The organism is Sphingopyxis macrogoltabida, from assembly GCF_001314325.1.
GTDB lineage: Bacteria > Pseudomonadota > Alphaproteobacteria > Sphingomonadales > Sphingomonadaceae > Sphingopyxis > Sphingopyxis macrogoltabida.
Window position 1 is genome coordinate 118,345 of the sequence record NZ_CP009429.1, and the last position, 110,827, is coordinate 229,171.

Here is a 110,827-nt window from a genome sequence, read left to right on the forward strand (position 1 = left end):
GTCGGCGGGCCGGTCGTCTATTGGGTGTGGCAGGACGACCGCGAACCGGGTCAAACACGGCTGATGGTCGATCAGGCCGGGCTCGGGCTGGGCGACCGCGACAGCTATTTGTCCGACGAGCCGGCCTATGCGGCGATGCGAACGGCCTATGTCGCGCACCTGGCGAGGTTGCTGACGCTGGCCGGCGAAGCCGATGCCGATGCCCGCGCGCAGGCGGTGATGGCGCTGGAGACCGAAATCGCCAAGGTTCACTGGCCGCGCGTCGATGCCGCCGACATGGTCAAGACCTATCATAAGTTCCCGATTGCCGGGCTCGCCGAATTCTCGACGCCGACCCTCGATCTGGCGACGATCCTGAAGCGGCACGGCCCGCATCTCACGCATGTGCAGGTCCGCGAGCCGAGCGCGATCAAGGGGATTGCGGCGATCGTCGACAAGGCGCCGCTCGATGTTCTGAAGGACCAGTTGATCCTGCGCAGCCTCGGCGGTCTGGCGGAGGTATTGCCCGCCGCGATCGACGACGAAGTCTTTGCCTTCTACGGCACGACCTTGGCGGGGACGCCCCGGCAGGCGCCACGCTGGCGGCGCGCGGTCGCCTTCGTCTCGGATGCGCTGCGCGACGATCTCGGCGGCGCCTATGTCGCGCGCCATTTTCCGCCCGGCTACAAGGCGGAAATGACCAGCATGGTCGACAATCTGAAAGGCGTGATGCACGACCGCATCAACAAGCTCGCCTGGATGCAGCCGCAGACGAAGCGGCGCGCGCAGGAAAAGCTCAAGAATCTGACGGTGCGCGTCGGCTACCCCGACCAGTGGCGCGATTATGCCGCGCTGGACATCGGGGCCGGCGACGCCTTCGGCAACCGCGTGCGGGCGAACCGGTTCGACTTCCGTTACATGATGCAGCGGGCCAGCGAACCGACGCGGTGGTGGGAATGGAGCTATCTCAGCGCGCAGAAGGTCGATGCCAACGCCAATTACAACCTGTTGCAGCTCACCTTCCCGGCCGCCTTCCTGCAGCCGCCGACCTTCGATCCCGGCGCTGATGCGGCGATCAACTATGGCGCGGTCGGTGCGGTGGCGGCGCACGAGATCACGCATAATTTCGACAACAGCGGCGCGAAGTATAACGAGAAGGGGGTGCAGGCCGAATGGTGGACGCCCGAAGACGTCAAGGCGTTCGAAGCGGCCGGCGACGCGCTCGTCGCGCAATATGACGCCTATGAGGTGCTGCCCGGCCTGCATGCGAACGGCCGCATTTCACTGGGCGAGAATATCAGCGATCTGGCGGGCCTGACCTTTGCCTATGAGGCGTACAAGCGTTCGCTGGGCGGCAAGCCTGCGCCGGTCATCAATGGCCTCACCGGCGACCAGCGCTTCTTTCTCGGCTGGGCGCAATTCTTCCGCATCAAGGCGCGCGACGAATATTTGCGCCAGACGATGCTGACCTGGCAGCATTCGCCTGACAGGCTGCGCGTGTTGACCGTGCGCAACATCGATGCCTGGTACGAGGCGTTCGACGTCAAGCCCGGCGACAAACTCTATCTGCCGCCCGAAAATCGGGTGAGGATCTGGTAAGCAACTGAAATCGCACGCCCGGCTGCGGCAGCCCGCGTGTATAACAATTCTCGTATAAAAAGCCTTGGCATTATTATTATTCATATAGGCGCCGCCGTTTCAATTTTGCCCCGATAACGCCGCGCACGAATCCAACATCCAGCGGCGATTCTGAAAATGGGGGCTGCAAGATGAGGAAAGTTTCACGGACCGGGCGGGTGCTGTTGCTGGCGGGGACGATGTCGGCGCTGGCGATATCGGAAGCGGCGTTCGCGCAGGACGCCGCGGCACCGCAAGGCGGCCTCGACGAAATCGTCGTCACCGCACGCAAGCGCGAGGAAAATCTCCAGTCGGCGCCGCTGTCGGTGTCGGCGATCGGCGGCGAAGCGCTCGCCAAGGCGGGGATCGACGAATTTTCGGAGATCGCGGGCCGCGTTCCGGGCTTCACCTTCAACCCCGACAACGTCTCCGAACCCAATATCTTCCTGCGCGGGATCGGCACCGATATCGAAAGCGCGGCGTCGAACCCGGCGATCGGCTTTTTCCTCAACGACGTCTATCTGTCGCGCGCGCAAGGGACCGCGATCGAACTGTTCGACCTCGAACGCGTCGAGATCGTGCGCGGGCCGCAGGGCACGCTCTATGGCAAGAATGTCGTCGGCGGCGCGATCAACTTCATCACCCGCAAGCCGACCGACGAATTCCGCGCCGGTGCCGAGGCGGGGATGGGCAATTACGGCAGCTTCGAGGTCAAGGCGAATGCCGCGGGCGGGCTGGCCGAAGGTCTGTCGGGCAGCATCGCCGCGAGTGCGCGGCACCATGACGGCTATGCCCGCAACACCTTCACCGGCAACGATGTCGAGGATCTCGATGCCTATGGCGTGATGGCCCAGCTTCGCTACCAGCCCGACGACCGGCTCGACATCCTGCTGACCGGCGACCTGACGCGGCGGCGCGGCGGCGGCAAATGGGTCGATATCCAGATCCCGTCGGAGCATAATATCCCCTTCGTGAACCCCGACCGGCGCCGCGGTCCGAACAATATCGACGGCAAGCAGGACGCCGACCTCGGCGGTGTCCACCTCAGCGTCAATTACGACACTGGCTCGGGCACGCTGACCTCGGTGACGGCGTATCGCGAGGGCAAGTTCGCGTCGGTCAACAACGATGCGGGCAGCTTCATCGACTTCACCAGGATGATCTATGGTCCCGACGGACGGATCGATTTCGGCGCGATCGACCATTCGCTGTTCAACGACGATTATTACATCAACGACAAGGACGAGACCGCAAAGAGCTTTTCGCAGGATCTGCGCTTCCGTTCGGACTTCGACGGCCCGTTCAACCTGCTCGCCGGTCTCTATTACCAGCATGAAAGCGTCGATCGCACCGAGATCGCCGATTATATCTTCGTCGAATTCTATGCGCAGGGCAAAGAAATCGCCGAGACGCGGCTGAAGAGCGACACCTGGGCCGCCTTCGTCGAAGGCACGTTCGACATCACCGACACGCTCGGGGTGACCGCGGGCATCCGCTACACCAAGGACAAGAAGCGCTTCGCTGTCTATCGCGAAACGATCGGCGACTTCCTCGGTGCCGAGTTCGAGGACGAGAATGGCGATTTCACCCGCGCCTTTTCGGCTTCGAGCAAGCAGAGCTGGGATGCGTGGACGCCGAGTGTCAATTTGCACTGGCAGCCGGCGGAGGACGTGTATCTCTACGGCCTCGTGTCGAAGGGTTACAAGTCGGGCGGCTGGAACGGCGAGAATGCGACCAACCCCGGCGAGGCACGCCTTGCCTATAACCCCGAATATGCCTGGAACTACGAGGTCGGGGCCAAGACGACGTGGCTCGACAACCGGCTGCGTTTCAACCTCACCGGCTTCTGGACCGAATATAAGGATCTGCAGACGCAGCAGTTCGTGATCTTCGATCCCAATCTGCCCGCCGACAATGTGATCTCGAACGCGGGCAAGGCACGGGTGAAGGGGATCGAGCTCGAAACCGCGGTTGCCCCGGTCGACGGCGTGACGCTGTTCGCCAACTATACCTATATGGACGCGAAGATCACCGGCGACCTGATCAGCACCGAACTGCAATATGACCCGAGCTGCTTCTGCTCGGTGCCGGTGCCGACGAACCTCAAGGGCAATGTCCTGCGCCGCTCGCCGAAGAATTCGTTCAGCATCGGCGGCGACGTCACGGTGCCGGTGAGCAGCCGGATCAACGCCTTCGTCCGCGCCGACTATAACTGGACCGACGATTTCTTCTTCGACAATGAAAACAGCGCGCGCACGCGCCAGCGGTCGGTTGGCGTGCTCAACGGGTCGATCGGCATCGCGACCGACGACGACAAATGGGAATTGCGCCTGTGGGCCAAGAACCTGACCAACGAGCTGTATGAATCGGGGAAGAGCGACGTGATCGGCTCGGTGCTCGTTTCCTACAATCCGCCGCGCACTTATGGCGCGACGCTGCGCTGGAAATATTGACTTCGTTGGGGGCGTGATCGGCGATGCGTGTCGGGCTGATCGGTTTCGGTTTTATCGGGGCCGACCTGTACCGCCGCATCGCCGCCGACGGCAGTGCGTTCGAACTGGCCTTCGTCCATAACCGGACGGCGGCGCGGCTCGCAGATGTCCCGCCCGGTCTGATCCTCGACGATCTGGCGGAGGCGCGGCGTTTTGCGCCCGACCTGATCGTCGAGGCGGCCGATCCCGGCGTCACCCGCCGCTACGGCGAGGCCTTTCTGGGTTTCGCCGACTATATGCCGCTCTCGCTCACCGCGCTTGCCGATGAGGCTTTGCGCGCACGGCTCGACGCTACTGCGGCGGACTCGGGCCGGTCGTTGCTCATCGCGCACGGCGCGCTGGTCGGGATGGACAGCCTCGCCGAATGGCAGGCAATGTGGGAGGAGGTGGCGATCACCTTCCGCAAGCCGCCCGCCAGCCTCGGCCTGCCGGGCGCGCCCGGTGAGACCCTGCTCTTCGACGGCAGCGTGCGCGAGATCGCGGCGCGCTATCCGCACAATGTCAACGCGATGGTCGCCTGCGCGCTGGCGACGGTCGGGCTCGACCGCTGCCGGGCGCGGCTGGTCGCCGATCCGGCGCTCGACCATCTGGTGCTTGAGGTCGAGGCGCGGGGCCGCGACGGTGCGCGGCTGTCGATCCGCCGCAGCCAGCCCGCCACCGGCGTGTCGGGCAGCGAAATGGCGGCGTCGGCGTGGCGCTCGATCTGCCGCGCCGCGCCGCTGCCGGGCGGAGCGGTTTTCGTCTGATCGCGCCCGCCGGCCGAACGAAACGACCGGGCGATGGGGGAAATGATGACAATAGCGACGCCGGTGCAGCCTATCATCGACGGCTTGGCCTTTCGCGCCTTTCATGCGCGGCTGCTCGCGCTGGTCGCGGCGGTCATCCTGCTCGACGGCTTCGATATCCAGCTCGCCGCCTTCGCGGCGCCCGCCATTCTTGCGGACTGGCGGATCGGTTCGGGGGCGCTGGCGCCGGTCATGGCGGCCTCGCTGGCGGGCATGGCGTTCGGCACAAGCATCGGCGGCTGGCTCGGCGACCGCTTCGGGCGGCGGCCGGCGCTGATCGGCGCCGTGCTCTGGTTCGGCGCCATGGCGATGCTGACCGCGCTGTGCACCAATGTGACGAGCTTCGCGATCCTGCGCTTCATCACCGGGCTCGGGCTCGGCGCCGCAGTGCCCAATGCGACCGCGCTCGTCGCGGAATGGATGCCGCTGCGGGCACGCAACTATGCCGTCACCGTGATCTCGGTCGGGGTGCCGTGCGGCGGGATCGTCGGCGCCGCGATCGCGTCCTGGCTGATCCCGGCCTATGGCTGGCCCGCCGCCTTCGTGGTCGGTGGTGCGCTACCGCTGCTGCTCAGCCTCGCGATGCTGCGCGGCCTACCCGAATCGCCGGTGCTGCTGGCGCGGCGCGGCGGCGCCGATGCGCAAATCGCGGCGATGATCGCGGCTGCCGGGGGGATGGCCGAAGGACCCTTCGCGCCGCCCCCCGCCATCGCCGCCGGCGGCCATCCTTTCGATCCCGCGCTGCGGCGAACGACGATCGGCATGGGGCTTGCCTTCTTTGCGGCGCTGATGTCGGTCTATGCGCTGCTGAGCTGGGTGCCCGTGCTGCTGTCGGGCGCCGGCTTCGCGATGGGCAGCGCGATCCGCGGCGCGATGATCCTCAACCTGTCGGGGGTCACGGCGTCCTTCGCGCTCACCTGGGTGATGCTGCGCATCGGTTCGCGCCGGACGATCATCGCGACGGTGGCGGCGGGCATCGCGGCGCTGGGGTTGTGGAGCACGCTGCTGCACTGGCCCGAGGTCGCGCCGGGCATCGTGTTGGCCGGTCTTGCGCTGACCGGCGCGACGGTGCTGTCGCTGCAGGTCTTGCTGCTGACGCTGTCGAGCCATGCCTTCCCGGTCGAATGCCGCTCGGCCGGGATCGGTTATTCGATCAGCTTCGGCCGGATTGGCGCGATCATCAGCGCCTTCGGTGCCGGGGTGCTGCTCGACCAGCCCAGCGGCACCTGGCTGTTTTTTGCGATGATCGCGGCGGCGCTCGTCCTCCTCGCCGCCGGGGCGCTGATCGTTGACCGCCACTTCCCAGGTCGGCCGCGGGTTTAAAATCTGTTCCACTTAAGTGGAAACGGCACCGGCCAGCTCCCCCACCCGGCCTCCCCAACGATAGTAACCTGGGGAGGCCGGGTGGGGGAGCGGGCCGGTGCCGCACCGCCGAAGAGGCTTTAATCGCGCGGCGGCCAGGGCTTCGCGGGCGCCTTGAACGACGGCTTGCCGATCAGCGGCGACGTCAGCGCATAGAAGCCGTGGTTGGTGAAGGCCCACAGGATATTGCGGTCATATTCGGCGAAGATGCCGTAGGTCAGATTGCCCTGCGACTGGCCGCCGGTCTCGGCCTCGGTCGGGAAGCGCGGGACGAAATAGCCGGCGATCGACGGCTTGGTCGGGTCCTTGACGTCGAAAATCTGGACCCCGCCGTTATAGAAGGCATAGGCGACCACCCCGTCGCGGAACCGGCCGGGCTGGGTGAGATAGCCCGAGCGCTTCGGCCCGAAGCTGCCGCGGCGCTGACAGAAATCGGTGAAGCCGGCATCGGCGGGCGGTACCGGGCGTGGGAATTTCGCCGCGATGCTGAGCTTTGCCGGATCGCGCGCGTCGACGACGAGGATATCCTTGTACGGCTCGTAACATTCGTCGTTCATCGGATAGCCGTTGGTGAAGATATAGCCCGTCCGCTCATATTGGCTGAGGTCGACATTATCGAATTCGGTGCCGGCGAATTTCGGCACCTGATTGACATGTCCGACGATCCTGATGTTCGCCGGATCGCTGACGTCGAGCGAATAGAGGCCGAGCCCCGCCATCGCGCCGAAGGCGATCTTGCCGCCTTCGCCGGGCGCCCTGGTCATGAAGGGCGGCATCCGCGACCCGAACCACGAGGTGCGGTTGCCCGCGCGCGGGTTCATCAGATAGGCGGCTTCATGGTCCGGGTCGCCGAGGATCTGGCCGAGCGCCGCGAACTGGCTGACGAATTTCGGGTCCGCCGGGTCGCTCATGTCCCAGACCTGATAGCCGGGGGTGTAGATATAGTCGGCGAATTCGGTGAGCATGAAGCGGTCGTCGGGCGCGGTCGACAGGAACATATATTTGTCCCCCGTCCACGCCGGAATGTCGAGCGCCCCCGATCCCTGCTGCTCGCCGGGTTTGGCGTCGGGGTGGCGATAGTCGGTGGTGCGTTCGGCGACGAGCTGCCACTGGTCGGGCAGCGGGCCGTCCATCACATAGACGCGAAAGCCCTTGAGGCCCTTCCAGTGCTTGAGGGTCGCGACGCCTTCGGGTTCGAGATATTTCTCGTCCATGATGCCATAGCGCGGCACCTCGAACGCCTGCACCATCACATATTTGCCGAGGCCCTTGTGCCACGAGATGTTCGCGGCGCCGAAGCCGTCGCCCTTCGCATAGGGATTGACGATATCGGGCTTGCCATAGGCGCCGACGCGCTGGCCGCGGCGATAGACGAGCTTCGCCTTACGCGGATCGGTGATGTCGAACACCCCCATGCCCGACCGGTAATAGACATACATGTAACGCTTGCCGCCGAAGTCGGCGATCGACTGCCAGGTGTGCCCGGTCGACGGAATGAAGTTGTAGAAGGCGATCTGCTCGACATTCTTCGCGTAGCTGTTCTGGTCCCAATGATCGAGCTGGCCGGGAAAGTTCGGCGCCTTGCGGACGAGCGGGGTCGCTTTGGGATGGATGAAACGTCCGGTTGCCGCGTCCATGCCATAATCCTTGCCCGGCACCGGCAGTGCGGGCTTGCGGTCGTAGGTGAGATTCCACCAGGCGCGGATGTCGGGGTCGGGAATGTCACTCTCGCCTGCGGTCAGCGGCGGTGTCGGCAGTGTGCCGGCGGCCGGCTCGTCGGCGTGCGAGGATGCGGCCAAGCCCGCCAGCGCAATGGCGAGCGCGCTGCCGAAGCGCAGGAAAAGATCGTATCGCATTCAAGCCTCCCGGGATGAAACCGCGATGCTTGTCGACCGCCTCGCCATGGCGATCCAATATTGGATATCCGGCGCGGTATAATCTTTCGGGAATAGCCTCTGCGCAGCGATCGTCGCGATCTTATATAGCCAAACTGGAATATGGACTGCCAGATTATCTATTATATCGATATAAAGAGAAGACTAGGTTCCGGCCGTTCAATCGTTCAGGCCGGCACGGGACCTTCCCATCAGAGGACAGGGCGCGTCCGGCCGCTGGGGAGGTAAGACATGCGAATGACCCGATATTGGCGCCGCGCCCTGCTTGCGACCGCTGCCGCCTGCGCGCTGCCCGGATCGGCGGGGGCGCAAACGGCGCCGGCCGACACCGAAGGCTATGGCGACGAGATCGTCGTAACCGCGCGCAAGCGCGAGGAGAGCCTGCAGGACGTGCCGATTTCGGTGCAGGCGTTCGGCAGCGCGGCGCTCGAACGCGCGGGGATCAAGGATTTCTCCGAAATCGCCTATCGCGTCCCCGGCCTGAAGCTCAGCGCCGAGCGCGCGGTCGATACCGAGCTGTTCATCCGCGGCATCGGCTCCGACATCCAAGGCGCGGGCGCCGATGGCGCGGTCGGCATCTTCCTCGACGGCGCCTATCTGTCGCGCGGCACGGGGTCGCTGCTCGACCTCTATGACCTCGAACGCGTCGAGGTGCTGAAAGGCCCGCAGGCGCTGCGCTTCGGCAAGAGCGTCGTCGGCGGCCTCATCAACTATGTCACGAAAAAGCCCGGCGAGGAATTCGAGGGCCGCTTCGAGGCGACCTACGGCAATTACAACAAGCTCGACGTCGCCGCCTCGGTGCGCGGGCCGGTATCCGACACGCTCGGCCTCGGGCTGACGGTCAGCTCGCGCAAGCACGACGGCTATGCGACCAACACGCGCGGCGGCGACGAGGAAGACCAGAATGTCCAGTCGGTGCGCGGCCAGCTTCGCTGGCAGCCCGACGCGACGCTCGATATCAACCTGTCGGCGGACTACACGCGGCACCGCGACGGCGCGCGCTGGGTCGATATCATCGTCCCCGGCAACAGCAACGAGGTGACCTACCTTGGCTTTTATGCGCCGCCGATCGACGGTTTGCCCGGTTTCGTCCTGCCCGACCGCAACGCCCCGTTCCGGAGCGCCGAGCGCCGCCGCGGCGCGCATAATTTCACCGGTTACCAGAACTCCGACATGTACGGGCTGAGCGGTTCGATCGATTGGCAGGCGACCGACGCGCTCAGCATCACCGCGCAGACGGCGTGGCGCGATTCGTCGCTGGCGGCGCGCGAGGACGGGTCGGGAATGTTCTTCGATTTCGCGATCGACCCGGCGACGAACACGCCCGACATCACGCCGGCGATGCTCGCCGGGATCGACACCTATCTCGCGAGCGTCCCCGACAGCTATTTCGACAGCGGTAAGGCAGAGGACGTCAGGCAATTCTCGCAGGAACTGCGTCTGCGCTGGGACGATGGCGGTCCGCTCCGCGTCGAGGGCGGCGTCTATTATCTGCGCGAGAAGATCCGCCGCGCCGAGGATGTGAACTTCCTGTTCCCCGATTATCAGGCGATCGAGGAGTTTGCCTTTGCCATGGCTTTCGGGGGCACCCCCGCGACGCCGTTTCCCGGCTCCAACCACACGGTGACGACGTCGAAGAACGACAATATCGGCGTCTTCGGCGAACTCAGCTACAGCCTCACCGACCGGCTGACGGTCGAAGCCGGGCTGCGTTACGCCTATGACCGCAAGGTCTATTCGAACAACCGCTCGGGCGTATCGTTCGAGGGCGCGCCGGTGAATTTCACGGTCGGCGAAACGCGAAGCTGGGACGCCTGGCTGCCGAGCGCCACGCTGCGCTTCGAGCCGAGCGACGATGCGACGCTCTATGTCCGCTATGCGAAGGGGTACAAGCCCGGCGGCTGGACCGGCGAGGATGCCAACACTCCCGCCGAGGCGCTGGTGTCGTTCGAGCCCGAAACCGCGGACAGCTTCGAGGCCGGCGCCAAGCTGGCGTTTGCGAACCGGCGTATCTTCCTGAACGCCGCCGCCTATTACACCACCTACGACAATCTTCAGACCAACCAGTTCCTCTCGCCGGGGCCGGGGCTGCCGCCCGACAATTTCGTGTTCAACGCGGCGAACGGCACGCGCGCCTATGGCCTCGAACTCGATATGCAGGCGCGGCTCACCGATACATTCAGCATCTCGGGCAATTATGCCTATTCGCGCTGCAACTTCACCGGCGAGTTGATCATCGACGATGACGGCACCGACCTCGACGGCAACACCTGCCGCCGCACCCCGAAGCACGCCTTCGGCATCGCCGCCAATCTCGACCAGCCGATCAGCGACAATCTGGTCTTCGTCGCGGGCAGCGATTTCCAGTACACCGGCGCCAATTTCTTCGACAATCCGAACACGCCGATCCTGAAATTCGACAGCGAAATCCTGCTCAATGCCCGCATCGGCATCCGCGACGCCGACGACAAATGGGAATTGACCGCGTGGGCGAAGAACCTGACGAACGAGCTCAATTACACGAGCAAGCTCGAACTGTTCGGGACCATTTATGGCACCTATATTCCGCCGCGCACCTATGGCGTGACGGCGCGGTTCCGGTTCTGAGAAGGGAGTCGGCGATGAAAGGCATCGGTACATATCGGGCGGCAGGCGCGGCGCTGCTCGCGGCGCTGCTCTGGCCCGCGATGACCGCGGCCGCCGACTGGGGCAGCGACGTCGCCTCGCGCCCGATCGACATACAGGATCCATGGCTGAAGGCGTGGCAGGAGGCGACGCCCGAAAACCCGCCGAAGGATCCGGTGCCCGGGGTGGATTACGGGATGAACCCCGACGGCAGCTTCCGCCATCCGTCGTCGACCCGCCTCACCACCGACGTGCCGGGCTTCCCCGGCCAGCTCGATCATTGGGACCAGAATAGTTACGCCAAGAATGTCGAGGTCGTCGCCTTTTACCCGGCGGTGACCTCGCCCTGGCACGCATGGGCGAATGTGGTCGATTTCGACGGCCGGCGCTATCTCTACACTCACGACCGCGACTATCTGCGCATTCTCGACGTCACCGACCCGCGCGCGGCGAAGATCGTCTGGTCGAAAGGCGGGGTGTGGAGCGCCGAAGGGTCGAGCGAGGATTGGGACGCGGCGGCGGTCACCGACTATTTCGGCGGCGTCACCATCGCATGGAACGAGAAGCTGCAGCGCAATGTCCTGATCGCCTCCTACGAGATCGGGCGTTTCGGCCTGATGGAGGACAAAAGGCGCCAGCCCGACAAGGTCGCGGCGCAGCGCCGCTATAATTCGCTCAAGGGCTTCAAGGTCTTTGTGATGAACGGGCCGACACCCGACAAATGGGACCTGATTGCGACGCGCACCACCGACTATAAGCATCCCGACGCCCCGGTCGGCGAGCAGCAGGGATCGGGCGCGCTCGACGCGGTGACCTGGTGGGGCGGCAAATATATGCTGCTCTCGGCGGCGCCCGACGACAGCTACAGCCTGACCGAATATCCCGATTATCTCTATTCGCCCGGCTATCAGGTCTGGGACATGGCCGATCCGGCGAACCCGAAGTTCGTTTCGCAGATCAGCGTGCCGGGGCAGGTGCTCGGCGACAAGGATAGCGAAGCGGCTTATCTGGCCAATCCGCGCGCCGGCAACCGGACGAGCTGGATGGGATCGCGCAACCCGATCGTGCTGACGAAGCCGGTCGAACAGGGCGGCAAGATCGGCTTCGGCGGCATGGGCGGGCTCGGCTTCTATACCTTCGACCTCAGCGACCCGGCCGCGCCGAAGACGCTCGGCCATTTGAGCGTCCCGCCGAGCTATGCCGGGACCGAGTTCGACAATGTCGACGTCAGCCAGTACGACCGCACCGGCTTCGTCTTCTCGAACGGCTATCCGATGAACGAGAGCTGTTACGAGCCGTACAAGGATATTTTCTCGATCGACGTGCGCGACCCCGCGCATCCGAAGGTTGCGGCAAAATTCCCGCGGCCGAAGCCGCCGGCGGGAGCGGGCTTCACCGATTTCTGCCAACGGCGCGGCAGCTTCGGGCCGAAACGCTCGGGCGGGCTCGGCCAGCCCGAGCGCGGACGGCAGGGGCTTGCCATCTACGCCTTCTATAATGCGGGCGTCCAGATCTTCGACGTCAAGGACCCGGCGAAGCCGGCGATCGCGGGCTATTTCGTCCCGCGCTTCCCGACGACAAAGGAGCTGCCGGACTACACGTTCGGCAATTCGACCTTTGCGGTTTACACCGAATATGACCGCAACATCATCTGGGCCTTTTCGGTGAACGGCGTCTACGCGCTGTCGAGCCCGCTGCTCGGCAAGCCGAACCTTGGCGCCCCGAAGACGATCTGGCCCGAACGCCGCTGAACCCCTGACTGGAGAATGATTATGCGCGCATGTCATATCGCGCTGGCGGGAGCATTGCTCCTCGCCGGATGCTCGAACGCACCCGCCGAAAAGACCGCGGAGAAACCCGCCGAACCCGCCGGCGACAACATCCTCCACATCAGTTGGGGCGGGATTGCCGAGGCCGATGCGGGCGAGGCGAAACGGCATTGGTCGACCTGGGCGATCAACCTCGTCGACGGCGGGCCGGCCTATGGCTGGCTGTCGGACAAGGGCGTGACCCTGCCGCACGCGCTGAACTTCGAACTCGCGGGCAATGGCAAGATCGCGGCGGTCGCGCTCGACAACCGCTTCGAGCCGGTGGTGCGCGAGGATGGATCGATGTCGCAGACCGCCGAAGGATCGCCGGTGCGGCGTTTCGCATTGCTCGGCTCGGCCAAGGGGCCCGAGGGGCCGTATGCGACGCTCGTCGAGGGCGAGGCGAAAGCCGACGCGCAGACGGTGGTGAAATTGCCGAAGGAAGCCTCGGCGCGTTGGCTGCGGCTGCGCATCGACAGCAATTGGGCGGGGAAGGGGCAGACGCGCCTGTCGGACCTCGCGGTTCTCGGCACGCTCGAACAGCGCGGCGGCGGGGCGATCGCGGATGGGGACGCGAGCGGCATCTATGCCCACGAATATGGCCCGATCGCGTTACGGCAGCAGGGCACCGAGGTCTTCGGCTGCTACAACGACGGGCTCGGCACGCTGAGCGGGACGGTGTTCGGCCGCATCATGCGCCTCGCCTGGTTCTCGAAGGAAGAAGGCAGCATCGGTTCGGCGACGCTGGTCGCGGCGAACGGCAAGCTCTATGGCTTCTGGTATCGCCCCGAAGACAAGATGGGCAGCCCGTGGAATGCGGTGAGGGAGAGCGGCCTCGACGGCGCCGACCTCGGCAAGTGCCGCGCGGCGCTCTATCCGCCTGCCTGACGCCGAGGATATTATGACCAGCCCGAATTTTTCCGTAGCCGTGCCGAGTGTCGAAATTGCGGGGAGCGCCGGGCGCTTCCCGGTCCGGCGCATCTTTTGCGTCGGCCGTAACTATGCCGAGCATGCGCGCGAGATGGGCGGTTCGCCCGAGCGTGAGCCGCCCTTTTTCTTCGCCAAGCCCGCCGATGCGGTTGTTGGCGGGACGGCGGAGATCGCGATGCCGCCGCGGACCGCCAACCTGCATCACGAGATCGAGCTTGTCGTTGCGCTCGGCCGCGGCGGCCGCGACATTGCCGAGGACGCGGCGATCGCGGCGGTGTTCGGCTATGCGGTCGGCAACGACCTGACGCGCCGCGACCTGCAGGCGGAGGCAAAGGGCGCCGGGCGGCCGTGGGACATGGCGAAAGGTTTCGACCATAGCGCGGTCATTTCGCCGATCCGTCCCGCTGCCGAGGTCGGCCATCCGGCGAACGCGCGCATCTGGCTCTCGGTCAACGGCGAATTGCGGCAGGAAGGCGACATCGCCGACATGATCTGGCCCGTCGCCGACATTATCGGCGAACTGTCGACCTATGTCGAACTGAAGGCCGGCGACCTCATCTACACCGGCACCCCCGCCGGCGTCGGCCGGATCGTCGCGGGCGACCTCGTCGAAGGCGGCATCGACGGCATCGGGACGATCGCCAACCGCTTCGCCTGATCCCGCCTTATAACGGATAGAGTATATCGGGACGGCCTTTCGGTATTATTTGTTTATGACGGAGGCGCCTAGGCCGGTGGCCGGAAGACGGCTCTCGCATGAAGGATCGCGCATGAAATCGACCAATGTTGCCCGCAACGTCGTGGGGGCGCTCCGCGACATGGGCGTGCGCCACGTCTTCGGCGTGCCGAGCGGCGGCTGGGTCGACTATATGGAGGCGATCCGCACCACCGACGGCATCGACTTCGTGCTGGCGAGCCATGAAGGCGGCGCGGGTTTCATGGCCGATATCTGCGGGCGGCTGACCGGCGTTCCCGGCGTCTGTTTCGGCACCTTCGGCCCCGGCGCGACGAACCTTGCGACCGGCGTCGGCGGCGCGACGCTCGACCGTTCGCCGATGATCGCGCTGACCGATGAAATGCCCGCGGCGTTGCGCGGCCGCACGGTGCAGATGGCGATCGACCATCAGGCGCTGTTCGCGCCGCTGACCAAGGCGACGATGCGGATCGAGGCCGATACCGCGGTCGCGACGCTCGCCGACGCCGCGCGCATCGCACTCTCGGGCCGCCCCGGCGCGGTGCATGTCGGCCTGCCGCAGGGGATGAGCGCGGTTGCGGTCGAGGCTACGGCCATCGGCGCCATCGCCGCCGACCCGGTTCCGGCGCCCGCCGCGACTGATATCGACGCGCTGACCGCAGCCTTTGCCGCCGCCGCGAAGCCCGCGCTCGCCATCGGCCTCGGCGCCGTCCACGCTCGCGTGCAGGATCGCATCGTGGCGCTCGCCGAGCGCTTCGGTCTTCCGGTGCTGCTGACCCCGATGGCGAAGGGCATGGTCGCCGAGGATCATCCGAGCTATGCCGGCGTCCTCTTCCACGCCCTCTCCGACCTGGTCGGCAAGACGCATGCCGAGGCCGATCTGGTCGTCGCGGTCGGTTACGATCCGATCGAGTTCAATTACGAAAGCTGGATGAAGGACGGGCTCGCGCTCGCCAGCATCGACATCGCGCCCGCCGACATCGATCGCGAGAAGCATCCGGTTGTCGCCGAGGTCGTCGGGGCCATTGCCCCCGCGCTCGACGCGCTGCTCGCGCTTCCTGCGGCGGCGAAGGGCTGGGACCTCGCCGCGCTCGCGACACGCAAGGCAGCGATGTTCGCCAAGCTCGCGGGGCGCGAGGGGCCTTTCGGCCCGTGCGCCGCGCTCGACGTGCTGCGCGATGTCCTACCCGATGACGGCATCATGACCTGCGACGTCGGCGCACACACGCATCTGATCGGCCAGCATTGGCGGACGCCGAAACCCGGCACGCAGATCATGACCAACGGCTGGTCGGCGATGGGCTTCGGGTTGCCAGCGGCGATCGCCGCGAAGCTCTGCCGCCCCGATACGCCGGTGTGCTGTGTGCTCGGCGACGGCGGTTTCCTGATGACCGCGGGCGAGCTTGCGACCGTGGTGCGCGAAAAGCTGCCGCTGGTCATCGTTATCTTCACCGACAACGACCTCGCGCTGATCCGCATCAAGCAGGAAAAGAAGCAGAACCCGATCTATGGCACGCCCGTCCGCGCCGAAGGAACGATCGGCGGGCCTTCGCTGTTCGGCGTCCCGGTGACGGTCGCGCGCGATCCGGCCGAATTCCGCGCCGCGCTCGAAGCCGGTTTTGCCGCAGATGGCCCGGTGATCGTCGAGGCGCTGCTCGACAGCCGCGAATATGACGAGCTGGTGCTGCGCAAGGACAAGCCATGATGCACAGGGCGTTCGACAGCGGCCGGTCGCTGTTGATCGGCGGCCGCTGGGAAGCGGCGGCGCAGACGATGGAGGTCATAAACCCGTGGTCGGGCGAGGCGCTCGGCGCGGTCGCCTGCGCCGATGCCGGCCATGTCGAGCGCGCGGTGGCGAGCGCGGTGCGCGGCGCCGAAGCGATGCGCGCGCTGGCGACGGGCGAACGCTCGCGCATCCTTCACGCCGCCGCGGCGGCGCTCGAGGGCGACGCCGAACGCTTCGCCGCCGCGATCACAGCCGAGACGGGCAAGCCGATCCGCAGCGCGCGGCGCGAGGTAGCGCGCGCGGTCAACACGCTGCGCCTGTCGGCCGAGGAAGCGGTGCGCCTCGCGGGCGAGACGATCGCCTTCGACAGCTTTCCCGGCGGCGAGGCGCGGTCCGGGCATTATGTCTATGAACCCGTCGGCGTCATTGCCGCGATCACCCCGTTCAACGATCCGCTCAACCTCGTTTGCCACAAGCTCGGCCCGGCCTTTGCGGCGGGCAATGCGGTGGTGCTGAAGCCCGCCGAGCAGGCGCCGCTCGTCGCGATCATGCTCGCGCGGCTGCTGCTCGCAGCGGGCCTGCCCGCCGAGGCGCTTTGCCTGCTCACCGGGCGCGGCGGCGATTTCGGCGACGCGCTGACCGCGCATCCCGACGTGGCGATGGTCAGCTTCACCGGCGGCGCGAAGGTCGGCGAGGCGATCTGCCGCGCGGCGGGGATCAAGCGGCTCGCGATGGAACTTGGCGGCAACGGCCCGGTGATCGTGATGGACGACGCCGATATCGAAAAGGCGGCGGCCGCCTGCGTATCGGGCGCGTTCGGCGCGGCGGGGCAGAATTGCATCGGGGTCCAGCGCATTTACGTTCATGACGCCGTCCATGACGCCTTTGCCGATGCGCTGGTCGCGGCGACCGCCGCGCTGCGCGTCGGCGATCCGACGGACGACGAAACCGACATCGGCCCGATGATCGGCGGCGCCGAAGCCGAACGCATCCTAGCCTGGACCGAGGAAGCCGTCGCGCGCGGCGCGACGCTGCTGGCGGGCGGCGAGCGCGCCGGAACGCTGATGCGCCCGACCCTGCTCGCCGACGTCGCCGACGATGCGCGCGTCGCCTGCCACGAAGCGTTCGGGCCGGTGGTCAGCCTGTTCCGCTTTACCGATCTCGACGCCGCGATCGACGCCGCGAATCGCGCCGATTATGCGATCCACGCCGCGATCTTCACCGAATCGCTCCGCACCGCGCGGCGGGTTGCCGGCCGGCTGCGCGCCGCGGGGGTGATGATCAACGATTCGACCGACTACCGCCTCGACGCGATGCCGTTCGGCGGCGCGGGGCGGGGGAATATGGGGCGCGAGGGCGTGCGTTTCGCCGCGCGCGAAATGTCGCAGACGAAGGTAATATGCTTCCATGACGCCTGATACAGCAACGCTCGACCGCGCCGCGTGCGAGGCGATGGATCGCGCCGACCCGCTCGCGCCGCTGCGCGACCGCTTCCACCTGCCCGAAGGGATGATCTATCTCGACGGCAATTCGCTCGGCGCGATGCCGAAGGGGGCGGCGGCGCGCGCGCACGAGGTGGTGACGCGCGAATGGGGCACCGACCTGATCAAGAGCTGGAACAGCGCCGGCTGGTTCGACCTGCCGGTGCGGCTCGGCGACAAGCTCGCGCCGCTGGTCGGCGCGGCGCCGGGCGAAGTCGTGATCTGCGATTCGACGAGCCAGAATTTGTTCAAGGTGCTGTCGGCTGCGGTCGCGCTGCGCCCCGACCGCAGCGTACTGATCCTCGAAGGCAGCAATTTCCCGACCAACAATTATATCGCCGAGGGCGTCGCCGCGGCGACCGGCGGCCGCGTATCGGTGCGGCTCTGCGAAAAGGACGAGATCGCGGGGGCGATCGACGCGGACACGATCGCGGTCGCGATCACCCATGTCCATTACAAGTCGGGCCATGTCCACGACATGGCGGCGATCACCGCCCGCGCGCACGAAGCCGGCGCGCTCGCGATCTGGGACCTCTGCCACAGCGCCGGAGCGATGCCGGTCGACCTGGGTGGCGCGGGCGCCGATTTCGCGGTCGGCTGCACCTATAAATATCTGAACGGCGGCCCCGGCTCGCCCGCCTTCCTGTTCGCGGCCAAGCGCCATCAGGGACAGGCGCTGCAACCGGTCACCGGCTGGTGGGGGCATGCCGCCCCCTTCGCGTTCGAGCCGGGATACCGGCCGCAGCACGACATCCGCCAGTTCCTCATCGGCACCCAGCCGATCGTGTCGATGGCGCTCGTCGAGACCGGGCTCGATATTCACCTCGCGGCCGACATGGGCGCGATCCGCGCCAAATCGATGGCGCTCACCGACCTCTTCATCCGCCTCGTCGAGGCGCGCTGCGCGGGGCACGGCTTCACGCTCGCCTCGCCGCGCGACGCGGCGGCGCGCGGCAGCCAGGTGTCCTTCGCGCATGCCGAGGGCTATCCGGTCATGCGCGCGCTGATCGCCGCCGGCGTGATCGGCGATTTCCGCGCCCCCGACACGGTGCGCTTCGGCTTCACGCCGCTTTATACCGGCTATGCCGATGTGTGGGACGCGGTCGACCGGCTCGTGAGCATCATGGACGGCGGCATCTGGAAATTGCCCGAGCATCAGGTCCGCGACGCGGTTACATAAGCGAGCGGCGAGGGGGACGATAATGGACGAACAGGCGTATCTCGATCGCGAGGCGGGGCTCGAACGCGGGCTGACCAAGGCGCAGATCATCATGATCGGCCTCGGCGGCGCGATCGGCACCGGCCTGTTCATGGGGTCGGGCATCGCCATCGGCTATGCCGGGCCGGGCGTCCTCCTCAGTTATCTGATCGCCGCGCTGGTCGCGGTGATCATGGTGTTCAGCCTCTCCGAAATGGCGGTCGTCCACCCGACCGCGGGCTCGTTCGGCACCTATGCCGAAATCTACCTCGGCCCGATGATGGGCTTTATCGTGCGTTACACCTACTGGATCCAGCAGGTGCTGCTGATCGGCAGCGAGGCGGTCGCGGTCGGCATCTATATGCGCTGGTGGCTGCCCGATACGCCGGTGTGGATGTGGGCGCTCGGCAGCGCCGCGACGGTCGTCTGGGTCAACACCCGCGCGGTGCACAATTTCGGTTCGGTCGAATATTGGCTGACGGTGATCAAGGTGTCGGCGATCGTCGCGTTCATCGTCGTCGGCCTCAGCCGCATCTTCGGTATCGTCGGCGATCCCGTCGGGCTGCACAATGTGACCGGGCTGCCGGGCGGTTTCCTGCCCAACGGCTTCTCCGGCGTGTGGCTCGCGGTGCTGATGGCGCTCTTCTCGTTCATGGGGCTCGAATTCGTCGTCGGCACCGCGAGCGAGGCGAAGGATCCGAAGACCGCGATTCCCGCCGCGCTGCGCACGATGGCGGGGCGCCTGTTCCTCTTCTACATCCTCGCGCTGTTCATCATCGTCGCCTTCCTGCCGTGGACGCAGTCGGGCGCGAAGGTCGTCACCGAAAGCCCGTTCGTGAAGATGTTCGCGAGCGCGGGCATTCCCTATGCGGCAGGGGTGATGAATTTCGTCGTCGCCTCGGCGGCGCTGTCGGCGATGAACACCAGCATCTATCTGGGCTCGCGCATGCTCTTCTCGCTCGCGCGCGGTGGCTATGCGCCGCGGACGCTCGGCGAACTCAATGCGCAGCATGTGCCGATGCGCGCGACGATCGTTACCGGCGTCGGCATCCTCGCCGCCGCGTCGGTGTCGATCCTGACCCCGCTCGCCTATAACTACCTCTTCGGCATCGTGCTGTTCGGCGGCCTCCTCGTGTGGAGCGCGATCCTCGTCAGCCACCTCCGCTTCCGCGCCCGGCACAAGGCAGCCGACCTGCCCGTCCGCATGCCCTTCTTCCCCTATGCGCAGCTATTGGGGCTGGCATTGCTCGCCGCGATCACGATCACCATGGCGATCGACGCCGACTGGCAGGTCGCGGTGTTCGCCGGCGTGCCGTGGCTGGTCCTGATTACGACCGCCTATTTCGTCTGGCGGCGCGTGGCGCGGGGTTCGGCGGCTCAGGCCTGATCCTGCCCCAGCTCGGCGCGGATTTCGGCCGCGACCTCGCCGACCACGTCCATGAAATAGGCGGCGGCTGCCGACAGCTCGACATTGGCGTGCATCGTCGCGCCGATCCGCGAGCCCGCCCCCTCCAGCGTCACCGGCAAGGCGACCAGCCCGGCCTGGCTCAGCCCGACCTGATGCGGCATCGCGGCGAGCATGTCGGTGTTCATCAACAGCGCATGGTTGGTCAGGATCGACACCGATTCGATGACGTCGAGCGGCGGCTCCAGATCCTCGTGGCGAAAGGCCTGATCGATCTGGCGGCGGAGCGAGGTCTGGTTCGGCGGCATCACCCACGCCTGTTCGACCAGATCGGCGAGCGTCAGCGACGCGCGTTCGGTGAGCGGATGCCCCGCGCGGACCATGATCGACACGGTGTCGAGATAGAGCACCTCCTGCCGCAGCCCCTCGCGTTCGCGATATTCGGGCAGCCGTCCCAGCACGACGTCGATGTCGCCGGTGCGCAGCCCGGGCATCAGCCGGTCGATCGTCCCCTCGGCGACCGTCACCGCGATCCCCGGCCGCCGCTCGCGCAGCCGCGCCAGCGCGCGCGGCAGCAGCGAGGTCGAGGCGGCGAGCAGCGTCCCGACATGGACGCGTCCCGACAGCCCTTCCTCGAGCGACTGGAGTTCCTCGCTTGCGTGGCGAAGCTGCGCAAGGATCAGCTTGGCATGCTTGATCATCACCTTGCCGAAATCGGTCGGCGTGACGCCGCGCGACGAGCGTTCGAAGAGCTGGACGCCGAGTGCGTCCTCGAGCTCCTTGATGCTTTTCGTCGCCGCCGGCTGCGCGATGTTGAGCGCCTGCGATCCCTTCAGCACCGTGCCTTCGTCGGCGATCGCCGTGAGCAGGCGAAGCTGGCGCAGCTTCAGCCGACTCAGCAGGAAATTCTCATGAAACTTCGGCATGATAGACTCTCCACCCCGTTCCCGACGGTTATAGCCATTTTGTAATAGCTGGGGCAAGTCTCTGGATTATTGTTGATAGCTGCGCCTCGTTACTCACCCTCATGGCCCGCGCGCATCTGCGACCCGCGGGATGACCGACGGGACAGGGGTGCGGCGACGATCATGACTGGAAATGGTGCGAAACAGGCGGCTGTGATCGATATGCACAGCCACTTCTTCCCGGCGATGGACGCCGCCTATCGCGCGCGGGCCGAGGCCGAGGGGCTGCCTTGGCTGCGCGACGGCGGCGACGGCACGGGCTTCATCATGCAGGGCGCGAAGGAGTTCCGCCCGGTCGACGACATCCTCTGGGACCCGGCGCGGCGCGTCGAGGCGCTCGACGAGCAGGGCATCGACCTCCAGATCGTCTGCGCGACGCCGATCATGTTCGGCTACAGCCGCCCGGCGCAGCAGGCGCTCGAATGCGCCGAGCGCTTCAACGATGCCGCGCTCGAATTCTGCGCCCATGCGCCCGAGCGGATGAAGGCGCTTGCGCAAGTGCCGCTGCAGGATATCGACCTGTCGTGCCGCGAGGTCAGCCGGGCGATGGCCAGCGGCCACCTCGGCGTCCAGATCGGCAATCACATGGGGCTGCGCAATCTCGACGACGAAGGCATATTGACCTTCCTCACCCATTGCGCCGAGGTCGGCGCCGCGGTGCTCGTCCATCCATGGGACATGATGGCGCGCGAACGCATGCCCAAATATATGCTCCCCTGGCTCGTCGCGATGCCCGCCGAGACGCAACTCTCGATCCTCTCGCTGATCCTGTCGGGTGCGTTCGACCGTCTGCCGAAGAACCTCCGCATCTGCTTCGGCCATGGCGGCGGCAGCTTTGCCTTCCTGCTCGGCCGCGTCGAAAATGCCTGGAAATACCGCGACATCGTCCGCGTCGACTGCCCCAATCCGCCGTCGACCTATGTCGACCGCTTCTTCGTCGATTCGGCGGTGTTCGACCCGCGCGCGCTGACCCTGCTGGTCGAGGTGATGGGCGAGGACCGCATCCTGCTCGGCTCCGACCACCCCTTTCCGCTCGGCGAGCAGGATATCGGGGCGCTGGTGCGCGACCATGACGGGCTGTCGGCGGCGCAGAAGGCGAAGATCCTCAGCGGCAATTCGCGGACCTTCCTGAATCTGTAGCTATCGCGAGTGTCGGCTTTTGGAGTGGGAAGCGGGCGTTCCATACCCAACCCTCGTCATTCCCGCGAAAGCGGGAACCCAGAGCGTGCGTCGATCTGCCCCACACTGGGTTCCCGCTTTCGCGGGAATGACGAAGTAAGGGACGTCCGCTTCCGGCTGAGACCCGCTGCTTCCCGAAAACCTAAAAAAGCCGCCGGAGCGTTCGCTCCGGCGGCTTTTCATATCGAGGACAACAAGCGTCACGCCGCCGGCGGCACACCCTTGAAGCTTTCGGTCCCGGCCCAGCCGCGTTCGGACACATCGACCATCACATTCTCCGGCCCCGCCATCTTGTATTCGGCGTTGTCCTTGGCGGGATTCTTGCCCAGCCCCTGCGCCAGGTTGACGTCGTGGCGCGGTGCATAGCCCGAATTTTCGAAGCGCTCGACGACCGCGTTGATGTCGTCGCACTGAAAGCCGATGTGGTGCAGCCCGGTATAACCCTCGGGGAACTCCATCCCCGCGGCGGGGCGGTTCTTGAAGCAGAGCAGCGCGATATTGATGTGGCCGTCGGTGACATAATAGCCGCGCGCGTTGCGGCTATCGATCTTGCCGGCGACGGTCCAGCCGAGGACGTCGGTGAAGAAGCCGACCGAATTGTCGGGGTCGGCGGACGCGATCGCCACATGGCGGAGGCGGGTGGTCATTGGTGAGGCCTTTCTATGTTCCGATGCGAATGGGACTGACGAGGTCGTTCAACGCCGCGACGATGCTTTGCGCGGTGATCCGGCCGGTGCCGGGGTTCTCGACGGTGGGAATATTCTCGATCGACAGTTCGAAGCGCGCGCTGTCCGAATCGACAATGATGCGGTGCGTATTGCGTTCGAGCGCGGGGTCGGCCCAGATCTCGAGCTGCGTCCGCGCGGGGCCGATCCCCGCCATGCCGAGCGCCGCGGCGACGTTGACGTTGGCGGGAAAGGCGATCGCGCCTTCGAGCGCGCTGCCTTCGAAGATCTTCAGCGGTTCGGTCAGGCCGGTGAGGTCGATGTTGTTGCGCACGACATGCTCGGCCTTGACCAGCGACTTCACCGGCTTGCGCGTCACCATCGTCACCGAATGGATCGTGCCGACCGCAGCGGCGCGCACCGCGTCGAGCCCGAGCAAGGCGCCGGTGGCGAGGACGATACGGCCGCCGTGCGCGCGCGCGATGTCGGTCGCCTCGGGCCATTGCATCAGCGCCGCGCCGCTCACCGTCACCAGCGTCTTGCCCGCGCTGAGCGTTGCGGTGGCGATGTCGCGGAACGCCGCGGTCGGCGCGCTGTCGACGATGACGTCGGACAGCGCGACGAGTTCGGCGGTATCGACGATCGGCACCGGCCTTTCGAGCGCGGCCATCGCGGCCGCCGCGCGGCCCCGGTCGCCGGCGGAAACCGCCGCCAGCGTCAGCGGCAGTTCGCTCGCTTCGATATGGCGCGCGACGACGCGGCCGATGGTGCCGAATCCGGCAATGCCCACTTTTGTCATGTCCGCCGCGCTACGGCGTCTTTCCTATATGGGAAAATAGTCTTTGGCGGCCCTTCTATCTGCAAATCGATATAGCTTGGGCTTTCGGATCGGATATATATTTTTGATTATATACAGGCGCTGTTTCTATCTTTGACGGCATATGCGACACGCCGCACAAGTCGGGCTGACCTTTTGGGGGAAGTCGATGCCCGATGTGCTGAACGGAGAGATGCTGACGCTCGCGGCGATGATGCTGGTGACGGGCGCCGTCGGCGGCGTGATCGCCGGCATGCTCGGTGTCGGCGGCGGCATCGTCATCGTGCCGGTGCTCGACCTCGTCCTCGCCTCGTTCGGCATCGACGGCGATGTCCGCATGCACGTCACCGTCGCGACCTCGCTGGCGACGATCATTCCCACCGCCATCTCTTCCTCGCGCGCGCATGAAGCGAAGGGTGCGGTCGATCACGATCAGCTCAAACACTGGGCCATTGCGATCTTCCTTGGCGCGATCGCCGGCGTCGTGCTGGCCAGCCGCGTGTCGGGCGATGTGCTGTCGGCGGTGTTCGGCATCGTCGCGCTGCTCGTCGCGATCAAGATGCTGCTGCCGCTCGAAGGCAAACATATCGCCGACGCGGTCCCGGGCGGCGTGGCGGGGCAGGCCATTCCGTTCGCGATCGGCGGCATTTCCAGCATGATGGGGATCGGCGGCGGCACGCTCAGCGTCCCCGTGATGACCCTGTTCAACGTCCCCATCCACCGCGCCGTCGGCACCGCGGCGCTGTTCGGCCTGCTGATCAGCGCCCCGGCGACGGTGGCTTTCATCATCGCCGGCTGGCATGTCGAAGACCTGCCGCCCGGCAGCCTCGGCTATGTCAATCTGATCGGCCTCGCGATCATCGCGCCGGTGTCCTACCTCACCGCGCCGTGGGGCGCGCGCATCGCGCATGCCCTGTCGAAACGGCAGCTCAGCCTGCTGTTCGGCCTGTTCCTCACCATCGTCGCGGTGCGCATGCTGCTCCGGGCCTTCGGGTGAGCCGCGATGCCGCCTCCTATAAGAAAATCGGCCCGCCCTATGCGCAACGCATATTGGATCGCCGCGCCGCGCTCGCGCAGATCGGGGGCGCCATGGCGCTCGGCTGCGCGGCCCCGGCGCTCGCCCGTCCCACTGCAAAGAAAGAGAGACGCATGACCTGGTTTGCCCTTGCCACCCGCGCCACCCCCGAAGGTCCGCGCGCGACGATCCGGGTCGGCGATGCCTTCCACGACCTGCACGATGCCGCCGCGAAACTGGGTTTCGCCGCCGTCGCGGGCGACGTCACCGCGATCGTCCGCGACTGGGATGCACGCCGCGACGGCCTGTTCGCGCTCGCCCGGGCGCTCGGTGCGGGATCGGGAACGGTCGCCGCGCCGCAGCTCGCGGCGCCGTTCGAGCCGCGCCGCATCTTCGCCGCTGCATCGAACTTCATCGAACATGCCGAAGAGATGCAGACCAAGCTCGCGGCGAAGGCCGAGAGCGAGCCCTATATCTTCCTCAAGACCGTCGAGAGCGTCGTCGGCCCCGGCGCGACCGTGGTCGTCCCGCCGCAGGTGTCGCGCCCCGACTGGGAGGTCGAACTCGGCGTCGTGCTTGGCCGCGCGGGCAAGAATGTCGCGGTCGATGCCGCGCACGAAATGATCGCGGGCTATACCATCGTCAACGACGTCTCGGCGCGCGACCGCACCCGGCGCACCGACTTTCCCTTCTCGCACGACTGGTTCCGCGGCAAGAGCTTCGATAGCTTCACGCCATTGGGGCCGGTGTTCGTGCCGCGCGACTGCCTCGGCGATCCGCACGACGTCCGGCTGGGGCTCAAGGTCAATGGCGAGGCGATGCAGGACGGCAACACGTCGGAGATGATCTTCAACATCTACGAACAGATCGCCTATCTTTCGACGATCCTCGAACTCAAGGCGGGCGACCTCATCGCCTCGGGCACCCCCGCCGGGGTCGGCATGGGGCGCGGCGTCTTCCTCAAGGACGGCGACGTGATGAGCGCGTGGGTCGACGGGATCGGCGAACTGGTGAACCCCGTTTCCGCCCCGCACCTGCCGCGGAGCTGAGCGATGGCCGCCTTTTCCCGCCGCTCGCTCATCGCGCCGTTGCTGATCGTCGCGGCGATTGCGGGCCTGACGTTGTGGAGCGCCTTTGGCGGCAGCGCGCCGAAGACCGCGCAGGCCGACGATGCGCGCGCCACCCCGCTCAAAAATGTCCGCTTCAATATGGCCTGGCTGCCGCAGGGCAGCATGGCGGGCATCTTCGTCGCGATCGACAAGGGCTATTTCGCCGACGCCGGGCTCGCCGTCGAACCGGTGCGCGGCTTCGGCGGCATGCGCACCGCGAACGAGCTCGATCAGGGCATGTTCGAATTCGCCTACATCGACCCGCTGTCGGTCGCGCTCAACCGCTCGAAGGGCGGCGGCGTCCGCATGGTCGGCGGCATCAACATGCAGCTTCCCGCTGGCGCCTGCTTCGTCAGGGAGCGGCACAAGATTGCGAAGCCCGCCGACCTTGCCGGCCTGCGCTTCGGCGCCGGGCAAAGCTCGATGATCCAGGCTTTGCTCCCGGCGTGGCTCAAGGCCAATGGCGTCGATCCGGCGCAAGTCGAGCAGATCCAGCTCGACCCAGCGATCGTCGTCTCCTCGCTCGTCGAGGGGCGGATCGATGCCGCCGAATGCTGGCTCGGCAATTCGATGGCGCTGTTCGACAAGGCGGCGAAGGCAAAGGGCGTGACGATCGGGCGCATCGGCTATGCCGACTTCGGGCTCGACATCTATGGCAGCGGTTTCGCGACGCAGGATGCGCTGATCGAGAAGGACCCCGATCTGGTGCGCGCCTTCCTCAAGGCCGCCTATCGCGGTTACGCCGACGCGGCGCGCGATCCCAAGGGCGCGCTCGCGATCATCCGCAAATCCTATCCGCTGCTCGACGAGGCGGTGACCGAACGCCAGATCCGCGAAACCGCGGCGCTGATGGCCGCCGAGGGCGGCTCGCACCGCCTGAAACCCGAAAAGGTCGAACGCACCGTCACCTATCTGCAGGCGAGCGGCCAGCTTCAGGGTTTCGACCAGGCGCCGCAGCTTTTCACCAACAGCTTCATCCCGATGGGGAACCAGCCATGACCGATCCCGCCTCCTACCGCCCGCGCCCGACGCGGCTCGGCCACCTCGTGCTCAAGGTGCGCGACATCGACCGCAGCCTTGCCTTTTACACCGAGGTCGTCGGGCTCAGCGTGTCCGACTGGATCGACCATCATATGGTCTTCCTGCGCGCCGGCGAGGATCACCACGACCTTGCGCTGCTCCAGCTTCCGCCAGGGCACAGCGCCATCCCCGAAGGCCATTATCCGGCGGTCGAGCATTTCTCCTATCGCCTCGAAACGCTGGCCGAGATGGAGCAGGTTGCCGCGATGCTCGTCGCGCGCGGCATCACGATCGACCGCGGCATCGGCAAGCATGGCCCGGGGGCGAACAGCTTCCTCGTCTTTCGCGATCCCGACGGCAACAATGTCGAATTTTACACCGACATGACGCAGATCACCGCCGAACAGCCCTATGAAGCATCGGTGTGGGACGGCAAGGACCTCGAAACCTTCGACCGCTGGCACCTCGATCGTTTCCTCGTGCCGCCGCCGGCGCGCATCCTCGCCTTGCTCGACAAGGATGGCGACGCATGAGCCGGTTGTTCAGCCGCGACGCCGCGATCAGCATCGCCTTCTTCGCCGCGCTTGGGCTCGCATGGGAATATGGCGTCCGCTGGTCGGGGGTGCAGTCCTACCTGCTGCCGCCGCCGAGCGCGATCCTCGGCGAATTGTGGCAATCGCGCGGGCCGATCCTGTCGCAAAGCCTCGTCACGCTGACCGAGGTCTTCTGGGGCTTCGTCATCGCGGTCGCGCTCGGCGTCCCCGTCGCGACGCTGATCTATTTCTCGCGCACCGCGAAGCGTACCGTCTATCCGCTGTTCGTCGCGTTGCAGAGCATCCCCAAGATCGGGCTCGCGCCGCTGATCGTCGTCTGGTTCGGTTACGGGCTGACGTCGAAGCTGATCATGGCCTTCCTCTTCGCTTTCTTCCCGATCATCATCGCGACATTGGGCGGGCTGGCGAGCACCCCGGCGCATCTCGAAGAGCATTTCCGGGCGCTGCGCGCGACGCCGATGCAGGGCTTCTGGCGGCTGCGCGTCCCCGCCGCGCTGCCGAGCTTTCTCGACGGCTGCAAGGTCGCGATGCCGCTCGCGGTGATCGGCGCGGTGGTCGGCGAATTCGTCGGTTCGAACGACGGGCTCGGCAATCTCATCCTCACCGCCTCGGGGTCTGGGCACACGACATTGACCTTTGCGGCGCTGATTGCGGTGACCGTCCTGTCGCTCCTCCTCTTTTACGGCGTCGCCTATTGGGAACGCTTCATCTGGTGGCGGGCAGCATGAGCGCGGTGATCTCCATGGCCGGCGCCGGCAAGGCGTTCGACGGCCGCAAGGTGCTGGCCAATGTCAGCGCCGAGATCGGCGCCGCCGAATTCGTCTCGGTGCTCGGCCCCTCGGGTTGCGGCAAGAGCACGCTGCTCCGCCTGATCGCCGGGCTCGAGCCCTTCGATGACGGCGGCATCCTGTTCAACGGCGCGGTGGTGCAGGCACCGTCGCCCGATATGGGCTTCGTGTTCCAGACGTCGAACCTGCTGCCCTGGCTCAATGTCCGCGACAACCTGCTGCTCGGGGTCGATCTCGACCCGGCGGCGAAGCGCCCCGACGTCGCGGCGCTGGCCGAGCTCGTCGAGACATTGGGGCTGACGGGGTTCGAGGACAGCCATCCGCACCAGCTTTCGGGCGGCATGCGCCACCGCGTCGCGATCGGGCAGGCGCTCGCCCGCGGGCCGCAGGTGCTGCTGATGGACGAGCCGTTCGGCGCGCTCGACGCACTGACCCGCGACCGGCTCAACATGGAATTGCTGCGCATCTGGCAGCGCGATCGCAAGACGGTGCTGCTCGTCACCCACAGCATTTCGGAGGCGGTGCTGCTGTCCGACCGCGTGCTCGTGATGTCGGAGCGGCCGGGGACGATTATCGAGGATGTCCGCATCGACCTGCCGCGCCCGCGCGATCCGAGCACGACGCGCGAGGATCCGGCGTTCGGCGACTATGTCGTGCGGCTCAGCAAATTGATGGGGGTATCGTGATGGACAGCGGGATGCTGGCAACTGCCGGCGCCGAAATCTACTGGCAGGCGCACGGGGCCGGTCCGGCGGTCGTGCTCGCGCACGGCATCGGCGGCAATCATGCGATCTGGTACCGCCAGCTCGATGCGCTGTCGCGCGCGAACCGCGTCATCACCTTCGACCATCGCGGCTTCGGCCTCTCGCGCGATCATGACGGGCGCGGCCGCGACGCCTTCGTCGACGACCTGGCGGCGCTGCTCGACCATCTCGGCGACGCGAAGGTCGCGCTCGTCGGCCAGTCGATGGGCGCGGGCACCTGCATCGGCTTCGCGCACCGGTCGCCCGAACGCGTCGCGGCGCTCGCCATCTGCGACAGCCTGCACGGCATCGTCGAGAGCGGCGAGGTGAAGGCGATGATGGACGCGGCGCGGGCGCACACCGCCACGCTGCCGCAGGTCGAGCGCGTGCTCGGCGCCGGCGCTGGGCCCGAGCTCGCGGCGCTCTACCGTCAGATCGCCAGCTTCAACGCCGCCGACCGCCACAGCCTGACCGGCCGCTTCGAGCCGCGCCCGGCCGCCGACCTTGGCGGCAAGGGCTTCCCGATCCTTTTCCTGTCGGGCGTCGACGATATCCTCTTCCCGATCGAGGCGGTGCGGCTCGCGCAGGCCGAAGTCGCGGGCTCTTTCCTCGTCGAGGTCAACGACGCGGGCCATTCGGCCTTCCTCGAGGCGCCGGTGCAGTTCAACGACACGATCCTGTCGCTGCTCCAGATGGCGGGGCATGTCGGCAAGGCGGGCGCGGCGCACAGCAACGCTGCGGGCTATGTCCCGGTCGGGGGTGCGGCGTGACCGGCTATCCTTTCGCTGACCGGCCCGTTCTCAATTATGTCGACGGCGCCTTCGTCGAGGGCGAGAGCTGGTTCGACAATGTGAACCCCGTCGACGGCAGCGTCGCCGGACGCGTGTCGCAGGCGAGCCGCGACCTCGTCGACCGTGCCGTCGCCGCCGGGCGCGCCGCGCTCAAGGGACCGTGGGGCAAGATGTCGCAGGCCGAGCGCTGCAAGCTGCTTGTCCGCATCGCCGAGGGGATCGAGGCGCGCTTCGATGAATTCGCCGCCGCCGAGATCGCCGACACCGGCAAGTCGCTGCATCAGGCGCGCACGATCGACATTCCGCGCGGCGCCGCCAATTTCCGCGCCTTCGCCGCACTCGCCGAGGCGCGCGCGATGCCGAGCTTCCGCACCGACCTGCCCGACGGGCGCAGCGCGATCAACTATGCGATCGCGCGGCCCTTGGGCGTCGTCGCGATCGTCTCGCCATGGAACCTGCCGCTGCTGCTGATGACATGGAAGGTCGCGCCCGCGCTCGCCTGCGGCAATGTCGTCGTCGTCAAGCCAAGCGAGGAAACGCCGTCGACTGCGACCCTGCTCGGCGAGGTGATGGACGCGGCGGGGGTGCCGCCGGGGGTGTTCAACCTCGTCCACGGTTTCGGCGCCGAATCCACCGGCGAATGGCTGACCGCCAACCCCGATATCGACGCGATCACCTTCACCGGTGAATCGGCGACCGGCGGCGCAATCATGCGCGTCGCGGCGGCGGGGGTGAAACCCGTGTCGTTCGAACTCGGCGGCAAGAATGCCGCGCTCGTCTTCGCCGACTGCGATTTCGACGAGGCGGTCGCGGGGACGGTGCGCTCGGTCTTCTCGAACTGCGGGCAGGTCTGCCTTTGCACCGAGCGCATCTATGTCGAGCGGCCGATTTTCGACCGCTTCGTCGCCGCGCTCGCCGAGCGGGCAAGGACGCTGACCGTCGGCGATCCCTGGTCGGGCGCCGACATGGGGCCGCTGATCTCGCATGGCCATCGCGAGAAGGTGCTCTCCTATTATGCGCTGGCGCGGGAGGAGGGCGCGACGGTCGTCGCGGGCGGGGGCGTTCCCGAACTGGGCGGCGCGCTCGCGGGCGGGGCGTTCGTCGAACCGACGATCCTCACCGGGCTCGGGCCCGATGCGCGCTGCGTGCGCGAGGAGATTTTCGGCCCCGTCTGCCATATTGCACCCTTCGACAGCGAGGATGAAGCGATCGAACTCGCCAACGACACCGACTATGGCCTCGCCGCCGCGATCTGGACGCGCGACGTCGGCCGTGCGCACCGCGTCGCGGCAGAGATGGAAACCGGCATCGTCTGGGTCAATGAATGGTTCCTGCGCGACCTGCGCACGCCGTTCGGGGGCATGAAGCTGTCGGGTATCGGGCGCGAAGGCGGCGAACATTCGCTGGGCTTCTATTCCGAACCGACCAATATCTGCGTGAAACTGTAAGAGGACGATATGGCCGACATTGCTGCCATCGCCGCAAGGCTCGACATCGCCGCCAGCGAGGCAAGGGCGATCCCGCAGATCACCGGGGAAGCCGGAGACCTGCCGCTCGCCGACGCCTATGCGATCCAGCGCGCCGCGATCGACCATCGCCTCGCGCGCGGGGCGACGCTGGTCGGGGTGAAGATGGGCTTCACCAGCGAAGCGAAGATGGTCCAGATGGGGCTCAAGGACCAGATCTGGGGCCGGCTGACCTCCGACATGGTTGTCGTCAACGGCGCCGCGATCGACCGCGCGCGCTTCATCCACCCGCGCGTCGAGCCCGAGGTCGCGGTACGGCTGAAGGCGCCGCTGGCGGGCGAAGTGACGCGCGATCAGGCGCTCGCGGCCATCGATGCGGTCGCCGCGGCGCTCGAGATCATCGACAGCCGCTACGAGAATTTCCGCTTCGCGCTCGGCGATGTCGTCGCTGACAATGCCTCCTCATCTGCCTTCGTCACCGGGCCGTGGCTTGCCGCCGACACCGATATCGCCGATGTCGCGATGGTGATGCGCGTCGACGACGCCGTCGCCGAGACGGGAACCAGCGCGGCGATCCTCGGCGATCCGGTCCGCTCGCTCGTCGCGGCGGCGCGGCTCGCGGGCGCGGCGGGGCTGACGCTCCAGCCGGGCTGGACGGTGATGCTCGGCGGCGCGACCGCGGCGGCGGCGATCGGCGAGGCGCGCAGCGTATCGCTCGACGCCGGCCATCTCGGCCGCGTCGGCTTCACCATCGAAGGAGGCGCGGCATGAGCGAGAGTGAGGGCAGGGTGATCCCCGGCAAGGCGCGCCCGCGCGGCCGCTTTCCGCATTATCGCCGCGCCGGCGATTTCGTCTTCGTCTCGGGCACCAGCTCGCGCCGCGCCGACAACAGTTTCGCAGGCGCCTCGGCCGACGAATATGGCACCCTCACGCTCGACATCGCGGCGCAGACGCGCGCGGTGATCGAGAATATCGGGGCGATCCTTGCCGACGCGGGCGGCTCGCTCGCCGACGTCGTCGACGTGACGAGCTTCCTCGTCAACATGAACGACTTCGGCGGCTATAACGCCGTCTACGCCGAATATTTCGACGAAGCGGGCCCCGCGCGGACGACCGTCGCGGTCCACCAGCTTCCGCACCCGCATCTGCTGATCGAGATCAAGGCGACCGCCTTCATCCCGCGCGCATCGAAAGGATAGCGCCATGCTGAGCTATGGATTGCCCTTCAACTTCCGCGAATGGATCGAGGCGCACCGCGATGTGCTGAAGCCGCCGGTCGGCAATACGCAAATCTGGGAGGATGCCGATTTCATCGTCACCGTCGTCGGCGGTCCGAACCAGCGCACCGACTATCATGTCGACCCGCTCGAGGAGTTTTTCTACCAGATCGAGGGCGACATGAACCTGCGGCTGTGGACCGACGAGGGGCCCAAGGACATGCCGATCCGCGAGGGCGACATCTTCCTCTTGCCGCCGCGCGTCCCGCATTCGCCGCAGCGCCCGGTCGCGGGCAGCGTCGGGCTGGTGATCGAACGCAAGCGCCCCGACGGGCTGATCGATGCCTTCCAATGGTATTGCGACGATTGCGGCCATATCGTCCACCGGGTCGAGGTTCAGCTCCAGAGCATCGTCCGCGACCTGCCGCCCTTGTTCGAGGCCTTTTACGCGAGCGAGGCGCTGCGCACCTGCGGCAACTGCGGCACCGTCCATCCGGGCAAGGCGCGATGACCGCCACCCACGAAGCCGTCGCCCGCCGCCTCCGCGATGCCTATGCGGGCGCGGCGGTCGCGCCGCTGCGCGATGCGCTCGAACCGACCGATGCCGCGGGCGCCTATGCGGTGCAGACGATCAACACGCGTTTCTGGGAAGCACAGGGCCGCCGCATCGTCGGCCGCAAGGCGGGACTGACGGCAAAGGCGGTGCAGGCGCAGCTCGGCGTCGACCAGCCCGACTTCGGGGTGCTGTTCGACGACATGCGCGTCGCCGATGGCGGAACGCTCGACCCGGCGCGGGCGATCCAGCCGAAGGCGGAGGCCGAGATCGCCTTCATTCTCGGCATCGGCCTGCCCGATGCCGATACCACACCCGAACAGGTCGCGGCCGCGGTGGCGAGCGTCCATGCGGCGATCGAGATCGTCGACAGCCGCATCGCCGACTGGAAAATCACCTTTGCCGACACCGTCGCCGACAATGGCTCGTCGGCCTTCTTCGTGCTGGCAGACGACGGCCTGCCGCTCGCCGGGCTCGACCTCGAAGGTGCGGCGATGGAGATGTCGGTGAACGGCGCGGTCGCGTCGACCGGCGTCGGCGCCGCGGCGCTTGGCAACCCGCTCAACGCCGCCGCCTGGCTTGCCCAGACGCTGTCGACGCGCGGCGAGCCGCTGCAGGCGGGCGATATCCTCCTCGCCGGCGCGCTCGGGCCGATGGTCGCGCTGACGCCGGGCGACCAGGTCGAGGCGCGCATCGCCGGCATCGGCACCTGCAGCTTTACGTACAAGGCATAGCGAAATGGCGAAAACCAAAGTCGCGATCATCGGCTCGGGCAATATCGGCACCGACCTGATGATCAAGATCATGCGCCTGTCGGATATCCTCGAAATGGGCGCTTTCGTCGGGATCGATCCCGAAAGCGACGGGCTCAAACGCGCCGAACGGCTGGGCGTGCCGATCACGGCGGATGGCCTCGACGGCCTGATCGCGCTGCCGGGCTTTGCCGATATCGCGATCGTTTTCGATGCGACCTCCGCAGGTGCCCATAAGCACCACAGCGACGTGCTGATCGCGCACGGCAAGCGCGTCGTCGACCTGACCCCGGCGGCGATCGGTCCTTACACGATCCCGCCGGTGAACGGCGACGCGAACCTCGATGCCGCCAACGTCAATATGGTGACCTGCGGCGGGCAGGCGACGATCCCGATCGTCGCCGCGGTGAACCGCGTTTCGAAAGTCCATTATGGCGAGATCGTCGCGTCGATCGCGTCGAAAAGCGCTGGCCCCGGCACCCGCGCCAACATCGACGAGTTCACCGAGACGACAAGCCGGGCGATCGCCGAAGTCGGCGGCGCGACGCGCGGCAAGGCGATCATCGTCCTCAATCCCGCCGAACCACCGCTGATCATGCGCGACACCGTCTATTGCCTCTGCGACGACGCCGACCGCGACGCGATTGCGCAAAGCGTCGAGGATATGGTCGCCGAGGTGCAGGCCTATGTCCCCGGCTACCGGCTCAAACAGGCGGTGCAGTTCGAAAGCATCGGCAGCAACGCACCGCTGCGCATCCCCGAAATGGACGGCAGCTTCACGGGCCTGAAGGTCAGCGTCTTCCTCGAGGTCGAGGGCGCGGCGCATTACCTCCCGGCCTATGCGGGCAATCTCGACATCATGACCTCGGCGGCGCTCAAGACGGCCGAGAAGATCGCGCTCCGCATGAACGAAGGAGTGGCCGCATGAGCTTCGATCCGACGACCACCAAACTCTATATCCAGGACGTCACGCTGCGCGACGGCATGCATGCGATCCGCCACCAATATGGCCTCGGCCATGTGCAGGCGATCGCGAAGGCGCTCGACCGCGCGAAGGTCGACGCGATCGAGGTCGCGCACGGCGACGGGCTGCAAGGGTCGAGCTTCAACTACGGCTTTGGCGCCCACACCGACTGGGACTGGATCGGCGCGGTTGCCGAGGTGCTCGAACATAGCGTGCTCACCACGCTCTTGCTCCCCGGGATCGGTACCATCCACGACCTCAAACATGCTTATGAGATGGGCGTGCGTTCGGTCCGCATCGCGACGCATTGCACCGAGGCCGATGTCGCGAAACAGCATATCGAGTTCGCGCGCGGCATCGGCATGGACGTCTCGGGCTTCCTGATGATGAGCCATATGTCGGAGCCCGAACCGCTCGCGGCGCAGGCGAAGCTGATGGAAAGCTATGGCGCGCATTGCGTCTATGTCACCGACAGCGGCGGCGCGCTGACGATGGACCAATATGCGGCGCGGCTGCAGGCGTACGACCGGGTGCTGAAGCCCGAGACCCAGCGCGGCGTCCACGCGCACCACAACCTCAGTCTCGGGGTCGCGAACAGCATCGTCGCCGTACAGAATGGCGCGGTGCGCGTCGATGCGAGCCTCGCCGGGATGGGCGCGGGCGCGGGGAATGCGCCGCTCGAAGTGTTTATCGCTGCGGCCGACGTGCATGGCTGGAACCATGGCTGCGACCTTTACGCGCTGATGGATGCGGCCGAGGACCTCGTCCGCCCGCTGCAGGACCGCCCGGTGCGCGTCGACCGCGAGACGCTGACGCTGGGATACGCGGGGGTCTACTCCAGCTTCCTTCGCCATGCCGAAAAAGCCGCCGCCGAGCACGGCCTCGATACCCGCGCCATCCTCGTCGAACTCGGACGCCGCAAAATGGTCGGCGGACAGGAAGACATGATCGTCGACGTCGCGCTCGACATGCTGAAACAATAGCCGCCGATCGGCCGCCGGTTCAGGGCGCGATGGCCAGCCCGTCGCCGTTCTTGCCCGCGCCGATCCGCCGCAGCACGGCGCCGCTCGCGACATCGATTTCGGCGATCTTGTCGTGCCCCGTCTCGGCGGCATAGAGCCGCGTCGAATCGCTGCTGAACAGCAAGGTCACCTGCCCCGCGGCGGCGTCGCCCGACACCTTGATCGTGCGCAGCAGTACGCGCGTTTCGGCGTCGAACAGGCTGATCGTGCCGCTCGCGATATTGCTCGTCGCAATGAGCTTGCCGTCGGGGCTCGCCAATACGCGGATCGCCACCGGGTCGACCGGCTGTTCGGCGATCTTTTCGCTCTTTGCCGTATCCCACACCGACACCCGCGGCGCGTCGAGGTCGCCGACCCACAGTTCGCGCCCGCCTTTCGCCAGCGCCAGCCCCTCGGGCTTGCCGCCGATCGTCAGGTCGCGCAGCTTCTTTCCATCCTGCAAGTCGAGCACGCTCACCGTCCCCGATCCGATATTGGCGACATAGGCGGTGCGGTTGTCGGGCGCGACGGCAACCATGTGCGACCCTTTCTGCCCGGTCGAAATCGAGGCGACCGTGCCGTCGGGCGCCACGACCGCGATCGATTCGCTGCCTTCGGTCGTCGCGACGAGCCGCCCGTCGGACAGCCACAGCAGCCCGTGCGGCCGCTGGTTCGGGCTGAGGTCGATCGTCTTCAGCTTCGTCCGCGCCGCGACATCGAAAATGTCGATCGTCGTGCCGCCATAGGCGACCACCGCCGCCTGCTTGCCGTCGGGCGAGATTGCGATCTCGTGCGGCATCTTGCCTGTCGGCAGCCGCGCGATTTCCTCGCCCGACGCCAGCGCGATGACGCTCAGCGTGTCTTCGCTCTTGTTGCCGACCAGCAAGGTCTCGGCCGCCGCGGGCGTCATCGGCAACAGCAACGGGCAAAGCAGCAGGGCAAGGGCACGGCGCATGGCAGGACTCCGGTTGGACCGACGCAGCCTACCGTGCCGCGCCGTTCAGGCAAGCGCCGATGCATGACGTTTTGTTAACTGGGCTCGGCCCACCGGCCGCCATAGCCCTCGCCGCGGCGGCATGTTGCGCCGTCGTCAAAAAGGGGAGGGAAGCATGGGGCTGCCAGCCATCGATATCAACGCCTTGCCGCTGCTCGACACCGCGGTCGGCCTGTTCGGCTCGCTTGTCGCGCAGACAAAGCCGGGCTCGTCGACGTTCGAGGTGACCGTCACCGTCGTCCTGATCATCTACGACTGAAAAGAGGGGCGCGGGCGGTCCCGGTTCCGCCCGCGCAACCTTTGGGCCGCGACTGCATGACCCCTTCCCGCCACGATCATTTTCCCGTCGCCGATCTGCCGCGCCGCCAGCGCATGCGCGCTGCCGCCACCGCGCTCGCCGCGCGCTGGCAGGCGGAGGACGAGGCGCCGGGCGGGCTCCTCGCCGCGATGCGCGCAGCCGGGGACCTGCCGCCCGATGCGGCGCTCGCCGCGCTGGATCCCTGGCTCGACGACACCGGCTGGCTCGGGGCGCGGCTCGACGCCGCGCTTGCCCTCCTCGCCGCCGACCCCTTCGCCCGCCCGCCGCTCCGTCCCGTCGGCGGCGGCGCGCTTGCCGGCATATTGCTCGCCGAAGCCGGGAATATCCGCGTCACCCTGCTCGTTCGCCCGTTCGAGGCACAGGGCGCGAGGGAGACCGGCGATGCAGCGCTGGCGCTGTTCGCACCGGGCCGCGCGCGCCTCCGCATCCTCCACGCCGGGGGCGCTGCCATCGAGATGCACGACGTCGCGGTGAGCGCGGCAGAGGAGGCGGGCGGCTTCACCGCCGGCGCCGCCAGCCGGTGCATCACCGCGCCGCCGCGCCCGCTGGTCGATGGCGAGATGCTGACGCTCGATACCGCTCGGCAGGCGATATCGCTGACGGGCGGCGACGGCGACGTGCTGATGCTCGAAATCGCGGTCCAGCCGCCGTCGCCGCTTCCGGTACGCGCCTATCATGTCGCGAGCGGCCGTCTCGCGCATGTCTCGGCGTCGCGCCGCGACAGCAGCTTTCGCGGTATGGCGCTCGCGCTGCTCCGCACGCTCGGACGCCGCGATGCCGCGCCGCTGTTCGCCGCCGAAACGCACGGTGAGGATTTTGCCGCCCGCTGGACCGCGATGCGCGAACTGGTCGCGCTCGACGCTGCTGTCGCGCGGCCGCTGCTCGCGGCAATGGCGACAGCGGACCCGCATCCCGAGGTCCGCCGTGCCGCCACGGCGACCCTCGCGCTCTACTCTCCCGTCCCGCTTGCGGGAGGGCCCGGGGGAGGGGCTGTCGAATGCCGGGGTAGCATCGCGGAGGGTAGCCCATGCCCCGCCTGATCGACCCGCCCGCCGGCCCGGTCTATGACCTCGAAGAAGTCGCCGCGCGCCTCGACGAAAGCGGCGTCGATCTCGCCGACGAGGCCAGCCTCGCGCGCTGCTCTGCGCTGCTCGCGGGACTGCAGCGCAACCGCAGCTTCCTCGCCGACCGGGTGATCGCCGAACTCAAGGCGAGCTACCGCGACCAGCTCGAAACCAACCGCTATTCGGCGCAGGTTTTTCTCCTCCACCGCAGCCCGCGCGGCTATTTCCTCCGCGCCAACCTCTGGCCGGCCGAGCGCGACGCGGCCTACAGCGCCAGCGGCCCGGCTGCCTTCGCCTACGGGCTGCCGCACGACCATAATTTCCACTTCCTCACCACCGGCTATTGGGGCCCGGGCTATGTCAGCGACTATTATGACTATGACCCCGAATCCGTCGACGGCCGCCTCGGCGAGCCGCTGAACCTGCAATTCGTCGAGCGCAGCAGCCTCAGCGAAGGCAGGATGATGCTCTACCGCGCCCACCGCGACATCCACAGCCAGCTCCCGCCTGAGCGCCTGTCGATCAGCCTCAACATCATGGACGAGGGCGAACATATCCCCTGGCGCGACCAGTATATCGTCGACCTTGAAGCGGGCACGATCGCCCGCCGCCCGACCCTCACCCCCGCCGAAATGCTCCTCCGCTGCGCGGTGCACCTGACCGAAAATGGCAAGGACATCGCCGAGCAATTCGGGCGAGCGCATCCCGTGCCGCGGGTGCGTGCGAATGCGATCGCCGCGCTGGCGGCGGTGGCGGAGGGCCAAGGCAGGACGGCGGTGCTCGAGCGGGGGATGGGGGATGGGGACGCGCGGGTAAGGGACGATTGCGCGCGGTGGCTGCGTTCGTGCGAAAGAATCCAGTAGCAGCGCCCAGCACTTCGCTTTAGCGATAGCCCGATGTCGGATCAGCAACGTCCCCAAAGCGCATTGGAACAATTAATCGCGGACGTCGCGGAGTCCGGTGGATCCGAAATGTCGAACTATCAACTGTTCGTCGAACGTCTGACCGGCGCGCTGGGCGTACCCCAACCGGCTTTCGCACGCGAAGATACGCGTCAAAACGACTATGTATTCGAACGCAATGTAACCTTTCACCACCCCAATGGCACGACGTCGTCGGGCCGGATCGATTGTTACAAGCGCGGCCATTTCATTCTCGAAGCCAAACAGTCGGCCAAGCGCCAGTCGCAGCGCGACAGGGACATGCAGGAACAGCTGACGCTGGCAGGGATCGAAACGACGCAGAAAATGGGCCATGCCAAGCGCGGCACACGCGGCTGGGACAAGATCATGATCGCCGCCAAGAAGCAGGCGGAAGATTACGCCCGCGCGCTGCCCGTCGATCATGGCTATCCGCCGTTTTTGCTGATCGTCGATGTCGGCAACGTGATCGAAATATTCGCCGATTTTTCCGGGCAGGGGAAAAACTACGCCCATTTCCCCGATCGCCAGAATTATCGCCTGTCGATGGACGATCTGCTCGACCCCGATATCCAGCAGCGCCTGATTCAGATCTGGACCAATCCGCAGGCGCTCGATCCGACAAAAATCTCCGCCGAGGTGACGCAGGATATTGCCGAGCGGCTCGCAAAAATCGCCAAGCGTCTCGAAGGGCGCCACGCCGCTTCGGAAATTGCCGAATTTCTGATGCGTTGCCTCTTCACCATGTTTGCCGAGGACGTCGACCTGCTACCCAAAAAGCCGGGGGAGGAAGAAAAGCCGTTCGAGGCGATGCTGCGCCGCATGACGCCCGACATCTTTCCACACGCGCTCGAAAGCCTGTGGAAAAATATGGACGTCGGCGGCTTCGATGGCGGCCTCGAACGCAAGCTCAAGAAGTTCAACGGCTCACTGTTCAAAAAGACCAAGGCGCTCAAGCTCGACGAAGACGATATTCGCGAGCTCTGGCTCGCATCGCGCCGCAACTGGAAGGACGTCGAACCCGCCATTTTCGGCACCCTGCTCGAACGCGCTCTCGATCCCAAAGAGCGGTCCAAACTCGGTGCTCACTACACCCCGCGCCCCTATGTCGAACGGCTGGTGATCCCGACGATCATCGAACCGCTGCGCGCCGATTGGGAAGAAGTGCTCGCGCGCGTCGAGGATCTGCAATCGCAGGGCGAGCGCAAGCAGGCGCTGCAGGTCGTGCGCGATTTCCACCACCGTCTTTGCACGACGCGCGTCCTCGATCCCGCGTGCGGCACCGGCAATTTCCTCTATGTCTCGCTCGAACTGATGAAGCGCCTCGAAGGCGAAATTCTCGAAACGCTCGACGATCTCGGCGAAGACGAGGCGAAGCTGCTGCTCGACGGCGAAACCGTCAGTCCCAAGCAATTCTTCGGCCTCGAAATCAACGAACGCGCCGTGCCGATCGCCGATCTCGTGCTGTGGATCGGCTTCCTCAAATGGCAGCTCCGCACCGTCGCGGCAAAGGATGTGCCCGAACCGATCCTCAACGCCTATGGCACGATTCGCCATCAGGACGCGTTGATCGCCTATGACGAAAAACGCCTCGCGCGCGACGAGCAAGGCAAACCGGTTACCATCTGGGATGGCGTGACGAAAAAGCTTCATCCGATCACCGGCGAGGAAGTGCCCGACGAAAATGCGCGTCGCGAAACCTATCTCTATGTGAACCCGCGCCGCGCGGTCTGGCCCGACGCTGAATTCATCGTCGGCAATCCGCCCTTCATCGGGGGCAAGGATATGCGTGCCGAGCTTGGCGACGGTTATGCCGAGGCGTGCTGGGCGGTGCGCCGCGACGTGCCCGGCGGCGCCGATTTCGTCATGCACTTCTGGGACGAAGCGGCGCGCCACCTGACGGCGAAGCCGGCGAAGGGCAAAGCCAATCCGCTACGGCGCTTCGGCTTCATCACGACCAACAGCATCACCCAGACATTCAGTCGCCGGGTCGTCGAAAAATATATGGGGGCGAAGGAACCGCTCAGCCTGATATACGCCGTGCCCGATCATCCGTGGATGAAGGCGAGCGACAAGGCGGCGGTGCGGATCGCGATGACCGTCGCGGTCCGCGGCGAGCGGGAAGGGGTGCTGGCGGCCGTAGCAAGTGAGGCGGGCCTGAATACCGACACGCCTAAGGTGGAACTGAAACGAGGCTCTGGGAAAGTTACAGCAAAATTGTCGCTGGGTGCCGACGTATCCAAAGCGGTTCCATTAATGGCGAACGATATGCTCTCGAGTCCGGGCGTAAAGCTGCACGGATCAGGATTCATCGTTACCCCTCGCGAAGCTGCTGTCATCGGCTTGGGACGACAAGCCGAGCTCGACAAATATATTCTCAACTACCGCCATGGTCGAGATTTGGCCCAGCGCGCGCGGGGCGTAATGGTGATCGACCTTTTTGGTCTGAAATCGGAGCAGGTAAGAGATCGATATCCAGAAGTTTATCAGCGCATCGTGGATAGGGTGAAGCCAGAGCGTGATCAAAATGCGCGCGATACCTATCGCAACAACTGGTGGATATTTGGCGAACCGCGATCGGAGCTCCGCAAGGTTTTGAATGGGCAGGATCGTTATATCGCCACGATAGAGACCGCGAAGCATCGCTTTTTTCAGTTTCTTCGTAGCGATGTGCGCCCGGATAACATGCTCATCGCAATGGGGTTGGACAATGCCGCGCAGTTAGCCGTTCTTTCGGCTCGATCGAATGTGGTCTGGGCCATCAACACGGGAGGGTGGATGGGCGTCGGTAACGACTCTCGCTATTCGAAAACCCGGACCTTTGACCCCTATCCTTTCCCTGCTGAATCGCCTCCGGACCTCAAAGCTCTCGGCGAACGTCTCGACGCCTTCCGAAAGGAACGGCTGTCGAAACACGATCATCTGACGATGACCGGCCTTTACAATGTTCTCGAACGGGTGCGCGAACTCGACAATGGCGCGCCGGTCGATCCGCTCACCCCGGCCGAACGCGATATCTACGACGCGGGTCGGATCGCGATCTTGAAGGAATTGCACGACGATATCGATCGCGCGGTTTTTGCGGCCTATGGCTGGGACGATCTCGCCGCGCGTCTGGTCGGCAAGCCCGGCGCGACCACACCCAGCCCGCACAAGTCGGAGGACCAGGAAGCGGCCGAAGACGAACTGTTGATGCGCCTCGTCGCACTCAATCAGGAACGCGCGGCCGACGAAAAGCGGGGTATAGTCCACTGGCTCCGTCCCGATTTCCAGATTCCGCGCCTCGGCCACAAGGTGCACGGCCATCAGCAGCACGAGGCCGATCTGGGGGAGCCCGTCGCGGCGGCGACCGAGGTCAAATGGCCGGCCGATGGCCTCGATCAGATTCGCTCGGTGCGCGACATGCTCGCCGCTGCCAACGGCCCCGTCCGCCCCGACGCGCTCTCGGCTGCCTTCAGCGGCCGCAGCACACCCAAACGGCGCGAACGCATTCAGGCGGTGCTCGAAACGCTCGTTGCCACCGGATCGGCTCGCGCAGGTGACGCAGGATATTATCTCCCGCGCTGACCGTCCGCGCCCTCGCGAAACCCTCTTTCCTACATTGTCCCGCCATGCCAGCCTTGCGCCCCTCGCTCTTGACTCGTCCGATCCGCTGCCTCGCTGCTCGCCCGAAACATCGCACCCGCATGCGACCTTTGCGATGTTCCGTCCGCGTGCGCCGTGGGCGACCTTCGCGACCTTTGGCTCACGGCTAAAGCGACAAAGCAGACAGTTTCGCGCTTCTCATGCGTATCCTTTGTCTCCCTAAAGCCGCAAAGGCCGCAAAACCAACCCGTCGATGCGGGGTTTTTGTGGCTTTAAGAGCTTGCTGACAGCGCGGCTTTCCCCTGCTAACGCGCCGCGCATGACAACGCCCCTTTCGCATATCCGCAATTTCTCGATCATCGCGCACATCGACCATGGCAAGTCGACGCTTGCCGACCGGCTGATCCAGTTCACCGGCGGGCTGACCGCGCGCGAGATGTCGGCGCAAGTTCTTGATAATATGGACATCGAGAAGGAGCGCGGGATCACGATCAAGGCGCAGACGGTGCGTCTGAAGTACGCCGCGAAGGACGGGGAGACGTACGAGCTCAACCTGATGGATACGCCGGGGCACGTCGACTTCGCCTATGAAGTGTCGCGGTCGCTTGCGGCGTGCGAGGGCGCCTTGCTTGTCGTCGATGCCGCGCAGGGGGTCGAGGCGCAGACGCTCGCAAACGTCTATCAGTCGATCGAGCATGATCACGAGATCGTGCCGGTGATCAACAAGATCGACCTGCCGGCCGCCGATGTTGACAAGGTGAAGGCCGAGATCGAGGATATCATCGGGCTTCCGGCCGACGACGCGGTGCTCGCCTCGGCCAAGTCGGGGATCGGCATCGAGGAATGCCTCGAGGCGATTGTGACCAAGATCCCGCCGCCGAAAGGCGACGCCGCAGCGCCGCTTCTCGCGATGCTCGTCGACAGCTGGTACGATCCTTATCTGGGCGTCGTCATCCTTGTCCGCGTTGTCGACGGCGTGCTGAAAAAGGGTCAGCAGATCAAGTTTATGCAGGCGGGCACCACACATCTGATCGACCGCGTCGGCTGCTTTACCCCGAAGCGCGAGGAACTGACCGAGATCGGTCCGGGCGAGATCGGCTTCATCACCGCGCAGATCAAGGACGTCGCGCAGGCGCGCGTCGGCGACACGGTGACCGACGCGAAAAAACCCGCTGCGGCGCCGCTGCCGGGGTTCAAGGAAGTCCAGCCGGTCGTCTTCTGCGGCCTGTTCCCGACCGACGCGAACGATTTCGAGAAGCTCCGCGAGAGCATCCAGAAGCTCCGCCTCAACGACGCGAGCTTCTCGTTCGAGATGGAAAGCTCGGCCGCGCTCGGTTTCGGCTTCCGCTGCGGCTTCCTCGGCCTGCTCCACCTCGAGATCATTCAGGAGCGGCTGACCCGCGAATATGACCTCGACCTCATCACCACCGCCCCGTCGGTGGTGTACAAGCTGAAACTGAGCCACACCAAGAATGAGGCGGCGAAGGAGATCGAGCTCCACAACCCCGCCGACATGCCCGACCCGAACCGCATCGACGAGATCGAGGAGCCGTGGATCGAGGCGGTGATCTATGTGCCCGACGACTATCTCGGCCCGATCCTGAAGCTGTGTCAGGACCGCCGCGGGGTGCAGAAGAACCTCACTTATGTGGGCGGCCGCGCGCAGATCACCTATGAACTGCCGCTCAACGAGGTGGTGTTCGATTTCTACGACCGGCTGAAGAGCATCAGCCGCGGTTACGCGTCGTTCGACTATCACCAGATCGGCCACCGCGCCGGCGATCTCGTCAAGATGAGCATCCTCGTCAACAACGAGCCGGTCGATGCGCTGAGCATGATCGTCCACCGCGGCTCGGCGGAAAGCCGTGGCCGCGGTATGTGCGAGCGGCTGAAGGACCTGATCCCGCGCCACATGTTCAAGATCCCCATCCAGGCCGCGATCGGCGGCAAGGTGATCGCCCGCGAAACCATCGCCGCGCTGCGCAAGGACGTGACCGCCAAATGCTATGGCGGCGACGCGACCCGCAAGAAGAAGCTCCTCGAAAAGCAGAAAGAGGGCAAAAAGCGCATGCGCGAATATGGCAACGTCAACATTCCGCAGGAGGCGTTTATCGCCGCGCTGCGGATGGGGGATGACGCCTGATTCAGCCGTTACGGCGTAGCGCGCGGGTTAGTCCCTCCCACCGCCATTTGGCGGCAGGAGGGTGATGGCGTGGACCCGGGCTGCAGAAGATCGCCCGGTTCCACAGAAGCCTGCATAGGATGTACGCTGCGTCGGCGCGGTGACCGTGGTCACAACACGACTAAGTGGTCTAACACCACGAAAAAGGGCGCCGCGGACAAGCCGGCGGCGCCCCACTTCCAATCCCTGGTGCGAGGGGTGGAAATTTATTTCTTGGCTTCGGCCGGCGGGGTGGCGCCGACTTCGGACGGGGCGATCTCGCCATTGTCGTCCATCGCATTGGCCTTTTCTTCGCCTGCCGCTTCGACCGCATCAGCCTTGGCTTCGGTAGCTTCCTTGGCCGGACCTTCGGGCATGGCGTCGGCCTGATCGTCGATGGCGTCAGCCTGTGCTTCGGCCTGATCCTCGACCTTGTCGGCGGCGGGGCTCTGACAAGCGCCGAGCGCAAGGGCCGACGTGGCGGCGAGAGCGATAACGAACTTACGCATATTGAGTGACTCCCAAAGTTGACTCTGGGGCTTAACGCGGGATGAACATCAGGGTTGCGAAGTTTCTGTCGTCGATGACAAATAGAATTGATTTTGCTTGCAAAAATTCATGACGGTGAGGCCTGTGTGCGTTAGCCGGGCAAAAAAGAGGGCGCCGAAGCGCCCTCTTCTTTCAGGTTGCGCAGAGCCTGTGTCAGAAGCGCTGCTGGCGCTCGTACAGGTCGCGGTAATGCTGGATGCGCGTGACGCGCAGCCCCGGCATACCGCTGCGATCGATCGACCGCTGCCAGCTCGCAAACTCTTCGAGCGTCAGGCTGTAGCGTTCGCACGCTTCGTCGACGGTCAGCAGGCCGCCGTTAACGGCCGCGACGACCTCCGCCTTGCGGCGTACGACCCAGCGCGTCGTGGTCGCGGGGGGCAGCGAGTCGAGCGTCAGCGGCTCCCCGAGGGGGCCGATGACCTGAGCGGGCCGGATTTTCTGGTTTTCAATCATGTTCATTCCATCGTTTCAACGTCGGGGGGATCGGGTTGACCGACGCCGACCGGTCTAATTCAGAGGGATTCAACATCGGCTGAAATCCTCTGGTAAACAGGCTGTTCATAGTTTCGGGCAGGGCGTTCACATCGCGGGACAGGTCGAAGAAACGGGCGGGCCGCGACGCGTTCCCTTGCCCGCCGCCGGCCGCGCCGCCGAGATAATGACGAAGCGCGCCCACCCGTGCGGCGTGCGATTCGCGATTCGACCGCGTCTGCAGCAGCCGGACGGTCGGCAGCATCGCCTGACGCGCGCTCGATACGGCCAGGATGATGTCGAAACCGGGGTTCGACAGGCTGGCCGCACCGGCGATGCGCGGAAGATCGGATGGGGCAAGGTTCATATCGACTCGTCTAGCGAAGACGGCCTAAGGTCCAGTAAATGCCCATTTCAGGCCTTGTTAGCGAAGCTTAACCCCCGTCAATATTTTGACGCGTGCGGTAGAAAAGCTGGTATTTTTGCACGCCCATCCCTAGATGGCGCGCATCATGGCCACCGCATTTTCCCCTGCCGGGCTCGCCCGGGGCGACTTCCAACTCGATGATCCGCTGAAGGACCGGCGGATCGTCGTCGCGATGTCGGGCGGAGTCGATTCGAGCGTGGTCGCGGCGCTGGCTGCGCGGTCGGGTGCCGAGGTGATCGGTGTGACGCTGCAGCTTTACGATCATGGCGCGAAGGCGAAGCGGGTCGGGGCGTGCTGCGCCGGGCAGGATATCCGCGATGCACGCGCGGTCGCCGACCGGCTGGGCTTTGCGCATCATGTCTATGATCATGAAAGCCGCTTTCGCGATACGGTGATCGACCAGTTTGCCGACGAATATCTGAGCGGCAGGACGCCCATCCCGTGCGTGCGCTGCAACATGGGGGTGAAGTTCACCGACCTGTTCCGGCTGGCGAAGGACCTCGGCGCCGACTGTCTGGCGACCGGCCATTATGTGCGGCGGGTGATGGGACCCGCGGGCGCCGAGTTGCACCGCGCCGTCGATCCGGCGCGCGACCAGAGTTATTTCCTGTTCGCGACGACGCAGGACCAGCTCGACTTTCTACGCTTTCCGCTCGGCGGGCTCGAGAAGAGCGTCGTGCGCGAAATCGCGCGCGACCTCGGACTCGGTGTTGCGGGCAAACCCGACAGTCAGGATATCTGCTTCGTCCCCGACGGCGATTATGCGACGCTGGTCAGGAAGCTGCGCCCCGAGGCGGACGACCAGGGCGATATCGTCCATGTCGACGGCACGGTGCTGGGCGCACACAAGGGGCTCATCCATTACACCGTCGGCCAGCGGCGCGGGATCGAGATCGGCGGGCAGGCCGAGCCGCTTTATGTCGTCCGCCTCGATGCCGAAGCAAAGCAGGTGGTCGTTGGGCCGCGTCGCGCGCTCGCGGTGTCAGGGGCCCGGCTGGGCGAAGGGAACTGGCTGGCCGATGTCGAAGGCCGCGAGGTGCTGGCGAAGGTCCGGAGCATGGCGCGGCCGGTCGCGGCGCGGGTGACCGGCGACCGGCTGATCTTCGCAGCGCCGGAATATGGCGTCGCCCCGGGGCAGGCGGCGGTGATCTATGACGCCGCCGACGAGAGCCGCGTGCTCGGCGGCTGCTGGATCGAAGCGACCTTCGCGCCGGAATAGATTGAACTTCTCCCCGCAATGCCGCAGCTTCGGCGGCAAGGGAGAAAAACCATGATCAACTGGGTTTTGCGTGGCGCGGTCCTGCTGTGGGCGGTCTTTTTCGTCATCGTCGGCATGCGGGGATTGTTCGATCCTCTAAGCTATACGGAAACCTTCGGCATCCTCGTCGAGGGTACGGCGACCAACACGATCCGTGCCGACCTGTCGGCCTTTTTCCTTGTCGCCGCGGGCGCCGCGGCGCTCGGCGCGCTGGTTCCGGGCTGGCTGCGCGCTTTGCTGGTCCCGGCCGCGCTCTACGGCACGGCGCTCGCGGGCCGCTTGTTCGGCGCGGCGAGCGGCGATCCGGTCAATTCGGGCATCATCCAGGCAATGATCATCGAGGCGCTGTCCGTGGCGCTGATGGTCGGGAGCTGGTGGGTGTTGTCGCGCCCCGCGATCGGCCGGAACACCGATGGGGCGAGCGACCCCGAAGGGACTTCGGTGCATTAAGGCGGAGAAATCGTCGATCCTGTCCTTTCCATCGGGACTGGGCTATCATCTCTGCGGGTCGCTCCTTGTTTCCAGTGATGGAAGGAGAAACCATGATGTCTGACGACGACAAGCGAGGCGGTCCGGATCGACGATCGGACGAACGGCGGATCGCCGACGATCCCGGTTACAAGGGCCCCGAACGTCGCAAGGGCGACCGGCGGTCGGGTAAGGATCGCCGTGCGCCCTGAAATCGGGCAGGCCGATCCTGCCGTTCGAGGAGGATTGCCATGACCGAACCGCGCGTGCCGCGCTTGACCGTCGATATCGTGTCGGACGTCATGTGCCCCTGGTGTATCATCGGCTGGCTGAAGTTCGAGCGGGTGATGGCGCATTTTGCGGGACGGCTGGACTTTCGCGTCCAGTGGCATCCGTTCGAACTCAACCCCGACATGCCGCCCGAGGGCGAGGACGCTGCTGCGCACGTCATGCGCAAATATGGCATCGCCGACCAGAGCCGCGCGAACAGCGGGCGGATGGCGGGGATTGCCGCCGAACTGGGCTTCACCTTTAACCGCGGGCCCGATTTCCGGATGCGCAACAGTTTCGATGCGCATCGCCTGCTGACCTGGGCAGGGGCGCTCGAAGACCCCGAGCAGGAAGCGGCGACCGGCGTGCAAACGGCGCTGAAACTGGCGCTGTTCCGCGCCCATTTCACCGACAATCGCGATGTCGGCGACCCGGAGGTGCTGGCCGACGTCGCGGCCTCGGCCGGGCTCGACCGGACGCGGGCGGCGGCGATTCTCGCAGGCGGCGAATTCGGCGAGATGGTGCGCACCGAGGAAGCCTATTGGGCCGACCAGAATATCACCGGCGTCCCCGCCTTCATCCTCGCCGGACGGATGCTGATCCCCGGCGCGCAGGACCCCGAAGCCTTTATTCGCGTTATCGAAAATAAGGTGCTGGCGAGCGCCGGTTGAGGAACTGCGGCGGCCGGACGGGCGTTTTCAGGCCATCCCCCTTGCCCGCGCGGGCTTTCCGGTCCGGCGGGCCCAGCTATGGAGCCGGTCATGGCCGATACCCCGCGCAAGCCCGAAGCGGACGCCCCCGAGGCGCTCAACCGCGAGCAGCAGGATGAAGAGGCGCAGGCACAAACCGTCGCCGAGGCCGCCCGGCGCGAACGCCGGCTGGAAGACAGCGACAAGGTCAAAAGCCGCGACGAGAGCGACGACGCGCAAGATCTGGTCGACCATATGCGCCAGATGGAGCGGTCGGGCCGGATCGACATGGATGCCTATCGCGGCGAGCGCAGCGACGACGATGAGGATGGCGAACTCGGCGAAGAGGGTATCGAGGACGACGGACCGCGCGGCGCGCCCTGAATTCCATGAGGGCAGTCCGGTCGGTCGACTACGGTGCCGCTCCGGATAGGATAGCGGCGATTGCACGCCATAGCGGCGGAGGCCGGTCGGGATTTCGCTGAGCCCCTTGTGGCAGGGCGGGCCATATGGCTCATCTCGTCGCCCGGCATCACCCTGGTTCACGCCGCCGGCGCGTTTCGTATCGCCGCCGCACCCAAGCCGGCTTTGCCCTGTGGCTGTTGCTGGCCACGGCGGGCATTAGCGGCGCACTCGGCACGCCCTCAGTCATCGAACGTCCCGAGGCGCGCGACACCGGTGCAGCGCTCGTGCAACCCGGCGCTCCCGCCGTAGCACCCGACCGGCTGACGGCGCGCTTCGGCTTCTGTCACAGCGGCGGCGGCCGCAATTGCGTCGTCGATGGCGATACCTTCCGGTTCGAGGGTGAAAAATACCGGATCGCGGACATTGATACCCCGGAAACCCATCCGGCCCGCTGCGCGGAGGAGGCGGTGCTCGGCGAAGCGGCGACCCGACGCCTGCGCACATTGCTCAACGAAGGTGCGTTCACCCTCGATGAAGCGGACCGCGATACCGATGTGCACGGCCGCAAGCTGCGGATCGTGACGCGCGGCGGGGCCAGCATCGGCGACCAGCTTGTCGACGAGGGGCTGGCGCGGCGATGGGAAGGATATCGCCGCCCCTGGTGCTGAAGGGCCTCGCGGGCAGGCTATTCCGGCTCGGGCGCGGTCTCGGCCGGCGCGTCGGGGTCCATCCACGGCCCTTCGTCGCGAAGCGGCTGGTTCGGGCCGGCGAGCTGGCGAGCGACGTCGGCGGCGAGCAACTGCGCGACCGGATCGTCGTCCTTGGCCGCCCATTCATCCCGGCGGGCTGCGAGCGCCGTGGCGCGTTCGCCTTCGGGGCGCGCCGCGACCTCGACATAAAAACGCACGAGTTGCAGCCAGGGCGCGTCATCGGTCAGCACATCCTCGGCCCAGCGGCTGAACGGGCCGCCCGCGGGCACCCATTGGCCCTCGCGTCGGTCGAGAAAGAAGAGCAGGCGCGATCCTTTCGGCACCATATAGCGGATGCAGCCGCCGATCTGGGCGAGCGGGTGGGCGTTTTCGAGATCATAGGGGTTGCTGGGAATCGCGAAGCGGTCGGGCGCGAGTGCGATCGGCAGCGTCGTCGGGGCCGCCGCCATATCGCCCTTGAGCGCGGTCACGGGCGCAATGTCGATGCGCATGGCGTCGGGGCCGTCGACCGCATCCATCTGCGCGCCGCCCGTAACCGTCGCGAGCAGGATCATGTCCGCCGCGGCGACCAGCTCCATATTGGTCGGCACGGCATAGCCGGGGGCAGGCGAGCAGGCGAGAGCGGGAAGGGGTGCGGCAGTAAGCGCGAGCGCGGCGAACGGAAGGAGGAAACGCATCGCGTCAGGCTAGCGCGCCGGCGGACGCTTGAAAAGCGGCGCGGCTTTCGGGCGGCCTGCCGGATGGAGCCAAGCGGGATTTCGCGCGTATGGTGCGTACGTCCGCAGGATTGCTGCGGAGCGCCGAGGAGAATGACCATGGCCGAACATGACCATAGCGCGATCAAGGAACATATGAATGTCGTCGGCGCCGACGGCGTCCATCTGGGCACCGTCGACCATCTCGACGGCGAGCGCATCAAGCTGACCAGGGCCGACAGCCCTCAGGCCGAGGACGGACAGGGCGGCAAGCACCATTATATTCCCGCCGGCCTCGTCGCATCGGTCGATGGCGATACGGTGCGCCTGTCGGCGACCGCCGCCAATGCGGCCGAGCTGTTCGAGGAAGCCGAATAGCGGCGACAACCGATAACCAGAGGGCCGCGGGCGCAATCCGGCGCCCCTGCACTGAAACTGGCCCGCCCCGTCGCCCCGGGGCGGGCCATTTTCTTTGGCGGATCGCTGCACCGGCGCCGCCAATGGGCTATGGGTGATTTTTCAACGCTCTGCCGTTATGGAAGGGGCGATGGGAAGCGAGGGGGCAAATCGGGCGTCGTGGGCGCGCGCGGGGCGGATTGTCGCCGCGCTGCTGCTGTTCGCGGCCGGCTATGCCATCGCCAACCGTTATCCGCTGACCTACAATGTGCTTTATCGCCATGCGGCGGGCGACACCGAAAGCGCGGTGCGCGCGATGCTGTTCCTCGGCCTGCAGGGCGGCATATTGCTGGTCGCGCTGGCGTTGCTGCCGGGACGCTGGGCGGCGCTGCTGCTGGCGCTTGCGGGGGCGTCGATCCTCGTCAACCACGGTTATAGCGGGATCGTCGGCGAGCCGGTCGATGGCGGCACGCTGGCGTGGATGATCGCCGAGACCAGACAGGCGGGCAATGCGGCGGGCGAGTTCACTGCGCCGCTGCTGATGGCCGGCGCACAGACGACGGCGGCGCTGGCGCTGCTCGCGGCGGCGCACTGGCTGCTGCGCGGCGCGGTGGCGCTGCCGTGGGGGCGCGGGGTCGCGGTGGGGGTGATCGCGCTGCTCGCCCTCCCTTCGCTGCTTTATCGTACTGCCGACCTGTGGCCCGAAGGGGCCGAGCGTAACATTCCGGGGCTCGGCTGGGACCTGCTGACCGCGCCTGCGCCGCCGCCGCGCGCCGCGCCCGAACTCACGCCCGATCCGGCCATCCAGACGCCGCGCCATATCGTGTGGCTGATCGACGAGAGTGTTGCCGAAGCCCCGTTCGCGCGGCTGATCGCGCCGAGGCTGGCGGCGGTGCCGCACCTCGATTTCGGGGTCGCTGCGGCCATGGGCAATTGCAGCGCGCCGGCGCAGGTCGCGCTGCGTTCGGGGGTCGACGTTCGCCGCGCCTCGCCGGCGATCGACCTGCGCCGCACGCCGTCGATCTGGGCCTATGCGAAGCGCGCGGGCTATCGCACGTTGCTGATCGACGGGCAGACGTCGGGCGCGCCGCAGAATCTGCTGCTGGCGCCAGAACGCGCGCTGATCGACGATTTCCGGCCGATGCCCGGCGGCATCGACACCGACCTGAAGATCGCTGACGCGCTCAACCGGCAGATGAGGGCGCCGGGGCGGAGCTTCACCCTTGCGGTGCTGCGCGGGGTGCATTTCCAGTATCGCGACCATTATCCGGCGGGGGCGATCCCTGCCGACAGCCCGGTCGCGCTGCAATATGACACGGCGCTGGGCTGGTCGAAGGGGCGGTTTTTCGAGCGGCTGCTGGCGGGGGTCGATCGCGACGCGGTGGCGGTCGTCTACACCTCCGACCATGGCCAGAACCTGACCCCGGGGGCGCTGCCGCATTGCAGCCGCGAGGCGGTGCAGGGCGAGTTCCGCATTCCGCTGCTCGCCTTCCTGCCCGATACGCTCGCGGCGCGCTATGCCGCCGCACCGCGGCAGGGCCACTCGGCGAGCCAGATCTTTCCCGCGACGCTCGGCTGGATGGGCTATGATCCCGCCAAGGCCGCGGGGCTGTACGACAACGACCTCGACCGGCCGACTGCGCGCTATGTGTGGTTCGGGCGGACGGTGATCCCGATGGGCAGCGACACGCAGGTGTCGCTGACCGCCGGGACCGCCTTTCCGGGTAATTAACGCGTTTCGGCCGCCGCGCCGGCCTCGGCGCGCGCCTTGAGGTCGGTCTTGGGCAGCTTGGTCACCAGCCCGTGCGCGGCGCCTTCGGCGTGGCTGTAGAGCGACGACAGCGGCACATTATAGAGCTTGCCGCCGTCGACGACGATCGCCTGATCGCCGTCGACGCTCTGGACGGTGCCGACGCTGTTGCCGCTACTGTCGCTGACCTGCGCGCCGGCGCGGACATCCTCGCGCGCCGCGAGCTTGAGCTTGGTCGCATCGACCGTGTGGTTGACGCCTTCATCGACGCGGTCGACGGTCTGGCCGACGCGGTCGGTCACCGCGCCGACGGTGCCGGCGGGATTGACGCCGACCTGCGCCCCGGCATTGACGTCGGCGACGCCGCCGACTTGCGCGAGGGCGGGGGCGGCGATCAGGGCGGCGCCGGTGGCGAGCAGGCTGAGGGTCTTGCGCATGACTGATTTCCTTCATGTCCGTGGGGGATATGAAGCGAAACCCGGCGGCGGCAGCCGGCGTTGCCCGCGGCGCGGCGGGACGGCGCGATGCTGCGACGAAGCGCCGGTCCGTGCGGTTTGATCAGTGCGGCTTGGCGCCGGTGCCGATCAGCTTGTTGAGCGTCGCGATGCGCTGGCGCGCCGCGGTCCAGTCGCGCTCGGGATGCGCCTGAATCTGCTCGAGGAGGACGCGCACCTCCTTGCGGCGGTCGCCTTCGGTTACGGCCTGCATGGGCTTTCTCCTTCCGGGCGGCACTATAGCATCGCGGCGCGGCCTGCGGCGACGGTTTGTCGCGCGGCGGGGGCGGCTTGACCCTCGCGGGCGGCGTGCGCGCCGGGCAAAGGTCGCTAAGGTGACGCACAGCGCGCCCGGGGCGAAAGGTCGCAAAGATCGTGCGCGGGTGCGATGTTCGGCGCGGCGGGATTCGGCCGGGCGGGTGGAGGGGCGGATTGACGGGTCAAAGAGCGAAGGGCGGCAGGCTGGCACGCTGCGGCAATGTGGGAAAGGCGCGCGCGGTCCTATTTCGCGCGGCCGTTCCGCACGGGGGCGCGGCGGGGGTGGCGCGGCGCGGTGCGAGTGCCTATCTGGGCCGCGATGACAGGCGGGGACCGGAATATGGTGGTGGTGGCGCGGCTGCGCGCGGCGCCGCTGGTGGCGTGGCAGTTCGGCTGCGCGCTGCTGCTCGGCGTGCTCGCGGCGCGGCTCGACTGGCACGGCGGCCTTGCCGAAATGCTGCGGACGATGGTCTTCGTGCAGCCGCTGGTCGGGCTGGGCATCGTCGCGGTGCTGACTTTATGGGCCTATTGGATCGGCGTGTGGCGGCGGCGCGGCGATTATCTGCGCCACGACGGGGTGACGCTCTATCGCGGCGGCAGCACCCGATGGCCGCTGGCGCTGGTCCGCAATGTCGTGGTGACGCGCGGCGAGACCGGGCTGCATGCGCTGCGGCTGGTCGTCGACGACGACAGCGAGGTCACGCGCGAACTGGTGAAGCTCTATCTGCTCGACGGCCCGCCCGAGGTGGTGCGCGACGGGGTGATGTTCGCGGTGGCGCGGGCGGGTGGCGGTTTGGGGGTGGTTACGGTGCATTGAGGGAATTGCGGCGCATTTCCCACTTTCGTCATCCCGGACTTGATCCGGGATCCAAGCCACGGCCGTAGAATGGATCCCGGATCAAGTCCGGGATGACGATGGAGGGAGAGGCATCACCCGAAAAGGGACGGCAATCCCAATTCCTCCGCCAAGTCGCGCCACCGCGGGTTCGCCGCCTCGATCAGCTCGATCTTCCACTTCCGCTGCCAATTCTTGATCTGCTTCTCGCGCGTGATCGCGGCGTGCATCGTCGCGGCGAGTTCGAACCAGACGAGCGTCTTCACGCCATAGCGATCGGTGAAGCCGCCGAAGCTGCCGTCGCGGTGCTGGCAGATGCGCTGGATCAGGTGCGAGGTGACGCCGGTGTAGAGCGTGCCGTGCCGCGCGCTCGCCATGATATAGGCGCAGGGCTGGAAGTCGGCGTGCATGGGGTGGAGGCTAGGGCGGCGATGGACCCCGGATCAAGTCCGGGGTGACGAGATTGGGTTAGAATGGAGGCTTCTGATCGCCTCGTCATGCCGGACTTGATCCGGCATCCATGCGTGTTTAGCGACGGTTTGCCGCCGTGAGCATATCCCGGCCTCCGTGTCTGAACGCTTTCATCACGACGTTGCGGTAAGGGAGATGAGAACTATCGACTGCCTTACTCAGTGAGCAAAAGTAGAGGGCCTGTTCGCGCGCGATCATCAGCGCAGGAATCTGCCGCCAACCTTCCGAACCAAGATTTCCTTTGAGTGCGCGCCGTGTAGCGTTGGTCACGATATCTGCCAATTCGAGTCCATAATCGACGCCCGAGTTAAACCGAAAATCTTCTTCCAAAAGCAGCTTGAGATTATATCCGTGCTGACGTGACCCCCTGATTTTCCTCCAACAGTGATTAGAGTCCGGCCTTGAAGGAAGGACGGACAGATGAAGCGTTTGAGGTTTTCGGAAGAGCAGATCATCGGGGTATTGAAGGAAGCGGAGGCGGGCGCGAAGACCGGCGAGCTGGCGCGGCGACACGGGGTGTCGGAAGCAACGATCTACAACTGGAAGGCCAAGTATGGCGGCCTGGAGGTGTCCGAGGCGAAGCGGCTGCGCTCGCTCGAGGACGAGAACGCGAAGCTGAAGCGGCTGCTTGCGGACTCGATGCTCGACAATGCGGCGCTGAAGGATCTTCTCACAAAAAAATGGTGACGCCCGCCGTTCAGCGGGAAGCGGTCGCCCATCTCCAGGCTTGCCATGGGATGAGCGAGCGGCGGGCGTGCCGTGTCACAGGGGCCGATCGGAAGAGCATGCGCTACCGGTCGCAGCGTGGTGACGATGCCGAGGTTCGGGAGAAGCTGCGCGAGCTGGCGCAGCAGCGTCGCCGGTTCGGTTATCGACGCCTGCATATCCTGCTGCGCCGGGAGGGCGTGATGATCAACAGGAAGAAGACTCAGCGCCTGTATCGGGAGGAAGGACTGATGGTCCGACGAAGACGTAACCGGCGCCGGGCGATCGGTGCTCGGGCGCCCGCACCGGTGCTGGCGCTACCGAACCAGCGGTGGAGCCTCGACTTCGTGCATGATCAGATGGCGTCAGGCCGGCGGTTCCGGGTGCTCAACATCGTCGACGACGTGACGCGGGAGTGCCTGCGCGCGGTGCCCGACACGTCGATCTCCGGGCGCCGGGTCGTGCGCGAGCTCAGCGATCTGATCGAGGAACGCGGCAGGCCGGGGATGATCGTCAGCGACAACGGGACCGAGCTGACATCGAACGCGGTGCTCGCATGGTGCGGTGAGGTCGGCGTCGAGTGGCATTATATCGCACCCGGCAAGCCGATGCAGAACGGCTATGTCGAGAGCTTCAATGGCCGGATGCGTGATGAGCTTCTGAACGAGACGCTGTTCCTCGACCTCGACCATGCCCGCACAGTGATCGCGGCCTGGGCCGAAGATTACAACCAGTCGCGGCCGCACTCGGCACTTGGATATGAGACACCGGCGGCGTTCGCCGCCGAACTGCATAAGCAATGGCCTGCGCAGCTACGCCCTTCGGGCTCCGCTGCGCAGGCCATTGCTTACACCGCGCTCATGCGCAACAAAGCTGCTGGGCTCTAATCCCGGCTGGTGGAAACCAGGGGGTCACGTCAGTGCTCGTAAGGAAGTATCGTTTCTTTCAGATAGTCGGGCATCGGCATCAGGTATTTGTTGTCAAACGCGGTATAATCCAACCAGTCCAGCATGATCACTGGTTCGCGAGCTAACGCCGACTGGAGGAATCCTGCCTTGGTTGTCGACCACCAGTTTTCCGAACTGGTCTCGCTATCAACCCCCTTACCGTCAACCACCCAATGAAAATTGAGAATTTCCTTTGGTTGCCGCTGTATCCAGTAGGCTGGAAGCTCCCGTATGATCCGAGCGAGTAGCACGTTCATTAGAGCAGCTTGCACATAGAGTGGCAGGGCCATCGCTTCGAGACGAGACTTGAGCTTCTTCACGCCTGCGACAAGCTCTGGATGATGTTGGTCTGTCAGATTGGCAGTTAGCGCCTCGGCTGCCTTTTGTTGATGTCCTGCAAGATCCGTCGCAGACTCTCGTCCCATTTCGATCACGATAGCTTCGAAAAGACAGTGATTTCGTCGGAGCCATGTTATGACGGAATCGACTTGGGCTTCGTTAAGCCGTCGCCCTTTTACCTCGCCTCCCTCCTTGGGCAGATGTTGACGCAGTCGCACATATTTTTGAAAAAGGCGATCAATCGTATAGTCGGGGACAATGAGCGCGCCGACAATACATGGGCTCGTTTGCCCGGCCGCCGGTATTGCGAAAGTACCAGATTCGTCGATGAAGATGTGCAAATCAAAGCCTGCCCTGCACTAGTCGGCAGTTACATTGCGGCTTCTCAAACCGAAAACCCACCCGCATTCCGCCGGTTCGATCCCGCCGCGAGTACCTTCTTGCCTGTCGGGGTCAGTGTCCACTTCGCGCCCTGCTGCACGACCAGTCCCAATTCGACGAGTTCGTCGCGGATCGGGTCGGTGGGGAGTTGGGGGCGGCGGTTCGAGAGGCCTTCGAGGGTTGCGCGCTGGGGCTGGCTGAGGACGAGGAGTTTGAGTTTTTTCTTGTCGGTCATTTTGGCCTCTGACGTCTTGTTGTTCGTTCGTCGGGAGCGTGGTGCTGTCTCGCGAAACCCCACCCCGCTTCACTAGGCCAGCAAGCTGGCAAGTTTCGCTGCCCCTCCCCTGAAGGGGAGGGTTAATAGGGTCGCTTACTCCGCCGCGATGCCGGCTTTGGCGAACATGTCCTCGCCGTCGTTCTCGGCGTCGGCCGCCGGGGCGTCGTCGCTGGTCTTGGCTTTCTTGCGGTTGTCGAAGCTGGTCCACACGGTGTTCCAGTCGCCGCGCGTCGCGCCCTTCGAATATTCGGTGGCGCGCGTTTCGAAGAAGTTGGCGTGCTCGACGCCGTTGAGCAGCGGGGCGAGCCAGGGGAGGGGGTGTTCGTCGATCATGTAGATCGGCTGGAAGCCGAGCTGACCCAGGCGCCAGTCGGCGATGTAGCGGATGTAGCGCTTGATCTCCTTCGGCGTCATGCCGGGGACGGGGCCCTGTTCGAAGGCGAGGTCGATGAACGCATCCTCGAGCCGCACCGTCTTCTGGCAGGTGTCGATGATGTCTTCCTTCACCGCCTTGGTCAGGCAGCCGCGTTCCTTGGTGAAGGTGTGGAACAGCTTGATGATGCCTTCGCAGTGGAGGCTTTCGTCGCGGATCGACCAGCTCACGATCTGGCCCATGCCCTTCATCTTGTTGAAGCGCGGGAAGTTCATCAGCATCGCGAAGCTGGCGAAAAGCTGGAGCCCCTCGGTAAAGCCGCCGAACATCGCGAGGGTGCGCGCGATATCCTCGTCATTTTCGACGCCGAACTGCTGCATATAGTCGTGCTTGGCGCGCATCTCGTCATATTCGAGGAACATGCCATATTCGCTCTCGGGCATGCCGATGGTGTCGAGCAGGTGGCTGTATGCCGCGATATGCACCGTTTCCATGTTGCTGAACGCGGTCAGCATCATCTTGATCTCGGTCGGCTTGAACACGCTGCCATATTTTTCGTGGTAGCAATCCTGCACCTCGATATCGGCCTGGGTGAAGAAGCGGAAAATCTGGGTGAGCAAATTGCGTTCGTGATCGCTGATCTTCTGCGCCCAGTCGCGGCAATCCTCGCCCAGCGGCACTTCCTCGGGCACCCAGTGGATCTGCTGCTGGCGCTTCCAGAAATCGAACGCCCACGGATATTCGAAGGGCTTGTAGGTCTTGCGGGCTTCCAGCAATGGCATCGGTCAAACTCCGGTCGAAGGCGGTTCCAACCCCTCTCCCATCGGGAGAGGGAGGGGCCCAAGGCGTCAGCCTTGGGAGGGTGAGGGTGTATGGCGGTTGGATGCTGGCGATTGGTCGCCCTCACCCTTCCGCAACTTCGTTGCTCCTTCCCTCGCCCGAAGGGAGAGGGAGATTTGGGTCATAACGCCTTCGGTGTTGGCGAGGACGTCATTGTTCCAGAAGCGCAGGACGGTGAGGCCCTGCGCCTGCAGAAATTCGGTGCGGCGGGCGTCGTGCGATGCCGCGTCCGCATGCTGGCCGCCGTCCACCTCGATCACCAGCTTCGCAGCGAAGCTGAAGAAATCGGCGAAATAGGGGCCGATCGGAACCTGCCGCCGCCATTTGAGGGCTGGGAAGGTTTCACGTAGCGCGCGCCACATCCGCTTTTCGGCGTCGGTGGCGTCCTTGCGCAATGTCCGGGCGCGGGAGACGGTGCCGGAGGGTTGATTGCGATAGGTTCGCATGGGGAGCGCCCTCACCCTTCCGGCGCTGCGCGCCTCCCTCCCTCTCCCGGTGGGAGAGGGGTTTACTGGCATGCCAGGCACTCGTCGTAATCGGTGCTCTCGGCGCTGAGTTCGAACTTCGCCGCTTCGGGCGTGTTGTCGGCCTCGACTCCGCCCGCGAAGCCGGCGCGCTGCACCGATTTCGAGCGGAGATAATAGAGCGATTTGATGCCGAGTTCCCACGCGCGATAGTGGAGCATGAGCAGGTCCCACTTCTCGACGTCGGCGGGGATGAAGAGGTTCAGCGACGCCGCCTGATCGATGTACGGCGTGCGGTCGGCGGCGAGTTCGAGCAGCCAGCGCTGGTCGATCTCGAAGCTGGTCTTGTAGCAGTCCTTCTCGTCCTGCGTCAGGAAGTCGAGGTGCTGGACGCTGCCACCCTTTTCGAGGATCGAGTTCCAGATATTGTCGCTGTTCTTTGCCTTGTCGACGAGCAGCGCCTCGAGATGCGGGTTGCGGATCGAGAAGCTGCCCGAGAGCGTCTTGTGCGTGTAGATGTTCGCCGGGATCGGCTCGATGCACGCGCTGGTGCCGCCGCAGATGATGCTGATCGACGCGGTCGGCGCGATCGCCATCTTGCACGAAAAGCGCTCCATCACGCCCTGATCGGCGGCGTCGGGGCAGGGGCCGCGCTCGTTGGCGAGCAGCATCGACGCCTGATCGACCTGCGCGCGGATATGCTTGAAGACGCGCAGGTTCGACGATTTCGCCATCGCGCCCTCGAACGGCAGGCCGCGCGCCTGCAGGAAGCTGTGGAAGCCCATGACGCCGAGGCCGACCGAGCGTTCGCGACTGGCGCTATATTTGGCGCGCGCCATTTCGGGCGGGGCGCGGTCGATATAGTCCTGCAGGACATTGTCGAGCATGCGCATGACGTCTTCGATGAAGCGCTTGTCGCCGTTCCACTCGTCCCAGGTTTCGAGGTTCAAGGAGGAGAGGCAGCAGACCGCTGTGCGATCGTTGCCGAGATGGTCGCGGCCGGTGGGCAGGGTGATTTCCGAGCAGAGGTTCGAGGTGGTGACCTTGAGCCCGAGGTCGCGATGATGCTTCGGCATCATGCGGTTCACCTGATCGATGAAGATGATGTAGGGCTCGCCGGTCGCGAGGCGCGTTTCGACGAGCTTCTGGAACAGCCCGCGCGCATCGACGGTGCCGCGGACGCTCTGGTCCTTCGGGCTGCGCAGGTTGAATTCGGCGCCGTCGCGGACGGCCTCCATGAACTCGTCGGTGATCAGCACGCCGTGGTGGAGGTTCAGTGCCTTGCGGTTGAAGTCGCCCGAGGGTTTGCGGACCTCGAGGAATTCCTCGATCTCGGGGTGCGAGATATCGAGGTAGCAGGCGGCCGAACCGCGGCGGAGCGAGCCTTGGCTGATCGCGAGGGTGAGGCTGTCCATGACGCGGACGAAGGGGATGATGCCGCTGGTCTTGCCGTTCAAACCGACGGGTTCGCCGATGCCGCGCACCGCGCCCCAGTAAGTGCCGATGCCGCCGCCGCGGCTGGCGAGCCAGACATTCTCGTTCCACGTGCCGACGATGCCTTCGAGGCTGTCGTCGACCGAATTGAGGTAGCAGGAGATAGGGAGGCCGCGGCCGGTGCCGCCGTTCGAGAGAACGGGGGTGGCGGGCATGAACCACAGCTTCGAGATATAGTCGTAGAGGCGCTGCGCGTGATCCTGATCGTCGGCATAGGCCGACGCGACGCGCGCGAAGAGATCCTGGTACGATTCGCCGGGCAGGAGATAGCGGTCCTGCAGCGTTTCCTTGCCGAAATCGGTGAGCAGCGCGTCGCGGCTGCTGTCGGTGGTCACTTCGAACCGGCGCGCGTGAACCTTGGGCTCGCTGCTGTCGTTGAGCTTGGCGGCGGGAGGCGATTCGGGAGCCGATTCGCCCTTCGATTCGGGTGCCGCCGGAGCGTCATTCTTTGTCAGTTCCACCGTCGCCACGTCGCTCGTCTCCACCCGTTCCGTTTCCCGAAAATCCATCTGGTTCGCCCCCATTTTAACCAGCGCCGCGCGGCGCTTTGTTCCTGTCTTGTTCGACTCGGGACGAAGCCCCGACCGTAGCATCTAAACCGCCCCGCGGGGCACATATTTTTGGGCGCAAGAAGGGTTTTCCCGTGCCCATATGGGATGGGCGACGGAAATCCGCCACTTACAGCCTGATACAATTTCTTGGGGTGCCCCCGCTGGTTACCCACCACCTATAGTGCCACGTCGGCGCGGCGATGCAAGACGGTAAATGACAGATTAGGGACTCGGTTCGTCGATATTTTGATTCAGTTCGTCGCGCGGAACGCGCCGGCCGCAGGCAAAAGATCAGCCTTTCTGCGGCCCCGCGCCCGATCGGTGTCCGGAACGCGGTGCGGCTGAATTTTTTCGGGCCGATACAGACCCTTCGCCGGCACCTCTTGACCGACACACCATATATTGGGGCAAGCCCGGCCGGGGACGCAAGAGCGGTTAACCAAGCCGCGGACAAAAAGGGCAGGCGGGCAAAGAAAAAGGGCCCCGGCGATGCCGGAGCCCTTTGTCTAACCCTGGGGGCCGTTAGGCCTGACCGCCACCGTTACCGGAGCCGGCGCCACCCAGAAATTTCCAAAACCAACCCATTTGAAATCTCCTGTAGGCACTGCCAATTCCACGGCAGTTAAAGCGACGTATACCTTAAAAAACAAGGTAAAGCGAGTCTTAACCTTAACAAATGGTTCCAAAATGGCAGTTATGCCGAGCGGCTGTGGGGAGCGGTCGAGAGATTGGCCGAAAGCTCGGAAAATAGCTGCGGCTTTCCAAGATGATACCCTTGGCCAACGTCGCATCCGAGCCCTTCGAGCAGGGTCATGGTTTCGCGATCCTCGATGCCTTCGGCGACGGCGATGGCACCAAGACGGTGCGCGAGGTCGATCGTCGATTTGACGACTTCGAAGTTGCGCTGCGAATCGCGCATCGTCATCACGAAACGCTTGTCGATCTTGATCTCGTCGGCCTCGATCTCGGTCAGATATTCGAGGTTCGACTGGCCAGTGCCATAATCGTCGATCGACAGACGGATGCCCGAACGGCGAAGCTGGGCGAGCGTCTGGCGCGCCTGGCGGCTATTTTCGATCTGCGCGGTCTCGGTGATCTCGATCGTCAGCCATTCGGGCGACAGATGATGCGCGGTCAGCATAACGCGGATCGTGCCGACGAGGTCGCTGTGGTCGAGCAGCGTCGCCGACAGGTTGACCGACATGTGGATCTTGAAGCCGCGCGCGTGGAGCTGTGCCGTCGAGCGGATCGCCTGATCCATGACGAACAGGGTGAGGCGGTAGATGTCCTGGCTTTTTTCGGCCTGGACGATGAACTCGTCGGGCGGAATCGGTCCGCGCGTCGGGTGCGTCCAGCGCGCGAGGGCCTCGACCCCGACGAGCTTGCCCGAGGCGATTTCATATTGCGGCTGGAAGGCGACCCAGATGTCGCCGCCGGTGAGCGCGTCCTCGAGCTGCGAGTGGAAGCTGAGCTGCCAGCCGGCGTCTTCCTTCTGGCGCGGCGAATATTTGGTCCACAAGGCGCGGCTGCGCACCGATTTTTCGGCGGCGACGAGCGCCGCGGCGAGCCGCTGGGCGTTCGAGCCCTCGAACTCGTCATTGACGCCGAAGGCGATTGCGACGTCGACGCGCAGTTCGCCGATCGTCAGCGGCGCGTTGAACAGCGCGGCAAGCCCCGCGAGATGCCCCTCGATCTGGCTGTGCTGATAATAGGGAACGAGCCAGGCGAAGGTGCCGTCGAGATCGTGATGGAGCTGCGTGCCGTGGCAAGCGAGCGTCAGGCGGCGGGCGACCTGGTCGACCATCTGCTGGCTGCCCTCGCCGGGGAGGAAGGCGGCGAGATCCTCGAAATTGACGAGCTTCGCAGCGATGATCGTTGCGCTGCCGAACGGCTGCTGGGTGCGCAGCGCCTCGAAATTGGGCAGGCCCGATACCGGGTTTTCGCGCTGGGCCGAGAAATGGCGGCGCTTGCGCGAGACGTTGGCGCCGAGCGCGGCGATGAAAAAGGCCGCGGCGCCGATCTCGACCGAGACCAGCGACACGGTCAGGAAGATTTTCGCGGCCGCGGTTACGCCGATCACGCCGAAGGCGGCGCGGCTGTACCAGCGGCCGCGATCGAACATCAGGGCGGCGAGCAGGATGATGGCGGCCGCGAGCAGCGGCGGGAGCCAGCCGATATCGACGGGCATCCCGCGCTTGAGCGTCTCGCCCGCGATCAGGTGGATATAGGCGCCGGGAATCTTGTTGTGACCCGGCAGATAATGCTGGTCGGGCGACGCCGTCGAGGCGGGCGCGAAAATGACATCCTTGCCGTGCAATTGCGCGGCCCCGACCTTGCCCGAGATGACGTCGATCGCGCTGTAGCGGGTCACCGTTTCGGTGTCGTAGGAATAATCGATGGCGAATTGCCGGGGCTGTTCGCGGGGGTGGCCAGCCATGACGGCGGCGAAGCTGGGCAGCACCCGGCCGTCGGCGCGCACCGCCATCGGCACCTTCCAGACCTGCCAGAACCCATATTCCCAGCCGATGAACGCTTTCTGTGCGCGGTTGCCGAGGCGGGCGTCGGGCCAGACCGCACCCTCGGCTTCGGTGCCGCCGAAATTCGCCGACGGAACGGCGAGTATGATGCGGTCTTCCATGGCCTTCACTGCGGCCGCCATTTCGCCGAAGCCCGGATCCCTGACCCGGCGCTCATAGGAAAAGTCGACGAACAGGCGGTGGACGCCCGCCTTGTCGATGGCGCGGATCAGCTGGGCGTGGTTGGCGGCGGTGAAATCCTGATCGTCGACCGCCGCGAGCGTCTTGTCGTCGACCGCAACCACGACGGTTTCGCCGGAAACCGGCCGCCAGGCGATGCTGCCGAGGGCGCTTTCGACGACGCGATCGATCGGTAGCGCCACGCCGGTAACACCGACGATGACGCTGAGCAGCAACGACAGCCCGAAGGTTCGCCAGCTGACGATCATCTTGTTGCCGAGCTTGAACACGCACGTCTCCAGCGATTACCGGACGTGCCTAGTCGGCGATGGTTATCATCACGTTAATCATGAACGAAACATTGCGGCGAGCGGGGCGGGTCGGGTGTGAATATATGCTGGAACGGCGGATTTCGGCCGGGAGTGGACGTAAGTCGTTTGGAATTCCTCAATTGTGTCATTCCCGCGAAAGCGGGAACCCAGGGCGGGTTTACACTACTCTGGGTCCCCGCTTTCGCGGGGATGACAAAAGTTGGAAACGTCCGCTTTCCCACCCCAAAAACGACCATCCATCTGCCTTGGTGTATTATCTTGATAAAACCCCTTGCCAAGCATGCGCTACAAATGTAGCACGCTACAAATGTAGCGCATGAGGTGATTCGCATGTTGTCCAGTTTGCCGCCGCGGGAACGCGAGATTGTCGATGTTCTGTACGAGCGCGGTGCCTCGACGGTGACAGAGATCGGCGAGGCGCTGTCCGACGCGCTGTCGGGTTCGGCGATCCGCGCGATGCTGAAACGGCTCGAGGCCAAAGGCTTCGTGGCGCGCGAACAGTCGGAACGCGGTTTCGTCTATGCGCCGAGCGTATCGGACAAGACGGCGCGCAAATCGGCGCTGAGTCAGGTGGTGCGGGTCTTTTTCAACGGATCGGCGACCAGCGCCGCGGCGGCGCTGCTCGGCATGCAGGACGAGATGAGCGCATCCGAACTCGACGAACTGGAAAAGCTGATCGCCGGCGCGCGCGAAGGGAGGGCAAAGTGATGATCACCGCAGCAACCCTGATCGGACTCGCATGGAAATCGGCGCTCGTCGCCGGATTGACGCTGTTGCTGCTGCGCCTCGTGCGCTCGCGGTCGGCGGGTGAGCGTTCGCTGATCGCGCACGCCGGGCTTGCCGCGTTGCTGGCGCTGCCGTTGGCGACGCTGCTGCTGCCGCAGTGGCAGCCGCTTCCCGCGGACTGGGCGATCGCAGAGCCGGCGCCCGCTGCGGCGAGCACCACGAAGATAACGGGGGGATCGGCGGTCGATCCGGCCTCTTCCGCCACGGCTTCAGTCCCTGTCGTGGAGGATCCGGCCGGATCGCCGTCGATCACATTGCCCTCATTCGCCGACCTCGCGCCCGGGCTCTATGCCCTGCCGCTCGCGTTGCTCGCCGGCCTGATGGGAATCGCGGTGCTGCGCCTGTTCGCGATGCGCGGCCGCGCCGACGTGCTCGTCGAATCGTCGTGGCTCTCGGCGCTCGCCGAGGCGCAACGGCGGATGGGGTTCAAACATGGGACCGCATTGCTGGTGAGCGATGAGCTGCGTTCGCCGATCAGCTGGGGCGTGCTGCGCCCGACGATCGTGCTGAGCCCGAAGGCGGTGGCGGCGGTCGGCGAGGCCGAGGCGATCATCGCGCACGAACTTGCGCATGTTGCCCGGCTCGACTGGGCAAAGCTGCTCGCTGCGCGGCTGGCCTGCGCGCTGTTCTGGTTCAACCCGCTGGTGTGGATGCTGGCGCGCGAGAGCCATCAGCTCCGCGAGGAAGCGGCCGACGACGCCGTGCTGATGGCCGACATCGACGGTCCCGATTATGCGACGCTGCTGGTCGGCGCGGCGCGGCACGACAACAAGGCAACGCTGATCGCGGCGCACGGCGTCGCCCCGGCCAAGGGCAGCCTGAAGCGCCGGATCACGCGGGTGCTCGACGGCAGCCTGAAACGCGGTCCGGCAAGCGCGGGCTGGATCTTGATGAGCCTGGTTGTGCTGGCCGGGATCACCGCGCCGCTCGCCGCCTTTTCGGCGACGGCGGAAACAAAGGTGGCGGACGAAACCCATGCCATGGCCTTCGTCGCACAGCAGTCGGCGATACGGTCGATGCAGTCGGCCATGACGGCGAAAGACCTGACCGACGTGGAAACGAGGGACGTGGATACGGGGGCCGCTCCCGCCGCAGAGCCGCTCCGCGCCGACGATCTGGTCGGCATGCGCGCAGTCGGCGTCACCCCCGAATATGTCGAGAAGCTGCGCGAGCATGGCGGGTCGATGGACCCCGACGACATCATCGCCGCGAAGGCGACCGGGGTCGACCCCGCCTATATCGGATCGATGCGCGCGATCCTGCCGGGCGCCGATTTCGGCGATCTGGTCGGGGCGAAGCAGGTTGGGATCGACGCTGCCTTTGCCCGCGACATGAAGGAGCATTTCCCCGGGGTCGATCTCGACGACCTGATCGCGCTCAAGGCGATGGGGGTCGATTGCGACTTCGTGACCGACATGCGCAAGGCCGGCGTCCGGCTGCGCGATCCCGACGACGCGATCGAACTGCGCGCGACGGGCATGCATCCGCGGGGCAGGGGCGCGAAACGGAGCATCGTGTCGAAGGACGGCGCCACCGTCCGCTTCGGCCCCGGCCCGGTGATCGAAGCGCGCAGCGCCGACGGCCGCGTCGCGCGGATCGAAGTCCCCGAAGCGCCGGCCGCGACGCGTCCGCCGGTACCCCCCGCGCCGCCGGGCACCTGACGCCCGGGCACCTGACGCCCGGACATTCGTCCAAACCCGACATCCGTTGATCGAAGCCCTGTTTTGAAAAGCCGCTGCGGCGGCGAGCGATGACGCTCGCGCGGCGCACGGAGGGAGGAGTGCACCCATGAAAGTCCCATATCTTGCCGTCGGCGCCGCGTTGCTGTCGGTTCTTGCCTGCTCGGTTCCGAGCACCGCCGCCGACCCGCTCGTCCTGAACGACATCGAATGGCAAGCGGCGCCGGCAAAGGGCAAGGGCGAGCCGCATCTGCAGGTCAGCCGCCGGAAATCGAACAGCAGCGTGTCGATCGATGGATCGCGCCGCGAACTCGCGGGCACCGAGGCGGCGCTGCGCGGCGCGGCCGGGCCGGTGTCCTTCACGATCGTCCATGCGGCGGGCACGCTCGCCTGCACGGGGGTGCTGAAGGCGGCCCATGATGGCGCCGGTCGTTGCCGCTTTACCGCCGATCCGGGGTTCGAGCGCGACCTCGCGTCGCGCGGCCTCGCGCCCGAGGATCGCGACGACCTGCTCGCCATGCTGCTGGTCGATGCAACAATCGAACTGGCCGACGGACTGACCGCCGCGGGCGTGAAGCCGAAGGACGACGGCGACCTGATCGCCGCCGCGGCGCTCGACGTCACGCCGGCCTATGTCCGGGACCTGCAATCGGAGGCGATGACGCTCACCGCCATCGAGGATGCGATCGCGTGCAAGGCGCTCGACGTCGATGGTGCCTATCTGCGCGGGCTCGCGGCGGCCGGGTACCGGAAGCTCAGCGCCCATGATGTCGTCGGGATGAAGGCGCTCGGCGTCTCGCCCGAATATGCGCGGGCGATGAACCGCGCGGCGAGCGGGAGCGGCAAATGATGCGGATGGTCAGCCTTGCCGCGATCGGCGCAGCGCTTTGCGGTATGCCCGCGACCGCGCAGGAGGCGCCGGTCACCGGCGATACGCCGCCGCCGGCGCCGGTCGAGGCGCCCGCCGGCGGAGTCAGCCGTGCGGCGCGGCAGATCTACACGCCGGCCGACTTCGCGCGCTACGCCCCGAAGAACGCCTATGACATGCTGAAGCAGGTTCCGGGTTTCGCGATCCGCGACAATGAGGATCTGCGCGGGCTGGGGATCGCGACGGGCAATGTGCTGTTCAACGGCAAGCGGCCGTCGAACAAGGGCGACGACATGTATACCCAATTGTCGCGCATCCCCGGCGGCAATGTCGAGCGGATCGAGATCGTCGACGGCGCGACGCTCGATATTCCCGGATTGTCGGGGCAGGTCGCCAACATCGTCTATCGCGCCGACAGCTTTTCGGGGCAGTTTTCGTGGAAGCCCGAATTTCGCGCCCATTATACCGACCCCCTGTTCACGCGCGGCGACATCTCGGTGCGCGGACGGACGGGCGCGATCGAATATGAGGTGGCGCTCAACAACGACGACAGCGCGCGCAGCGGCGCCGGCGGGCCGACGCTGATCTATGACGGCGCGGGCAATATCATCGAAGAGCGCTCGGACATCTGGAACACCCATTATGACACGCCGAAGCTGTCGGCGCGCGTGACGTGGGACGGGCCGGGCGACAGCGTCGCCAACCTTGGCGGCCATTACCAGCGCAAGTACGACCGCTATTATGAGGACGGCATCCGCGTCTCGCCGGGGCAGCCCGACCGGTTGCGCACCGTACGCGACAAGGCCGATAGCTGGAATTACGAGCTTTCGGGCGATTATCAGTTCGGCTTCGGGCCGGGCAAGCTCAAGCTGATCGGGCTTCGGCGCTTCAGCCACGAGCCCTATGCCCAGGAGATCATCACCACCCCCGTCGACGGATCGACGCCGACCGGCGACCGCTTTGCGCAGGTCGGCGACCTTGGCGAAACGATCGCGCGCGCCGAATATCAGTGGAAGATGTTCGGTGGCGACTGGCAGCTCTCGGGCGAGGCCGCGTTCAACACGCTCGACAATGTCGCGTCGATCGCGGTGCTGAACCCGTCGGGTGTCTTTGTCGAACAGCCTTTCCCGGGCGGCATCGGCGGGGTCAGCGAGGACCGGTACGAGGGGCTTTTGAGCTTCGGGCGCAAGCTGACCGAGACATTGTCGTTCCAACTCGTCGCGGGCGCCGAACATTCGACGATCACCCAGACCGGCGTCGATGGCCAGAGGCGCAGCTTTTTCCGGCCCAAAGGATCGGTGACGCTCGCCTGGGCACCGTCGGCGGATTTCGACCTGTCGGTGAAGCTGCGGCGGCGCGTGCTACAACTGTCCTTCTATGACTTCCTGGCGCGCGCTTTCCTCAACGACGACAACCAGAATGAAGTCAACAACGACCTCAGGCCCCAGCAGGACTGGACCTTCGAAGCCGAGGCGAACAAGAAGCTGGGGGCCTGGGGATCGACCAAGCTCAACTTCATCTATCGCGACGTCGAGGACCGCGTCGACGTGATCCCGGTCGGCGCCGACGGCGAGGCGGTCGGCAATATCGACAAGTCGCGCGCCTGGGCCATCGACTGGACCTCGACGATCAACCTCGACCCCGCCGGGCTGAAGGGCGTCAAGCTCGACACGCGCCTGCTGTACCAGAAATCTTCGGTGCGCGACCCCTTCACGGGGGAGAAGCGATCCTATTCGGGGTGGACCGACACGGTGGCCGAAATCAACCTGCGCCACGACATCGCGGGGACCGACTGGGCGTGGGGCGCGGGCGGCGAATATGGCCATTACCAGCCCAATTATCGCCGCAACCAGTCCGACAAGGTCTGGGAAGGCCCGGTCTTCGCCAATGTCTTCGTCGAGCACAAGAATGTGATGGGGCTGACCGTCCGCGCGACGATCGCCAATGCGCTGAATGCGCGGTCGAAGCGCGATCGCACGGTCTATACCGGCGTGCGCGGTGACAGCCCGATCGACTTCGTCGAAAAGCGCAACCGGCTGATCGGGCCGATCTTCGCCTTTTCGGTGCGCGGGAAGTTCTAGCGCATTAAGGCGGGCGGATGAGAAGTCGCCGCACCAAAATCTACTTCGACGGCGGTTGCCGCCCCAATCCGGGGATGATGGAGATCGCCGTCGTCACCGGTGGCGTCGCCGAGATCGAACGCGACGCCGGGCAGGGCAGCAGCATGGAGGCCGAATGGCTGGCGCTGCTCGCGGCGCTGCGGCTGGCGCGGAGGCAAGGGCTTGCCGACTTCGTGTTGCTCGGCGACGCGGCGGCGGTGGTCGCGCAGGCGAATGGCGCGGTGCGGGCGCCCGGCGCGATGGCAGCGCATCTGTCCGCCTTCTTTGTACTGGCCAGCGACGGCCCGGCGCCGCGCGTGCGGCACATCAAACGGACCCAAAATCTGGCCGGCATCGCGCTTGCGCGAGGCCGATAGCGGCAGGGTCCGCATACCAGTTGTTAAGCGCCGGTCCGCTATCCCCGCAGCGACCAAATGGAAGACCGGACCCGTTGAAGCAGACTCATCCCTTGCCCGTTCATCACAGCTGGCCGCTCTATGAGCGCGACCGCTTTTTCGAGCTCGGCCAGCTGCACGGGGTCGACACGCTGGACCCCGTTCCCGACCTCGTCGATATCGTGGTGCCCGTGCGGCCCGCACGGCTCGGCCGGTGGGAATGCGACCTGATCGACAATGACCGGCTGAACTGGTCGGACGAAGTTTATGACATCTTCGGTATAACGCGCCGCGCGGCGGTGACGCGCGAAGAGGCGGTCGCGCTTTATGGCGAAGGATCGCGCGCGGCGATGGAAAAGCTCCGCGCCTATGCGATCCGGTACCGGCGCGGCTTTACCATCGATGTCGAGATCAGGCCCGCACAGGCCGGGCCGCGGTGGATGCGATTGATCGCGGCGCCGGTGTGCATCGACGATCGGGTCGTCAAGTTGCAGGGACTGAAATTCGTCCTCCGCTAGATCGCGGCAAAGCGTGCCGGACCAGCGCCGGACCGCGCGCCGCGCTCGACCGGACCTGAGAAAAGACCGGTCTGGGCCACCGGCGTTGACGCCTTCGGGCCGTCGTCACAATCCGAAGATCGCGGTCGTTGCGGGCATTTGTGCGCGCGCCCGATTCTTCACCCCTGATAGCCAAAGGCTCCCGCCACATATGAAATTCTTCAATCGGTTCGCATCGGCCGCCCACGACATGGCCATCGACCTGGGAACCGTGAACACCGTGGTTTATGCGCGTGACAAGGGGATTGTCCTGAACGAGCCGTCGGTCGTCGCGCTGGAGACGCGCGACGGCGTGCGGCGCGTCAAGGTGGTCGGCAACGAAGCCAAGCTGATGATGGGCAAGACGCCGAGCAATATCCAGGCGATCCGGCCGCTGCGCGACGGCGTGATCGCCGACATCGACGTCGCCGAACAGATGATCAAGCACTTCATCGACAAGGCGAAGGGCGGATCGGGGCCGCTGCGCCAGCGCAGCAATGTCGTGATCTGCGTCCCGTCGGGGTCGACGATGGTCGAACGCCGCGCGATCCGCGATGCCGCGACCAACGCCGGCGCGGTGACGGTCCAGCTGATCGAGGAATCGCTGGCCGCGGCGATCGGCGCGGGATTGCAGGTGACGCAGCCGACGGGCGCGATGGTCGTCGATATCGGCGGCGGTACGACCGAGGTCGCCATCCTGTCGCTCGGCGGCATCGCCTACAGCAATTCGGTGCGCGTCGGCGGCGACAAGATGGACGACATGATTTCCTCCTACATCCGCCGCAAGCACAACCTGATGATCGGCGAAATGACCGCCGAGCGCGTCAAGCTGGCGATCGGCTGCGCGACCCCGCCCGAGGGCGACGGCATCGTGATGGGGGTCAAGGGCCGCGATCTGGTGACCGGCCGTCCGTCAGAGGTCCGGGTGTCCGAAGCCGAGGTCGCCGAAGCGCTGGCCGAACCCGTCGGGCAGATCGTCGCCGCGGTGCGTGCGGCGCTCGAGCAGACGCCCCCCGAACTGTCGGCCGACATCATCGATTACGGCATCACGCTGACCGGCGGCGGCGCGCTGCTCGGGCGGATGGATCAGGCGATCGCCCGCGCCACCGGCCTGCACGTGCAGGTCGCCGAGGACGCGCTGATCTGCGTCGCGATGGGGGCAGGGCTGGCGTTCGAGGATCGCGCCTATCACGGCGTGCTGCTCGCCGCCTGACCGGCGCCGCTATTTCCGCGCCGCTGCGCTTGCGTCGCGGATCGCCTTGAACTCGCTGCCGGGCTTCCATTCGGGCCAGCGCGCCGAACGGGCGAGTTCGTTGCCCATTTCGTAAAACAGCGCGATATCCTGCACCGCGCCATCGAGGTTCCAGTCGCTGCCCCAGGCGTCGCACGCCTGATGATAGCATTTGCCCGTATAGTCATCGACCCACTTCTGGCCGGCCGGCTTGCCGCCGTCGACGAGGTCCGAGGCGCCCGCGATGCCCATCATCAGGAGGACGGGGACGCCGCGCTTGGCAAGGCTGAAATGGTCGGCGCGGTAGAAAAGGCCGCGTTCGGGCAGGCTTTCGGGTGTCACCGTGCGGCCCTGCGCGGCGGCGAAACGCGCGAGATCGTCCTCGAGCGTGCCCTGTCCCTTGCCGACGAGGACGACGTCCTTCGCGCGTCCCGCGGTCTGGAGAATATCGAGGCCGAAGTTCGCGACCGTCTTTTCGGCGGGAAAGAGCGGGGCCTGCGCATAGGCTTCGGAGCCGAGCAGCCCGCGTTCCTCGGCGGTCCAGAAGGCGAAGGCGACGGTGCGGTCGGGCGGCGGCGCGGCCTTGAACAGCCGGGCGATTTCGAACAGCCCGGCGACGCCGAGCGCGTCGTCGTTGGCGCCGGCGCGATAGATGCGGCCCTCTGCGTCGGGCGCGCCTTCGCCATAGGCGTCCCAGTGGGCGCCATAGATCACCACCTCGTCGGGACGTTTGGCGCCGGGGATCTTCGCGAGGACATTCTGACTCTGCACCACCTCGTGCGTCACGGGAATCGCAGCGGTGAAGCCGGTGCCGAGATCGACGGGCCGGAAATTCTTGCGGCGCGCGGCGACGCGCAGCTTGGCCAGATCCTGTCCGGCAGCGGCGAACAGCTTTGTCGCGGTTTCGCCCGAAATCCAGCCTTGCAGCGCGAGGCTGGTCAGCTTGTCGGGGGTGCGGACGATGTCGTAATTCTCGCCGCCGGGACTGGTGACGACGTTCCAGCCGTAGCCGGCGCCGTCGGTGTCGTGGACGATCAGCGCCGCGATCGCGCCGCGGCGCGCCGCCTCCTCGAACTTGTAGGTCCAGCGGCCGTAATAGGTCATCGTCCGGCCGCCGAACTTGCCGAAGGCATCCTCGCCCTTGGTCGCGACGAAATCGGGATCGTTGACGAGGAAGACCGCGACCTTGCCCTTCAGATCCTGTCCCTTGAAATCGTCCCAGCCGCGTTCGGGGGCGCTGACCCCGTAGCCGACGAAGACGAGCGGGGCGTTCGCGACCGCGACGCGGTCGTTCGGCTGGAGCGAGGAGAGGTAGATGTCGGTGCCCGCCGCGAGCGGGGTTGCGACACCCTTGCGGTCGAATTGCAGCGTTTCCGCCGTGCCGAGGCGGGTGTGGAGCAGGGGCACGGGCTGGGTCCAGCCGCCGCCGACGCCTGCGGGTTCGAGCCCGAGCGCCTGCAGCCGCCCGATCAGGTAACCGATCGTCCGTTCCTCGCCCACCGTGCCCGGCGCGCGACCCTGAAACTGGTCGGCAGCGAGGGTGCGGACGGTCTGGGCGAGATTGTCGGCGCTGATCGCCGGGGCGGGAGCGGTTTCCGCGATGGCCGGTGCGGCGATGGCGGCAAGAGAGAGCGCGGCGAAAAGGCGAAGGGACATCAAGAGGATTGGCTCCGGCTGGGGGGAGCCGCTGGCCTAGCATGACGACGCGCGGCGGCGCCACCGCCAAGTCGGATCAGGGCCGGGTCGCGGCCTTCTCTTCCGCGATTCGTTCGGCAAGCGCGCGGCGCGAGCGGTCGGCATAGGCACGGCAGGCGCCCGGCCGGGCGTTGAATCGCGCGCCCTCGATACCGGCATTGCCGGGGTGCGCGGCGATGAGGATGTCGCAGGCAAGCGCGTCCATCGTCCGGTAGCTTTGTGCGAAGCCTGCGACGATCGGCGCGCTGGCCGGCGCCGTGTAGCGATAGCCGTCGGCCGACACGGGGTTGAGGCTGGACGCGAAGACGATCGTGCGGCAGCGTTTCGCTTCGCAGGCTGACCAGCTCCAGCTCATGCTGCCCATCGTGTGGCCGGGGGTGGCATGCGCGGTGACGACGGTCTTGCCGAGACGCAGCGTTTCGCCGTCGGCGATGGTCCGCACCCGCGCGACGGGCGGGAAGCGCATGTCATAGGCGAGTTGGGGATCGTCGGCAGCGGGACCGCCCGACCGCAGCGCTTCGGCGCCGCGCACGCTCGCGACGACACTTGCCCCGGTATCGCGGGCGAGCGCGGCGATGCCGCCGGCATGATCGGCATGCGGTTCGGTGCTCAGAATATATTTGATGTCTTCGGGCCGGAAGCCGAGCGTGCGGACATTGGCGAGGATCGCGGAGGCCGACTGGGGGAGGGCGCCGTCGACGAGGATCAGGCCGTCGCCGGTGTCGATCAGCGCGACGCTGAGTCCGCCGAAGCCGACAAGATAGCTGTTGCCGAAAAGCTTTTCGGGCGGCCGCGGTTCGATCCATTCGGCGCTGTTCGAGGTGACAATCGGCCGGGTCAGCGGATCGTCGCCGGGCTCGAAACTGCCGCCCGCCGCCGCGACGAGCCAGGTTAACAGACCGATGGTTGCGATCATCTTCACTCTCCCTTCGCCATCGGGATGCCCGAGCGGCGGCGGTCGGACAAAGCATCAATTCTCGACAAAGCCATGAATTCATCTCATGATAGATCATGGACCGCGCCCAGCTACCGCTCAACGCGCTGCGCGCTTTCGAGGCAGCGGCGCGGCACCTGAACTTCACCCGCGCCGCGATCGAATTGTGCGTGACGCAAGGGGCGGTGAGCCATCAGGTCGCGCAACTCGAACAGCGGCTCGGGACGCGGTTATTCCACCGACTGCCGCGCGGGCTGGCGCTGACCGACGATGGGCAGGCGCTGGTGCCGGTGCTCGGCGAGGCGTTCGACCGCGTCGCGGCGACGCTGGAGCAATATGCCGGCGGGCGGTTTCGCGAGGCGCTGAAGGTCGGGGTGGTCGGCACCTTCGCGATCGGTTGGCTGTTGCCGCGCATGGAGGCCTTTGCCCGCGCGCACCCGCACATCGACCTCAAGCTGTCGACGAACAACAACCGCGTCGACCTGGCGGGCGAGGCGCTCGACTATGCGATCCGCTTCGGCGACGGCGCCTGGCACGCGACCTGGGCCGAGCCTTTGGTCGAGGCGGCGATGGCGCCCGTTTGCGCGCCCGCGATGGCGGCGCGGCTGAAGACGCCCGCCGACCTTGCGCGTGCGCCGCTGCTGCGATCGTACCGCGCCGACGAGTGGGCACGCTGGTTCGCGGCAGCCGGGGTCGAGGCACCGCCGCCGCGCGGCGCGGTGTTCGACAGTTCGGCGCTGATGGCGGCGGCCGCCGCCGCCGGGATCGGCGCGGCGCTGGTCCCGGTTTCGATGTTTGCGCGCGAACTGGCCACCGAAACGCTGGTGCAGCCGTTCGCGGTCACCATCGATGCCGGCCGTTACTGGCTGACGCGGCTGCTGTCGCGCCCCGAGAGCGAGGCGATGCAGAGCTTTCGCGGCTGGCTGGCGGCCGAGATCGCCGATGACTCTAGGCGGTCATGATGAGGTTCCGGCCGCCTTCCTTGGCAGCGTAGAGCGTCTGGTCGGCGCGGCGCGTCGCCCCCGCGAGGTCGGCATAGCCGCGAACCTGTGCGAGGCCGCACGAAAAGGTCACCCTCCGTCCCCCGACAGTGAAGGCGGCATTGCGGCGCATCACCGACTGCAACCGGCCCAATATCTCGCGCGCCTGCCGCGGCGAGGTGCCGGGAAAGAGGACGATGAACTCTTCGCCGCCCCAGCGTGCCGCGATGTCGGAGCGGCGGAGCGAGGCGGAGAGATAATCGGCGAAGTCGGTCAGGAGCTGGTCGCCGCGATCATGGCCATGGTCGTCGTTCACCGCCTTGAAATGATCGAGGTCGAGCATCGCGATCGTCGAATAGCTGTCGTCGGCGAGGATCGGTGCGACCGTATCGAGGAAGCCGCGCCGGTTGCGCAGCCCGGTCAGCACGTCACGTTCGGCCGCATCCTTGAGCTGCTCGATCCGCCGCGCGGTCTCGTTCGCCGCCTGCGCGACGCCGTGCAGCAATTGGCCGACGAGATCCTCGCCGCCGACAGGGACGGGGCCGACGCGGCCGCCGCGCTGCACCGTCTGGAGCATGAGGGTGGCGCGGCGGATCGGCATCAACAGCTCCGACACCGCGAAGATCGCGCCGATGGTGCCGAGCAGGGTCGCGGCGAGGAGGACGCCGAACAGCGATCCGTCCCATTCGCTGCGCCAGCTCAGCAGGACGATACACCCGACGAGCGGCAAATGGACCGCGACGAAGCAGATCGCGAGGATGCGGCGTTCATAATGGCGGGGAAAGAGGAACCGCGTGGCTTCATAGAATCGCATAAGATCTCCATGCACCGGCCCCCCTCGCGAGGCGAAGCCAGCCGAACAACGTTTCCCGAAGGTTAAGGGGCTAAGCATCTGCGGCGAGCCGTGATGCCACTGCCGACAAGCTGTTGAGAACAGGCCATTGATTCCGAAAGAACGGGCATGGATGGGGTGCGGGCTGGACAAGTGGGGAAGGGAAGCTAAGCCCTGCCCGACTGGCGGCAACGCCGTGCTGAGGAGGTACCCATGGATTTTTCGCGGTTGCAGGCATCGAGCAAGATCGGCGACGACTGGGTCTATCCGCAGCCGCCATGCCTGAACTTCGGCTGGCTCGAGGTCGATATCGATCCCGCGCATCGCATCTATTGGGAGGAATATGGCAATCCGGCGGGCGAGCCGGTGATGTTCCTCCACGGCGGTCCCGGCGGAGCGTGTGCGCCCGCGATGGCGCGCTTTTTCGATCCGAAGCGCTATCGCGTCATCCTGTTCGACCAGCGCGGGTGCGGCAAGAGCGAGCCCAATGTCGCGTCGGCGGGGCCTGCGGTCGCGCTGGCGAAGAACACGACCGCCGACCTGATCGGCGACATCGAGAAGCTGCGCGACCATCTGGAGATCGGCGGGCGCATGCACATATTCGGGGGGAGTTGGGGGAGTACGCTGGCGATGGCATATGGCATCGCGCATCCCGGGCATTGCGCCAGCCTGGTGCTGCGCGGGATCTTTCTGGGAGCGGCGGAGGATCTGGCGTATCTTTATCAGGGCAATGCCGCGACGTGGGAGCGCGACCCGTTCGCGATGACCGCGCCCGGCGCCTATATCAAATATCCCGATGAGTGGCGCGCGCTGCTGGAAATCCTGACGCCCGACGAGCGGCGCGACGTGATGGCATCGTACAAGGCGATTTTCGACATGGTGCCCGCGACCGCGGCCGAGAAGGAAAAGCAGCTCGCGGCGGCGCTGGCGTGGTCGCTGTGGGAAGGCCAGATTTCGAACATGATCCCCGAGGAAACCGACACCGGCAAATTCGGCGAGGCCGATTTCGCGCTCTGCTTTGCGCAGATCGAGGCGCATTATTTCGCCAACCAGCTGTTCCTGCCGGCGGGGCATTTCTTCGGCCATATCGGGACGCTCGCGTCGATCCCGGTGCATATCGTCCACGGCCGCTTCGACGAGGTCTGCCCGCTGACGCAGGCGTCGCGGCTGGTCGCGGCGCTGCGCGATGCGGGGCGCGAACCCGCGACCTTTGTGATGACCAACGCCGGGCACAGCGCGATGGAGCGCGAAAATGCGCTGGCGCTGACCGCGATCATGGACGGTCTGCCGGCGCTGGCGGCATGACGGACGGCGCGAGCCGGATATAGGGGAAGACGACGTGGTTGCAGCGATCGAACCGTTTCACGCGATAGCCATCAGCCGGATGGCGCACGAGCTGGCCGCCGAGGGGCGGTCGATCATCCATATGGAGTTCGGGCAGCCGTCGACCGGCGCCCCGGCGGCGGCGATCGCGCGGGCGCACGAGGTGCTCGATTCGGATGCAATGGGATATTGGGAAAGCATCCCGCTGAAGGACCGCATCGCGCGCCACTATGCCGAAGCATATGGCGTGCGCGTCGCGCGCGAACAGATCATCCTGACCTGCGGCGCCTCGCCGGCGCTGGTGCTGGCGCTGACCTCGCTGTTCGAGCCCGGCGACCGCCTCGCCTTCGCGCGGCCCGGCTATGTCGCGTATCGCAACACGGCGAAGGCGCTGTACCTCGACGCGCACGAAATCGAGTGCGGTCCGGCCGAACGCTTCCAGCTCAGCGCGGCGGCGATCGCGGCGCTCGACCCCGCGCCCGCCGGGATCATCGTCGCCAGCCCCGCCAACCCCACCGGCACGATCATTGCCCGCGACGAGCTGGCGGCCATCGTCGACGTCTGCCGGAGGCGCGGCATCCGTATCGTTTCCGACGAGATATACCACGGTCTGAGCTACGCCGAGCCGGCGGCTTCGGTGCTCGAATGGGACAGCGAGGCGGTTGTCATCAACAGCTTTTCCAAATATTTCAGCATGGCGGGCTGGCGCCTCGGCTGGATCGTCGCGCCGGCCGGGCTGATCGACACGGTGCGCGCCCGGATGGGCAGCCTGTTCCTGACCCCGCCTTCGCTGGCCCAGCACGCGGGCCTGGCGGCGTTCGATTGCGGCGGCGAACTGGCGGGGCATGTAGAGACCTATGCGCGGAACCGCGCGATCATGCTGCGCGCCTTGCCCGCGATGGGGCTGCGCGAGATCGCGCCGCCCGACGGTGCCTTTTATATCTATGCGAATGTCGCGCATCTGACCGACGACAGCCTCGCTTTCTGCGCCGAGCTGCTGGCCGATACCGGCGTCGCCGCGGCGCCGGGGATCGATTTCGACCCGGTCGACGGCGGAAAATTCATTCGCTTCAGCTTTGCGGTGTCGACCCCGCTGGTCGAGGAAGCGATCGAGCGGATGGCGCCGTGGTTCGCGGCGCGGACGGAAGCGATGATGGCGGGTTGAGCGCCGGCGGCACTCAGGTGCGTGCTGCGCTTTTGTTCACGATGAGCTGTTCGATCCCGGCCAGCACGATCGCCAGCCCGTCGTCGAAGAGTTGCCGGTCGCTGCCGAAGAGTTGCGCCACGGCGGTCATCTGGTCGGCGACATCGGCACTGAAATAGTCGGCCAGCATGGCGCGCGTCTCTTCGGGCGAATATTTGTCGACCGGATTGGCGTGCGCCGATTCGCCCCGGCATACCGCCCAGTTGCTGACCACGATGTTGGCGCGCATCGCATCGGACGTCGTCCAGCCCAGTTCGCCCAGCCGGACAAAGGTCAGCCGCAGCAGTTGCAGGCCGACCCGCTTGGTCGCGACATTGGTGTCGATGAACGAACCCGGCCGTTCGCGGCCGAGCCGGTAGAACCAGAGCGCGACCTCGGTCAGCACCGCGCGCCAGCTCGCGGCCTGCATGATGTCGGGCAGCCCCATGTCCGCCACCGCGCGTTCGGTCAGCGCATCGAGCAGCGCCTGCCGCGCCGGGAAATAATAATAGAGCGTCTTCACCGAGATGCCGAGCGCTTCGGCGAGCGCGGTGAACTGCAGCTCGCCCGGCTCCCATTGTTCGGCGGCGTCGAGAATCTCGTCGCGCGTCACCTTGGGCGGGCGGCCCATCCGCTTGGTCGTCGTCGTGCTCATAGGCCCCTCTTATGCCCTCTTGACAGTTTTTGGAAGCCGGGAGAAAAGTACTTATTAGAAGTCGAGAGAAAAGTCGGATTCGGGATCGCGTGTCGCGCCGGATTTCGCCAGCAGAGGAAAGAGCAGCATGACCGATACGATCGCCCCCGCCGTGGAGAATCCCTTTGGCTGGATCGAGGATGACGGCGATGCCGCGGTGATCGAATGGCAGCGGCAGGCGAACGACAGGACGGTGGCGGAGCTGGCCGCTTCACCCAACGCCGCGCGCGTTGCCGCCGCGGTGAACGCCACGTTCGAGGATTTGTTCGCCGCGACCGCGCCCGAGCGGTTCGGCGACAGCTGGTTCCGCAAGGTCCAGATCGAAGGGCGCCCCAATCTGGTGCTGACGGTCGCGTCCAGCCCGACCGACGCGGAGCGGGTTCTGGTCGACCCGAGCGACCATGATCCGGCCGCGACGATCGCGATCTGCCATCCCTCGCCCGACGGGACGCTGCTGTTCGTAGGCATCAGCGTCGATCAGGCGGTCGCCTATCGCGTCCTGAGCGTCGCGGACGGCAGCGTCGTGCGCGAATTTCCATCGATCGCTGGTTATGCGCTGGGCGCGTGGGCGTACGATAACAGCGGCTTCTTTTATTCGGTCCTCGGCATGAAAACGCTCGCCGACGGTCAGGTCGCGCCGCAATATGACGTCTGGTGGCAACCGCTGGCGGGCGAAGCCGAATTGCAGCCTACCGAGCTCGACTTTCCCTTCGGCTGGCCGGTGATGTCGGCCGATGGCCGCTGGGTCTCGGTGATGGCCAACCAGACCGCGCCGCGCCCGCGCTGGATCAGGCGCATCGACGGCGGCGAATGGACGCGTGTGCTGGCCGAGGAAGGCGGGCCGGCCGGTTCGATGTACAAGGGGCGTTTCGTCGGCGACGAATATTGGGCGATCACCGACGATACGTCGGGCTGGTGCCGGCTGGTCGCCATCCCCGCCGACAGCTTCGACGACCCGTCGAACTGGCGCGAGCTGATCGCCGCCCGCGACGAGATCAAGCTGGTCTCGATCACCCTGTGCGGCGAGCATGTCGCGCTCACCACCATCGAGGGCGGGGTGATGCGGCTCAAGTCGCTCGACCGGCAGGGCCGCGACCTCGGCTATCCGCCGCTGCCCGGCGACGGTGCCTTCGGGCTGATGGGGTTTGGCTTTATCGCCGCGATCATGTCCGACGTCGTCGGTCCCGACGGCGATTCCTGTGTGTTCCTTCACAGCAGCCTGACCTCCGGCTGCGGCGTCTATCGTGCTGACCTTCGCGAGTTGACGGTTGAAGAGTTGGAGGCATCAGCGCATCCGCTGAGCGATCGTGAACTGGAGCGCCTGAGCGCGACCGGCCCGAACGGACCTGTCACCTATTGGGTGCTGCGCAAGCGGTCGACCCCGCTGGACGGCAGCGCGCCGACGATCGTCACCGGCTATGGCGGCTTCAATGCGCCGTGGATCCCGAGCTATTCGGCGATGGGCGCGGCGTGGACCGAGCTCGGCGGGCTGTGGGTCCATACCCAGCTGCGCGGCGGCGGCGAGCGCGACACCCAATTCTGGAACGAGGGGCGGATGCACCGCAAACAGGGCACGTTCGACGACATGTTCGCGGTGATCGAGGATATCCACGCGCGCGGTTTCGCGACGCCCGAGCGCACCGGAGTGACCGGTTCGTCGAACGGCGGCCTGCTCACCTGCGCGGTGTTCACCCAGCGTCCCGACCTGATCGGCGCGGCGGTCGCGCAGGTGCCGGTGTGCGATCTGGTCAATCTGGCGCGCGATCCGGTGCCGCTGAACATCGTCAAGGCGGATTATGGCGATCCGGCAATCCCCGAGGATGCGGCGGCGATGCGCGCCTATTCGCCCGTCCACCGCGTCCGCGCCGGCACGCCTTATCCCGCCTTGCTGTGCGACGCGGGGGCCGCCGACACCACCTGTCCGCCGTGGCACGCACGCAAGATGGTCGCGGCCGCCCAGGATGCGAACTGTTCCGACCGCCGCATCCGGCTGCGCGTCCGCGAAGGGACGGGCCATAACGCGATGACCCGCGAACTGTTCATCGAGCGCGACGTCGAAGAGCTGACCTTCCTCTGGGACGAGCTGGCTTGAGCGGCGAGGTTCGTCAGGAACGCTGTTGAAGCATCCGCCGGTGGAGAAGCCGGAGGGCAAGCAATTTCCCCGAATCGCCTGTTTGCGTTATGTTCGTTGCAAGCTGGCAGGCGGTTAGGCCGTATTAGTCCGGGGTACGCGAAAGCGTCGGCATCGGACATGCCAGCGGATATTTCCTGCCTGTGGGGGGCAAGGCCGTGGAAAAACACATGATCCTCGTCGCGGCGGACGTGACCGCGGAGGGACGGGACCAGCTTATCGTCGTCAGCGCAGAGAGCGAGGCGGACGCGCAACGCCTGCTGGAAGCCGAGTATGGCGTGGCGAACGTGGGCGACGTGATAAGCCTGTTCGAGGAGTTAGTAACCATATAGGTTATTTTCTATTGACATCGTCACGCTAATATGGCACAAGTGTCACATCATGAAGAATTGCGAGTCGGGCCGGCGGCCTTCCGATGCGGGAGGCTGTTCCGGCCCGATCGCATTTGGAGGTCGGGCGATGGTTGTGGCGACGGGCGATGGAGAGACGGGTGGGCGCGGATCGGGCAACGATGCCGTCGAACCGCAGTCGCGGCAGATAACCCCCCATCAGCTTCAGGTGTTTCTGGAGGCGCTGGCCGAAAGCTGTCATGTGCGCGCTTCGGCAGCGGTCGCGGGGTTCGCCCCGTCGGCGGCGTATAAGCTGCGGCGGCGCGACCCAGGCTTTGCCGAGGCATGGCAGGCGGCGCTGGAAAGCGGCTATGCGCGGCTGGAAATGGCGCTGGTCGAGCGTGCGATCCAGACGATCGAGGTCGCGCACGACGATAATCCCGACGCGATACCGGTCGTCGGTGCGATGACGGTCGCGCAGGCGATCGACCTGATGAACAAGCATCGCGCCAGCATCGAAGGCGGCCGAGCCAAGCGCGTTCGGCTGAATGCGCGGAGCCGGCCGACGGCCGAGGAGACCGACGCCGAAATATTGCGCCGCATCGCGATCATGGCGCAGCAGCGCGAGCGCGAGGCGGAAAAGGACGCGAAATAGTGCAGCTCGCGCGGTGGCTGGAGCGGCTGGAGTTGCGCGAGGACGAGACCATTGTCGACCGGCTCCTGGCGCTGTCGCCCGACGACCGGCAGCGCGTGTTGCGCGAGATCCCGCGCAAATATGTGCAGGAGCTGGACGAGCGTTGGTATCAGTGGGCGCATGCGGGGCAGCGCGAGCCGCCGGGCGACTGGCCCGTGTGGCTGATCCGCGCCGGGCGAGGGTTCGGCAAGACGCGGGCGGGTTCGGAATGGATCAGCGAAATGGCACGGCGCCTGCCGGGCGCCCGGATCGCGTTGGTCGCGGCGAACGAAAATGACGGAATGCGCGTGATGATCGAGGGACCCAGCGGGCTGCTGGCCGTCGCGCGGGCCGACGAAGCCCCGCAATGGCGACATCGGCTGCGCGAGCTGCATTTCGACAGCGGCGCGGTCGCGACCTTGTTTTCGGCGGCGGCGCCCGAAAATCTGCGTGGTCCCGAACATCATCTCGGCTGGTGCGACGAACTGGCGAAATGGAAGAAGGGCGGCGACGCGGGGTGGGACAATCTGATGCTGGGGATGCGGCTGGGTGAAAGACCGCGCGTGCTGGTGACGACGACGCCGCGCCCGGTGCCATTGATGCAGAAGGTCGCGGCTGTGCCGGGCTGCGTCACGAGTCTCGGCCGGACCGCCGAGAATCCGCACCTGCCGGCGAGTTTCGTGACGCATATGATCGCGCAATATGGCGGGACGCGGCTGGGGCGGCAGGAGCTCGACGGCGAATTGCTGGAGGATGTCGAGGGGGCGCTGTGGACGCGCGGGCTGATCGAGCGGTGCCGGATCGGCGCCGCGGACATCGGCAAGCCGGTACGCGTCGTGATCGGCGTCGATCCGCCGGCGACGGCGAACGGCGATGCGTGCGGGATCGTGGTGGCGGCTGAGCTCCGCGACGGGCGGCTCGCGGTCGTCGCGGATGCGAGCGTCGAGACGCCGCCGCCCGCGATATGGGCGCAGGCGGTGGCGGCCGCGGCGGCGCGCTGGAGCGCCGACCGGATCGTCGCCGAAAGCAATATGGGGGGCGAGATGGTCGAGGCGACGCTGCGCCAGGCCGACTGCACGCTGCCGGTGACGCCGGTGCACGCGAGCGTTGGCAAGGCGCGAAGGGCGGAGCCGGTCGCGATTGCATACGAGCGCGGGCGGGTGGTGCATGCGGGGGCGTTCGCGGCGCTGGAAGACGAGCTTTGCGGGTTGCAGGTGGGCGGCGGATATGCGGGGCCGGGACGGTCGCCGGATCGGGCGGATGCTTGCGTGTGGGCCCTGGCGGCGTTGCTGGAGGGGCTCAAGAAGGGGCGGGCGCCGGGGGTAAGGCGGGTTTAGGTCATCTTTGAGTGTGTATAATAATACACATTTAACTTGCGAGACGAAGGAGCCTATGCGAATCCAGAAATGTGGAATCCGTTCCGCAGGGTTGGCAGCCGCCCTACCGTTCACTCCGTGCTAGAAGTCGAACGAATACTGGCAAGGCCAGCGCCGAGTGTGAGCTCTTACCAGCTCCACTCGGCCGAACCGCCAGCGCCTATACTCACGCACAAAAACGCGCTGCATAAGCCACCTGCTTTCTGCATGCGGGGAAGAGCCCACGCTCCGGAAGGCCCGATGCCTCCGCGGCGTATCAGAGGCACGGTTCCGGTCAGAAAGCCGATAGGACGGCTGCCAAAGCCGTTCATAATCAAGTGAGAACAAATAGCCAACCATGAACATGGGCCATTTCCACCCGTTGGTCTCGCGCCAAGGGGATAGGCGGGAATCCGGCTCTTCCTAATTTCGCACATCTTCAGAACGAGGTCGGAGAACATCATGAACTGGTTTGGCCGCAAGGCCGCGCAGGGGGCTGCGCGGCCCGCTTTGTCGCGGGTGTATGGGAGCTGGAGTGCTCCGGCGCCGCTGACGTGGGAGGCGCAGGTGCGTGAGGGCTATTTGTCCAACGCCATCGTGCAGCGCGCGGTGCGGCTGGTTGCCGAGGCGGCGGGGTCGGCGCCGGTGGCGGCGGACGATCCGGCGCTGCTGGCGCTCGTTTCCGCGACGTCGGGCGGGCAGGGGCTCATCGAGACGCTGGCGTCGCAACTGCTGCTGCACGGCAATGGCTATGTGCAGATCCTGACCGACGGCGCGGGGGCGCCGGCCGAGCTGTTTGCGCTCCGGCCCGAGCGGGTGACGGTCGAGGCCGACGCGCGCGGGTGGCCGGTCGCCTATCGCTATAAGGCGGGCGGGTCGGCGGCGGTGCTGCCCGCCGAGGACGGTGCGGGGCGGACCGCGGTGGTGCATGTGAAGGCGCTGCATCCGCTCGACGATCATTATGGTGCGGGGTGCCTCGGTGCCGCGGCGGGGGCGATCGCGGCGCATAATGCAGCGGCGAAGTGGAATGCGGCGCTGCTGGAGAATGCGGCGCGGCCGTCGGGGGCGCTGGTGCACGATCCGGGCGACAAGGGCATGCCGCTGTCGGCCGAGCAGGTCGACCGGCTGCGCGAGGAACTGGCCGAGAGCTTCGCGGGCGGGGCGAATGCGGGGCGGCCGCTGTTGCTCGAAGGCGGGCTGAAGTGGCAGGCGCTGTCGCTGTCGCCGGCGGAGATGGATTTCCTGGCGCTGAAGGATTCGAGCGCGCGCGAGATTGCGATGGCGTTCGGGGTGCCGCCGATGCTGCTCGGGCTGCCCGGCGATGCGACCTATGCCAATTATCGCGAGGCCAGCCGCGCGCTGTGGCGGCTGACCGTGCTGCCGCTGTGCACGAAGATATTGGGGGCGATTTCGCAGGGGCTGGCGGAGTGGTTCGACGGCGCCGGGCTGCGCGTCGACCTCGACCGGGTGCCGGCGCTCGTCGAGGACCGGATGGCGCTGTGGCGCGAGGTGTCGGCGGCGGACTGGCTGACCGCGGACGAAAAGAAGGCGCTGCTGGGCGTCGACTAGCCGGAGACAAGCGACATGGATGAAGAAGAGGCGCTGGCGCGGCTGATCGCGCTGGCGGGGACGAATGCGCCCGATGCGGCGCTGTTGCGCGCGGTGGTCGAGGAAGCGAGCGAGCTGGGCGCGCGGCGGGCATTGGCAAGGCTCGGCCTCGCCGACGAAGCGGCGCGCGACGATGTCAGCGACCTCAGGCAACTGCTCGGCGCGTGGCGCGATGCGAAGAAGAGCGCCTGGGCGGCGGCGGTCGACTGGGCGGTGCGCGGGATGCTGGCGCTGCTGGTCGTCGGGCTGGCGATGAAGCTGGGACTGCCGGGGCTGCTCAAATGAGCGCGGTGGCGGAACGAGGCCTCCCGCAAGCGCGGGGCGAGGTGCGGTTCGCGGGCTACGCGTCGGTGTTCGACCGCGTCGATCGCGGCGGAGACATTGTGCGCGCGGGGGCCTTTGCGGCGAGTTTGCGCGAGCGGCGCGCAGTGCCGCTGCTCTGGCAGCACCGGCCGGGGGCGGTGGTCGGGGTGATCGAGACATTGGCCGAGGATGCGCGCGGGCTGCGCGTCGTGGCGCGGGTGACGCATCCGACGGCGGCGAAGCTCGTCGAGCGCGGCGCGCTGACCGGCCTCAGCTTTGGATATCGGGTGCGCGCGGCGCGTGGGGAGGGGCCGCGCGAGCTGCTGGCGCTCGACCTTGCGGAGGTGAGCCTGGTGGCGGCGCCGATGCAGCCGCTGGCGCGGGTGATTCAGGTGGTGAAGGAGTGACAAGTATGGACGATATGGAAGTGAAGGCGGACGCACTCGAAGGGGTGTTCGATGCGGTGCTGGCGGCCGAGGCGGTCGACGATCTGAAAGCGTCGGTCGCGGCGCTGAAAGCACAGGTCGATGCGCAGACGGTCGCGGCGTCGCGGTTGCCGCTCGACGGGGCGAAGGCGGCCGATCCGGCGCGTGACGCCTTCGTCGAGCGCTATCTGCGGCGCGGGATCGATAGCGGGGTCGAGATGAAGAGCCTGTCGGGGGCAACCGTTGGCGACGGCGGCTATGCGGTGCCGCGTGAGATCGACGGGAGCATTGCCGCGACCTTGAAGGCGCTGTCGCCGATCCGGTCGATCGCGACCGTCGTGCAGACCGGGACCAGCGGCTATCGCAAGCTGGTCGCGACGGGATCGTTCGGCGCGGGCTGGGTCGGCGAGACCGCGGCGCGGCCCGAGACCGCGACGCGCAGCTTTGCCGAGATCGCGCCGCCGTCGGGCGAGCTTTATGCCAATCCGGCGGCGAGCCAGGCGATGCTCGACGATGCGATGTTCGACGTCGAGGACTGGCTGGCCGAGCAGCTCGGCCGCGAGTTCGCGGTGGCCGAGGGCAGCGCGTTCGTGAACGGCAACGGCACCAACCGGCCGAAGGGCTTCCTGACCTATACGGCGACGAACGAGGTCGACAGCGTGCGCGCTTTCGGGTCGCTGCAGTATCTCGCGACCGGGACGGCGGGCGCCTTTCCGGCATCGAACCCGCAGGACAAGCTGGTCGAGCTGGTCCATTCGCTGAAGGCGCCGTACCGGCAGGGCGCGTGCTGGGTGATGAATTCGGACACGCTGTCGCGCATCCGCAAGTTCAAGACCAGCGACGGCGCTTTCGTGTGGCAGCCGGGGATGGTCGAGGGGCAGGCGGCGAGCCTGCTCGGCTATCCGGTGGTCGAGGCCGAGGACATGCCCGACGTCGGGGCGAACAGCCTGTCGGTCGCGTTCGGCAACTTCGCCGCCGGCTATCTGATCGCCGATCGCGGCGAGACGCGCATCCTGCGCGACCCGTTCAGCAACAAGCCTTTTGTGCATTTCTATGCAACCAAAAGGGTGGGCGGTGCGATCATCGATTCGCAGGCCATCAAATTGCTGAAGTTCGCCGCCAGCTAAGCAGCGCTGGTGCGCGATGGGCGCCCGGCCCTGGGTTCCCTTCCCTTTCGGGTCAGGGCCGGGCGTCAACCGTTCGACATTCCGCCCATACCGGCCTGCAAATGCCGATCCCCCGCGCTTCCGGTGCTCACGTACAGACGTACGCTGCGCTCCGGGTCACGTGAGATCGCCATTTTCGGCTCGGTCTGAACGAAATGTCGAACGGTTGAGCAACATCAACATTTTTCCGGAAAGGATGGCGCTGCCATGCCGACCCTTTTTTTCGCCGATCTGGTGCGCGAGCTGTGCCAGGAGGGCGGGACCGGGCCGCTGACGCCGACCGGCGCGGTGCCCGGCCATCGCCGCTTCGCCGGCAACGTACCGATCGACACGCCGTTTCACTATGCCATCGCGGGGGTCGTCCACGAAGGCCAGTGGGAGGCCGGGCTCGGCCGGATCGACACGAGCGGCCGGCTGGTCCGCGATACCGTCGCGGCGTCGTCGAACGGCGGCGCGCCTGTCGACTTTGAACCTGGTCTCAAGACATTGGCGCTGACCGTCGGGGCCGGCTGGTTCGCCGCGACGGACGCGGCCGACGCGACCCTCGGTGCCCTTGTTGCGGCGAAGCAGCCGCTGTCGACGGGGCATGAGACGGTGGCGACGGGGCTGGCGGACGATCTGCTGACGGTGCGGCGCGGCGGCGGCTGGGTGAATGTCCCGATGGCGTCGTTGACCTATAAGAATGCTGCGGGGGCCTACATCGTCGGCGGGCTGCTCGCTTGCGCAAACGGGACGGCGGCGGCGCCGTCGATCGCTTTCGGTGGCAGCCCCGCCACGGGCCTGTTCCGGGCCGGAAGCGACATCTTGGGCATGGCGACCGCAGGGGCCGAACGCGTCCGGATTGCCGCCAATGGCGATCTCGGCGTCGGGGCCAGCCCCGTTGCCAACGTCCGGCTGACGGTTCGTGCGGCGGATGCCGACGCGATGCAGACGGTCGCGCGCTTCCAGGTCACGAATCTTGCCGGAAACGATTCGCACTATCTTTTGCTCGGATCCGACCCGACGGCCAACATGGTGCAATTGACATCGACGGGCACAAATTTGGGCGGCTTCGTCTTTCATAACGGATCGGTCGAACGACTGCGGCTGTCGTCGGCGGGCGTGTTGCAGCCCGGCAGCGACAATGGGCAGACTTTGGGTGCCGCATCGTCCCGCTGGTCGGTCGTCTATGCCGGGACGGGGACGATCAACACGTCGGATATGCGCGACAAGACGTGGCGCGGCGGCGCCACCGGGGCCGAATTGCACGCGGCGCGGCGGATCGCGGCCGAGCTGGGGTTCTTTCAGTGGAACGACGCGATTGCCGAGAAGGGGGCGGCCGGTGCACGCCATCATTTCGGGCTGCGCGCGCAGGCGGTCTGGGCGATCATGGCCGACGAGGGACTGGTCGATCCGGTCGGCGCCGACGGCCGGCCGGGGGCGACCCCCTATGCCTTTCTTTGCTGGGACGAATGGGATGCGGATGGCGGGACGCAGACGCGCTTCGGCATCCGTCCCGACCAGCTCGCGCTGTTCCTGATCGCCGGGCAGGAAGCGCGGATCGCGGCGCTGGAGGCGGCGGCGTGACGGCGGGAAAGCCGCCGTCGGCGCAGGCGATCGGCGATGCCGGGCGGCGCGAATTGCCGGGCGAATGGGGCGGCGCGGCGCCCGACGCAGCGCGGCCGCCCGCCCGCCACCTCCAGCCCTGCGGCGTGGCGCGGCGGGTGATGGTGGTTCGCAAACCCTGACCAGAAAGGAGCGGACATGACGATGGTGGTGAAGGATCCGGGGGCACGGATCGATTTCGAGTTCGAATGGGCGGCCGCCTATCCCGACGGGCAGGCGGTGCTGGCGAGCGCATGGACGTGCGTGCCCGACGAGCCGGACGGCGTCGCGGTCGCGGCGGCGAGCCACGATCTGCTGAAATCGGTCGCGACGCTGACCGGCGGGATCGCCGGCCACGTCTATCGCGTGAGCAACCGGGTGACGATGAGCGACGGGCAGATCGACGAGCGGTCGCTGACCGTGAGGGTGGAGGAACGGTGATGACGACGAGCCTGGTACCGGGCGAGGCCCCGGTGAGCCTCGACGAGGCGCGCGGCTGGCTGCGGCTGGGCGCGAGCACCGACGATGCGGTGGTCGCGGGATTGATCCGCGCCGCAGCGAATATCTGCGAGAGCTTCGTCGGTCAGTGGCTGGTGATCCGCGAAGCCGAGGAGGTCGTGGCCGTCGCCGGTAGCAAGATCCGCCTGTCGGTGCGGCCGGTGGTCGCGGTCGAGGCCGTGACCTTGCTTCTCGCGGCGGGCGGCGAAAGCGAGGTCGCCGAAGCGGACCGGAGCCTCGGCCTGTCATCCGACGGGACCGGCTGGCTGTCGATCGCCGGGACGCGCGACGGCAACCGGGTGCGTGTCCGTTATCGCGCCGGCATGGCGGCCGACGTCAACGCCATTCCGGAGGCGATCCGCCATGGCATATTGCGCATGATGCAGCATCTCCACGCGGCGCGCGACGGCGACACCGGCGCGCCGCCGGCGATGATCGCGGCGCTGTGGCAGCCGTGGCGGCGGGTCGGGCTGGGGAGCGGCCGATGAGCGGGGCCGAGCAGGCGGTTCGGGTGCGGGCGCTGGATTTGCTGTCCGCCGATGCGGAGCTCGCGGGGCTGGTTCACGGGATTTTCGACGGTACGCCGCCGCGCGTGAGCGCGCCCTATGTTTCGGTCGCGGCGGCCGAAGGAAGCGACTGGGGCACCAAGGATCGTGCCGGGCGCGAGGTGCGGCTGACGCTGTTGCTCGCCGGCGCGGGCAGCGCGCCCGGCGATCGGGCGGCAGGGCGGATCGAGGCGGTCGTCGCGGCGTTGCGCGGAGCGGCCGGCGATTGGACCGTCGTTGGCGCGCGCGCGATCCGGACGCGCTTCAGCTTTGCCCGCGACGGCGGCTGGCGGCACGAAGTGGTGGTGCGTTGCCGCTGCCTTGCGGCGTGAGCATCACTCGCCGGGGCGCGAGTTGTTTTCCGAATAGTCCTTGAACTTGTCGACGAAGTTCGCGTGATAATCGTCGACCTGCATGTCGGCATTTTCCGCGGCATCGGCTTCCGAATCGCCGCCCGAACGGTTGAGTGCGATCACCGCGGTGCGAAAGGCGGCGCGTTCGGTTTCGCACACCGACTTGACCGACATTTCGAACTCGGCGGCGGTGATCTTGTCGTCGAGCCCCTTCTTCATCGCCGTGTTCAGACATTTGGTGAAAGCGACGCGCGTCGTGTCGACCGCGGCGGTCGGCGACGGCGCCATGGCGGCCAGAAGCAATGTCGTGAAAAGCATCCTGCGACTCCCCGTTTGCAGCGATTTTTCTGTGAGGAGATTAGACGATGGCAATTGAAAATGGGAGCGCTTTTCTGCTCAAGATCGGCGATGGCGGGGTGCCGCCCGCCTATGGCACCGTCGCGGGTCTGCGCACGACGCAGCTTTCGGTGAATGGCGAGGCGGTGAACGTCACGACCAAGGATTCGGGCGGCTGGCGCGAGCTGCTGTCGGGCGCCGGGGTGCGATCGGTTTCGGTGAGCGCGGCGGGGATCTTTACCGGGTCGGCGGCTGAGGTACGGCTGCGCGGCCATGCCTTGTCGGGCGCGATCGACGATTATCAACTGAGCTTCGAAAGCGGCGAGCGGATGCAGGGGCGCTTCCTGGTCACGCGGCTCGACTATGCCGGCGATTACAACGGCGAGCGCAATTATACGCTGAGCCTGGAATCGAGCGGGCCGGTGGTGAGCCTGTGAGCGGCGCGAACCCACTGCGCGGTGAGGCCGAACTGCGCGTCGGCGACGCGGTGCATGTGCTGCGCCCGAGCTTTGCCGCGCTGGTGGCGGCCGAGGACGAGCTGGGACCGCTGTTCACGCTGGTCGAGCGGGCCGCCGACGGCAAGCTGGCATTGGCTGAGCTGGCGTCGCTGTTCTGGCATTGCGTGCGCGACCGGCCCGAGGCGCTGACGCGCGAGCGGGTCGGCGAGGCGGTGGTCGCGCAGGGGCTGGCGGCGGTGACTCCGGCGCTGCGCGTGCTGCTCGGGCAGATATTGCAGGGGCGGTGAGGTGCAGGACGAACGGCTGGGCTCCGCCGCGCTGGCGCTCGCGGGGGTGATGGCGCGCGTCGGCGGTTGGCGGCCGGACGAGTTCTGGGCGGCGACGCCTGCCGATGTCCGCGCGGTACTGGCGGGGTGGGCCGAAGAGGATGCGGCGCCGGGGCTGGGCCGTGCCGCGCTGGCGGCGATGATGGAGGCATTTCCCGATGGATGAGATCGACGAGCTGGTGGTCGCGGTGCGCGCCGATACCGGTCTTTTCCGCCGCGACATCGCGGCGATGCGCGCCGAGCTCGACGGGCCGCTGGTCGCCGGCGCCGAGCAGGCCGGGCGGGCGATCGAAGGCGCGCCGTCGCGCGCGATCCGCACCGGCAAGCTGGGGTTCGAGGATCTGAAACGGCTGGTGCTGTCGGTGATGGCCGACGTCGCGCGGGTCGCGATTTCGAACGGCATCGGTGCGGCGATGGGCGGCGGGTCGGGCGGCGGCGGATTGCTGTCGCTCGGAAGCTCGATCGCGATGGCGCTGTTCGGGGCGCCGGGACGCGCGACGGGCGGGCCGGTGAGCGCGGGGCGCGCCTACAGGGTCGGCGAGCGCGGACCCGAGCTGTTCGTGCCGACCGCAAGCGGGCGGATCGAGGCGGCGGGCACGGGCGGGGTGCGCAACATCGCGATCACGGTGAATGTGCGCGGCGATGCCGGGAGCGAGCCGCAGCGGCTGGCGCAGACCGGGCGGCAACTGGCGCGCGCGGTGCGGCGCGCGGTCGCGCAGGGCGAAGACTGATGGGCTGGGCGCTGGTGGCGGCCGAGCCGCATCATAGGAAGGGCTGGCTGAAGCGCTTCGACCCGCGCTTCTGGACGGTCGATTTCGCGCGGCCGATGATGGCGAGCGTGACGAGCGATGCGCCGCGGGCGCTGCGCGTCGAGACGGTTTTCTATCGCAAGCAGGATCTGGCCGGGCTGATCTGGGAGGCCGAGGACCGCTGGGACCATCCGCTGCTCGCCTATGAGACGAAACGCGATTTCCGGCACACGCAGCTCCGCTTCCGCTGGCGGTCGGGCGGGATCAAGCCGCTCGACGCGCTGCACGGGCCGACGCTGACCATCGAGGGGCGCGATGCGGCGGGGAGCCCGCGCGCCTGGTATGTGCGGCTGTGGAACTATGCGACGGGGACGGCCGAGGATGCGCTGGTCAGCCTCGATTTCGACGATCTCGACGGCGGCTTCCTGCTGCCGGGCGAGGCGGACCCGGTGTGGGCGGGCGACATCGACCGGATGTTCGTTTCGCTGGTGCCGCCGGATTATGACGCGAGCGACGGCGTGCTCGCGGCGCCGGTCGAGGGCTGGGCCGAGATGAGCGAGATCGCCTGTGCGGGGTCGGGATCGGTGCTGGCGATTGGCGATGTCGTGCTGCCCGAACACGCCCTCGGCATCGCGGGCGGCTATGACGACAGCTATAACCTGACCCCGGCGCGGGTGGTGCGGCAGATCGTGCAACTGGGCTATCGCGGCGACGTCGTCCACTATGTCGGGATGAGTCATTATATGCGGCTCGAGGCGGCGAGCGGCGGTTTTTACGCGAGCCTGGCGGGCGGGGTGCTCAACGGACCGTGCGCGGCCTGGCATGCCGGTTATGCGAGCGCGTGCAAGGCGGCGGGGCTGGGGCTCATCTGGTCGCTGTCGTACGAATATTTCGATGCCTATTGCTGGGAGGACTGGAAGCAGCGGACGGCCGATGGATCGCCGGCGCTGACCGGCTGGGAGCCACCGGCGACCTTGCTGTCGCCGGCGAATGCCGCCGCGATGGGATATCTGCAACTTGTAGCGCGGGCGTTCGTCGCAATCGGCGCGGCGGCGGAGCTGCCGCTGAAATTCCAGGTCGGCGAACCCTGGTGGTGGACCGCGAGCGAAGGGCGGCTTTGCGCCTATGATGCCGCGACGACGGCGGCGCTGGGCAGCGCGAGCGTCGCGATCCCCGACGTGCGCGGGGTGCTCGATGCGGGGCAATTGGCGATGCTCGATGCGCTGGGCGTATTGTTGGCCGCGTCGACCGGCGCGCTCGTCGCGGCGGCGCGCGACGAGGCGGGGGTGGCGGGGCTGGTGAGCCATTTACTCGTCTTTCTGCCGACGGTGCTCGATGGCGAGGCGCCCGAGGTGCGGCGCGCCAATGTGCCGCCGGACTGGGCGGCGCCGGCGTTCGATGTGCTGCAGCTCGAGGATTATGACTGGGTCACCGCCGGGCGCGGCGGCGAGACGGCGGGTGCACGCGCGGTGATGGTCGCGCGGCTCGGCTATCCGGTCGACGAGCAGCATTATTTTTCGGGGTTCGTGCTGCTGCCCGAGCAGCGGGCGCAGTGGGGACCGATTGCGGACGCCGCCGACGCGGCACGGCGTGCCGGGGTGGCGCAGACCTTCGTCTGGGCGCTGCCGCAGGTGGCGCGCGACGGTTTCATAACATTCGACGGACAAGGCGACGGGGAGGGCGAGGTGCAGGCTTTTGATGCGGTGGATTTCCCGCTGGCGATCGGGCGCGAGGCGCTGGTGGTGACCGAATTTTCGACCCAGATCGTGAGTTCGCCGTCGGGGCATGAGCAGCGCGCGAGCGAATGGGCCGAGGCGCGGATGCGCTACGACGCGGGGCCGGGGGTGCGCTCGGAGGCCGATGTGCGGATCCTGACCGATTTCTTCCGCGCCCGGCGCGGCGCGGCGCGGGCGTTTCGTTTTCGCGATCCGTTCGACGGCAGTTCGGCGGCGAGCGGCGGTATGCCGACGGCGATCGACCAGTGGCTGGGGACCGGCGACGGCAGCCGGCGGCATTTCGCACTGGTCAAATATTATGGCAGCGACGATGCGATACAGACGCGCGCGATCCGCCTGCCGGTCGCGGGGAGCGTGCGGGTGTCGGTCGACGGGATGGAGACCGCGGCCTTTGCGTTGACCGACAGCGGCGAAGTGCTGCTCGATGCCGCGCCGGCGGACGGGGTGGCGGTGCGTGCGGGCTTCCTGTTCGACGTGCCGGTGCGCTTTGCCGAGGATCGGCTGGAGGTGAGCCGCGCGACGTTCCTTGCGGGCGAGATCGCGAATGTGCCGCTGGTCGAGGTGCGGGCGCCATGGTGATCGCGGCGGCACCCGACTGGCTGTGCGAGGAGCTGGTGACGCTGGCGTGGTGTTGGCGGCTGGCGCGGCGCGACGGAGTGGTGATCGGGCTGACCTCGCACGACCGCGACCTGGTGATCGACGGGATCGTCTATCGCGCGGCACCGGGTATGAAGCCGTCGGCGATCGAGACGAGCGACAGCCTCGACGCTGCGACGATGGATCTCGAAGGCGCCATCGCGAGCGAGGCGATCGCGGCGCGCGATCTCGACGCGGGGCGCTGGGACGGCGCCGAGCTCGTGCTGTTCGTGACCGACTGGACTGCGCCCGATGCGGCGCCGATCACCGTTGCACGCGGATCGCTGGGAGCGATCGAGCGGCGCGGCGCGGCTTTTGGCGCGGAATTGCAAGGGGTGACGCGGATGCTCGACCGGCCGGTGTGCCCGGCAACCTCGCCGAGTTGCCGGGCACACCTGGGTGACCGGGCGTGCCGCGTCGATCTGGCGCCGCTGACGCACAGGCGGCGGGTGATCGCGGTCGCGGGGCGGACGGTCACGCTCGACAGCGTGGCGGCGGGGGTAATGGCGTTCGGCGAATTGCTGTGGCTCGAGGGCGCGAATTGCGGATTGGCGAGCCCGGTGATCGGTGCCGAGGGCGCGGTGCTGCATCTCGCCGAGGCGCCGCCTCTGGCCGTGGCGCTGCCGGCCCGGGTGCGGCTGACCGAAGGGTGCGACAAGCAGCTTTCGACGTGCCGGACCCGTTTTGCCAATTCGGTCAATTTTCGCGGAGAAGCGCACCTTCCCGGTAATGATCTGCTGACGCGATACCCCGGTGGATGACGTTGGCCGGCGCGCCTTCGCTGCGGCGCGCGCGATGGTGGGGGTGCGGTTTCGGCCGCAGGGAAGCGACGCGCGGACGGGACTCGACTGTGTCGGGCTGGTGTGGGCGGCCTATGCCGCGGCGGGGCGGCGGCTTGTCCGGCCGCGCGATTATCCACTGCGCGGCTGGGCGCGGGCGCAGGTCGAGGCGGGGCTGACGGCTGCGGGATTCATGCCGGTCGGCGGGGCAGTCCGCGATGGCGTGTGGCGCTGATCGCGCTCGATGCCGGGCAATTTCACCTCGGGCTGATCGGTACGGATCGGCTGGTGCATGCGCATGCGGGGCTGCGGCGGGTGGTGGAAACGCCGTTCGATGCCTGGGGCGATATGGACCGGTGGCGGCTGCCGCTGGATTGAAAAGCCCCGTGCTCCCGCCTGCGCGGGGACACGGCTGTGATTATGGGAGCTTATCATGGCGACTTTGGTGCTGACGGTGGTCGGCGGACTCGTTGGCGGGCCGGTGGGGGCGGCGATCGGCGCGACGATCGGCCAGCAGGTCGACGCCGCGATCTTCAAACCGAAGGGGCGCGAAGGCCCGCGGCTGGCCGACCTTAAGGTGCAGGCGTCGACCTATGGCCAGCAGATCCCGCAATTGTTCGGGACAATGCGCGTCGCGGGCAGCGTGATCTGGGCGACCGACCTGATCGAGCGGCGGACGAAGAGCGGCGGCGGCAAGGGGCGGCCGTCGGTGACCGAATATAGCTATTCGGTCTCGCTCGCGGTGGCGCTGTCGTCGCGGCCGATCCGCGCGATCCGGCGTATCTGGGCGGATGGCAATCTGCTGCGCGGATCGAGCGGGACGTTCAAGGAGCGCTGCACCTTTCGCTGGTATTCCGGAAGCGAAGATCAGGCGGCCGACCCGCTGATCGCATCGGCGGTGGGAATGGCGTCGGCGAGCGCGTTTCGCGGCACCGGCTATGCGGTGTTCGAGGAGCTGGAACTGGCGAGCTTCGGCAATCGCATCCCGTCGCTGACCTTCGAAGTCGAGGCCGATGCCGGGCCGATCGACGCGGGTATGGTCGGCGATACCCTGCTCGGCGAGCCGGGGCGTTGCAGCGGTGGCTGGGCGTTTGCTGGCTATGCCGCGTCGGGCGACCGGGCGCGCGATGCGCTGGCGCCGCTGTTCGAAGCCGACGCCATGCGGCTGGTCAGCGATCCGGGCGGATGGTTTCTCGCCCCCGCAGGCATCGGCGCAGCCCCGGTCGCGCTCGCCGGTTTTCGCGAAACGCGACGCGCCGAAACGCCGGGCGACCGGGTCGAGCGAAACCGCGCGGCGCTATCGTCGCTGCCCGGCACGATACGGCTGCGCCATTACGAGCCCGAGCGCGACTATCAGCTCGGCCAGCAGGCGAGCGCGGTCGCGGGCGGCGGGGCTCGCGAGGAGCGGATCGATCTGCCCGCGGTGCTCGCCGCCGGATCGGCGCGCGCGCTTGCGCAGCAGCTTGCGGCGGCGGCGACCGATGGCCGTGAAACGGTCGTCTGGCAGGCCGACCTTGGCGCGCTGGCGCTGCCGGTCGGCGGCGTCGTCACCCTGATCGATGGAAGCGGTTGGCGCGTGGCGAGCCGGTCGGTGCGTGCGAACGACGTGCGGTTGGAGCTCCGGCGATACCAGCCGCTGACCGGCGGTTCCGTGGCGGCCGATCCGGGTGCGCCGGTGGTCCAGCCCGACTGGGCCGATGCGACCGGCACCGTGCATGTGTTCGACTTGCCCAGCCTTGGCATAGCTGCCGCGCAGGCACCGCGGCTTGTGGTCGCCGGAGCCGGCAGCAACGACGGCTGGCGCGGCGCCGACTGCTGGGTCGTGCCGATGCCCGGGGCCGAGCCGGTGCCCGCCGGCGCGCTGCGTCCGGCGGCGGCGCTCGGCGCGCTCGCCGAGCCGCTGGGCGCGGGAAGCGCCGACCTGTTCGATCTGGCCAATGCCGTCGTCGTTACGCTGGTCAATCCGGCGATGACGCTCGAAACGGTCGACGATGCGCGGCTGCTCGGCGGCGCAAACCGGGCGATGATCGGTGGCGAGTTGCTGCAATTCGGCGTTGCCGAGGCCGTAACGCCCGGCGTCTGGCGCCTGTCGCGGCTGCTGCGCGGACGGGCGGGGAGCCATGCGGATGCGCATGCCGAGGGCGCCCCCTTCGCGCTGATCGACGATCCGGCCTTGCTGCTGCTCCCCGACGAACTGGCGGCCTGGGCCGAAAGCGGCGCGGCGATCGTCCAGTGGGCGCCGCGCAACGGCACCGGTATCGAAGATATCGAGATGCCGGGCACGGCGCAGGCGTTGCGGCCGCTGGCCCCGGTGCATGCACGCATCCGTCCCGACGGTTCGGGCGGCGTCGACATCGACTGGGTCCGCCGCAGCCGGGCCGACCCGGGCTGGCGCGACCATGTCGATATCCCGCCGGGAGAAAGCCGTGAAGCATGGCGCGCCGAGCTGGTTCCCGCCGTGCCGGGGGTCGGGCCGTGGGAGCGGCCGTCGGCCAGCCTTCATCTCGAAGCCGCGATCATCGGGGCGCTGCCCCCGGGAAGCCACATCGAACTTCGCCAGATCGGCGACTTCGCGGTGTCGGCGCCGCTCATCCTGCCCCTGACCTGAAAGGAAGATCTCATGCCCGCAACCCCCCGCTTTTCCTTGCCCCTGCTGGCGATGGCACAGGCGCAAAAGGAGGTTACGCACAACGAGGCGCTGACCTTGCTCGATGCGCTGGTCCATGCGGTGATCGAAGCCGGGCCGCAGGCCGACCCGCCGGCTACGCCCGTCGAGGGCTGCTGCTGGCTGGTCGGACCGGACGCTACGGCCGCGTGGGCGGGGAAGGAGGATGCGGTCGCGATCTGGACGTCGGGCGGCTGGCGATTCGTGCTGCCCCGAGCGGCGATGCGGGTGTCGCGTCTTGCCGATGGAGCATCGCTGCGGTTCGACGGCGAAAGCTGGATCGAGCCGCCGTCGATCGCGGGCGCGGCGGGCGGGTCGACAATCGACTCAGAAGCCCGTAGCGTGCTCGCCGCACTGATTCTGCTGCTCGAGGCGCATGGTCTTCTGATTTCAGGCTGAATTTGCCTGTACTCGCATCAAAAGTGCGACTTTTTTACAACAGAATGGTGATTTGTTCGCTTGCGTGGAACCAAAGGCGCGGGTAGGACGTCTGGCGAGACGTATATCTCAATTGAAAGGGGAATTACTATGAGGAAGCTTGCCGTCGCTGTGGCGTTGGCCTCCACTGCCCTGGCGTCGCCTGCTCTGGCGCGCGACAACTCCTGGTATGTGGGTGTCGGTGGTGGTGCTATGATCGTCGAGGACATGGACCTTGACATCGGCGCTGTCGAAAATGCTGGCACGCTCGATCACCGGACCGGGTACGACTTCGAAGGCACTGTCGGTTATGACTTCGGCGGTTTCCGCGCGGAAGTCGAAGTCGGCTATCGCGAAGCCGACATCAAGAGCGGTACGTTTACCGTTCCGGTTCCGAATGGCGGTGCAGGGTTCACGGGCACCACGCGGCTGAACGGCGACTCGAACGCGCTCAGCTTCATGGCGAACGCGATGCTCGACTTCGGTGACGATGACGGCATCCAGGGCTTCATCGGCGGTGGTGTCGGTGTCGCACGCGTCTCGGTCGAACCGGTGTTCGCGAGCAATTTCATCGATGACTCGGACACGGGTTTCGCTTGGCAGGCGATCGCCGGCGTTCGCGCTCCGCTGACGCGCAACATTGATGCAGGCCTGAAGTATCGCTTCTTCAACGTCAACGGCGTCGACCTTGTCGACTCGCTTGGCCGCGACGTTTCGACGCGCTTCCGTTCGCACTCGCTGCTCGGCACGCTGACGTTCAACTTCGGTGGCGCTGAACCGGCTCCGGAGCCGGCACCCCCGCCGCCGCCGCCGCCGCCGCCTCCCCCGCCGCCCCCGCCGCCCCCGCCGCCCCCGGTGGTGTGTGCGCCCGGACCGTACATCGTGTACTTCGACTGGGATCAGTCGAACATCACGCCGGAAGCGGCTTCGACGCTCGACAACGCGATCAGCGCCTACAACCAGGGCTGCACGGGTACGCAGGTCATGCTCGCCGGTCACGCCGACCGTTCGGGTTCGGCCAAGTACAACGTCGGTCTGTCGGAACGCCGCAACACGGCGGTTCGCAGCTACCTGACCGCACGCGGTATCTCGGACAGCTCGATCAGCGCCCAGGCGTTCGGCGAAACCCGTCCGGCCGTTGCGACTGCCGACGGCGTCCGCAACGACCAGAACCGTCGCGTGGAAATCACTTACGGTCCGAACTCGGGCATGTAAGACCGGTTTCCACTCCCGACAGGGACTGGAAGACAAAGAGGGGCGGTACCGAAAGGTGCCGCCCTTTCTTTATGCGCACCGCCGGTTTGGAATGGTGGGGGGCCGAGGGCGCCGCGCTTTTTATTTGCGCTGCCGATAAAATGTTATACCATTACAAAGCGGGTTGCCGATTACCTGCAATGGATGCAGGGGACCGATCCGCAGCGCGGGGCTGGCGCGCGTCGATCTTGCCGAGCCGCCTCGCGCCCGAGAGGGAGAGAGACGATGCGCCGACGTCGCAGTGCTTTTCATCGCAGTATCTTTCGCGCCGATCCCAACGGCGATCCCGATATCAATACGACGCCGCTGATCGACGTGATGCTGGTGATGCTGGTGATGTTCATCATCACCATCCCGCCGCCGACGCACAGTGTCGATATCACCTTGCCCGCCGGTCCGGGCGTGGACGACAAGGTGCTCGACGAGAACCGGGTGACGATCGATACGTCGGACATGATCCGGTGGAACGGCGAGGCGGTCGACCTTGCCGAACTGGGCCAGCTTGTGAAGGTCGCGTCGGAGCGGACCGAACAGCCCGTGCTGATGTTCGAGCCCGAGGCGCGGGCGCGCTATCTGCGGGTCGACGAAGCGATCGGGGCGATCCGCCGCAACGGCGGCAGCAAGCTCGCCTTTCCGGGAATCCGCGAATATGGCGGGTTGATCTGACGGCCGCGGTTCGGACCGCGGGAACTGGCCCCGTCAGGCGGCGGGGGCAGTTCCGGGACGCAGATAGGCCATCATGTAACTGACATAGTCGGCCTTGCCGAGCGGCACGCCCATGTGGCGGAGGATTCCGTAGGCCGCGACGAGGTGGAAGTAATATTGCGGCTGGGCCCAGTCGCGCACGTAAGTGGCGGCGGTCATGTCGAATGCCATGCCGTTCGGCAGGTCGAAGCCGACCGCGCGGTCGGGATCGCTGTCGAGCGTGGCGCGTTCGATGGTTTCGAGCCATGCCAGCGTTGCGGCTATCTGCGCCTGCAAGCCCGCGAAGTCGGTCGCATCTTCGTCGAGTATGGGAGCGTCACCCGCGCCGAGCCGCGTCGCCGCCTGGATCGCCTGTCCGCATGAAAAGCGCACCTGCGAGGCGAGCGGGAACATGTCGGGCGCGAGGCGTGCGGCGATGAACTGCAGCTCGCCGATATCATTGTCGCGGCCCCATGCCAGCGCCTTGCCGAGCTGGCCCGACAGCGCCTTCAATCCGTTGATATAGGCGGGGACGGTAAGGTCGTAGAGCATGGCAAGGCGTCCTTTGAAGGGTGGCGGCAGGTTGGTTCTAGGCGGCGGCCAGATTGTCCTGGAACTGCAGCCGGGCAAGGCGGGCATAGAGGCCATCGGCGGCGACGAGGTCGTCGTGGCGGCCTTCCTCGACGATGCGCCCGTCGTCCATCACGACAATGCGGTCGGCGGCACGAACGGTCGCGAGCCGGTGCGCGATGACGATCGTCGTGCGGTCGTGCATCAGCGTTTCGAGCGCATCCTGTACGAGCTTTTCGGATTCGGCGTCGAGCGCAGAGGTCGCTTCGTCGAGCAGCAGGAGCGGCGCACGGCGGAGCAAGGCGCGGGCGATCGCCACGCGCTGGCGCTGGCCGCCCGACAGGCGCGCACCGCCTTCGCCCATGAAGGTGTCGAGGCCCTGCGGCAGCTTGCGGAGGAACTCCTCGGCATTCGCGGCGCGGGCGGCATCCCACAGTTCCTCATCGGTCGCGTTCCAGTTGCCGTAGCGCAGATTGTCGCGCGCCGACGCGGCGAAGATCACCGTTTCCTGCGGCACCATCGCGATGCGGGCGCGGATGTCGGCGGGGTCGGCATCGACGAGCGGCACGCCGTCGAGCAGGACCTCGCCGCCTTGCGGATCGTAGAAGCGCTCGGCGAGCTGGAAGAGCGTTGACTTGCCGGCGCCCGACGGACCGACGATCGCCACCGTCTCGCGCGGGCGGATCGCGAGGCTGAAACCATGCAGCGCCGGGGCATCGGGGCGCGTCGGATAGTGGAATTCGACATTCCTATATTCGAGCGTGCCGATCATCGGATCGGGAAAGCGCTGCGGCTTCGCGGGCGCGGCGATGCTCGGTTCGGCATTCAACAATTCGCTGAGCCGCTCGGCCGCACCGGCGGCACGGAGGAGGTCGCCATAGACTTCGGTCAGCGCGCCGAATGCGCCGGCGACGAGCCCGCCGGTGAGGACGAAGGCAGCGATCGTGCCGCCGGTGATCGTGCCTTCGGCAACCCCGACCGCGCCGTACCAGAGCAGGGTGGTGATCGCGCCGAACAGCAGGCCGATGACGATCGCGGTCATCGTCGCGCGCAGGCGGATGCGGCGCTTGGCGGTCGCGAAATTCGCCTCGACGGCGGTGGCGAAGCGCGCCGCCTCGCGGTCCTGCTGGCCGAACGCCTGGACGATCTTCATCGCCCCGAGCTGTTCGGCGGTGGTCGCGCCGATATCGGCGACGCGGTCCTGGCTCGACCGCGAAACATTCTGGAGCTTTCGCCCGAGCAGCACGATCGGCATGATGATCACCGGGATGCCGAGCAAGATGCCGCCGGTGAGCTTTGGCGAGAGCGAGAAGAGATAGGCGATGCCGCCGATCCCCATCACGACGTTGCGGAGCGCGACCGAGACGGTGGTGCCGACGGTCTGTTCGATGATCGAGGTATCCGACGTCATCCGCGAAGCGATTTCCGACGGACGGTTTTCCTCGAAGAAGCCGGGCGCGAGGCGGAGCAAATTCTGCTGTACCCCCTGGCGGATGTCGGCGACGGTGCGTTCGCCGAGCCAACTCACGAAATAGAAGCGGAGCGCGGTGGCGATCGCGAGCAGCAGCACGATGACATAGAAGAAGCGGAAATGCGGGCTCACATCGCCGCCGCCGGCGACGAAGCCGCTGTCGATCATTTCCTTGAACTGATACGGGATCGCCAGCGTCGCGATGGCGGCGACACCGAGCGCGATCACCGCGATCAGGAGCTGTAACGGGTAACGGCTGGCATAGTGCCAGACCATGCGCAGACTACCGAGCTTGCGCGGGCGCTTGTCCTGCATTTCGCCCGGAACGGGCGGGGCGGGCTGGTCTGATCGTGTCGCCATTGCGCACGCCCTAGCAGCGGCAGCGGCGGCGCTCAACGCCGCAGAATGATGCGGTGCTTCAAGCGCTTTGAAGGGGAGCGCGATGATCGACCGCGCTCCCCATCCGTCAGCGATTGTCGAGCTGCGCCCGCACGGCGCGCAGCCCGGCTTGCGAAATGCGGTACGGGGCACCGTTTTGCGACCCGATGAAACCGCGTTTGCGCAGCCGCCGGAACAGCGGCAGGTTCATATTGGCGAGGACGAAGCCGTCGCGGGTGAAGCATAAGGCCTCGACGATATGGCCGTCGTCATCGCGGCGATGACGGATCATGCCGCCTTGCGCCAGCACATGGAGCACGCGCTGCTCCGCTTTCGAAATGTTCATGGAATATGTCCGGGATTTTCAGCAACAAGGGCGCGCCGACCGCCGGGGTCGGCACGCACGCACATCCCGATGTCGCCGGGATGTTAGCGGTTGCCCGCAATCTCAGACATAATCACTCCGAAGGCGCACGATGCGCCGCGCGGGCAGGATATGAATAATTATCATCGCCTGCAAACGATTTTGATGCATTGCACAATGAAATGGATGGCCTAGACTGCCCCCAACGAACGGGCGCCCGCAAGAGAGCGCCGGGCTGCGCAAGGAATGAACATCTATGCTGTATCACGCGTTTGAAATGCAGAAGAGCTGGCTTGCCGGGGCAAGCGCGCTGGCGACCGCGGGCGCGCAGGTCATGCAACACCCCGCGAATCCGCTCGGCTATTTCGGCGGCAGCCCGATGTTCGCGTCCGCCCTCGAAGTTTTCGCCCATGCCGCGGCGCCGCGCGGCAAGCCGGGGTTCGACCTCTACGAAACGACGGTCGAGGGTGAGACGGTGCGCGTCACCGAAGTCGTCGAAGCGCGCAAGCCCTTCGGCCAGCTCAAGCATTTCAAGCACAAGGGCACCAAGGATGCGCCCAAGCTGCTGATCGTCGCGCCGATGTCGGGCCATTATGCGACGCTGCTGCGCGGCACCGTCGAGCGTATGCTGCCCGGCCACGATGTGTGGATCACCGACTGGCGCGACGCACGCAACGCGCCGCTGTCGGCGGGCAAGTTCGATCTCGACGACTATGTGGATTACCTGATCTCGTGGCTCGAACATATCGGGCCGGGTGCGCATATGCTGGCGGTGTGCCAGCCGTCGGTGCCGAGCCTTGCGGCAGCGGCCGTCATGGCCGCGAACAAGCACAAGTGCCGGCCGAAGACGCTGACGATGATGGGCGGACCGATCGACACCCGCAAGGCGCCGACCGCTGTCAACGAACATGCGATGACGCGCCCGCACGCCTGGTTCCAGGAAAATGTCATCGTCACGGTGCCCGCATGGTATCCGGGGGCCGGCCGCCGCGTCTATCCGGGCTTCCTGCAACTGGCGGGCTTTATGTCGATGAACCTCGGCAATCATATGATGAGCCATTGGGAGATGTTCAAACATCTGGTCGACGGCGATGGCGAAAGTGCCGACAAGACCAAGGAATTTTACGACGAATATCGGTCGGTGTGCGACATGACCGCCGAATTCTACCTGCAGACCGTCGATGTCGTGTTCCAGCGCCACCTGCTGCCGAAGGGCGAGATGCTGCATCGCGGCCAGCTGGTCGATATCGGTGCGATCGAGGATATTGCGATCCTCGCGATCGAGGGCGAGCGCGACGATATTTCGGGGATCGGTCAGACCAAGGCGGCGCTCACGCTCGCCAAGGCGTTGCCGGCCGAGAAGAAGAAATATCTGATGGCGAAGGCCGTCGGCCATTACGGGATCTTCAACGGCCGCAAGTGGCGTGAGGAGATTGCGCCGGTGGTCGAACAGTGGATTCGCAGCAACGGCGGGTGAGGCGATTACTGCCGAAGTTGGGCGGTTGTTTCTTTCCTGTTTGTCATCCCCGCGAAAGCGGGGACCCAGGGCTTGCATGGGCTTACCCCACACTGGGTTCCCGCTTTCGCGGGAATGACAACGATTTGGAACGCCCGCTTACCACTCCAGAACCGCCGTTCGCCCTACCTGCCTCAATGCCAGGGCGACGTCCGGACGCTCCAGTAGACGATGTAAAGAAGCGCAGCCCACAGCAGCAGGATGAAGGCCATGCCGGCGCGGCTCGACGGGCGTTCGCTCGCGACCTCGGCGGCGGCGTGCAGTTCGGCCCATAGCGGGTCGGGAATCAGGCGGCGGACGAGCCAGAGGCCGAGCGGGACGACGATCAGGTCGTCGAGCCAGCCGAGTAGCGGGATAAAATCGGGGATCAGGTCGATCGGCGAGAGCGCATAGGCCGCGACCGCGACCGCGAGGACGCGCGCCGACCACGGCACGCGCGGATCGCGCGCGGCGAGCCAGGCAGCATGCGCTTCGACCGCGAGCCGGTGGCCCAATTCGCCGATGCGTTCGGAAAGGGATTTGCCGGTCATCGCGATCTACACTAGCCTTCCTGCATGGCTATCCAACTGAAAAGCGCGCGTGTCGAGCGCTGGCCGGTGGCGGGATCCTTCGTCATCAGCCGCGGCGCGAAGACGCATGTCGATGTCATCGTTGCCGAAGTCGAAGGCTCCGAGGACACAGGGCGCGCGACCGGGCGCGGCGAGGGGACCCCGGTCTATTATCTCGGCGAGGACGCCGCGCTCTGCCGCGACCAGTTGCTGCGCGCCGCGCCGCACATCGCCGATCTGGGCACCGCAGAAGCGCGGGCGGCGATACAGGAAATCATGGGGCCGGGAGCGGCGCGCAACGCGCTCGACTGTGCGCTCTGGGACCTCGAGGCGCGCCAGCGCGGCATGCGGCTCTGGCAATTGGCCGGGTGCGACGGCGCGCCGACCGCGCGCGTCACCGCCTATACCATCTCGCTCGGCACGCCCGGCGCGATGGCCGAGCAGGCCGCGACGGCGGAAGCCGACGGCTATCGCCTGCTCAAGATCAAGCTGACCGGCGAGGAGGATCGCCTGCGCGTCGCAGCGGTACGCAAAGGCGCACCGGGGGCGCGGCTGATCGTCGATGCCAATGAAAGCTGGGGCGGGGTCGACATATTGAGCGAGGCCGAAGCGCTTGCTGACATGGGGGTCGAGATGATCGAGCAACCGGTGCCGGTCGGCGCCGATGCGTTGCTCGACCCGATTTACGCGCCGGTGCCGTTCGTCGCCGACGAAAGCTGTCAGACCACGGCCGACGTGGCGCGGATCGGCACCTTTTACGACGGGGTGAACATCAAGCTCGACAAGGCGGGCGGGCTGACCGAGGCGCTGCGGCTCGCCGACGCCGCCGACGCGGCAGGGCTGTCGATCATGGTCGGGTGCATGCTGTGCACCAGCCTGGCGATCGCCCCCACCTTCGTGCTGGCGCAGCGCGCACGCTGGGTCGATCTCGACGGGCCGGCGCTGCTGGCACGCGATCGCGAGGCCGGGTTCGAGTTTCGCGAAGGGCTGATCGGGCCGCCGGTTCTGTAACCGCCCCCGCATGAGGCGGGGGCGGGATATTTTACAGCGCCACCTCGGCATGCTTGCCGAGATCGCCTTCCTTCATCGTCATCCCGGTCGCGAGCTTGAACATGCCCTTGATCCCGGGGTCGGCGGTCCAGATTTCGGCGTCGTCGAGGTCGAAGCGCAGGAGGACGAGCTTGGGGTCGTTCTTGCCGCCTTCGTACCAGGCCGCGATGCCGTTGTTCCACAGCCGGTCGAGCACGGCGCGGTCGGTCTCGTCGCGCAGCGTCCCCGAAATGCAGGCGAACAGGTCGTGGCCCTTCGACGCGAACTGCGCCATCGCGGGGCCGCCGCCAGCAAGGCGGTTGTCGGTCGCGGTGAAGAACCAGAAAGCGCTGTTCGCGTCCTTGTCGAGCTGCGCATTCATCGGAATGTGGTGCGCGCGCTCGCCGGTCATGCCGACCATGACATAGGGGCTGTCGGCCAGCGCCTTCCAGAAGTGTTTCTTGATATCGTCGCTCATCGAAAGGCTCCTTCATGCCCCCCGATGCACGATTAACGCGGCAGACCGCCGGTTGTTGCCCGGTTCAGCGCGGCGCGGGCTCCGCATAGCTGACGACTTCATATTCGATGCCGTCGGGGTCGAAGAAATAGAAGCGGCGGCCCGGCTCGTAATCGCCGTGGTTGAAGGGCAGGAGGCCGACGGCTTTCACGCGCGTTTCGACCGCTTCAAGGTCGTCGACCTGGACGCCGACATGGTTGAGCGGTTCACCCTTCGGATAGTGGAGGCCGGCCTCGATGCCGCTCGGCGGTGCGTAGAGCGCGATATAGGCGCGGTCGCTGCCGACGTGGATCGTGTGGCCGCCGCTCTGCGCCGGACCGCGCCAGCGTTCGTGCCAGCCGAAGATGGCGATCATCAGCGAGGCGGTGCGCACCGGGTCGCTGACGGTCAGATTCACATGTTCGATAAAGGGGTGCGTCACTTGCTTGCTCCTGATTCGGGTTGACGCAGGACTTTTAGAAGCTCAAGTCAGCTTTAGATCAAGGCCTATTCGAAAGGGCGGCGCGAGCATGCACCGGCGCGACCTGATTGCCATCGGCGAACTTGCGGCGCGCACCGGCGTCGCGGTGTCGGCGATCCGTTTCTATGAAGCGAAGGGGCTGATCGAGGCGCTGCGCACCAGCGGCGGGCAGCGGCGCTTCCTGCGCGCCGACATCCGCCGCGTGTCGTTCATTCTGATCGCGCAGCAACTGGGCCTCAGCCTCGAGGAAATTGCCGGGGAGTTGGCGCGCCTGCCTGCCGGGCGGACGCCGAACGCTGCCGACTGGACGCGGATCAGCACCGGCCTTCGCGCGCGGATCGACGCGCAGATCGTCGCGCTGGCGCGGACGCGCGAGCTGCTCGACAATTGCATCGGCTGCGGCTGCTTGTCGCTCAAGAAGTGCGGATTGTACAACCGCGAGGACAAGGCGGCGCAGCGCGGCGCGGGGCCGCGTTACCTGCTCGGCGACCGGGCGGGGGAGATTGCGGAGGTGGACTGACGGCGGTTTTGGGGTGGGAAGCGGACGTTCGCTCTTTGGTGTACCCCGGCGAAAGCCGGGGCCCAGGGCGTTAGAAGGCCAAGGTTGCGCAATGGCGCTCTGGGCCCCGGCTTTCGCCGGGGTACACAGCATTGATGGCAACTATCGGCCGTCAGCGGCCGATCAGACGGCGCCCAGCTTTTCGATCTCGGGCGCGCCGGCGAGGCAGGGGCCGAGGCGTGCGCCGATGGTGCGGAAATGATCCGACGCGCGGTGCGCATCGACCGCCGCATCGTCGTCATAGCATTCCAGCACCTTGTACACGCCGGTCTCGTCGGTGCGAAACAGGCGGTAATAGCTGTTGCCGGGCTCGTTCGCGGCGACCGCAGGGGCGAGTTCGGCGAAGACGCCCTCGAATTCGGCTTCCTTGCCGGGCTGGACGCGAATGGTCGCGATAAGGCCGATTGCACTCATGATAATCCTCCGGTTGCAGATGGCCGGGGCCGGCCGCGACGGCCGCCCCGGCGCATGCGTCAGAAAACCTCGAACAGCCCGGCCGCGCCCTGACCGCCGCCGATGCACATGGTGACGACGGCATATTTGACGCCGCGGCGCTTGCCCTCGATCAGCGCGTGGCCGACGCAGCGCGCGCCGGTCATGCCGAAGGGGTGCCCGATCGAGATCGAGCCGCCGTTGACGTTGAGCAGTTCGTTCGGGATGCCGAGCTTGTCGCGGCAGTAGAGCACCTGCACCGCAAAGGCTTCGTTGAGTTCCCAGAGCCCGATGTCGTCCATCTTGAGCTCGAAGCGTTCGAGCAGCTTCGGGATCGCGAAGACGGGGCCGATGCCCATTTCGTCGGGCTCGGTGCCCGCGACCGCCATGCCGACATAACGGCCGAGCGGCTGGAGTCCGCGCTTCTCGGCGACCTTGGCTTCCATCACGACGCAGGCCGACGAACCGTCGGCGAGCTGGCTGGCGTTGCCCGCGGTGATCGTGTGGCCTTCGCCCATCACCGGCTTCAGGCTGGCGAGCCCTTCGAGCGTGGTGTCGGCACGGTTGCATTCGTCCTTGTCGGCGACGACGTCCTTGAAGGTGACTTCCTTGGTTTCCTTGTTCACCACCGCCATGGTCGCCGGGCAGGCGACGATCTCGTCGTCATATTTGCCCGCGGCCTGCGCGGCAGCGGTGCGCTGCTGCGACTGGAGCGAATATTCGTCCTGATATTCACGGGCAATGTTGTAGCGCTTGGCGACGACCTCGGCGGTGCCGATCATCGGCATATAGGTGGCCTCGTGCATCGCGATCAGTTCGGCGTCGGTTTCGATGAACACCTTGCCGCTGCCGCTGACCTTCGAGATGCTTTCGATCCCGCCCGCGACGCAGATGTCCTGACGGTCGACGATGATCTGCTTCGCGGCGGTCGCGATCGTCATCAGGCCCGACGAGCACTGGCGGTCGATCGACATGCCGGGGACGGTGACGGGCAGGCCCGAGCGCAGCGCGATCAGGCGCGCGACGTTCATCGTCTGCGAACCCTGCTGCATCGCGGCGCCGAAGACGACGTCGTCGATCTCGCCGCCTTCAAGGCCGGCGCGTTCGACCGCGGCCTTTACCGAGAAGGAGCCGAGCGTCGGGGCGAGGGTGTTGTTGAACGAACCGCGCGCCGCCTTGGTCAGCGGGGTGCGGGCGGTGGAAACGATGACGGCGTCACGCATGATAAGGGTCCTTCTGCTTGGTTCCGGTTATCTTTTCGAGGGAGGTCGGCCGGTAATCGTCTAGATGAAAAACTGCGTGATCCACTCGGCGATCAGGGCGGGCTTTTCCTCGCCTTCGATCTCGACGGTGATCTCGTTGGTCTGCTGCCACTGGCCGGGACGTTTTTCGTCCAGTTCGAGCAGTTTGACATGGCTGCGCACGCGCTTGCCCGAGCGGACGGGGGCGAGGAAGCGGACCTTGTTGCCGCCGTAGTTGACGCCCATCTTGATGCCTTCGATCTTCGGCGCGTCGGTCTTCGCGCCGAGCATCGGGATCAGCGACAGCGTCAGGAAGCCGTGGGCAATCGTGCCGCCGAACGGCGTCAGCTTTGCCTTTTCCGCGTCGATATGAATGAATTGGTGGTCGCCGGTTGCGTCGGCGAACTTGTTGATCATCTCCTGATCGACAAGCACCCATTCGGATGTGCCGAGATGCTCACCGACCTTGGCTTGCAGTTCCTGCGGCGTGATCGTGGCCATATCTCATCCCCTGTAATCGCTGGTTCGGGGCGCGTTCTAGGCCTGTCTTGCCGCACGGCACAAGACCCTAGCCGCCATGCGGCGGCGCCGTAGCGTCAGGCGGGCTTCGCGGCTTTTGCGGTGCGTGCCTTGGGTTCCGGGGACTCGGGATAGGGCATGATCATCGTGCCGTCGGGCGCCGAGGTGAAGGTGGTCTGGGTCGGATAGGCGAATTCATATCCCGCCGCGGCCATCGCCTCGAACAGGCGGATCGCGACATCGGTGCGCGCCGCGGTCACCACCTGATAATCCTCGCTATAGACGTCGAACAGCAATTCGAAGTCGAGGCTGGAGGGGCCGAAGGTGACGAAGCTCGAACGGATGAACTCGTGGCCCGACGCCTTTACCTGTTCCTCGAGCAGGGCCGGCAGGTCGCGGAGCATGGCGGGTGTCGTCTGGTAGATGACGCCGATCGCAAAGGTGATCCGGCGGCGGTGCAGATGCGCGAAGTTCGAGATCTCCTTGCTCAGGAGGTTGGTGTTCGACACGATCAAAAGCTCGCCGTTGATCGAGCGCAGCCGCGTGCTCTTGAGCCCGACGCGTTCGACCGTTGCGGTGGTGGTGTCCCATTTGATCGTCTCGCCGTTGCGGAACGGCCGGTCGAAGATGATCGACAGCGCCGCGAACAGGTCGGAGAAGATGCCCTGCGCGGCGAGGCCGATCGCGATGCCGCCGATGCCGAGACCGGCGACGAGGCCGGTGACATTGACCCCCATATTGTCGAGGATGACAATGGTCGCGATCGCGAACAGCGCGACGCTGATCAGCAGGCG

113 protein-coding genes (2 of these 113 running past the window's edge) are annotated in these 110,827 nt (G+C 66.5%); 80 read left to right on the forward strand and 33 right to left on the reverse strand.

Annotated features, from left to right (window positions below; genetic code table 11):
- The 4 genes from LH19_RS00615 to LH19_RS00630 all read left to right on the forward strand — a co-directional run.
- A protein-coding gene (locus tag LH19_RS00615) for a M13 family metallopeptidase (protein ID WP_145923313.1) crosses the window boundary here: on the forward strand, positions 1-1,578 show its 3' portion. It extends 471 nt beyond the left edge of the window; 1,578 of the gene's 2,049 nt are visible here — the last part of the coding sequence; its start codon lies off the left edge, out of view; its stop codon occupies positions 1,576-1,578.
- 170 nt (positions 1,579-1,748) lie between these two features.
- The gene (locus tag LH19_RS00620) at positions 1,749-4,049 is read left to right on the forward strand and encodes a TonB-dependent receptor (protein WP_082395358.1); all 2,301 of its coding nucleotides are present in this window, start codon (positions 1,749-1,751) and stop codon (positions 4,047-4,049) included.
- A 23-nt stretch (positions 4,050-4,072) separates the two neighbouring features.
- On the forward strand, positions 4,073-4,834 hold the full coding sequence (locus LH19_RS00625; protein ID WP_054724005.1) for an aspartate dehydrogenase domain-containing protein: 762 nt from the start codon (positions 4,073-4,075) through the stop codon (positions 4,832-4,834).
- Between the two features lie 42 nt (positions 4,835-4,876).
- Positions 4,877-6,196, forward strand: coding sequence for an MFS transporter (locus LH19_RS00630; RefSeq protein WP_158514377.1), 1,320 nt, complete (start codon positions 4,877-4,879; stop codon positions 6,194-6,196).
- A 119-nt stretch (positions 6,197-6,315) separates the two neighbouring features.
- Here the strand turns inward: LH19_RS00630 and LH19_RS00635 are convergent, their stop codons facing one another.
- Entirely contained in the window at positions 6,316-8,091 is a 1,776-nt protein-coding gene (locus tag LH19_RS00635) for an LVIVD repeat-containing protein (RefSeq protein ID WP_054724009.1), read from the reverse strand.
- A gap of 270 nt (positions 8,092-8,361) precedes the next feature.
- Here LH19_RS00635 and LH19_RS00640 point away from each other — a divergent pair, with 270 nt between their 5' ends.
- From LH19_RS00640 to LH19_RS00675, 8 genes are all read left to right on the forward strand, one after another.
- Entirely contained in the window at positions 8,362-10,737 is a 2,376-nt protein-coding gene (locus tag LH19_RS00640) for a TonB-dependent receptor (protein ID WP_082395359.1), read from the forward strand.
- A 14-nt stretch (positions 10,738-10,751) separates the two neighbouring features.
- On the forward strand, positions 10,752-12,506 hold the full coding sequence (locus tag LH19_RS00645; RefSeq protein WP_054724013.1) for an LVIVD repeat-containing protein: 1,755 nt from the start codon (positions 10,752-10,754) through the stop codon (positions 12,504-12,506).
- A gap of 21 nt (positions 12,507-12,527) precedes the next feature.
- Entirely contained in the window at positions 12,528-13,451 is a 924-nt protein-coding gene (locus tag LH19_RS00650) for a hypothetical protein (protein WP_145923314.1), read from the forward strand.
- Between the two features lie 13 nt (positions 13,452-13,464).
- Complete coding sequence (locus LH19_RS00655) at positions 13,465-14,151, forward strand: fumarylacetoacetate hydrolase family protein (RefSeq protein ID WP_054724016.1); 687 nt, start codon at positions 13,465-13,467, stop codon at positions 14,149-14,151.
- Positions 14,152-14,263: 112 nt separating this feature from the next.
- Positions 14,264-15,892, forward strand: a complete 1,629-nt coding sequence (locus LH19_RS00660) for a thiamine pyrophosphate-binding protein (protein ID WP_054724018.1) — start codon at positions 14,264-14,266, stop codon at positions 15,890-15,892.
- The gene (locus LH19_RS00665) at positions 15,889-17,331 is read left to right on the forward strand and encodes an aldehyde dehydrogenase family protein (protein ID WP_234716039.1); all 1,443 of its coding nucleotides are present in this window, start codon (positions 15,889-15,891) and stop codon (positions 17,329-17,331) included. The genes LH19_RS00660 and LH19_RS00665 overlap by 4 nt, the downstream gene beginning before the upstream one ends.
- On the forward strand, positions 17,321-18,574 hold the full coding sequence (gene kynU / locus LH19_RS00670) for a kynureninase (protein ID WP_054724020.1): 1,254 nt from the start codon (positions 17,321-17,323) through the stop codon (positions 18,572-18,574). Before LH19_RS00665 ends, kynU begins: the two co-directional genes overlap by 11 nt.
- Positions 18,575-18,596: 22 nt before the next feature.
- Positions 18,597-19,979 (forward strand): amino acid permease, encoded by a 1,383-nt coding sequence (locus tag LH19_RS00675; protein ID WP_054724022.1) that lies wholly within the window; start codon positions 18,597-18,599, stop codon positions 19,977-19,979.
- On the opposite strand, the gene LH19_RS00680 is transcribed toward LH19_RS00675, so the two are convergent.
- Positions 19,970-20,923, reverse strand: a complete 954-nt coding sequence (locus tag LH19_RS00680; RefSeq protein WP_054724024.1) for a LysR family transcriptional regulator — start codon at positions 20,921-20,923, stop codon at positions 19,970-19,972. The genes LH19_RS00675 and LH19_RS00680 overlap by 10 nt on opposite strands.
- Positions 20,924-21,085: 162 nt before the next feature.
- Here LH19_RS00680 and LH19_RS00685 point away from each other — a divergent pair, with 162 nt between their 5' ends.
- The gene (locus tag LH19_RS00685) at positions 21,086-22,102 is read left to right on the forward strand and encodes an amidohydrolase family protein (protein ID WP_201258402.1); all 1,017 of its coding nucleotides are present in this window, start codon (positions 21,086-21,088) and stop codon (positions 22,100-22,102) included.
- 239 nt (positions 22,103-22,341) lie between these two features.
- Here the strand turns inward: LH19_RS00685 and LH19_RS00690 are convergent, their stop codons facing one another.
- The gene (locus tag LH19_RS00690; RefSeq protein ID WP_054586458.1) at positions 22,342-22,788 is read right to left on the reverse strand and encodes a VOC family protein; all 447 of its coding nucleotides are present in this window, start codon (positions 22,786-22,788) and stop codon (positions 22,342-22,344) included.
- Positions 22,789-22,801: 13 nt separating this feature from the next.
- On the reverse strand, positions 22,802-23,605 hold the full coding sequence (locus tag LH19_RS00695; RefSeq protein WP_054724026.1) for an aspartate dehydrogenase: 804 nt from the start codon (positions 23,603-23,605) through the stop codon (positions 22,802-22,804).
- A gap of 187 nt (positions 23,606-23,792) precedes the next feature.
- On the opposite strand from LH19_RS00695, the gene LH19_RS00700 reads away from it, so the two are divergent.
- The 14 genes from LH19_RS00700 to dmpG all read left to right on the forward strand — a co-directional run bounded on the left by LH19_RS00700 (position 23,793) and on the right by dmpG (position 35,578).
- Positions 23,793-24,620 carry a sulfite exporter TauE/SafE family protein gene (locus LH19_RS00700; protein ID WP_054732785.1) on the forward strand — a complete coding sequence of 276 codons (828 nt, stop codon included), beginning with the start codon at positions 23,793-23,795 and terminating at the stop codon, positions 24,618-24,620.
- Between the two features lie 152 nt (positions 24,621-24,772).
- Positions 24,773-25,687 carry a fumarylacetoacetate hydrolase family protein gene (locus LH19_RS00705; protein ID WP_054732787.1) on the forward strand — a complete coding sequence of 305 codons (915 nt, stop codon included), beginning with the start codon at positions 24,773-24,775 and terminating at the stop codon, positions 25,685-25,687.
- A 3-nt stretch (positions 25,688-25,690) separates the two neighbouring features.
- Positions 25,691-26,746 carry an ABC transporter substrate-binding protein gene (locus tag LH19_RS00710; protein ID WP_054724028.1) on the forward strand — a complete coding sequence of 352 codons (1,056 nt, stop codon included), beginning with the start codon at positions 25,691-25,693 and terminating at the stop codon, positions 26,744-26,746.
- Positions 26,743-27,300, forward strand: coding sequence for a VOC family protein (locus LH19_RS00715; protein ID WP_054724029.1), 558 nt, complete (start codon positions 26,743-26,745; stop codon positions 27,298-27,300). Before LH19_RS00710 ends, LH19_RS00715 begins: the two co-directional genes overlap by 4 nt.
- Positions 27,297-28,049 (forward strand): ABC transporter permease, encoded by a 753-nt coding sequence (locus LH19_RS00720; RefSeq protein WP_054724031.1) that lies wholly within the window; start codon positions 27,297-27,299, stop codon positions 28,047-28,049. The genes LH19_RS00715 and LH19_RS00720 overlap by 4 nt, the downstream gene beginning before the upstream one ends.
- Positions 28,046-28,795, forward strand: a complete 750-nt coding sequence (locus LH19_RS00725) for an ABC transporter ATP-binding protein (RefSeq protein WP_054732790.1) — start codon at positions 28,046-28,048, stop codon at positions 28,793-28,795. Before LH19_RS00720 ends, LH19_RS00725 begins: the two co-directional genes overlap by 4 nt.
- Positions 28,795-29,622 carry an alpha/beta fold hydrolase gene (locus LH19_RS00730; RefSeq protein WP_054724033.1) on the forward strand — a complete coding sequence of 276 codons (828 nt, stop codon included), beginning with the start codon at positions 28,795-28,797 and terminating at the stop codon, positions 29,620-29,622. Before LH19_RS00725 ends, LH19_RS00730 begins: the two co-directional genes overlap by 1 nt.
- Entirely contained in the window at positions 29,619-31,091 is a 1,473-nt protein-coding gene (locus tag LH19_RS00735; protein ID WP_054724036.1) for a 2-hydroxymuconic semialdehyde dehydrogenase, read from the forward strand. Before LH19_RS00730 ends, LH19_RS00735 begins: the two co-directional genes overlap by 4 nt.
- Before the next feature lie 9 nt (positions 31,092-31,100).
- Entirely contained in the window at positions 31,101-31,880 is a 780-nt protein-coding gene (locus LH19_RS00740) for a 2-keto-4-pentenoate hydratase (RefSeq protein WP_054724038.1), read from the forward strand.
- Positions 31,877-32,308 carry a RidA family protein gene (locus LH19_RS00745; protein ID WP_054724040.1) on the forward strand — a complete coding sequence of 144 codons (432 nt, stop codon included), beginning with the start codon at positions 31,877-31,879 and terminating at the stop codon, positions 32,306-32,308. The genes LH19_RS00740 and LH19_RS00745 overlap by 4 nt, the downstream gene beginning before the upstream one ends.
- Positions 32,309-32,312: 4 nt before the next feature.
- Positions 32,313-32,837 (forward strand): 3-hydroxyanthranilate 3,4-dioxygenase, encoded by a 525-nt coding sequence (locus tag LH19_RS00750; RefSeq protein ID WP_054724042.1) that lies wholly within the window; start codon positions 32,313-32,315, stop codon positions 32,835-32,837.
- Entirely contained in the window at positions 32,834-33,613 is a 780-nt protein-coding gene (locus LH19_RS00755; protein ID WP_054724043.1) for a 2-keto-4-pentenoate hydratase, read from the forward strand. Before LH19_RS00750 ends, LH19_RS00755 begins: the two co-directional genes overlap by 4 nt.
- A gap of 4 nt (positions 33,614-33,617) precedes the next feature.
- Positions 33,618-34,559, forward strand: coding sequence for an acetaldehyde dehydrogenase (acetylating) (locus LH19_RS00760; RefSeq protein ID WP_054724045.1), 942 nt, complete (start codon positions 33,618-33,620; stop codon positions 34,557-34,559).
- The gene (gene dmpG / locus LH19_RS00765; protein WP_054724047.1) at positions 34,556-35,578 is read left to right on the forward strand and encodes a 4-hydroxy-2-oxovalerate aldolase; all 1,023 of its coding nucleotides are present in this window, start codon (positions 34,556-34,558) and stop codon (positions 35,576-35,578) included. The genes LH19_RS00760 and dmpG overlap by 4 nt, the downstream gene beginning before the upstream one ends.
- A 19-nt stretch (positions 35,579-35,597) precedes the next feature.
- On the opposite strand, the gene LH19_RS00770 is transcribed toward dmpG, so the two are convergent.
- Positions 35,598-36,551: a beta-propeller fold lactonase family protein gene (locus LH19_RS00770; protein ID WP_145923315.1), complete on the reverse strand. Its 954-nt coding sequence runs from the start codon at positions 36,549-36,551 to the stop codon at positions 35,598-35,600.
- A 154-nt stretch (positions 36,552-36,705) separates the two neighbouring features.
- Between LH19_RS00770 and LH19_RS28310 the strand changes: the two genes are divergently transcribed.
- The 5 genes from LH19_RS28310 to lepA all read left to right on the forward strand — a co-directional run bounded on the left by LH19_RS28310 (position 36,706) and on the right by lepA (position 44,621).
- Positions 36,706-36,849 carry a hypothetical protein gene (locus tag LH19_RS28310; protein ID WP_156343986.1) on the forward strand — a complete coding sequence of 48 codons (144 nt, stop codon included), beginning with the start codon at positions 36,706-36,708 and terminating at the stop codon, positions 36,847-36,849.
- Positions 36,850-36,905: 56 nt separating this feature from the next.
- Positions 36,906-37,949 (forward strand): HEAT repeat domain-containing protein, encoded by a 1,044-nt coding sequence (locus LH19_RS00775; RefSeq protein ID WP_054724052.1) that lies wholly within the window; start codon positions 36,906-36,908, stop codon positions 37,947-37,949.
- Positions 37,937-38,836, forward strand: a complete 900-nt coding sequence (locus tag LH19_RS00780; protein WP_145923316.1) for a transposase — start codon at positions 37,937-37,939, stop codon at positions 38,834-38,836. The genes LH19_RS00775 and LH19_RS00780 overlap by 13 nt, the downstream gene beginning before the upstream one ends.
- Positions 38,837-38,869: 33 nt before the next feature.
- The gene (locus tag LH19_RS00785; RefSeq protein WP_054724054.1) at positions 38,870-42,460 is read left to right on the forward strand and encodes a class I SAM-dependent DNA methyltransferase; all 3,591 of its coding nucleotides are present in this window, start codon (positions 38,870-38,872) and stop codon (positions 42,458-42,460) included.
- 337 nt (positions 42,461-42,797) lie between these two features.
- Positions 42,798-44,621 carry a translation elongation factor 4 gene (gene lepA, locus LH19_RS00790; RefSeq protein WP_054724055.1) on the forward strand — a complete coding sequence of 608 codons (1,824 nt, stop codon included), beginning with the start codon at positions 42,798-42,800 and terminating at the stop codon, positions 44,619-44,621.
- Between the two features lie 245 nt (positions 44,622-44,866).
- Here lepA and LH19_RS00795 read toward each other — a convergent pair whose 3' ends face one another.
- The 3 genes from LH19_RS00795 to LH19_RS00805 form a co-directional block, all read right to left on the reverse strand.
- The gene (locus tag LH19_RS00795) at positions 44,867-45,148 is read right to left on the reverse strand and encodes a hypothetical protein (RefSeq protein WP_054724058.1); all 282 of its coding nucleotides are present in this window, start codon (positions 45,146-45,148) and stop codon (positions 44,867-44,869) included.
- A gap of 193 nt (positions 45,149-45,341) precedes the next feature.
- Positions 45,342-45,641, reverse strand: coding sequence for a CtrA inhibitor SciP (gene sciP / locus LH19_RS00800; RefSeq protein ID WP_054590010.1), 300 nt, complete (start codon positions 45,639-45,641; stop codon positions 45,342-45,344).
- On the reverse strand, positions 45,634-46,026 hold the full coding sequence (locus LH19_RS00805; RefSeq protein WP_054724060.1) for a hypothetical protein: 393 nt from the start codon (positions 46,024-46,026) through the stop codon (positions 45,634-45,636). The genes sciP and LH19_RS00805 overlap by 8 nt, the downstream gene beginning before the upstream one ends.
- Positions 46,027-46,171: 145 nt before the next feature.
- Between LH19_RS00805 and mnmA the strand changes: the two genes are divergently transcribed.
- The 6 genes from mnmA to LH19_RS00830 all read left to right on the forward strand — a co-directional run bounded on the left by mnmA (position 46,172) and on the right by LH19_RS00830 (position 49,844).
- Positions 46,172-47,305 carry a tRNA 2-thiouridine(34) synthase MnmA gene (gene mnmA / locus LH19_RS00810; RefSeq protein ID WP_054732793.1) on the forward strand — a complete coding sequence of 378 codons (1,134 nt, stop codon included), beginning with the start codon at positions 46,172-46,174 and terminating at the stop codon, positions 47,303-47,305.
- Between the two features lie 51 nt (positions 47,306-47,356).
- Positions 47,357-47,794, forward strand: coding sequence for a hypothetical protein (locus LH19_RS00815; protein ID WP_054724069.1), 438 nt, complete (start codon positions 47,357-47,359; stop codon positions 47,792-47,794).
- 92 nt (positions 47,795-47,886) lie between these two features.
- On the forward strand, positions 47,887-48,024 hold the full coding sequence (locus tag LH19_RS28965; protein ID WP_167346261.1) for a hypothetical protein: 138 nt from the start codon (positions 47,887-47,889) through the stop codon (positions 48,022-48,024).
- A gap of 39 nt (positions 48,025-48,063) precedes the next feature.
- Positions 48,064-48,753, forward strand: a complete 690-nt coding sequence (locus LH19_RS00820; RefSeq protein ID WP_054724071.1) for a DsbA family oxidoreductase — start codon at positions 48,064-48,066, stop codon at positions 48,751-48,753.
- A gap of 90 nt (positions 48,754-48,843) precedes the next feature.
- Positions 48,844-49,155 (forward strand): hypothetical protein, encoded by a 312-nt coding sequence (locus LH19_RS00825; RefSeq protein WP_082396171.1) that lies wholly within the window; start codon positions 48,844-48,846, stop codon positions 49,153-49,155.
- Positions 49,156-49,280: 125 nt separating this feature from the next.
- Complete coding sequence (locus tag LH19_RS00830; protein WP_082395362.1) at positions 49,281-49,844, forward strand: thermonuclease family protein; 564 nt, start codon at positions 49,281-49,283, stop codon at positions 49,842-49,844.
- Positions 49,845-49,861: 17 nt separating this feature from the next.
- Here LH19_RS00830 and LH19_RS00835 read toward each other — a convergent pair whose 3' ends face one another.
- A complete protein-coding gene (locus LH19_RS00835) occupies positions 49,862-50,563 on the reverse strand; it encodes a hypothetical protein (RefSeq protein WP_054724076.1) in 702 nt (233 codons plus the stop codon).
- Positions 50,564-50,701: 138 nt separating this feature from the next.
- On the opposite strand from LH19_RS00835, the gene LH19_RS00840 reads away from it, so the two are divergent.
- Together LH19_RS00840 and LH19_RS00845 are read left to right on the forward strand one after the other, a co-directional pair.
- Positions 50,702-50,959: a DUF2171 domain-containing protein gene (locus LH19_RS00840; RefSeq protein WP_054586486.1), complete on the forward strand. Its 258-nt coding sequence runs from the start codon at positions 50,702-50,704 to the stop codon at positions 50,957-50,959.
- 169 nt (positions 50,960-51,128) lie between these two features.
- Positions 51,129-52,709, forward strand: coding sequence for a sulfatase-like hydrolase/transferase (locus tag LH19_RS00845; protein ID WP_145923317.1), 1,581 nt, complete (start codon positions 51,129-51,131; stop codon positions 52,707-52,709).
- Here the strand turns inward: LH19_RS00845 and LH19_RS00850 are convergent.
- Together LH19_RS00850 and LH19_RS28970 are read right to left on the reverse strand one after the other, a co-directional pair.
- A complete protein-coding gene (locus LH19_RS00850; protein ID WP_054724080.1) occupies positions 52,706-53,164 on the reverse strand; it encodes a hypothetical protein in 459 nt (152 codons plus the stop codon). The genes LH19_RS00845 and LH19_RS00850 overlap by 4 nt on opposite strands.
- 121 nt (positions 53,165-53,285) lie before the next feature.
- A complete protein-coding gene (locus LH19_RS28970; protein ID WP_167346262.1) occupies positions 53,286-53,435 on the reverse strand; it encodes a hypothetical protein in 150 nt (49 codons plus the stop codon).
- Between the two features lie 384 nt (positions 53,436-53,819).
- On the opposite strand from LH19_RS28970, the gene LH19_RS00855 reads away from it, so the two are divergent.
- Positions 53,820-54,296, forward strand: coding sequence for a hypothetical protein (locus LH19_RS00855; protein ID WP_054724082.1), 477 nt, complete (start codon positions 53,820-53,822; stop codon positions 54,294-54,296).
- 113 nt (positions 54,297-54,409) lie between these two features.
- On the opposite strand, the gene LH19_RS00860 is transcribed toward LH19_RS00855, so the two are convergent.
- Positions 54,410-54,724 carry a GIY-YIG nuclease family protein gene (locus tag LH19_RS00860; protein ID WP_054724084.1) on the reverse strand — a complete coding sequence of 105 codons (315 nt, stop codon included), beginning with the start codon at positions 54,722-54,724 and terminating at the stop codon, positions 54,410-54,412.
- Positions 54,725-55,205: 481 nt separating this feature from the next.
- On the opposite strand from LH19_RS00860, the gene LH19_RS00870 reads away from it, so the two are divergent.
- Positions 55,206-56,377, forward strand: a protein-coding gene (locus LH19_RS00870; RefSeq protein WP_145923318.1) for an IS3-like element ISSpma3 family transposase whose coding sequence is annotated in 2 segments (ribosomal slippage) — positions 55,206-55,458 and positions 55,458-56,377 — 1,173 coding nt in all. Because the reading frame shifts where the segments join, the coding sequence is not laid out codon by codon here.
- Between the two features lie 29 nt (positions 56,378-56,406).
- Here LH19_RS00870 and LH19_RS28320 read toward each other — a convergent pair.
- The 6 genes from LH19_RS28320 to LH19_RS00900 all read right to left on the reverse strand — a co-directional run bounded on the left by LH19_RS28320 (position 56,407) and on the right by LH19_RS00900 (position 64,142).
- On the reverse strand, positions 56,407-57,117 hold the full coding sequence (locus tag LH19_RS28320) for a hypothetical protein (RefSeq protein WP_145923319.1): 711 nt from the start codon (positions 57,115-57,117) through the stop codon (positions 56,407-56,409).
- 44 nt (positions 57,118-57,161) lie between these two features.
- Positions 57,162-57,392, reverse strand: coding sequence for a hypothetical protein (locus LH19_RS00880; protein WP_054724102.1), 231 nt, complete (start codon positions 57,390-57,392; stop codon positions 57,162-57,164).
- A 135-nt stretch (positions 57,393-57,527) separates the two neighbouring features.
- A complete protein-coding gene (locus LH19_RS00885; protein WP_054724104.1) occupies positions 57,528-58,589 on the reverse strand; it encodes a ribonucleotide-diphosphate reductase subunit beta in 1,062 nt (353 codons plus the stop codon).
- A 66-nt stretch (positions 58,590-58,655) separates the two neighbouring features.
- Complete coding sequence (locus LH19_RS00890) at positions 58,656-59,093, reverse strand: endonuclease domain-containing protein (RefSeq protein WP_054724106.1); 438 nt, start codon at positions 59,091-59,093, stop codon at positions 58,656-58,658.
- A gap of 62 nt (positions 59,094-59,155) precedes the next feature.
- Positions 59,156-61,114: a ribonucleoside-diphosphate reductase subunit alpha gene (locus LH19_RS00895; RefSeq protein WP_054724108.1), complete on the reverse strand. Its 1,959-nt coding sequence runs from the start codon at positions 61,112-61,114 to the stop codon at positions 59,156-59,158.
- Positions 61,115-61,850: 736 nt separating this feature from the next.
- Positions 61,851-64,142 carry an EAL domain-containing protein gene (locus LH19_RS00900; RefSeq protein WP_234716040.1) on the reverse strand — a complete coding sequence of 764 codons (2,292 nt, stop codon included), beginning with the start codon at positions 64,140-64,142 and terminating at the stop codon, positions 61,851-61,853.
- Positions 64,143-64,514: 372 nt separating this feature from the next.
- Here LH19_RS00900 and LH19_RS00905 point away from each other — a divergent pair, with 372 nt between their 5' ends.
- From LH19_RS00905 to mreB, 7 genes are all read left to right on the forward strand, one after another.
- Complete coding sequence (locus LH19_RS00905) at positions 64,515-64,892, forward strand: BlaI/MecI/CopY family transcriptional regulator (RefSeq protein ID WP_054724110.1); 378 nt, start codon at positions 64,515-64,517, stop codon at positions 64,890-64,892.
- Complete coding sequence (locus LH19_RS00910) at positions 64,892-66,631, forward strand: M56 family metallopeptidase (RefSeq protein ID WP_054724112.1); 1,740 nt, start codon at positions 64,892-64,894, stop codon at positions 66,629-66,631. The genes LH19_RS00905 and LH19_RS00910 overlap by 1 nt, the downstream gene beginning before the upstream one ends.
- A 127-nt stretch (positions 66,632-66,758) precedes the next feature.
- Complete coding sequence (locus LH19_RS00915) at positions 66,759-67,499, forward strand: hypothetical protein (protein WP_054724114.1); 741 nt, start codon at positions 66,759-66,761, stop codon at positions 67,497-67,499.
- Positions 67,496-69,598: a TonB-dependent receptor plug domain-containing protein gene (locus tag LH19_RS00920; RefSeq protein ID WP_234716041.1), complete on the forward strand. Its 2,103-nt coding sequence runs from the start codon at positions 67,496-67,498 to the stop codon at positions 69,596-69,598. Before LH19_RS00915 ends, LH19_RS00920 begins: the two co-directional genes overlap by 4 nt.
- 17 nt (positions 69,599-69,615) lie before the next feature.
- The gene (locus LH19_RS00925) at positions 69,616-69,993 is read left to right on the forward strand and encodes a reverse transcriptase-like protein (RefSeq protein ID WP_082395363.1); all 378 of its coding nucleotides are present in this window, start codon (positions 69,616-69,618) and stop codon (positions 69,991-69,993) included.
- A 92-nt stretch (positions 69,994-70,085) separates the two neighbouring features.
- On the forward strand, positions 70,086-70,529 hold the full coding sequence (locus tag LH19_RS00930) for a hypothetical protein (protein ID WP_234716042.1): 444 nt from the start codon (positions 70,086-70,088) through the stop codon (positions 70,527-70,529).
- Between the two features lie 190 nt (positions 70,530-70,719).
- Positions 70,720-71,760: a rod shape-determining protein gene (gene mreB / locus LH19_RS00935; RefSeq protein WP_054586500.1), complete on the forward strand. Its 1,041-nt coding sequence runs from the start codon at positions 70,720-70,722 to the stop codon at positions 71,758-71,760.
- 9 nt (positions 71,761-71,769) lie between these two features.
- Here the strand turns inward: mreB and LH19_RS00940 are convergent, their stop codons facing one another.
- The gene (locus LH19_RS00940; RefSeq protein ID WP_054724119.1) at positions 71,770-73,434 is read right to left on the reverse strand and encodes a M28 family metallopeptidase; all 1,665 of its coding nucleotides are present in this window, start codon (positions 73,432-73,434) and stop codon (positions 71,770-71,772) included.
- A gap of 76 nt (positions 73,435-73,510) precedes the next feature.
- Positions 73,511-74,389, reverse strand: a complete 879-nt coding sequence (gene bla / locus LH19_RS00945; RefSeq protein ID WP_054732806.1) for a subclass B3 metallo-beta-lactamase — start codon at positions 74,387-74,389, stop codon at positions 73,511-73,513.
- Positions 74,390-74,484: 95 nt separating this feature from the next.
- Here bla and LH19_RS00950 point away from each other — a divergent pair, with 95 nt between their 5' ends.
- Positions 74,485-75,369 (forward strand): LysR family transcriptional regulator, encoded by an 885-nt coding sequence (locus LH19_RS00950; protein WP_054724121.1) that lies wholly within the window; start codon positions 74,485-74,487, stop codon positions 75,367-75,369.
- Here the strand turns inward: LH19_RS00950 and LH19_RS00955 are convergent.
- Entirely contained in the window at positions 75,356-76,201 is an 846-nt protein-coding gene (locus tag LH19_RS00955; protein ID WP_054724123.1) for a GGDEF domain-containing protein, read from the reverse strand. The genes LH19_RS00950 and LH19_RS00955 overlap by 14 nt on opposite strands.
- Before the next feature lie 231 nt (positions 76,202-76,432).
- Between LH19_RS00955 and pip the strand changes: the two genes are divergently transcribed.
- Together pip and LH19_RS00965 are read left to right on the forward strand one after the other, a co-directional pair.
- Positions 76,433-77,524, forward strand: a complete 1,092-nt coding sequence (pip, locus tag LH19_RS00960; protein WP_054724125.1) for a prolyl aminopeptidase — start codon at positions 76,433-76,435, stop codon at positions 77,522-77,524.
- A 34-nt stretch (positions 77,525-77,558) separates the two neighbouring features.
- Entirely contained in the window at positions 77,559-78,707 is a 1,149-nt protein-coding gene (locus LH19_RS00965) for an aminotransferase class I/II-fold pyridoxal phosphate-dependent enzyme (protein WP_054724127.1), read from the forward strand.
- Between the two features lie 13 nt (positions 78,708-78,720).
- Here LH19_RS00965 and LH19_RS00970 read toward each other — a convergent pair whose 3' ends face one another.
- Positions 78,721-79,380: a TetR/AcrR family transcriptional regulator gene (locus tag LH19_RS00970; protein ID WP_054724129.1), complete on the reverse strand. Its 660-nt coding sequence runs from the start codon at positions 79,378-79,380 to the stop codon at positions 78,721-78,723.
- 127 nt (positions 79,381-79,507) lie between these two features.
- Here LH19_RS00970 and LH19_RS00975 point away from each other — a divergent pair, with 127 nt between their 5' ends.
- From LH19_RS00975 to gp17, 13 genes are all read left to right on the forward strand, one after another.
- Entirely contained in the window at positions 79,508-81,511 is a 2,004-nt protein-coding gene (locus LH19_RS00975) for a prolyl oligopeptidase family serine peptidase (RefSeq protein WP_054724130.1), read from the forward strand.
- 209 nt (positions 81,512-81,720) lie between these two features.
- The gene (locus LH19_RS28325; protein ID WP_158514378.1) at positions 81,721-81,882 is read left to right on the forward strand and encodes a hypothetical protein; all 162 of its coding nucleotides are present in this window, start codon (positions 81,721-81,723) and stop codon (positions 81,880-81,882) included.
- Positions 81,883-82,009: 127 nt separating this feature from the next.
- Positions 82,010-82,534: a hypothetical protein gene (locus LH19_RS00980; protein WP_054724132.1), complete on the forward strand. Its 525-nt coding sequence runs from the start codon at positions 82,010-82,012 to the stop codon at positions 82,532-82,534.
- Positions 82,534-83,889 (forward strand): DNA-packaging protein, encoded by a 1,356-nt coding sequence (locus LH19_RS00985; RefSeq protein WP_234716043.1) that lies wholly within the window; start codon positions 82,534-82,536, stop codon positions 83,887-83,889. Before LH19_RS00980 ends, LH19_RS00985 begins: the two co-directional genes overlap by 1 nt.
- Positions 83,890-84,369: 480 nt before the next feature.
- On the forward strand, positions 84,370-85,476 hold the full coding sequence (locus tag LH19_RS00990; protein WP_054724135.1) for a phage portal protein: 1,107 nt from the start codon (positions 84,370-84,372) through the stop codon (positions 85,474-85,476).
- Positions 85,477-85,491: 15 nt separating this feature from the next.
- The gene (locus LH19_RS00995; protein WP_054724137.1) at positions 85,492-85,800 is read left to right on the forward strand and encodes a DUF6127 family protein; all 309 of its coding nucleotides are present in this window, start codon (positions 85,492-85,494) and stop codon (positions 85,798-85,800) included.
- On the forward strand, positions 85,797-86,225 hold the full coding sequence (locus LH19_RS01000; protein WP_054724139.1) for an HK97 family phage prohead protease: 429 nt from the start codon (positions 85,797-85,799) through the stop codon (positions 86,223-86,225). The genes LH19_RS00995 and LH19_RS01000 overlap by 4 nt, the downstream gene beginning before the upstream one ends.
- Positions 86,226-86,230: 5 nt before the next feature.
- On the forward strand, positions 86,231-87,370 hold the full coding sequence (locus LH19_RS01005) for a phage major capsid protein (protein WP_082395364.1): 1,140 nt from the start codon (positions 86,231-86,233) through the stop codon (positions 87,368-87,370).
- 246 nt (positions 87,371-87,616) lie between these two features.
- On the forward strand, positions 87,617-88,975 hold the full coding sequence (locus tag LH19_RS01010; RefSeq protein WP_054724141.1) for a tail fiber domain-containing protein: 1,359 nt from the start codon (positions 87,617-87,619) through the stop codon (positions 88,973-88,975).
- Positions 88,972-89,136 (forward strand): hypothetical protein, encoded by a 165-nt coding sequence (locus tag LH19_RS28330; protein WP_156343989.1) that lies wholly within the window; start codon positions 88,972-88,974, stop codon positions 89,134-89,136. The genes LH19_RS01010 and LH19_RS28330 overlap by 4 nt, the downstream gene beginning before the upstream one ends.
- 16 nt (positions 89,137-89,152) lie before the next feature.
- On the forward strand, positions 89,153-89,434 hold the full coding sequence (locus LH19_RS01015; RefSeq protein ID WP_054724143.1) for a phage fiber-tail adaptor protein: 282 nt from the start codon (positions 89,153-89,155) through the stop codon (positions 89,432-89,434).
- Positions 89,434-89,979 (forward strand): head-tail connector protein, encoded by a 546-nt coding sequence (locus tag LH19_RS01020; protein ID WP_054724146.1) that lies wholly within the window; start codon positions 89,434-89,436, stop codon positions 89,977-89,979. Before LH19_RS01015 ends, LH19_RS01020 begins: the two co-directional genes overlap by 1 nt.
- Positions 89,976-90,368, forward strand: coding sequence for a tail completion protein gp17 (gene gp17 / locus LH19_RS01025; protein WP_054724148.1), 393 nt, complete (start codon positions 89,976-89,978; stop codon positions 90,366-90,368). Before LH19_RS01020 ends, gp17 begins: the two co-directional genes overlap by 4 nt.
- A gap of 3 nt (positions 90,369-90,371) precedes the next feature.
- Here the strand turns inward: gp17 and LH19_RS01030 are convergent, their stop codons facing one another.
- Positions 90,372-90,707: a hypothetical protein gene (locus LH19_RS01030; RefSeq protein WP_054724150.1), complete on the reverse strand. Its 336-nt coding sequence runs from the start codon at positions 90,705-90,707 to the stop codon at positions 90,372-90,374.
- 47 nt (positions 90,708-90,754) lie between these two features.
- Between LH19_RS01030 and LH19_RS01035 the strand changes: the two genes are divergently transcribed.
- The 12 genes from LH19_RS01035 to LH19_RS01085 all read left to right on the forward strand — a co-directional run bounded on the left by LH19_RS01035 (position 90,755) and on the right by LH19_RS01085 (position 100,411).
- Positions 90,755-91,162 (forward strand): phage major tail protein, TP901-1 family, encoded by a 408-nt coding sequence (locus LH19_RS01035; protein WP_054724152.1) that lies wholly within the window; start codon positions 90,755-90,757, stop codon positions 91,160-91,162.
- Complete coding sequence (locus tag LH19_RS01040) at positions 91,159-91,470, forward strand: gene transfer agent family protein (RefSeq protein WP_054724154.1); 312 nt, start codon at positions 91,159-91,161, stop codon at positions 91,468-91,470. The genes LH19_RS01035 and LH19_RS01040 overlap by 4 nt, the downstream gene beginning before the upstream one ends.
- Position 91,471: 1 nt before the next feature.
- Positions 91,472-91,675, forward strand: coding sequence for a phage tail assembly chaperone (locus LH19_RS01045; protein ID WP_054724155.1), 204 nt, complete (start codon positions 91,472-91,474; stop codon positions 91,673-91,675).
- Positions 91,668-92,240 (forward strand): hypothetical protein, encoded by a 573-nt coding sequence (locus LH19_RS01050; RefSeq protein WP_054724158.1) that lies wholly within the window; start codon positions 91,668-91,670, stop codon positions 92,238-92,240. Before LH19_RS01045 ends, LH19_RS01050 begins: the two co-directional genes overlap by 8 nt.
- The gene (locus LH19_RS01055; RefSeq protein ID WP_054724160.1) at positions 92,240-94,573 is read left to right on the forward strand and encodes a DUF2460 domain-containing protein; all 2,334 of its coding nucleotides are present in this window, start codon (positions 92,240-92,242) and stop codon (positions 94,571-94,573) included. The genes LH19_RS01050 and LH19_RS01055 overlap by 1 nt, the downstream gene beginning before the upstream one ends.
- On the forward strand, positions 94,567-95,391 hold the full coding sequence (locus LH19_RS01060) for a DUF2163 domain-containing protein (protein WP_054724162.1): 825 nt from the start codon (positions 94,567-94,569) through the stop codon (positions 95,389-95,391). The genes LH19_RS01055 and LH19_RS01060 overlap by 7 nt, the downstream gene beginning before the upstream one ends.
- Positions 95,384-95,644 (forward strand): NlpC/P60 family protein, encoded by a 261-nt coding sequence (locus LH19_RS29280; protein ID WP_234716044.1) that lies wholly within the window; start codon positions 95,384-95,386, stop codon positions 95,642-95,644. The genes LH19_RS01060 and LH19_RS29280 overlap by 8 nt, the downstream gene beginning before the upstream one ends.
- Positions 95,635-95,787, forward strand: coding sequence for a hypothetical protein (locus LH19_RS29285; protein WP_234716045.1), 153 nt, complete (start codon positions 95,635-95,637; stop codon positions 95,785-95,787). The genes LH19_RS29280 and LH19_RS29285 overlap by 10 nt, the downstream gene beginning before the upstream one ends.
- A gap of 55 nt (positions 95,788-95,842) precedes the next feature.
- Positions 95,843-98,017, forward strand: coding sequence for a phage tail protein (locus LH19_RS01070; RefSeq protein ID WP_054724164.1), 2,175 nt, complete (start codon positions 95,843-95,845; stop codon positions 98,015-98,017).
- A gap of 12 nt (positions 98,018-98,029) precedes the next feature.
- The gene (locus LH19_RS01075; protein WP_054724166.1) at positions 98,030-98,473 is read left to right on the forward strand and encodes a DUF2793 domain-containing protein; all 444 of its coding nucleotides are present in this window, start codon (positions 98,030-98,032) and stop codon (positions 98,471-98,473) included.
- A gap of 129 nt (positions 98,474-98,602) precedes the next feature.
- Positions 98,603-99,706 (forward strand): OmpA family protein, encoded by a 1,104-nt coding sequence (locus LH19_RS01080; protein ID WP_054724168.1) that lies wholly within the window; start codon positions 98,603-98,605, stop codon positions 99,704-99,706.
- 264 nt (positions 99,707-99,970) lie between these two features.
- Positions 99,971-100,411 carry an ExbD/TolR family protein gene (locus tag LH19_RS01085; RefSeq protein ID WP_054724170.1) on the forward strand — a complete coding sequence of 147 codons (441 nt, stop codon included), beginning with the start codon at positions 99,971-99,973 and terminating at the stop codon, positions 100,409-100,411.
- 33 nt (positions 100,412-100,444) lie between these two features.
- Here the strand turns inward: LH19_RS01085 and LH19_RS01090 are convergent, their stop codons facing one another.
- The 3 genes from LH19_RS01090 to LH19_RS01100 all read right to left on the reverse strand — a co-directional run bounded on the left by LH19_RS01090 (position 100,445) and on the right by LH19_RS01100 (position 103,194).
- On the reverse strand, positions 100,445-100,981 hold the full coding sequence (locus LH19_RS01090; RefSeq protein WP_054724173.1) for a DUF1993 domain-containing protein: 537 nt from the start codon (positions 100,979-100,981) through the stop codon (positions 100,445-100,447).
- A 37-nt stretch (positions 100,982-101,018) separates the two neighbouring features.
- A complete protein-coding gene (locus LH19_RS01095) occupies positions 101,019-102,830 on the reverse strand; it encodes an ABC transporter transmembrane domain-containing protein (RefSeq protein WP_234716046.1) in 1,812 nt (603 codons plus the stop codon).
- A 106-nt stretch (positions 102,831-102,936) separates the two neighbouring features.
- Positions 102,937-103,194 (reverse strand): YjhX family toxin, encoded by a 258-nt coding sequence (locus tag LH19_RS01100; protein ID WP_054724177.1) that lies wholly within the window; start codon positions 103,192-103,194, stop codon positions 102,937-102,939.
- A 274-nt stretch (positions 103,195-103,468) separates the two neighbouring features.
- Between LH19_RS01100 and LH19_RS01105 the strand changes: the two genes are divergently transcribed.
- Positions 103,469-104,689, forward strand: a complete 1,221-nt coding sequence (locus tag LH19_RS01105; protein WP_054724178.1) for a polyhydroxyalkanoate depolymerase — start codon at positions 103,469-103,471, stop codon at positions 104,687-104,689.
- 173 nt (positions 104,690-104,862) lie between these two features.
- Here LH19_RS01105 and LH19_RS01110 read toward each other — a convergent pair whose 3' ends face one another.
- Complete coding sequence (locus LH19_RS01110) at positions 104,863-105,258, reverse strand: YkvA family protein (protein WP_082395365.1); 396 nt, start codon at positions 105,256-105,258, stop codon at positions 104,863-104,865.
- A 24-nt stretch (positions 105,259-105,282) separates the two neighbouring features.
- Here LH19_RS01110 and LH19_RS01115 point away from each other — a divergent pair, with 24 nt between their 5' ends.
- Positions 105,283-106,287: a dipeptide epimerase gene (locus LH19_RS01115; protein WP_054724180.1), complete on the forward strand. Its 1,005-nt coding sequence runs from the start codon at positions 105,283-105,285 to the stop codon at positions 106,285-106,287.
- A gap of 31 nt (positions 106,288-106,318) precedes the next feature.
- Here LH19_RS01115 and LH19_RS01120 read toward each other — a convergent pair whose 3' ends face one another.
- Both LH19_RS01120 and LH19_RS01125 read right to left on the reverse strand, forming a co-directional pair.
- Entirely contained in the window at positions 106,319-106,783 is a 465-nt protein-coding gene (locus tag LH19_RS01120) for a pyridoxamine 5'-phosphate oxidase family protein (protein WP_054724182.1), read from the reverse strand.
- Between the two features lie 64 nt (positions 106,784-106,847).
- Positions 106,848-107,243, reverse strand: a complete 396-nt coding sequence (locus LH19_RS01125) for a VOC family protein (protein WP_054724185.1) — start codon at positions 107,241-107,243, stop codon at positions 106,848-106,850.
- 88 nt (positions 107,244-107,331) lie between these two features.
- Here LH19_RS01125 and soxR point away from each other — a divergent pair, with 88 nt between their 5' ends.
- Positions 107,332-107,802: a redox-sensitive transcriptional activator SoxR gene (gene soxR, locus LH19_RS01130; protein ID WP_054724187.1), complete on the forward strand. Its 471-nt coding sequence runs from the start codon at positions 107,332-107,334 to the stop codon at positions 107,800-107,802.
- Between the two features lie 162 nt (positions 107,803-107,964).
- Here soxR and LH19_RS01135 read toward each other — a convergent pair whose 3' ends face one another.
- The 4 genes from LH19_RS01135 to LH19_RS01150 form a co-directional block, all read right to left on the reverse strand.
- Positions 107,965-108,255 carry a putative quinol monooxygenase gene (locus tag LH19_RS01135; RefSeq protein WP_054724189.1) on the reverse strand — a complete coding sequence of 97 codons (291 nt, stop codon included), beginning with the start codon at positions 108,253-108,255 and terminating at the stop codon, positions 107,965-107,967.
- 59 nt (positions 108,256-108,314) lie between these two features.
- Positions 108,315-109,496, reverse strand: coding sequence for an acetyl-CoA C-acyltransferase (locus tag LH19_RS01140; RefSeq protein WP_054724191.1), 1,182 nt, complete (start codon positions 109,494-109,496; stop codon positions 108,315-108,317).
- 60 nt (positions 109,497-109,556) lie between these two features.
- On the reverse strand, positions 109,557-110,015 hold the full coding sequence (locus LH19_RS01145) for a MaoC family dehydratase (protein WP_054724193.1): 459 nt from the start codon (positions 110,013-110,015) through the stop codon (positions 109,557-109,559).
- 95 nt (positions 110,016-110,110) lie between these two features.
- Positions 110,111-110,827: the 3' portion of a mechanosensitive ion channel family protein gene (locus LH19_RS01150; RefSeq protein WP_054724195.1), read on the reverse strand. The gene runs 483 nt beyond the window's last position; the window shows 717 of its 1,200 coding nt (coding positions 484-1,200); its start codon lies off the right edge, out of view; it ends in the stop codon at positions 110,111-110,113.

Excerpts from the sequence above, each read along its gene's own strand:
- LH19_RS00620 (WP_082395358.1), top strand. The coding sequence starts at position 1,749 with ATGAGGAAAGTTTCACGGACCGGGCGGGTGCTGTTGCTGGCGGGGACG.
- LH19_RS00625 (WP_054724005.1), top strand. The coding sequence starts at position 4,073 with ATGCGTGTCGGGCTGATCGGTTTCGGTTTTATCGGGGCCGACCTGTAC.
- LH19_RS00630 (WP_158514377.1), top strand. The coding sequence starts at position 4,877 with ATGATGACAATAGCGACGCCGGTGCAGCCTATCATCGACGGCTTGGCC.
- LH19_RS00635 (WP_054724009.1), bottom strand. The coding sequence starts at position 8,091 with ATGCGATACGATCTTTTCCTGCGCTTCGGCAGCGCGCTCGCCATTGCG.
- LH19_RS00640 (WP_082395359.1), top strand. The coding sequence starts at position 8,362 with ATGCGAATGACCCGATATTGGCGCCGCGCCCTGCTTGCGACCGCTGCC.
- LH19_RS00645 (WP_054724013.1), top strand. The coding sequence starts at position 10,752 with ATGAAAGGCATCGGTACATATCGGGCGGCAGGCGCGGCGCTGCTCGCG.
- LH19_RS00650 (WP_145923314.1), top strand. The coding sequence starts at position 12,528 with ATGCGCGCATGTCATATCGCGCTGGCGGGAGCATTGCTCCTCGCCGGA.
- LH19_RS00655 (WP_054724016.1), top strand. The coding sequence starts at position 13,465 with ATGACCAGCCCGAATTTTTCCGTAGCCGTGCCGAGTGTCGAAATTGCG.
- LH19_RS00660 (WP_054724018.1), top strand. The coding sequence starts at position 14,264 with ATGAAATCGACCAATGTTGCCCGCAACGTCGTGGGGGCGCTCCGCGAC.
- LH19_RS00665 (WP_234716039.1), top strand. The coding sequence starts at position 15,889 with ATGATGCACAGGGCGTTCGACAGCGGCCGGTCGCTGTTGATCGGCGGC.
- kynU (WP_054724020.1), top strand. The coding sequence starts at position 17,321 with ATGACGCCTGATACAGCAACGCTCGACCGCGCCGCGTGCGAGGCGATG.
- LH19_RS00675 (WP_054724022.1), top strand. The coding sequence starts at position 18,597 with ATGGACGAACAGGCGTATCTCGATCGCGAGGCGGGGCTCGAACGCGGG.
- LH19_RS00680 (WP_054724024.1), bottom strand. The coding sequence starts at position 20,923 with ATGCCGAAGTTTCATGAGAATTTCCTGCTGAGTCGGCTGAAGCTGCGC.
- LH19_RS00685 (WP_201258402.1), top strand. The coding sequence starts at position 21,086 with ATGACTGGAAATGGTGCGAAACAGGCGGCTGTGATCGATATGCACAGC.
- LH19_RS00690 (WP_054586458.1), bottom strand. The coding sequence starts at position 22,788 with ATGACCACCCGCCTCCGCCATGTGGCGATCGCGTCCGCCGACCCCGAC.
- LH19_RS00695 (WP_054724026.1), bottom strand. The coding sequence starts at position 23,605 with ATGACAAAAGTGGGCATTGCCGGATTCGGCACCATCGGCCGCGTCGTC.
- LH19_RS00700 (WP_054732785.1), top strand. The coding sequence starts at position 23,793 with ATGCCCGATGTGCTGAACGGAGAGATGCTGACGCTCGCGGCGATGATG.
- LH19_RS00705 (WP_054732787.1), top strand. The coding sequence starts at position 24,773 with ATGACCTGGTTTGCCCTTGCCACCCGCGCCACCCCCGAAGGTCCGCGC.
- LH19_RS00710 (WP_054724028.1), top strand. The coding sequence starts at position 25,691 with ATGGCCGCCTTTTCCCGCCGCTCGCTCATCGCGCCGTTGCTGATCGTC.
- LH19_RS00715 (WP_054724029.1), top strand. The coding sequence starts at position 26,743 with ATGACCGATCCCGCCTCCTACCGCCCGCGCCCGACGCGGCTCGGCCAC.
- LH19_RS00720 (WP_054724031.1), top strand. The coding sequence starts at position 27,297 with ATGAGCCGGTTGTTCAGCCGCGACGCCGCGATCAGCATCGCCTTCTTC.
- LH19_RS00725 (WP_054732790.1), top strand. The coding sequence starts at position 28,046 with ATGAGCGCGGTGATCTCCATGGCCGGCGCCGGCAAGGCGTTCGACGGC.
- LH19_RS00730 (WP_054724033.1), top strand. The coding sequence starts at position 28,795 with ATGGACAGCGGGATGCTGGCAACTGCCGGCGCCGAAATCTACTGGCAG.
- LH19_RS00740 (WP_054724038.1), top strand. The coding sequence starts at position 31,101 with ATGGCCGACATTGCTGCCATCGCCGCAAGGCTCGACATCGCCGCCAGC.
- LH19_RS00745 (WP_054724040.1), top strand. The coding sequence starts at position 31,877 with ATGAGCGAGAGTGAGGGCAGGGTGATCCCCGGCAAGGCGCGCCCGCGC.
- LH19_RS00750 (WP_054724042.1), top strand. The coding sequence starts at position 32,313 with ATGCTGAGCTATGGATTGCCCTTCAACTTCCGCGAATGGATCGAGGCG.
- LH19_RS00755 (WP_054724043.1), top strand. The coding sequence starts at position 32,834 with ATGACCGCCACCCACGAAGCCGTCGCCCGCCGCCTCCGCGATGCCTAT.
- LH19_RS00760 (WP_054724045.1), top strand. The coding sequence starts at position 33,618 with ATGGCGAAAACCAAAGTCGCGATCATCGGCTCGGGCAATATCGGCACC.
- dmpG (WP_054724047.1), top strand. The coding sequence starts at position 34,556 with ATGAGCTTCGATCCGACGACCACCAAACTCTATATCCAGGACGTCACG.
- LH19_RS00770 (WP_145923315.1), bottom strand. The coding sequence starts at position 36,551 with ATGCGCCGTGCCCTTGCCCTGCTGCTTTGCCCGTTGCTGTTGCCGATG.
- LH19_RS28310 (WP_156343986.1), top strand. The coding sequence starts at position 36,706 with ATGGGGCTGCCAGCCATCGATATCAACGCCTTGCCGCTGCTCGACACC.
- LH19_RS00775 (WP_054724052.1), top strand. The coding sequence starts at position 36,906 with ATGACCCCTTCCCGCCACGATCATTTTCCCGTCGCCGATCTGCCGCGC.
- LH19_RS00780 (WP_145923316.1), top strand. The coding sequence starts at position 37,937 with ATGCCCCGCCTGATCGACCCGCCCGCCGGCCCGGTCTATGACCTCGAA.
- LH19_RS00785 (WP_054724054.1), top strand. The coding sequence starts at position 38,870 with ATGTCGGATCAGCAACGTCCCCAAAGCGCATTGGAACAATTAATCGCG.
- lepA (WP_054724055.1), top strand. The coding sequence starts at position 42,798 with ATGACAACGCCCCTTTCGCATATCCGCAATTTCTCGATCATCGCGCAC.
- LH19_RS00795 (WP_054724058.1), bottom strand. The coding sequence starts at position 45,148 with ATGCGTAAGTTCGTTATCGCTCTCGCCGCCACGTCGGCCCTTGCGCTC.
- sciP (WP_054590010.1), bottom strand. The coding sequence starts at position 45,641 with ATGATTGAAAACCAGAAAATCCGGCCCGCTCAGGTCATCGGCCCCCTC.
- LH19_RS00805 (WP_054724060.1), bottom strand. The coding sequence starts at position 46,026 with ATGAACCTTGCCCCATCCGATCTTCCGCGCATCGCCGGTGCGGCCAGC.
- mnmA (WP_054732793.1), top strand. The coding sequence starts at position 46,172 with ATGGCCACCGCATTTTCCCCTGCCGGGCTCGCCCGGGGCGACTTCCAA.
- LH19_RS00815 (WP_054724069.1), top strand. The coding sequence starts at position 47,357 with ATGATCAACTGGGTTTTGCGTGGCGCGGTCCTGCTGTGGGCGGTCTTT.
- LH19_RS28965 (WP_167346261.1), top strand. The coding sequence starts at position 47,887 with ATGATGTCTGACGACGACAAGCGAGGCGGTCCGGATCGACGATCGGAC.
- LH19_RS00820 (WP_054724071.1), top strand. The coding sequence starts at position 48,064 with ATGACCGAACCGCGCGTGCCGCGCTTGACCGTCGATATCGTGTCGGAC.
- LH19_RS00825 (WP_082396171.1), top strand. The coding sequence starts at position 48,844 with ATGGCCGATACCCCGCGCAAGCCCGAAGCGGACGCCCCCGAGGCGCTC.
- LH19_RS00830 (WP_082395362.1), top strand. The coding sequence starts at position 49,281 with ATGGCTCATCTCGTCGCCCGGCATCACCCTGGTTCACGCCGCCGGCGC.
- LH19_RS00835 (WP_054724076.1), bottom strand. The coding sequence starts at position 50,563 with ATGCGTTTCCTCCTTCCGTTCGCCGCGCTCGCGCTTACTGCCGCACCC.
- LH19_RS00840 (WP_054586486.1), top strand. The coding sequence starts at position 50,702 with ATGGCCGAACATGACCATAGCGCGATCAAGGAACATATGAATGTCGTC.
- LH19_RS00845 (WP_145923317.1), top strand. The coding sequence starts at position 51,129 with ATGGGAAGCGAGGGGGCAAATCGGGCGTCGTGGGCGCGCGCGGGGCGG.
- LH19_RS00850 (WP_054724080.1), bottom strand. The coding sequence starts at position 53,164 with ATGCGCAAGACCCTCAGCCTGCTCGCCACCGGCGCCGCCCTGATCGCC.
- LH19_RS28970 (WP_167346262.1), bottom strand. The coding sequence starts at position 53,435 with ATGCAGGCCGTAACCGAAGGCGACCGCCGCAAGGAGGTGCGCGTCCTC.
- LH19_RS00855 (WP_054724082.1), top strand. The coding sequence starts at position 53,820 with ATGGTGGTGGTGGCGCGGCTGCGCGCGGCGCCGCTGGTGGCGTGGCAG.
- LH19_RS00860 (WP_054724084.1), bottom strand. The coding sequence starts at position 54,724 with ATGCACGCCGACTTCCAGCCCTGCGCCTATATCATGGCGAGCGCGCGG.
- LH19_RS00880 (WP_054724102.1), bottom strand. The coding sequence starts at position 57,392 with ATGACCGACAAGAAAAAACTCAAACTCCTCGTCCTCAGCCAGCCCCAG.
- LH19_RS00885 (WP_054724104.1), bottom strand. The coding sequence starts at position 58,589 with ATGCCATTGCTGGAAGCCCGCAAGACCTACAAGCCCTTCGAATATCCG.
- LH19_RS00890 (WP_054724106.1), bottom strand. The coding sequence starts at position 59,093 with ATGCGAACCTATCGCAATCAACCCTCCGGCACCGTCTCCCGCGCCCGG.
- LH19_RS00895 (WP_054724108.1), bottom strand. The coding sequence starts at position 61,114 with ATGGATTTTCGGGAAACGGAACGGGTGGAGACGAGCGACGTGGCGACG.
- LH19_RS00905 (WP_054724110.1), top strand. The coding sequence starts at position 64,515 with ATGTTGTCCAGTTTGCCGCCGCGGGAACGCGAGATTGTCGATGTTCTG.
- LH19_RS00910 (WP_054724112.1), top strand. The coding sequence starts at position 64,892 with ATGATCACCGCAGCAACCCTGATCGGACTCGCATGGAAATCGGCGCTC.
- LH19_RS00915 (WP_054724114.1), top strand. The coding sequence starts at position 66,759 with ATGAAAGTCCCATATCTTGCCGTCGGCGCCGCGTTGCTGTCGGTTCTT.
- LH19_RS00920 (WP_234716041.1), top strand. The coding sequence starts at position 67,496 with ATGATGCGGATGGTCAGCCTTGCCGCGATCGGCGCAGCGCTTTGCGGT.
- LH19_RS00925 (WP_082395363.1), top strand. The coding sequence starts at position 69,616 with ATGAGAAGTCGCCGCACCAAAATCTACTTCGACGGCGGTTGCCGCCCC.
- mreB (WP_054586500.1), top strand. The coding sequence starts at position 70,720 with ATGAAATTCTTCAATCGGTTCGCATCGGCCGCCCACGACATGGCCATC.
- LH19_RS00940 (WP_054724119.1), bottom strand. The coding sequence starts at position 73,434 with ATGTCCCTTCGCCTTTTCGCCGCGCTCTCTCTTGCCGCCATCGCCGCA.
- bla (WP_054732806.1), bottom strand. The coding sequence starts at position 74,389 with ATGATCGCAACCATCGGTCTGTTAACCTGGCTCGTCGCGGCGGCGGGC.
- LH19_RS00950 (WP_054724121.1), top strand. The coding sequence starts at position 74,485 with ATGGACCGCGCCCAGCTACCGCTCAACGCGCTGCGCGCTTTCGAGGCA.
- LH19_RS00955 (WP_054724123.1), bottom strand. The coding sequence starts at position 76,201 with ATGCGATTCTATGAAGCCACGCGGTTCCTCTTTCCCCGCCATTATGAA.
- pip (WP_054724125.1), top strand. The coding sequence starts at position 76,433 with ATGGATTTTTCGCGGTTGCAGGCATCGAGCAAGATCGGCGACGACTGG.
- LH19_RS00970 (WP_054724129.1), bottom strand. The coding sequence starts at position 79,380 with ATGAGCACGACGACGACCAAGCGGATGGGCCGCCCGCCCAAGGTGACG.
- LH19_RS00975 (WP_054724130.1), top strand. The coding sequence starts at position 79,508 with ATGACCGATACGATCGCCCCCGCCGTGGAGAATCCCTTTGGCTGGATC.
- LH19_RS28325 (WP_158514378.1), top strand. The coding sequence starts at position 81,721 with ATGATCCTCGTCGCGGCGGACGTGACCGCGGAGGGACGGGACCAGCTT.
- LH19_RS00980 (WP_054724132.1), top strand. The coding sequence starts at position 82,010 with ATGGTTGTGGCGACGGGCGATGGAGAGACGGGTGGGCGCGGATCGGGC.
- LH19_RS00990 (WP_054724135.1), top strand. The coding sequence starts at position 84,370 with ATGAACTGGTTTGGCCGCAAGGCCGCGCAGGGGGCTGCGCGGCCCGCT.
- LH19_RS00995 (WP_054724137.1), top strand. The coding sequence starts at position 85,492 with ATGGATGAAGAAGAGGCGCTGGCGCGGCTGATCGCGCTGGCGGGGACG.
- LH19_RS01000 (WP_054724139.1), top strand. The coding sequence starts at position 85,797 with ATGAGCGCGGTGGCGGAACGAGGCCTCCCGCAAGCGCGGGGCGAGGTG.
- LH19_RS01005 (WP_082395364.1), top strand. The coding sequence starts at position 86,231 with ATGGACGATATGGAAGTGAAGGCGGACGCACTCGAAGGGGTGTTCGAT.
- LH19_RS01010 (WP_054724141.1), top strand. The coding sequence starts at position 87,617 with ATGCCGACCCTTTTTTTCGCCGATCTGGTGCGCGAGCTGTGCCAGGAG.
- LH19_RS01015 (WP_054724143.1), top strand. The coding sequence starts at position 89,153 with ATGACGATGGTGGTGAAGGATCCGGGGGCACGGATCGATTTCGAGTTC.
- LH19_RS01020 (WP_054724146.1), top strand. The coding sequence starts at position 89,434 with ATGACGACGAGCCTGGTACCGGGCGAGGCCCCGGTGAGCCTCGACGAG.
- gp17 (WP_054724148.1), top strand. The coding sequence starts at position 89,976 with ATGAGCGGGGCCGAGCAGGCGGTTCGGGTGCGGGCGCTGGATTTGCTG.
- LH19_RS01030 (WP_054724150.1), bottom strand. The coding sequence starts at position 90,707 with ATGCTTTTCACGACATTGCTTCTGGCCGCCATGGCGCCGTCGCCGACC.
- LH19_RS01035 (WP_054724152.1), top strand. The coding sequence starts at position 90,755 with ATGGCAATTGAAAATGGGAGCGCTTTTCTGCTCAAGATCGGCGATGGC.
- LH19_RS01050 (WP_054724158.1), top strand. The coding sequence starts at position 91,668 with ATGGATGAGATCGACGAGCTGGTGGTCGCGGTGCGCGCCGATACCGGT.
- LH19_RS01055 (WP_054724160.1), top strand. The coding sequence starts at position 92,240 with ATGGGCTGGGCGCTGGTGGCGGCCGAGCCGCATCATAGGAAGGGCTGG.
- LH19_RS01060 (WP_054724162.1), top strand. The coding sequence starts at position 94,567 with ATGGTGATCGCGGCGGCACCCGACTGGCTGTGCGAGGAGCTGGTGACG.
- LH19_RS01070 (WP_054724164.1), top strand. The coding sequence starts at position 95,843 with ATGGCGACTTTGGTGCTGACGGTGGTCGGCGGACTCGTTGGCGGGCCG.
- LH19_RS01075 (WP_054724166.1), top strand. The coding sequence starts at position 98,030 with ATGCCCGCAACCCCCCGCTTTTCCTTGCCCCTGCTGGCGATGGCACAG.
- LH19_RS01080 (WP_054724168.1), top strand. The coding sequence starts at position 98,603 with ATGAGGAAGCTTGCCGTCGCTGTGGCGTTGGCCTCCACTGCCCTGGCG.
- LH19_RS01085 (WP_054724170.1), top strand. The coding sequence starts at position 99,971 with ATGCGCCGACGTCGCAGTGCTTTTCATCGCAGTATCTTTCGCGCCGAT.
- LH19_RS01090 (WP_054724173.1), bottom strand. The coding sequence starts at position 100,981 with ATGCTCTACGACCTTACCGTCCCCGCCTATATCAACGGATTGAAGGCG.
- LH19_RS01095 (WP_234716046.1), bottom strand. The coding sequence starts at position 102,830 with ATGGCGACACGATCAGACCAGCCCGCCCCGCCCGTTCCGGGCGAAATG.
- LH19_RS01100 (WP_054724177.1), bottom strand. The coding sequence starts at position 103,194 with ATGAACATTTCGAAAGCGGAGCAGCGCGTGCTCCATGTGCTGGCGCAA.
- LH19_RS01105 (WP_054724178.1), top strand. The coding sequence starts at position 103,469 with ATGCTGTATCACGCGTTTGAAATGCAGAAGAGCTGGCTTGCCGGGGCA.
- LH19_RS01110 (WP_082395365.1), bottom strand. The coding sequence starts at position 105,258 with ATGACCGGCAAATCCCTTTCCGAACGCATCGGCGAATTGGGCCACCGG.
- LH19_RS01115 (WP_054724180.1), top strand. The coding sequence starts at position 105,283 with ATGGCTATCCAACTGAAAAGCGCGCGTGTCGAGCGCTGGCCGGTGGCG.
- LH19_RS01120 (WP_054724182.1), bottom strand. The coding sequence starts at position 106,783 with ATGAGCGACGATATCAAGAAACACTTCTGGAAGGCGCTGGCCGACAGC.
- soxR (WP_054724187.1), top strand. The coding sequence starts at position 107,332 with ATGCACCGGCGCGACCTGATTGCCATCGGCGAACTTGCGGCGCGCACC.
- LH19_RS01135 (WP_054724189.1), bottom strand. The coding sequence starts at position 108,255 with ATGAGTGCAATCGGCCTTATCGCGACCATTCGCGTCCAGCCCGGCAAG.
- LH19_RS01140 (WP_054724191.1), bottom strand. The coding sequence starts at position 109,496 with ATGCGTGACGCCGTCATCGTTTCCACCGCCCGCACCCCGCTGACCAAG.
- LH19_RS01145 (WP_054724193.1), bottom strand. The coding sequence starts at position 110,015 with ATGGCCACGATCACGCCGCAGGAACTGCAAGCCAAGGTCGGTGAGCAT.